The sequence below is a fragment of the Mycobacterium sp. URHD0025 genome, from assembly GCF_000426065.1.
GTDB lineage: Bacteria > Actinomycetota > Actinomycetes > Mycobacteriales > Mycobacteriaceae > Mycobacterium.
The window spans coordinates 288,358-403,700 of record NZ_AUEQ01000007.1 but is presented as its reverse complement, the minus strand read 5'-3'; the positions used below and the strand labels follow the sequence as shown (position 1 = coordinate 403,700).

At 66.0% G+C, this 115,343-nt stretch carries 96 protein-coding genes and 3 pseudogenes (2 of these 99 only partly in view); 44 read left to right on the top strand and 55 right to left on the bottom strand.

From position 1 onward, the window contains the following. Both treY and treZ read left to right on the top strand, forming a co-directional pair. Positions 1–1,784: the 3' portion of a malto-oligosyltrehalose synthase gene (gene treY / locus H977_RS32830; RefSeq protein ID WP_036475516.1), read on the top strand. Its footprint begins 484 nt before the window's first position; 1,784 of the gene's 2,268 nt are visible here — the last part of the coding sequence; the start codon falls outside the window, past its left edge; the stop codon is at positions 1,782–1,784. Continuing rightward, a complete protein-coding gene (gene treZ / locus H977_RS0109520; RefSeq protein WP_029107643.1) occupies positions 1,777–3,516 on the top strand; it encodes a malto-oligosyltrehalose trehalohydrolase in 1,740 nt (579 codons plus the stop codon). Before treY ends, treZ begins: the two co-directional genes overlap by 8 nt. Before the next feature lie 40 nt (positions 3,517–3,556). Here the strand turns inward: treZ and H977_RS0109515 are convergent, their stop codons facing one another. Continuing rightward, positions 3,557–4,015: a winged helix-turn-helix transcriptional regulator gene (locus H977_RS0109515; protein WP_029107642.1), complete on the bottom strand. Its 459-nt coding sequence runs from the start codon at positions 4,013–4,015 to the stop codon at positions 3,557–3,559. Between the two features lie 87 nt (positions 4,016–4,102). Here H977_RS0109515 and H977_RS0109510 point away from each other — a divergent pair, with 87 nt between their 5' ends. Then, positions 4,103–5,269 (top strand): MFS transporter, encoded by a 1,167-nt coding sequence (locus H977_RS0109510; RefSeq protein WP_029107641.1) that lies wholly within the window; start codon positions 4,103–4,105, stop codon positions 5,267–5,269. Here H977_RS0109510 and H977_RS34395 read toward each other — a convergent pair. After that, positions 5,238–6,047: a copper chaperone gene (locus tag H977_RS34395; protein WP_196808196.1), complete on the bottom strand. Its 810-nt coding sequence runs from the start codon at positions 6,045–6,047 to the stop codon at positions 5,238–5,240. The genes H977_RS0109510 and H977_RS34395 overlap by 32 nt on opposite strands. Positions 6,048–6,058: 11 nt before the next feature. Next, entirely contained in the window at positions 6,059–7,579 is a 1,521-nt protein-coding gene (locus H977_RS32820) for a tyrosinase family protein (protein WP_036475513.1), read from the bottom strand. 301 nt (positions 7,580–7,880) lie between these two features. Between H977_RS32820 and H977_RS0109495 the strand changes: the two genes are divergently transcribed. After that, positions 7,881–9,545, top strand: coding sequence for a M4 family metallopeptidase (locus H977_RS0109495; protein ID WP_029107639.1), 1,665 nt, complete (start codon positions 7,881–7,883; stop codon positions 9,543–9,545). A gap of 3 nt (positions 9,546–9,548) precedes the next feature. Here the strand turns inward: H977_RS0109495 and ilvA are convergent, their stop codons facing one another. After that, positions 9,549–10,829, bottom strand: coding sequence for a threonine ammonia-lyase IlvA (gene ilvA, locus H977_RS0109490; RefSeq protein ID WP_502691158.1), 1,281 nt, complete (start codon positions 10,827–10,829; stop codon positions 9,549–9,551). Between the two features lie 195 nt (positions 10,830–11,024). Here ilvA and H977_RS0109485 point away from each other — a divergent pair, with 195 nt between their 5' ends. Beyond that, positions 11,025–11,417 carry a lipoprotein LpqH gene (locus H977_RS0109485; RefSeq protein ID WP_029107637.1) on the top strand — a complete coding sequence of 131 codons (393 nt, stop codon included), beginning with the start codon at positions 11,025–11,027 and terminating at the stop codon, positions 11,415–11,417. Positions 11,418–11,492: 75 nt separating this feature from the next. Further along, a complete protein-coding gene (locus H977_RS0109480; RefSeq protein ID WP_029107636.1) occupies positions 11,493–11,723 on the top strand; it encodes a hypothetical protein in 231 nt (76 codons plus the stop codon). Here H977_RS0109480 and H977_RS0109475 read toward each other — a convergent pair. Continuing rightward, positions 11,717–12,121, bottom strand: coding sequence for a polyketide cyclase (locus H977_RS0109475; RefSeq protein ID WP_029107635.1), 405 nt, complete (start codon positions 12,119–12,121; stop codon positions 11,717–11,719). The two genes, H977_RS0109480 and H977_RS0109475, sit on opposite strands and share 7 nt — an antisense overlap. A gap of 137 nt (positions 12,122–12,258) precedes the next feature. Between H977_RS0109475 and H977_RS0109470 the strand changes: the two genes are divergently transcribed. Beyond that, a complete protein-coding gene (locus H977_RS0109470; RefSeq protein WP_029107634.1) occupies positions 12,259–13,092 on the top strand; it encodes a class I SAM-dependent methyltransferase in 834 nt (277 codons plus the stop codon). An 11-nt stretch (positions 13,093–13,103) separates the two neighbouring features. Here H977_RS0109470 and H977_RS0109465 read toward each other — a convergent pair whose 3' ends face one another. Then, positions 13,104–13,493, bottom strand: coding sequence for a MerR family transcriptional regulator (locus H977_RS0109465; RefSeq protein WP_029107633.1), 390 nt, complete (start codon positions 13,491–13,493; stop codon positions 13,104–13,106). Positions 13,494–13,548: 55 nt separating this feature from the next. On the opposite strand from H977_RS0109465, the pseudogene H977_RS0109460 reads away from it, so the two are divergent. Next, positions 13,549–13,992 (top strand): annotated as a pseudogene (locus tag H977_RS0109460) (PPOX class F420-dependent oxidoreductase); the annotation flags it as partial. A 20-nt stretch (positions 13,993–14,012) separates the two neighbouring features. Here the strand turns inward: H977_RS0109460 and dnaE are convergent. The 7 genes and pseudogenes from dnaE to lspA all read right to left on the bottom strand — a co-directional run. Further along, positions 14,013–17,567 (bottom strand): DNA polymerase III subunit alpha, encoded by a 3,555-nt coding sequence (dnaE, locus tag H977_RS0109455; protein WP_029107631.1) that lies wholly within the window; start codon positions 17,565–17,567, stop codon positions 14,013–14,015. A 12-nt stretch (positions 17,568–17,579) separates the two neighbouring features. Continuing rightward, the gene (locus H977_RS0109450; protein ID WP_029107630.1) at positions 17,580–18,284 is read right to left on the bottom strand and encodes a TetR/AcrR family transcriptional regulator; all 705 of its coding nucleotides are present in this window, start codon (positions 18,282–18,284) and stop codon (positions 17,580–17,582) included. A 72-nt stretch (positions 18,285–18,356) separates the two neighbouring features. Beyond that, positions 18,357–19,508, bottom strand: a complete 1,152-nt coding sequence (locus H977_RS0109445; RefSeq protein ID WP_029107629.1) for an RNA polymerase sigma factor — start codon at positions 19,506–19,508, stop codon at positions 18,357–18,359. A gap of 53 nt (positions 19,509–19,561) precedes the next feature. Further along, a complete protein-coding gene (locus H977_RS0109440) occupies positions 19,562–19,939 on the bottom strand; it encodes a YciI family protein (protein ID WP_029107628.1) in 378 nt (125 codons plus the stop codon). A 30-nt stretch (positions 19,940–19,969) separates the two neighbouring features. Then, on the bottom strand, positions 19,970–20,917 hold the full coding sequence (gene rarD / locus H977_RS0109435) for an EamA family transporter RarD (RefSeq protein WP_051288760.1): 948 nt from the start codon (positions 20,915–20,917) through the stop codon (positions 19,970–19,972). A gap of 2 nt (positions 20,918–20,919) precedes the next feature. Further along, a complete protein-coding gene (locus tag H977_RS0109430) occupies positions 20,920–21,843 on the bottom strand; it encodes an RluA family pseudouridine synthase (RefSeq protein WP_029107626.1) in 924 nt (307 codons plus the stop codon). 209 nt (positions 21,844–22,052) lie between these two features. Then, positions 22,053–22,658: pseudogene (lspA, locus tag H977_RS0109425) on the bottom strand (signal peptidase II); the annotation flags it as partial. Between the two features lie 42 nt (positions 22,659–22,700). On the opposite strand from lspA, the gene H977_RS0109420 reads away from it, so the two are divergent. The 3 genes from H977_RS0109420 to H977_RS0109410 are packed head-to-tail and all read left to right on the top strand — an operon-like array spanning position 22,701 to position 24,678. Next, positions 22,701–23,672, top strand: a complete 972-nt coding sequence (locus tag H977_RS0109420; protein WP_051288759.1) for an asparaginase — start codon at positions 22,701–22,703, stop codon at positions 23,670–23,672. Positions 23,673–23,685: 13 nt separating this feature from the next. After that, on the top strand, positions 23,686–24,162 hold the full coding sequence (locus H977_RS0109415; protein ID WP_502691157.1) for a hypothetical protein: 477 nt from the start codon (positions 23,686–23,688) through the stop codon (positions 24,160–24,162). 57 nt (positions 24,163–24,219) lie between these two features. Further along, the gene (locus tag H977_RS0109410; RefSeq protein ID WP_036475626.1) at positions 24,220–24,678 is read left to right on the top strand and encodes a hypothetical protein; all 459 of its coding nucleotides are present in this window, start codon (positions 24,220–24,222) and stop codon (positions 24,676–24,678) included. On the opposite strand, the gene H977_RS0109405 is transcribed toward H977_RS0109410, so the two are convergent. Continuing rightward, complete coding sequence (locus H977_RS0109405) at positions 24,660–26,045, bottom strand: DNA polymerase IV (protein WP_029107621.1); 1,386 nt, start codon at positions 26,043–26,045, stop codon at positions 24,660–24,662. The two genes, H977_RS0109410 and H977_RS0109405, sit on opposite strands and share 19 nt — an antisense overlap. Positions 26,046–26,078: 33 nt before the next feature. Between H977_RS0109405 and H977_RS0109400 the strand changes: the two genes are divergently transcribed. After that, the gene (locus tag H977_RS0109400; protein WP_029107620.1) at positions 26,079–26,297 is read left to right on the top strand and encodes an RNA-binding S4 domain-containing protein; all 219 of its coding nucleotides are present in this window, start codon (positions 26,079–26,081) and stop codon (positions 26,295–26,297) included. 76 nt (positions 26,298–26,373) lie between these two features. Here H977_RS0109400 and ileS read toward each other — a convergent pair whose 3' ends face one another. After that, positions 26,374–29,619, bottom strand: a complete 3,246-nt coding sequence (gene ileS, locus H977_RS0109395) for an isoleucine--tRNA ligase (protein WP_029107619.1) — start codon at positions 29,617–29,619, stop codon at positions 26,374–26,376. Positions 29,620–29,937: 318 nt separating this feature from the next. Then, entirely contained in the window at positions 29,938–30,498 is a 561-nt protein-coding gene (locus tag H977_RS0109390; protein WP_081681667.1) for a hypothetical protein, read from the bottom strand. Between the two features lie 136 nt (positions 30,499–30,634). Here H977_RS0109390 and H977_RS0109385 point away from each other — a divergent pair, with 136 nt between their 5' ends. From H977_RS0109385 to H977_RS0109370, 4 genes are all read left to right on the top strand, one after another. Further along, entirely contained in the window at positions 30,635–31,003 is a 369-nt protein-coding gene (locus H977_RS0109385) for a hypothetical protein (protein WP_029107617.1), read from the top strand. 46 nt (positions 31,004–31,049) lie between these two features. Continuing rightward, positions 31,050–31,784, top strand: a complete 735-nt coding sequence (locus tag H977_RS0109380; protein ID WP_029107616.1) for a hypothetical protein — start codon at positions 31,050–31,052, stop codon at positions 31,782–31,784. Between the two features lie 57 nt (positions 31,785–31,841). Beyond that, positions 31,842–32,486: a cutinase family protein gene (locus H977_RS0109375; protein WP_231395914.1), complete on the top strand. Its 645-nt coding sequence runs from the start codon at positions 31,842–31,844 to the stop codon at positions 32,484–32,486. A gap of 181 nt (positions 32,487–32,667) precedes the next feature. Then, positions 32,668–34,398: an AMP-binding protein gene (locus H977_RS0109370; RefSeq protein WP_029107614.1), complete on the top strand. Its 1,731-nt coding sequence runs from the start codon at positions 32,668–32,670 to the stop codon at positions 34,396–34,398. A gap of 57 nt (positions 34,399–34,455) precedes the next feature. On the opposite strand, the gene H977_RS0109365 is transcribed toward H977_RS0109370, so the two are convergent. Both H977_RS0109365 and stf0 read right to left on the bottom strand, forming a co-directional pair. Further along, positions 34,456–35,874 (bottom strand): condensation domain-containing protein, encoded by a 1,419-nt coding sequence (locus tag H977_RS0109365; protein WP_029107613.1) that lies wholly within the window; start codon positions 35,872–35,874, stop codon positions 34,456–34,458. A gap of 1,158 nt (positions 35,875–37,032) precedes the next feature. Next, the gene (gene stf0, locus H977_RS0109360) at positions 37,033–37,836 is read right to left on the bottom strand and encodes a trehalose 2-sulfotransferase (RefSeq protein ID WP_029107612.1); all 804 of its coding nucleotides are present in this window, start codon (positions 37,834–37,836) and stop codon (positions 37,033–37,035) included. 450 nt (positions 37,837–38,286) lie between these two features. Here stf0 and H977_RS0109355 point away from each other — a divergent pair, with 450 nt between their 5' ends. Then, positions 38,287–39,000: a GAP family protein gene (locus H977_RS0109355; protein WP_029107611.1), complete on the top strand. Its 714-nt coding sequence runs from the start codon at positions 38,287–38,289 to the stop codon at positions 38,998–39,000. Positions 39,001–39,228: 228 nt separating this feature from the next. Beyond that, the gene (locus H977_RS0109350) at positions 39,229–40,350 is read left to right on the top strand and encodes a PE-PPE domain-containing protein (protein WP_029107610.1); all 1,122 of its coding nucleotides are present in this window, start codon (positions 39,229–39,231) and stop codon (positions 40,348–40,350) included. A 25-nt stretch (positions 40,351–40,375) separates the two neighbouring features. Here H977_RS0109350 and H977_RS32815 read toward each other — a convergent pair whose 3' ends face one another. The 8 genes from H977_RS32815 to mutA all read right to left on the bottom strand — a co-directional run bounded on the left by H977_RS32815 (position 40,376) and on the right by mutA (position 59,126). Further along, a complete protein-coding gene (locus H977_RS32815; RefSeq protein ID WP_231395913.1) occupies positions 40,376–43,393 on the bottom strand; it encodes an MMPL/RND family transporter in 3,018 nt (1,005 codons plus the stop codon). Positions 43,394–43,464: 71 nt separating this feature from the next. Beyond that, positions 43,465–44,916: a condensation domain-containing protein gene (locus H977_RS0109340; protein ID WP_029107609.1), complete on the bottom strand. Its 1,452-nt coding sequence runs from the start codon at positions 44,914–44,916 to the stop codon at positions 43,465–43,467. Between the two features lie 64 nt (positions 44,917–44,980). After that, the gene (gene pks2 / locus H977_RS0109335; protein WP_029107608.1) at positions 44,981–51,256 is read right to left on the bottom strand and encodes a sulfolipid-1 biosynthesis phthioceranic/hydroxyphthioceranic acid synthase; all 6,276 of its coding nucleotides are present in this window, start codon (positions 51,254–51,256) and stop codon (positions 44,981–44,983) included. Between the two features lie 964 nt (positions 51,257–52,220). Further along, positions 52,221–53,486: an esterase/beta-lactamase LipL gene (gene lipL / locus H977_RS0109320; RefSeq protein ID WP_029107607.1), complete on the bottom strand. Its 1,266-nt coding sequence runs from the start codon at positions 53,484–53,486 to the stop codon at positions 52,221–52,223. Between the two features lie 75 nt (positions 53,487–53,561). Continuing rightward, a complete protein-coding gene (locus H977_RS0109315; RefSeq protein ID WP_029107606.1) occupies positions 53,562–53,903 on the bottom strand; it encodes a DUF4333 domain-containing protein in 342 nt (113 codons plus the stop codon). A 61-nt stretch (positions 53,904–53,964) separates the two neighbouring features. Beyond that, the gene (meaB, locus tag H977_RS0109310; protein WP_029107605.1) at positions 53,965–54,966 is read right to left on the bottom strand and encodes a methylmalonyl Co-A mutase-associated GTPase MeaB; all 1,002 of its coding nucleotides are present in this window, start codon (positions 54,964–54,966) and stop codon (positions 53,965–53,967) included. Continuing rightward, the gene (gene scpA, locus H977_RS0109305) at positions 54,966–57,233 is read right to left on the bottom strand and encodes a methylmalonyl-CoA mutase (RefSeq protein WP_029107604.1); all 2,268 of its coding nucleotides are present in this window, start codon (positions 57,231–57,233) and stop codon (positions 54,966–54,968) included. The genes meaB and scpA overlap by 1 nt, the downstream gene beginning before the upstream one ends. A gap of 3 nt (positions 57,234–57,236) precedes the next feature. Then, entirely contained in the window at positions 57,237–59,126 is a 1,890-nt protein-coding gene (gene mutA, locus H977_RS0109300) for a methylmalonyl-CoA mutase small subunit (RefSeq protein ID WP_196808195.1), read from the bottom strand. Between the two features lie 138 nt (positions 59,127–59,264). On the opposite strand from mutA, the gene H977_RS0109295 reads away from it, so the two are divergent. Both H977_RS0109295 and H977_RS0109290 read left to right on the top strand, forming a co-directional pair. Further along, on the top strand, positions 59,265–60,020 hold the full coding sequence (locus tag H977_RS0109295) for a TVP38/TMEM64 family protein (protein ID WP_029107602.1): 756 nt from the start codon (positions 59,265–59,267) through the stop codon (positions 60,018–60,020). A gap of 37 nt (positions 60,021–60,057) precedes the next feature. Then, positions 60,058–60,534 carry a nitroreductase family deazaflavin-dependent oxidoreductase gene (locus tag H977_RS0109290; protein ID WP_029107601.1) on the top strand — a complete coding sequence of 159 codons (477 nt, stop codon included), beginning with the start codon at positions 60,058–60,060 and terminating at the stop codon, positions 60,532–60,534. A 5-nt stretch (positions 60,535–60,539) separates the two neighbouring features. On the opposite strand, the gene H977_RS0109285 is transcribed toward H977_RS0109290, so the two are convergent. Both H977_RS0109285 and H977_RS0109280 read right to left on the bottom strand, forming a co-directional pair. Then, complete coding sequence (locus H977_RS0109285) at positions 60,540–61,739, bottom strand: SPFH domain-containing protein (protein ID WP_029107600.1); 1,200 nt, start codon at positions 61,737–61,739, stop codon at positions 60,540–60,542. Between the two features lie 19 nt (positions 61,740–61,758). After that, a complete protein-coding gene (locus H977_RS0109280) occupies positions 61,759–62,193 on the bottom strand; it encodes an NfeD family protein (RefSeq protein ID WP_029107599.1) in 435 nt (144 codons plus the stop codon). Positions 62,194–62,250: 57 nt separating this feature from the next. Between H977_RS0109280 and H977_RS0109275 the strand changes: the two genes are divergently transcribed. Beyond that, positions 62,251–63,114: an Rv1486c family protein gene (locus H977_RS0109275; protein ID WP_029107598.1), complete on the top strand. Its 864-nt coding sequence runs from the start codon at positions 62,251–62,253 to the stop codon at positions 63,112–63,114. After that, positions 63,104–63,931, top strand: a complete 828-nt coding sequence (locus H977_RS0109270; RefSeq protein ID WP_051288758.1) for a hypothetical protein — start codon at positions 63,104–63,106, stop codon at positions 63,929–63,931. Before H977_RS0109275 ends, H977_RS0109270 begins: the two co-directional genes overlap by 11 nt. 33 nt (positions 63,932–63,964) lie before the next feature. On the opposite strand, the gene H977_RS32810 is transcribed toward H977_RS0109270, so the two are convergent. The 9 genes from H977_RS32810 to H977_RS0109225 form a co-directional block, all read right to left on the bottom strand. Continuing rightward, positions 63,965–65,059 (bottom strand): ferrochelatase, encoded by a 1,095-nt coding sequence (locus tag H977_RS32810; protein ID WP_051288757.1) that lies wholly within the window; start codon positions 65,057–65,059, stop codon positions 63,965–63,967. 128 nt (positions 65,060–65,187) lie between these two features. Beyond that, positions 65,188–65,997, bottom strand: coding sequence for an NADH-dependent enoyl-ACP reductase InhA (inhA, locus tag H977_RS0109260; RefSeq protein ID WP_029107596.1), 810 nt, complete (start codon positions 65,995–65,997; stop codon positions 65,188–65,190). A 61-nt stretch (positions 65,998–66,058) separates the two neighbouring features. Further along, entirely contained in the window at positions 66,059–66,823 is a 765-nt protein-coding gene (gene fabG1 / locus H977_RS0109255; RefSeq protein WP_029107595.1) for a 3-oxoacyl-ACP reductase FabG1, read from the bottom strand. A gap of 98 nt (positions 66,824–66,921) precedes the next feature. Then, positions 66,922–67,929: a VWA domain-containing protein gene (locus H977_RS0109250; protein ID WP_029107594.1), complete on the bottom strand. Its 1,008-nt coding sequence runs from the start codon at positions 67,927–67,929 to the stop codon at positions 66,922–66,924. Positions 67,930–67,971: 42 nt separating this feature from the next. Continuing rightward, complete coding sequence (locus H977_RS0109245; RefSeq protein ID WP_029107593.1) at positions 67,972–68,916, bottom strand: DUF58 domain-containing protein; 945 nt, start codon at positions 68,914–68,916, stop codon at positions 67,972–67,974. Continuing rightward, positions 68,913–70,076: a chaperone MoxR1 gene (gene moxR1 / locus H977_RS0109240; RefSeq protein ID WP_029107592.1), complete on the bottom strand. Its 1,164-nt coding sequence runs from the start codon at positions 70,074–70,076 to the stop codon at positions 68,913–68,915. The genes H977_RS0109245 and moxR1 overlap by 4 nt, the downstream gene beginning before the upstream one ends. Positions 70,077–70,214: 138 nt before the next feature. Next, positions 70,215–70,910, bottom strand: a complete 696-nt coding sequence (ripB, locus tag H977_RS0109235) for an NlpC/P60 family peptidoglycan endopeptidase RipB (RefSeq protein WP_029107591.1) — start codon at positions 70,908–70,910, stop codon at positions 70,215–70,217. A gap of 10 nt (positions 70,911–70,920) precedes the next feature. Next, positions 70,921–72,369, bottom strand: coding sequence for an NlpC/P60 family peptidoglycan endopeptidase RipA (gene ripA / locus H977_RS0109230; protein WP_051288756.1), 1,449 nt, complete (start codon positions 72,367–72,369; stop codon positions 70,921–70,923). Positions 72,370–72,593: 224 nt separating this feature from the next. Continuing rightward, positions 72,594–73,178 carry an Rv1476 family membrane protein gene (locus tag H977_RS0109225; RefSeq protein ID WP_029107589.1) on the bottom strand — a complete coding sequence of 195 codons (585 nt, stop codon included), beginning with the start codon at positions 73,176–73,178 and terminating at the stop codon, positions 72,594–72,596. A gap of 291 nt (positions 73,179–73,469) precedes the next feature. Between H977_RS0109225 and acnA the strand changes: the two genes are divergently transcribed. Both acnA and H977_RS0109215 read left to right on the top strand, forming a co-directional pair. Beyond that, on the top strand, positions 73,470–76,298 hold the full coding sequence (gene acnA, locus H977_RS0109220; protein ID WP_029107588.1) for an aconitate hydratase AcnA: 2,829 nt from the start codon (positions 73,470–73,472) through the stop codon (positions 76,296–76,298). Between the two features lie 68 nt (positions 76,299–76,366). Continuing rightward, positions 76,367–76,945, top strand: a complete 579-nt coding sequence (locus tag H977_RS0109215; protein WP_029107587.1) for a TetR/AcrR family transcriptional regulator — start codon at positions 76,367–76,369, stop codon at positions 76,943–76,945. Positions 76,946–76,972: 27 nt separating this feature from the next. Here H977_RS0109215 and H977_RS0109210 read toward each other — a convergent pair whose 3' ends face one another. The 5 genes and pseudogenes from H977_RS0109210 to H977_RS0109190 form a co-directional block, all read right to left on the bottom strand. Next, entirely contained in the window at positions 76,973–77,170 is a 198-nt protein-coding gene (locus H977_RS0109210) for a helix-turn-helix domain-containing protein (RefSeq protein ID WP_029107586.1), read from the bottom strand. Between the two features lie 129 nt (positions 77,171–77,299). Beyond that, entirely contained in the window at positions 77,300–78,928 is a 1,629-nt protein-coding gene (locus tag H977_RS0109205) for an ABC-F family ATP-binding cassette domain-containing protein (RefSeq protein WP_029107585.1), read from the bottom strand. Between the two features lie 124 nt (positions 78,929–79,052). Next, positions 79,053–79,885 (bottom strand): annotated as a pseudogene (locus H977_RS32805) (enoyl-CoA hydratase). An 18-nt stretch (positions 79,886–79,903) separates the two neighbouring features. After that, positions 79,904–80,278: a thioredoxin gene (trxA, locus tag H977_RS0109195; protein WP_029107584.1), complete on the bottom strand. Its 375-nt coding sequence runs from the start codon at positions 80,276–80,278 to the stop codon at positions 79,904–79,906. Between the two features lie 106 nt (positions 80,279–80,384). Continuing rightward, complete coding sequence (locus tag H977_RS0109190) at positions 80,385–81,068, bottom strand: DUF8548 family protein (protein WP_029107583.1); 684 nt, start codon at positions 81,066–81,068, stop codon at positions 80,385–80,387. A 259-nt stretch (positions 81,069–81,327) separates the two neighbouring features. Between H977_RS0109190 and H977_RS32800 the strand changes: the two genes are divergently transcribed. After that, a complete protein-coding gene (locus H977_RS32800) occupies positions 81,328–81,582 on the top strand; it encodes a hypothetical protein (RefSeq protein WP_155946572.1) in 255 nt (84 codons plus the stop codon). 39 nt (positions 81,583–81,621) lie between these two features. On the opposite strand, the gene H977_RS0109180 is transcribed toward H977_RS32800, so the two are convergent. From H977_RS0109180 to H977_RS32795, 8 genes are all read right to left on the bottom strand, one after another. Further along, on the bottom strand, positions 81,622–82,149 hold the full coding sequence (locus tag H977_RS0109180; protein WP_029107582.1) for a hypothetical protein: 528 nt from the start codon (positions 82,147–82,149) through the stop codon (positions 81,622–81,624). Between the two features lie 65 nt (positions 82,150–82,214). Further along, complete coding sequence (locus H977_RS0109175) at positions 82,215–82,556, bottom strand: metal-sulfur cluster assembly factor (protein ID WP_029107581.1); 342 nt, start codon at positions 82,554–82,556, stop codon at positions 82,215–82,217. Beyond that, positions 82,553–83,005, bottom strand: a complete 453-nt coding sequence (gene sufU / locus H977_RS0109170) for a Fe-S cluster assembly sulfur transfer protein SufU (protein WP_196808203.1) — start codon at positions 83,003–83,005, stop codon at positions 82,553–82,555. Before sufU ends, H977_RS0109175 begins: the two co-directional genes overlap by 4 nt. 2 nt (positions 83,006–83,007) lie before the next feature. After that, positions 83,008–84,231, bottom strand: a complete 1,224-nt coding sequence (locus tag H977_RS0109165; protein WP_036475616.1) for a cysteine desulfurase — start codon at positions 84,229–84,231, stop codon at positions 83,008–83,010. A gap of 57 nt (positions 84,232–84,288) precedes the next feature. Next, positions 84,289–85,062: a Fe-S cluster assembly ATPase SufC gene (gene sufC, locus H977_RS0109160; protein WP_029107578.1), complete on the bottom strand. Its 774-nt coding sequence runs from the start codon at positions 85,060–85,062 to the stop codon at positions 84,289–84,291. Then, positions 85,062–86,243 (bottom strand): Fe-S cluster assembly protein SufD, encoded by a 1,182-nt coding sequence (gene sufD / locus H977_RS0109155; RefSeq protein ID WP_029107577.1) that lies wholly within the window; start codon positions 86,241–86,243, stop codon positions 85,062–85,064. Before sufD ends, sufC begins: the two co-directional genes overlap by 1 nt. Next, on the bottom strand, positions 86,244–87,677 hold the full coding sequence (sufB, locus tag H977_RS0109150) for a Fe-S cluster assembly protein SufB (RefSeq protein WP_029107576.1): 1,434 nt from the start codon (positions 87,675–87,677) through the stop codon (positions 86,244–86,246). Continuing rightward, positions 87,674–88,543 (bottom strand): helix-turn-helix transcriptional regulator, encoded by an 870-nt coding sequence (locus H977_RS32795; protein ID WP_502691151.1) that lies wholly within the window; start codon positions 88,541–88,543, stop codon positions 87,674–87,676. Before H977_RS32795 ends, sufB begins: the two co-directional genes overlap by 4 nt. A 65-nt stretch (positions 88,544–88,608) precedes the next feature. Here H977_RS32795 and mptB point away from each other — a divergent pair, with 65 nt between their 5' ends. The 5 genes from mptB to H977_RS0109120 all read left to right on the top strand — a co-directional run bounded on the left by mptB (position 88,609) and on the right by H977_RS0109120 (position 94,729). Then, on the top strand, positions 88,609–90,285 hold the full coding sequence (gene mptB, locus H977_RS0109140) for a polyprenol phosphomannose-dependent alpha 1,6 mannosyltransferase MptB (protein WP_029107575.1): 1,677 nt from the start codon (positions 88,609–88,611) through the stop codon (positions 90,283–90,285). Beyond that, positions 90,282–91,217, top strand: coding sequence for an ABC transporter ATP-binding protein (locus H977_RS0109135; protein WP_029107574.1), 936 nt, complete (start codon positions 90,282–90,284; stop codon positions 91,215–91,217). Before mptB ends, H977_RS0109135 begins: the two co-directional genes overlap by 4 nt. Continuing rightward, positions 91,214–91,993, top strand: coding sequence for an ABC transporter permease (locus H977_RS0109130; RefSeq protein WP_029107573.1), 780 nt, complete (start codon positions 91,214–91,216; stop codon positions 91,991–91,993). Before H977_RS0109135 ends, H977_RS0109130 begins: the two co-directional genes overlap by 4 nt. 98 nt (positions 91,994–92,091) lie before the next feature. Continuing rightward, positions 92,092–92,994: a COX15/CtaA family protein gene (locus H977_RS0109125; protein ID WP_196808202.1), complete on the top strand. Its 903-nt coding sequence runs from the start codon at positions 92,092–92,094 to the stop codon at positions 92,992–92,994. 505 nt (positions 92,995–93,499) lie between these two features. Continuing rightward, complete coding sequence (locus H977_RS0109120) at positions 93,500–94,729, top strand: DUF6236 family protein (RefSeq protein WP_196808194.1); 1,230 nt, start codon at positions 93,500–93,502, stop codon at positions 94,727–94,729. 89 nt (positions 94,730–94,818) lie between these two features. Here H977_RS0109120 and H977_RS0109115 read toward each other — a convergent pair whose 3' ends face one another. After that, complete coding sequence (locus H977_RS0109115) at positions 94,819–95,757, bottom strand: ATP-grasp domain-containing protein (RefSeq protein WP_029107570.1); 939 nt, start codon at positions 95,755–95,757, stop codon at positions 94,819–94,821. Between the two features lie 32 nt (positions 95,758–95,789). Between H977_RS0109115 and H977_RS0109110 the strand changes: the two genes are divergently transcribed. Then, positions 95,790–96,764, top strand: a complete 975-nt coding sequence (locus H977_RS0109110) for a quinone oxidoreductase family protein (RefSeq protein ID WP_029107569.1) — start codon at positions 95,790–95,792, stop codon at positions 96,762–96,764. Positions 96,765–96,891: 127 nt separating this feature from the next. Here the strand turns inward: H977_RS0109110 and H977_RS0109105 are convergent, their stop codons facing one another. Further along, positions 96,892–97,821: a DUF1254 domain-containing protein gene (locus tag H977_RS0109105; protein ID WP_029107568.1), complete on the bottom strand. Its 930-nt coding sequence runs from the start codon at positions 97,819–97,821 to the stop codon at positions 96,892–96,894. Positions 97,822–97,883: 62 nt separating this feature from the next. After that, positions 97,884–98,816: a heme o synthase gene (locus tag H977_RS0109100; protein ID WP_029107567.1), complete on the bottom strand. Its 933-nt coding sequence runs from the start codon at positions 98,814–98,816 to the stop codon at positions 97,884–97,886. 232 nt (positions 98,817–99,048) lie between these two features. On the opposite strand from H977_RS0109100, the gene tkt reads away from it, so the two are divergent. The 5 genes from tkt to pgl are packed head-to-tail and all read left to right on the top strand — an operon-like array spanning position 99,049 to position 105,470. Beyond that, positions 99,049–101,139 carry a transketolase gene (gene tkt, locus H977_RS0109095; protein ID WP_029107566.1) on the top strand — a complete coding sequence of 697 codons (2,091 nt, stop codon included), beginning with the start codon at positions 99,049–99,051 and terminating at the stop codon, positions 101,137–101,139. A gap of 25 nt (positions 101,140–101,164) precedes the next feature. Further along, on the top strand, positions 101,165–102,280 hold the full coding sequence (gene tal / locus H977_RS0109090) for a transaldolase (RefSeq protein WP_029107565.1): 1,116 nt from the start codon (positions 101,165–101,167) through the stop codon (positions 102,278–102,280). After that, a complete protein-coding gene (zwf, locus tag H977_RS0109085; protein ID WP_029107564.1) occupies positions 102,277–103,827 on the top strand; it encodes a glucose-6-phosphate dehydrogenase in 1,551 nt (516 codons plus the stop codon). The genes tal and zwf overlap by 4 nt, the downstream gene beginning before the upstream one ends. Positions 103,828–103,858: 31 nt before the next feature. Continuing rightward, entirely contained in the window at positions 103,859–104,770 is a 912-nt protein-coding gene (gene opcA / locus H977_RS0109080; protein WP_029107563.1) for a glucose-6-phosphate dehydrogenase assembly protein OpcA, read from the top strand. Further along, complete coding sequence (pgl, locus tag H977_RS0109075; protein ID WP_029107562.1) at positions 104,763–105,470, top strand: 6-phosphogluconolactonase; 708 nt, start codon at positions 104,763–104,765, stop codon at positions 105,468–105,470. Before opcA ends, pgl begins: the two co-directional genes overlap by 8 nt. Positions 105,471–105,592: 122 nt before the next feature. On the opposite strand, the gene H977_RS35210 is transcribed toward pgl, so the two are convergent. Continuing rightward, positions 105,593–105,748, bottom strand: coding sequence for a hypothetical protein (locus H977_RS35210; RefSeq protein WP_155946569.1), 156 nt, complete (start codon positions 105,746–105,748; stop codon positions 105,593–105,595). A 51-nt stretch (positions 105,749–105,799) separates the two neighbouring features. Here H977_RS35210 and H977_RS0109065 point away from each other — a divergent pair, with 51 nt between their 5' ends. The 5 genes from H977_RS0109065 to H977_RS0109045 are packed head-to-tail and all read left to right on the top strand — an operon-like array spanning position 105,800 to position 110,110. Then, positions 105,800–106,177 carry a hypothetical protein gene (locus tag H977_RS0109065; RefSeq protein ID WP_029107561.1) on the top strand — a complete coding sequence of 126 codons (378 nt, stop codon included), beginning with the start codon at positions 105,800–105,802 and terminating at the stop codon, positions 106,175–106,177. A 51-nt stretch (positions 106,178–106,228) separates the two neighbouring features. Beyond that, positions 106,229–106,354 carry a hypothetical protein gene (locus tag H977_RS36035; protein WP_286162632.1) on the top strand — a complete coding sequence of 42 codons (126 nt, stop codon included), beginning with the start codon at positions 106,229–106,231 and terminating at the stop codon, positions 106,352–106,354. A 42-nt stretch (positions 106,355–106,396) separates the two neighbouring features. Beyond that, positions 106,397–107,695, top strand: a complete 1,299-nt coding sequence (locus H977_RS0109055) for an MFS transporter (protein ID WP_029107560.1) — start codon at positions 106,397–106,399, stop codon at positions 107,693–107,695. Beyond that, entirely contained in the window at positions 107,692–108,969 is a 1,278-nt protein-coding gene (locus H977_RS0109050) for an ABC transporter substrate-binding protein (RefSeq protein WP_029107559.1), read from the top strand. The genes H977_RS0109055 and H977_RS0109050 overlap by 4 nt, the downstream gene beginning before the upstream one ends. 16 nt (positions 108,970–108,985) lie before the next feature. Continuing rightward, on the top strand, positions 108,986–110,110 hold the full coding sequence (locus H977_RS0109045) for an FAD-dependent monooxygenase (protein WP_029107558.1): 1,125 nt from the start codon (positions 108,986–108,988) through the stop codon (positions 110,108–110,110). Between the two features lie 6 nt (positions 110,111–110,116). Here H977_RS0109045 and ppc read toward each other — a convergent pair whose 3' ends face one another. Further along, complete coding sequence (gene ppc, locus H977_RS0109040) at positions 110,117–112,933, bottom strand: phosphoenolpyruvate carboxylase (RefSeq protein ID WP_029107557.1); 2,817 nt, start codon at positions 112,931–112,933, stop codon at positions 110,117–110,119. A 195-nt stretch (positions 112,934–113,128) separates the two neighbouring features. On the opposite strand from ppc, the gene H977_RS32790 reads away from it, so the two are divergent. The 3 genes in view from H977_RS32790 to H977_RS0109025 are tightly spaced (at most 25 nt apart) and all read left to right on the top strand, a layout consistent with a single transcriptional unit that may run on beyond the window. Then, a complete protein-coding gene (locus H977_RS32790; RefSeq protein WP_036475496.1) occupies positions 113,129–114,115 on the top strand; it encodes a substrate-binding domain-containing protein in 987 nt (328 codons plus the stop codon). A gap of 25 nt (positions 114,116–114,140) precedes the next feature. Further along, a complete protein-coding gene (locus tag H977_RS0109030; protein ID WP_036475494.1) occupies positions 114,141–115,232 on the top strand; it encodes a galactitol-1-phosphate 5-dehydrogenase in 1,092 nt (363 codons plus the stop codon). A 3-nt stretch (positions 115,233–115,235) separates the two neighbouring features. Beyond that, positions 115,236–115,343 carry the 5' end (the start) of an FGGY-family carbohydrate kinase gene (locus tag H977_RS0109025; protein WP_029107555.1) on the top strand. It continues 1,452 nt past the right edge of the window, so only the first 108 of its 1,560 coding nucleotides appear in the window; the start codon lies at positions 115,236–115,238; its stop codon lies beyond the right edge, outside the window.

The window sequence follows — 115,343 nt, the reverse complement described above, 5'->3', positions numbered from 1 at the left end:
CGATCGCACCGGGCACCGGCGCCGGCAGCGGTGAGCAGGTGCACGGCCGTCAGCACTACCGACTGACCGGTTGGCGCACCGGAGTCTGCGGTTACCGTCGCTTCTTCTCGATCACGTCGCTGGCAGCGCTGCGTCAAGAGGATCGCGCCGTCTTCGATGCCACCCACGTGGAGGTCAAGCGCTGGTTCGACGAAGGTCTGGTGGACGGTCTGCGTATCGACCACCCGGACGGATTGTCCGACCCCGCAGGCTATCTGCGGTGGTTACGCGAGCTCACCGGTCCCGACGCCTGGATTGTGGTGGAAAAGATCCTGGCCACCGATGAGTGCCTCGACGCGTCACTGCCCGTGGACGGCACGACCGGCTATGACGCCCTGCGCGAGATCGGTGGCCTCTTCGTCGCCCCGTCCGGGGAGGCCGTACTCACGGCGCTGAGCGGCCGTCCGGCCCCCGACGCCGAACTCGCGCTCAAGACGACCGCCGTCACCGACACCCTGGCCAGCGAGTTGGGCCGGCTGTGCCGAACCATCGCCGCGGTGACCGCACAGCATGAGGAGACACTCGCCACGGCGGTAGCCGCATTGGTCAGCAGGATCGGTGTATACCGCAGTGACTATCCCGCGCTCGCGGCGATCCTTCCGGTCGCACTGCAGGAAACAGCGTGCGCTGCAACTGAACTCACCGATGCGCTGTCCAGCGTCGCGATGGCGCTTTCCATGAGCCCCGAGGTGGTGTCCCGGTTCAATCAGTTGTGTGGAGCGGCGACGGCCAAGGCCGTCGAGGACTGCCTGTTCTACCGTGACGCGCGCCTGGTGTCTCTCAACGAGGTCGGCGGAGCACCTGATCAGTTCGGGGTGTCGACCGCTGAATTCCACCAGCGGACGTCGACACGGATGCGCGCCTGGCCGAAGACCATGACCACGTTGTCGACTCACGACACCAAACGCGGCGAGGATGTCCGCGCTCGCATCGGAGTGCTGTCCCAGGTGCCCGTGACGTGGGCGGATTCGGTCGAACGGTGGATGGCAGTGTCCACTCCCCCAGATCGAGACACCGCGCTCTTCCTGTGGCAGAACATCTTCGGCATCTGGCCCGTCGACGGCATCGTCACCGACGAGCTTCGCCGCCGACTGCACGCCTACGCCGAGAAAGCCGTCAGGGAAGCCGCCACCCGTACGTCCTGGCACGACCCGAGCGGGGATTTCGAGGATGCGGTGCACGGCTGGCTGGACCGGGTGCTCGACGGGCCGGTCGCGGCCGAGCTGACCGCGCTGGTAAGTCGCCTCGCCGCGCACGCCCGAAACGACAGCCTGGGGCAGAAACTGATCCAGCTGACCGCACCCGGCATCCCCGACGTCTACCAGGGCACCGAATCCAGGGAGGACAGCCTGGTCGATCCGGACAACCGGCGCCCGGTCGATTACACGGCGTTGCGTGATGCGTTGGAGCACGGCGACGATGACAAGCTACGGGTGACCACCGCCGCGCTGGCCCTGCGCCGCCGCCGGCCGGAGACATTTCTCACCGGCGGCTACACGCCGCTGCCGGCCACCGGTAGCGCTGCGCCACATCTGGTGTCGTTTCTGCGCGGGGACGACGTGGTGGTGGCCGCGTGCCGGTGGACCGTGGCGCTGGCCGAAACCGGCTGGGCTGAAACATCATTGGCGCTGCCCGACGGCCAGTGGGTGGATCTGCTCAGCGGCCGGAGCTGGACTGGACCGGTGCCGGTGAGCGCGCTGCTCGCCGATTCGCCGGTGGCCCTGCTGGAGCGCACCGATGACTGAATTCACCGTGTGGGCACCCATACCGGACCGCGTGCGGCTCGACGTCGACGGAACGCTGCATGACATGACCCCTTCGGCCGACGGCTGGTGGCGAACCGAGGTCAGCTGCCGCGACGACGCCCGGTACGGATTCGTTCTCGACGAGGACGAGACGGTTCTGCCCGATCCCCGCTCGGGGCGCCAGCCCGACGGCGTCCACGGACGCTCGCAGCTTTGGCAGCCCGCACCGGACGCGTGGACCGACGCGGGCTGGGCGGGCCGCTCGATCTGCGGCGGCGTGATCTACGAACTGCACACCGGAACCTTCACTCCCGATGGCACATTCGATGCCGCCATCGAAAAGCTCGACCACTTGGTGGAACTCGGTGTCGATTTCGTGGAGTTGATGCCGGTCAACGCCTTCAACGGCACCCACGGGTGGGGCTATGACGGGGTGCTCTGGTACGCGGTGCACGAGCCCTACGGAGGCCCGGACGGCCTGATCCGGCTCATCGACGCCTGCCATGCCCGTGGACTCGGCGTGCTGATCGACGCGGTGTTCAACCACCTCGGCCCGTCCGGAAACTACCTACCGCGGTTCGGCCCGTATCTGTCCAGCGGCAGTAATCCCTGGGGCAGTTCGATCAACCTGTCCGATGCCGACGCCGACGAGGTTCGCACCTACATCATCGACTGCGCGCTGCGCTGGATGCGCGACTTCCACGCCGACGGTCTGCGCCTGGATGCGGTGCACGCACTGGTGGACACCACTGCGATCCATCTTCTCGAGGAGCTGGCCGCCGATACCGACGCCCTGGCCGAAGAACTCGGCCGCCCGCTGTCCTTGATCGCCGAAAGCGATTTGAACGACCCGCGGCTGATCACCCCGCGCGACCGCGGCGGTTATGGCCTGACCGCACAGTGGGACGACGATATCCATCACGCCATCCACAGCGCGGTGTCCGGTGAACGGCAGGGCTACTACGCCGATTTCGGATCGTTGGCCACTCTGGCGCAAACGTTGAAGCATGGGTATTTCCACGCCGGCACCTACTCGTCGTTCCGCCATCGCCGGCATGGTCGTCCGTTGGACACCGCCACCATTCCTGCGACCCGACTGCTGGCCTACACCGTGACGCATGATCAGGTGGGCAACCGCGCCGTCGGCGACCGGCCGTCGCAGCGCCTGACATCGGGCCAATTGGCCGTCAAGGCCGCCTTGGCGCTCGTATCACCGTACACAGCAATGCTTTTCATGGGCGAAGAGTGGGCATCGTCATCGCCGTTCCAGTTCTTCAGTTCGCATCCAGAGCCGGAACTGGCCCGCGCCACCGCCGAGGGGCGCAAGGCCGAATTCGCCGAGCACGGCTGGGATGCCGACGAGATCCCCGATCCGCAGGACCCCGAGACATTCCTGCGGTCCAAGCTGAACTGGGGCGAGGTCACGGAGGGTGACCACGATCGGCTGCACAAGATCTACCGGCAGCTGATCGCCCTGCGGCGCAACGAACCCGACCTCGCCGATCCATGGCTGGACCACATGTCGATCGACTTCGACGAGCAACGGCGCTGGATCATCATGCACCGCGGCAAGCTGTCCATCGCCTGCAATCTCGGCACCGACAGGGTGTCGGTACCGGTGACCGGCGAGGTGGTGACGGCCTGGGGTGAGCCCGCCGTCGGCACCGAATCCACGGCGTTGTCCGGGCATTCGTTCGCGATCCTGCGCCGGCCCGAAGGCCTCGCGGCATAGCGGGATCGCGGTGATGCCGTTGCCCTTGCGCCGCGCGCGTTCAGCGGTCCTTTCGCACGGATGTGTTGTCGGGGCCGACCGTGGCGCCACGGGTATCGGTGGGTCGCAATTCGACGAGCGCGAGACCGCGTTCGTCGACGAGCACCGAGTGCGTTTCGCCTGACTCGAACGCGTGCCGCTCACCCCACTGCCGCAGAGCCACGACGACGGCGAACAGATCGCGCCCGGCCCGGGTGAGCGTGTACACCTGCCGCCGGCCCGACGGGGCCGCCTCGCGATCGAGGATGCCGCGCTCCACGAGTCGGCGTAGCCGGTCGGTCAGGATATTGCGTGCGATGCCGGTGCGCTGCTGAAAGTCGCCGAACGCCCGCGCCCCGTCCATGGCGTCGCGGACGATGAGCAGACTCCACCGATCCCCGACCAGGTCGAGCGTGCGGGCCACCGGACAACCGGGATCGGTCCAGGTCACGTCACCGCTGCGCCCCGCCGGTTCGGGCATCACTCCTCCTGAAGAGTTGCTGATTGAAACCATTCTGCCGTAGCCTTCAATTGGTTGCAATATGCAACCAAATAGGGAGGGGTGCGCGTGGAACTGACCTTCGGGCTGAGGATGTTTTTCGCCGGCGTGTGCGCAGTGGCCGTCGCCACGATCTACGCAGCCCAGCCCGTGCTGGCCCAGATCGGCGGAGACATGGGCATCCCCGAGGGCGACCTGGGATGGATCGTCACCGCCGGGCAACTTGGCTATCTGGCCGGGCTGGTGGTTCTCGTCCCATTCGGCGACATCATCGACCGCCGCCGGCTCATCGGGTGGCACCTCTTGTTGGCCGCAGTCGGCGTCGCACTCGCCGCGACCGCCACGCAGACATGGCTGCTGCTCACCGGCCTGGCTGTCGCCGGCGTGTTCGCGGTCGTCGTCCAGACCACCGTCGCCTACGCCGCCGCCCTGTCCACGCCCGAGGAACGTGGCCGCGCCATCGGTGTCGTGACCTCCGGAGTGGTTGTCGGCATCCTCGGATCGCGCGTGGCCGCAGGCACTTTCGCCGCTGCGTGGGGATGGCGCAGCGTTTATGCCGGAGTGGCGGTGCTGCTGGTGGTGCTGGCCTGCCTCGTTCCCCGAGTCCTGCCGCCTGACCCGCGGCGCGAACGGGTTGCCTACGTCGAGATGCTGAACTCGTTGCGCGACCTCTTCCGCGACCGCCTTTTCGTCTCTCGCGGACTGATCGCGTTCTTTGTGTTCGCGTCGTTCGGAACCCTGTGGAGCGGCCTGGCACTGCCCCTGACCGCGGCTCCGTGGCACATGAGCACAGCGCAAATCGGCTTCTTCGGATTCGCCGGACTGGCCGGCGCACTCGGCGCCGCGCGCGCCGGCCGCTGGGCCGACGGCGGGCGGGCAAGCGCCGTCACCGGCGGGGCACTCGCACTCCTCGCCGCGTCATGGCCGGCAATCGGGCATATCTCGTGGTCGCTTGTGCCACTCGTGGTCGGTGTGATCGTGCTCGACTTCGCCGTGCAAGCCGTGCACGTGAGCAATCAGCATCTGCTCACCACGGCGTACCCGCACCGCACCAGCAGCGTGATCGGCGGCTACATGCTCTTCTATTCGCTCGGCTCGGGCCTCGGCGCAACGGCCACGACCGCTGTGTACTCCGTTGCGGGATGGACGGCCTCCAGCACCCTCGGTGCCATCTTCGCCACCTGCGCACTCATCGTCTGGGTCCTCAGCCGAGGGGCGCACCGAACCCCACGATGAAGGCCACCACCGCCAGCACGGCGGCGAAGACACGGAGGTGATCGACAGCGTTCGTCACCAGCTTCTCAGCCGCGACCACTCCGAACAGCACCACCATCAGCCACAGCGCGTGCGGTGCCAGCGCCATCGGCACCATCATCGGGCCGCAGGCGCCGGCGCATTGAACCCCGTTCCGCAGGCCCTCACGGATGCCGGCCCGGTCAGCCCGCCGACCGTCGACGGGCAGCGAGCGCACCCTGTGGCAGCCCCGCAGGAAGTAGCGCTTCCTACGGCTCGATTCCCACACCGCCGCGATCGCCAATGTCACCGAGACCACCACGGAGCCAACAGGTTGCGGACCGAACAACCAGGCAGCGGCCAGTGCCCCGACGCCGAAGAACCACCACACTGCCAGGTACCCGACTGCGAACACCACCTGACCGCGTTGACGACGATTCCACCTGCCGTTCAAGGAGATCGACCGGGCGGCGGGAAGCACCGTGGGCAGCATCATCGCCGTTGCCATCATCACCCACAGCGTCAGTGACGCGGGCAATTGCATTGCGGGCGCAGGCATCCCGACACAGTGATCCCCCATCATGTCGAGTCGCACCCCGCCGTGGTGGGACTCCTCATGCGCCACCATCGAACACTGCCCGCCGCCACCGTGCGACGGCATCGTCAGATGCAGCATCCCGACCGCGACCCAGGCGAGAAGCGAGACCAGGAACAGAGACAGCTCGGGATGCGACCACCACAACCGCCGCCAAGCCGATGGCCCGGCCGCACGGCTGGTCACGGCAGCCGGCGTCATTGCAGGAAGACGCTCACTCGCCCGACACGTGCAGTGCCCGACTCCTGTGGTGCCGACGCCTGGGCGCCGGGCAGTTGGATCGGATGAGCAGGGGGCTCGACATACTGCGGTACGAATGTGACGCTGATCTGATCGCTCCAACGTCCCTCGGCACTGAACCGTTGATACAGACCGGTGATGTCGAAGGCGAGCCGTAGGCCGCCGTGCCCGTTGTCCGGGTTACCGGTTTCCTCGATCCCGAAAAATGCTGCGACGCCGACGAAATGGTCGTCATCGACAGTGGGTTCACCGCCACCCGCATTCAGGTACACCTTGTAGGTCACGCCCACCGGTGCCGGTGACGTCACGTCCTCGATGCGGAGGAAGGCCCGGGACACCGACGTTGTTTCCCCGGCCAATGGGCCCATCGGCGGCGCGATCTCGAAGGCGACATTGGTGGTCTCACCGGCGAGCGCGATCGCGCCCTCCGACGCTCCGACCAGTTCCGGCGGGTTTTCCGGTGCGGGTGCCGTTGGCATGAGCGCCTCCAGAGCGACAGGTGCGGTGATGTCCTCATAGCTGTAACCGAGCTGGGTCGTGGTGTCGAGTACCTCTTGTACCGTCTCGGTGAGCGTCGCCCGGTTCTCGTCGTGGAAGTGGAACGTCACGCCCGTCAGCCAGGCGGCTTCCGTGGTGTTCGCGCGGTCCGGCATCGTCCGCCAGATCTCCCAGATCCGATCGATGTTGGCATGGTGCATCCAGAACACGGGGTCCAGCGCGGCGGTGTTGAACGATCCCATCAACCCACCCACGCCCACGTGCACCGCACCGTGCGGTGTCCCTTCGAGTGGCCCCATCGCCGATCCCGGATCTTCCCCGGCGTGGCTGAATCCGGTGCGTCCACCGGCGAATCCGCCGATGCCGGCGAAGTCGACCGGTGCCAGTGCACTCGTCAGATCGACATCTGAGGCGGGCAGCGACGAGCCGTCATTGAGATGTCGTCCGGGCACCCACAGCGGATTGGGCGTCACACCGTCCGGCAGGGTGGTGTCGAGGAACGCCTGTGGCAGCCGCCGCAGGGACGGGTCGTCGCTGCTGTAGTTCCAGTAGGGCAACGCCCACGTCGTCTTCGTCTGTTCGTCGACATCGTCGAGATCCTGAATGGCCGATCGGATGATCCGTTCGAACCACTGCAGATACATCCGGTGCCAGGGCAGGAAGAACCAGCAGAAGTGCTGGCATCGGTTTCGGAAGTTGTCGGGATTGACTGTGGTGCCGTGGATATCGGACTGATACTGCCAACCGATCGGATCCAGCTGATCGGCATCCGTTCGGTCGGTCAGCACCTGCACTCCGCGGGCGTAGGCGTAGATGGCCGGATGCCAGTGGTCGATCTGGTCGAGGGTCCAGATGTTGTGCCGAACACGGGTGTCCATATCGGCGATCGTGACGATCTGCCCGGTCGCCAATCGATTCGCGTCCGTGACCTGGGGATCGGCACCGAAGGTGCCACCGGAATGGGTGAGATATTCGGCCATGTCCGGCTCCCTCGACAATGAATCCCTGATGGGCTGCGTCTTTACGCCATGAACGCTAGGCATCCGCAGTGCCGGACGCGCGCGTAGATCACTACCTGTTTCGAAGCCTGCCCATCGGCGTCCCGCGCCGCGCTACGACCGCACCGGACAGCGCGGGTCCATTCGACGCAATTTTCGAGTAGCCGACTACGCACGAGTTCCGCGGAGTCCTCGGCGCATGCTCAGGCCATGCCACGGTGCCGACATCCCGTCGGCCCCTCACCGGGGCAGCCAACCACCGGAGCAGGGGATGTGAGAACTGATGAACGACAACGGTTTGGAGAGCTTTGCACTGCACAGCGCGGACAAGTACCAGGGTCCGGCAGTGCAGGCCATCAACGACGAGGCGGTCCGGCCAGACGCGGCCCCGGCCGTCGACGTCGCGACGCTCGATCCGGAAGCAGCGGCGCGGCGCTATCTGAACCAGATGATCGCCAGTCCCGAGGTGCCGTCCATCACCGACAGCAGCGCGGGTACGGGCACTGAATACCGGGCCCTGGGCACCCAATCCATACCGCTGACGGACTCCACCGTCGTCAAGTTCGCCCAGTACCGTCAGCGCATTCCGATCTACGGCTCGCTGGTCACCATCGAGCTGGACGACGACAACAACATGCTCGCCGTGAACTCCGCCATCGGCAATCCCGACGGTGTCGACGCGGTGGCGACCGTGTCACCGGCCCACGCCCAGGGCGTCATCGTCGAGGACGCGGGCAAGGACGCACTGCCCCTACCCGAGCCGCCCCGGCTGTACTTCTACTTCGACAATGACGCCGAGCCCGCGGTATGGCGCCTGGTCTACATCGCCAAGAACGTCCAGCGGCACCGCGAGCACGCCACCGCCGGCCACCCGCAGTCCCTGCCGGAACTCTTCGACTACGTCGTCGATGCCCATTCCGCCGAGCTGGTGGCCAAACTCCCTCGAACGCAGACTATTTCGTGGAGCTTGGAAGAGCTGGACTCCACCGACGCACTCGGACAGACCCGGCGCATCCGCGCGCAGCGCGACGAGAACGACAACAAGCGCCTGGTGGACCCAACCCGGCGCATCGAGACCTACGATTTCGGGTTCCGCAAGATCGAATCGCAATTCCGGTCGCTGCCGGGCGCCGCCCCGATCAGCAACCCGCCCGGACCGTGGAGTCCGGCCGCGATCAGCGCGCACGCCAACGCCCAGGAGGTGGCCGATTACCTGCTGAACACCCTGCAGCGCAACGGCCTCGACAATCAAGGTGCGCCGTTCGTGTCCTCCATCAACTGCACCTCGATCCAGGATGCGACGCCCCGGGAATGGCGCAACGCGGCGTGGATCGGCTCTCAGATGGTCTACGGCCAGCGCAACGTCAACGGTGAGTTGCGGTCCTACGCGGTGGCCGTGGACGTCGTCGCCCACGAGATGACCCACGGATTGACCGACAACACGGCGCGCCTGGAGTACAAGGGGGAATCCGGCGCGCTCAACGAGTCGTATTCGGACATCATGGGGACGATCATCGCCAACTCCCCCAAACCCGACATCGACAGCTGGAACTGGGAGATGGGCGAGGAGCTCGACGGAACCGGGGTGCCACTACGGGATCTGAGTGATCCGGTCCGACGAGGCCAGCCCGCGCACATGCGCGACTACGTGAACACTGCCCGCGACAACGGCGGTGTGCACACCAACAGCGGCATCCACAACAAGGCCGCGTTCAACATCATCAGCGCGAGGAACGACCAAGGCCACCTGTTCACCCCTCAGGATGTCGCGACACTGTTCTATCTCGCACTGACCCTTCATCTTTCGCGGACGTCAGGGTTCAGTGACAGCCGGCGCGCCGTCGAACTGGTGGGCAAGTCCTTGTTCCGCAAGGACCCTCAGGACACTCTGGACGAGAAAATCGGTGCCATCAGTGCCGGGTTCGAGGCCACCGGCATCGAAGCCTGAGTCTCAGGTCAGATACCGGTACGTCGGTGAACCGGGCTCGAGCAACTCGACGTGGATATCGGAATCCTGCATCCGGGTCAGAAGACCTTCGAGGTCCGTCGCCGCGCTCAATTCCACGCCGCACAGCGCCTCGCCGGTCTCCCGGTTGTTGCGCTTGACGTACTCGAACAGCGTGATGTCGTCGCCCGGACCGAGCACCTCGTCAAGGAAGCGGCGCAGTGCCCCGGGTTCCTGCGGGAAGTCGACCAGGAAGTAATGCTTGAGGCCCAGGTGCACCAATGACCGCTCGACCACCTCGTTGTAGCGCGAGACGTCGTTGTTGCCTCCCGAGATCAGGCACACCACGGTCGAGCCGGGCTCGATGTCGGCCTCCAGCAAGGCAGCCACCGACAGCGCCCCGGCGGGCTCGGCGATGATTCCGTCGTTCTGGTACAGGTCGAGCATCGCGGTGCAGACGGCGCCCTCGTCGACCGTGGTGAACGCGACCATGTCACCGGCGGCAGCCAGTGCGGCGTAGGGCAGCGCCCCGGCCCGTGCCACTGCCGCACCGTCGACGAACTGATCCACGTGCTCGAGGGTCACCGGCTCGCCCGCGGCCAGCGCGGCGATCATCGATGCGGCCCCTCCGGGCTCGACACCCAGGACCGACGTGTCCGAGGCACGCTCGGCGAGATATGTGGTGATACCGGCGATGCAGCCGCCACCGCCGACGGGGACGATCACCAGGTCCGGCTCGTCGTCGAGCTGATCGAGCAACTCGGCGGCGATGGTGCCCTGACCGGCCATCGTGCGCACGTCGTCGTAGGGCGGGACGAGCGTGGCGCCCGTGCGCGCGACATCCTCCAGCGCCGCGGCAGCGGCCAGGTCATAGGTCGACCCGACGGCGATCAGCTCGATGAACTCACGGCCGTGATACCGAATCCGGTCCCGCTTCTGCTTGGGTGTCTTGGCGGGTACATAGACGCGGCCATGGGTTCGCATCGACCGGCAGGCCATGGCGAAGCCCTGGGCGTGGTTGCCTGCCGAGGAACACACGACACCGGCGGCGAGCTCCTCGGGCGAAAGCTGGGCCATCAGATTGAAGGCCCCGCGAACCTTGTACGAACGCACCGCCTGCAGGTCCTCGCGTTTGAGATAGACGTTGGCGCCTGTCGCTTCCGACAATCGCTCGTTGAACTGCAGTGGGCTGCGGGTGACCACCCCGGAAATTCGCTTGGCGGCCTCGTCGATGTCGGCCGCGGTCAGGGGCGCGGCCTGCGGGGACACTCGGGAGCCTTTGCTCAAATCGGCAGTCACCGTTCAATGGTGCCACTGGCCAGCGGTTTCATTGCAGCTGGGTACGCAATCACGTGGGGTGTCCGATGGCCGCACCGCCGAATCGACGAGATGCCCGCCCCGCGGTTGAACACACCGCGAACTGGGAAAACAACTACGGTGCGGTACACAGGACAGCGAAAGCAGCGGCCGGGAAGGCACGTTGTGATCGTTGTGGCCCTCGCCGCCTCCGCGTGTGCGACGACCACCGGCGCCCCGGCCGACTCCAACACCGCGCGAATTTCCATCGACAACCACGAGATGTCGACGGCATACCAGGTGCAGTGCACGCAGCGGTCCTGGTTGTGGACGATCGAAACGGTCCAGGAAGAACCCGGATTCACGGCGATCATCCAGACGGGAGCCACCGTCGAACCCAAGGTCATGCGGCTGCGGGACATGAGCGGATTCACGGGTAGCGCGTCGGCAGAGGCGTCGGACGCGCATGCCGGCGTCGACGGTACGACGTTCCATATCAGCGGCACCGCCCACGGCTCCTTCGCCGATCGCCCGACCAAGCCGGCCGAGGTGCAGTACCAGATGGACGCCCACTGCTGAGCCACCCGCGAAAACGACACGCCTGATCCAAGGTTTCGGCTGGCCGAAATCAATGTTGCGAGCTATCGTCAACATATGACCACCGCCGGGAACTTTCATAGCGTGACCTCCCGGGGCGATCATCAGGTCGACATCGCCGGGGTGCCCTGGCCGACCTACAAGCTGATCGCCCTGGCGGTCGGCGCGCTGGTGCTGGTCATCGTAGGCGTCGCCACGATGAACGCCGCACCGGCCGTCCTCTCAGCCGCCGCGGCCGCCATCGTGGTGTGGCTGGGGCTGGGCCGGGCCTCGCGCTCCGATCAGTGATCCTCCAGCAGTCGCCGTAGCGTCTCAAGATCTGCCGCGACGGCGGCGACGTCCGCCTCGAATTGCGCATCGGTCATCCCGGGGCGCTGCCGGACCGTGAACACGACCTCACACGACGTTGCGTCGACGCCGGCCGGAACCACCCGCATGGGGTTGTAGACAGCTTCACCAGAAGGTAGGCGCACCACGTGATCGAGCACGCCCAGCGTGTTGGTCGCGGTGAACTCGACGGTGACCTCCCCCATCGGAGAATCAGCCACCCACCCCCGCGGAGTCAGTCGCAACCCGCCCTCGGCCAGCCCCGCCGCCCACGTGACCAGCTGCCGCGGATCCGAGGCGTAGGCGTACACCGCGTCGGCGGGAACATCGATCCAGACGCTCACGTGCCTGCTACGCATGGTTACCACCGTAGGCCGCTGGGGAACCGGCCGCCCGTCCGCCGCACCGCGGAAGCGGGTTGACGCACGTGATGGCAAGGGCGGTAAACGTTTTCGCCCAACTGTTCAGCCGCGAACCGCGGTGTACCGTCGGGCTTGTGGGTATTGCGACGACGGGCCTCACCCCGGTGGAGGAAACCGCCTTCCTGACTCTGTACGCCAGAGCCCTCGACAGCCGGTGGGCGCACCCGATCCTCGGCGACACGATGGCCGATGAGGCTGTGGGCCAACTCGATTACGACTTCGCCGGTCTGGGGGTACAGACCAGCGTGGTGTGCCAGTCGGCGCTGCGGGCCAAGATGCTGGACGACCGGGTACGCATGTTCGTCGCCGACCATCCTGACGCCGTCGTTGTCGATCTCGGCGGCGGGCTCGACAGCGGCGTACACCGCGTGTCACCGCCGGCCATGGTGGACTGGTACAGCGTGGACCTTCCCGGAATCAGCGAACTGCGTGACCGGGTGATCCCGCCGCTCCCCCAGGCGCACACCGTGGCCGCGTCGTTGGCCGACCCGGACTGGACCGATCCGATTCCCTCCGATCGGCCCACCATGCTGGTGGCCGACGGCCTGTTCGCCTTCCTCACCGAACCGATGATCGCCGGCATCTTCCAGACGATCACCGAGCACTTCGACTCCGGAGAGATCGCCTTCAACGACTACGGCCGCATCGGCTGGATGAGCAAGGCCGCCCTAAAGTTCTTCCCCGCCAAGATGTTCAAGGACGTCGGAAGCCAGTGGGGCTACCCAGGTTTCACGGACGCCCACCATCCCGAAACCTGGAGCCCACAACTGCGCCTCGTCGAGGAATCGAGCCTGGCCCACCAACCAGAAGTCGACCTGTTTCCCGGCGCGCTGCGGATCGCCACGCGCGCCAGCGGACTCAGCAAGGCCACGGCCCGAAAGGCGCGCATCCTGCGGTACCTGTTCTGACCACTCGTGCGTCAGGCCGGGAGTTCGTGATGGATCCCGCACGTGCACAACTCGATTGACGGGCATGTGCACCGCATTCCCCACTCGATGATGGCCCGCGCCCGTACCAGCGCCTCCAGTTGCCGATCGATCTCGGCCAGCTTGGTGCACGCGAGTTCACGAGCCACCGGCCGGCCCGGAGTGTCGTCTTTGAGCAGCAGTCCGATCTCGGTCAACGAGAACCCGGCGGCCTTGCACAGCCTGATCACTTCCAGACGCATCAGGATCGATTCCTGATAGCGGCGCTGCCCGCCCACACGCTGCGGCGCGGGTAACAGTCCGACCTGCTCGTAGTAGCGCAAGGCGGTCTGGGCGACCCCGCTGCGCTGCGTGACGTCCCCAATGGTCAGAGTCGCGCTCATCTGCCCTCCTCGCACAGCTTGACTTAGAGTCAACTCTAAGTCGTTCACTGGTTTCATGCCGCATATCGACACCGCCCTTGAGACGCTCGGTCGCGCCCACTACGCGCTGCTACGCACTTTCCGACGCGACGGCACCCCCGTCGACACCCCGATCTGGTTCGTCCTCGACGGCCGAACGGTGCTGTTCCGCACGAAAATCGGCCCGAAAACCCGCAGGCTCACCGCCACCCCCGAGGTCGAACTGGTGGTCTGCGACTACAAGGGCCGAATCGTCGGCAGCACCTGGCTGAGCGGTCGCGCCACCGTCCTGGGAAGAGAAGACGCCCGACAGGCCAACCGAGCCCTGCACCGCCGTTACGGATGGCAGTGGAACATCGTGCCGCTGTTGAAGCTCCCCGGCATCACCAACGTGCACCGCGATCTTCCGTTGCGGGAGAAACTACGACGCGCCCGCACCCTCGACGTATGGCCCGACAGCGCGATCGTGAGGATCGATCTGGCGCCGCAGGACGTTCCGGCTCAGCCCAGACAACCGGGACCGAGCAGTGCCTTGAGGTCGCCCATCAAAGCCGAGGACGGGGTCACGCGCAGCGACTGATCCAGCTCCAACGTGGTGATGCGTTCACCGCTGATCAGTCGCAGATGCACCTGGGACGTACCGGGATGATTGGCCAGCACCTGCTTGAGCGCGCTGACCTTGTCGATGGTGCATTGGCGGGTGGGCAGACTCACGGCCAGCGGCCGGTCGGCCTGGGCGCTGCTGAAGTCGGGCACCACCAGCTCGTGGGCGATCAGTGCGATCCGGTCATCGCGGGCCGCGACCTTCGCCTTGACCAGCACGACCACGTCGTCGGCGATCTCGTGACCGAACAGTGAGTACGTCTGCGGAAAGAACAGCACCTCGATACCGCCGGTGAGATCCTCCAATTGGGCTGACGCCCAAGGCAGACCGTTCTTGTTCACCCGGCGGTTGACCGATGCGAGGATGCCGCCGACGAGCACCTGCGCATCGTTGGCCACATCGCCGTCGAGAATTGCCGGGATCTGCGTGTCGACCTGGTTGTTGAGCAGGTGGGCAACCCCGTTGAGTGGATGACCGGACACGTACAGCCCGAGCATCTCGCGCTCGAGGGCCAGCTTGTGCTTGTCCTCCCACTCCTCGTCAGGCACGCGGATGGTGAACACCGCATCGGTGCCGCCGTCATCCGCGCCGCCGAACAGGTCGAACTGGCCCATCGCCTCGGCCTTCTTGGTGCCGAGCACGGAATCGACCGCATCGGTGTGCACCAGGAACAGACCCTTGCGAGGGTGGCCGAGCGAATCGAACGCGCCCGCCTTCACCAACGATTCGGTGACCTTCTTGTTGCAGGCCGCGATGTCGATCTTGTTGAGGTAATCCGAGAAGTCGGCGTACTTACCCTTCTCGGTACGGGTATTGATCAGCGACGCAACGACATTCGCGCCGACGTTGCGAATGGCACCCAACCCGAATCGGATGTCGTCGCCCACGGAGGCGAAGTTCTGCACCGATTCGTTGACGTCGGGTGGCAACACGGTGATACCGAGCCGGCGGCAGTCGGCGAGGTAGACCGCGGCCTTGTCCTTGTCGTCGCCCACCGACGTCAGCAGACCGGCCATGTACTCGGCGGGATAGTTCGCCTTCAGGTAGGCCGTCCAGTACGACACGAGTCCGTAGCCGGCGGCATGCGACTTGTTGAACGCGTACCCGGCGAACGGAAGGATGGTGTCCCACAAGGCTTTCACCGCGGCCTCCGAGAAGCCGTTGGCCGTCATCCCCTCCTTGAAGCCCTTGTACTCGGCCTCGAGCACCTCGAGCTTCTTCTTACCCATGGCCTTACGCAGCGCGTCGGCCTTACCCATGGTGTAGGAGGCGACCTTCTGCGCGATGAACATGATCTGCTCTTGGTAGACGATCAGGCCGTACGTCTCGGCCAGGATCTCCTTGAGCGGTTCCTCGAGCTCGGGATGGATGGGCTTGATCGGCTGACGGCCGTTCTTGCGGTCCGCGTAGTCGTTGTGGGCGTTCATGCCCATCGGGCCGGGGCGGTACAGCGCGAGCACGGCGACGATATCGTTGAACCCCGTGGGCTGCATGCGCCGCAGCAGGTCACGCATCGCACTGCCGTCGAGCTGGAACACGCCCAGCGTGTCGCCGCGGCCGAGGAGCTCGTAGGCGGCTGGATCGTCGAGCGCCAGCGTCTCGAGATCCAGATCGATCCCCCGGTTCGCCTTGATGTTCTCCAGGCAGTCACCGATGATCGTCAAGTTTCGCAGACCCAGGAAGTCCATCTTGAGCAGGCCGATGGCCTCACACGATGGGTAGTCCCAGCCGGTGATGATCGCACCGTCCTGCGGACGCTTCCACAGCGGGATCGCGTCGACCAGCGGCTCGGAGCTCATGATCACCGCGCAGGCATGCACGCCCGCGTTGCGCACCAGTCCTTCCAGGCCGCGCGCCGTCTCGAAGATGGTCCGCACGTCCGGATCGGTGTCGATCAGGGCGCGGACCTCGGCGGCCTCCTTGTACCGCTCGTGGTTCGGGTCGGTGATCCCCGACACGGGGATGTCCTTGGCCATGATGGGTGGCGGCAGCGCCTTGGTGATCCGGTCGGCGATGGCGAAACCGGGCTGGCCGTAATGCACCCGGGCCGAATCTTTCAGCGCCGCTTTGGTTTTGATGGTGCCGAAGGTGATGACCTGGGCCACCCGGTCACTGCCCCACTTGTTGGCCGCGTACCGCAGCATCTCGCCGCGCCGGCGATCGTCGAAGTCGATGTCGATATCGGGAGCGGACGGACGTTCCGGGTTGAGGAACCGTTCGAACAGCAGCCCGTGTGGGATCGGGTCGATGTTGGTGATGCCGAGCGCGTAGGCCACCAGCGACCCGGCGGCCGACCCACGGCCCGGGCCCACCCGGATCCCGACCGAACGGGCGTAGTTGATCAGATCGGCCACGATCAGGAAGTAGGACGGAAAGCCCTTCTCGCAGATGACTTTGATCTCGTAAGACGCCCGATCGGTGTATTCGGTGGGCACGGACGCGCCCCGAAAGCGGCGCTCGAGCCCGGCCTGCACCTCATGGGCGAGCCAGGAACCCTGGTCGTGGCCATCGGGGACCGGGAACACCGGCATGCGATCGGTGGGGGTCCACACGTCGGCGTAGGACTGCACCCGTTCGCCGATGAGGACCGTGGAATCACAGGCGCCCGGCACCTGCGAGTCCCACAGTGCCCGCATCTCCTCGGCCGATTTGAGGAAGTAGCCGTCACCGTCGAACTTGAACCGGTTGGGGTCCGACAGGGTCTTGCCGGTCTGGATGCACAGCAGCGCCTCGTGATTCTGCGAAGCTTCGCGCGTCACGTAGTGGCAGTCGTTGGTGGCCAGCGGCGGGATGTTGAGCTTCTGCCCGATCTCCAGCAAGCCTTCGCGGACGCGACGCTCGATGTCGAGACCGTGGTCCATGAGCTCGAGGAAGAAGTTCTCGGGACCGAAGATCTCGCGCCATTTGGCGGCCGCCTCCAGAGCCTCCTGACGGTGCCCGAGCCGCAGCCTGGTCTGCACCTCGCCCGACGGGCAACCGGTGGTCGCGATGATGCCCTCGGCGTGCTCGGCGATGATCTCGGCGTCCATGCGCGCCCACTTGCCGAGCTGACCTTCGAAGGAAGCCAGCGATGACAGCTTGAACAGGTTGCGCAGACCGGTCGCGTTCTCCGCGACCATCGTCATGTGGGTGTAGGCACCGCTACCCGAGACGTCGTCACTCTTCTGGCCGGGGTCACCCCATTGGACACGCTTGGTGTCGAACCGCGAGGCGGGTGCGATGTACGCCTCGATACCGATGATCGGCTTGATGCCGGCCTTGGTCGCCGAGTTGTAGAACTCGCTGGCGCCGAACATGTTGCCGTGGTCGGTCATGCCGATGGCCGGCATGCCCAGCCGCTGCGCCTCGGCCAGCATCGGCGTGATCTTCGCAGCGCCGTCCAGCATCGAATACTCGGTGTGGTTGTGCAGGTGCACAAAGGATCCTGAGGACGCCGAAGATGAACCGCTCATAGGGCTGCCAGTCTATGGCGCCCCACCGACACGTCCGCGCGTGTCGCCAGGCGTGTCTTTGCCGGCGAGTCGGAGATCACGATCGGGCTCACACAGCAACCCATTACCGATCAAAAGATGTAGTTGCTTGGCTATCGCAGGAACATCGACCGGCCGACCCTGCCAACCACTGTAGGCGCCCACTCCCCAGATCATCGAGTACAGCAGTTCGACGAGTGTCGCCTGATCGGTGTGCGGCGGCAGCTCGCGACGATCCACCGCGTCCTCGACCAATTCGCCGAGGAAGCCGCGGGTGGCCGCGACCGTGGCGGCGGGCAGCTCGGGATTACGGCGCGACTCCAGTCGCACATTGACCAGAAAGCCGATCACCGCGTGGTCTCTACGCCACACCGCGACCACGGCATCGAGGTACGCGCGCAGCCGATCCAGTGTTCCTTCATGCCCTTTCGCGACGTCGATGCACGACGTCACGACCTCGTGCGCCTGCTCGAGCAATGCGCGATAGAGCTCGTCGCGACTGGCGAAATAGTAGTTCAGCGTGGGGCGGCTCAGCTCGCTGCGCTTGGCGATCTCCTGGAATGTCGCCGCAGCGTACCCGCGCTCGTTGATGACCTCGTAGGCCGCTTGCACGATGCGTTCACGAGTGAGCGCAGCGTCCGCACCAACCGGTCGGCCGGGCCCTCGACGGCCGCCTCGGGGCCTGCCATGCGGAGTCATCTAGCAAACCCTATGACATTGCCAAAACGGCGTCAAAGGGCCGGTCCTGCAAATGCGACCTTCAGTGCGGTCTCACGGCAGACTCGACACCCGACCGATCAGGTAGGTCCGTACCGCATCGTCGGTGGTCAAATCGATCGCGCGGCGGTACGCCGCTGCCGCCTCGTCGCCCCGGCCGGCCTCGGCCAAAAGATGGCCCCGGGTCACCCATGCAGGCTGGAACACGTCGGCGGAGCGGTCGGTGATCTCGTCCAGCGCATGCAATCCCGCGTCCGGGCCGTCGATCTCGCCGTCCAACGCCGCCAGTGCCACGGCAGCGCCCAGCGACGGCCCGAATCGCATCAGAGCCCGATACAGCTTGCGTAATGTCCGGCGGTCCACGTCGTGGGCACAGTGCGCCGATTGAATCGCTGCTTCGTACTGGAACCGGCCGGGGCGCCCGAAACCGTGGGCCCGGGCCAGCAGACGGTCCCCCCGCGCGTACAGCTCGCCGTCCCACCGGCCACGGTCCTGGTCGTCGAGCGCAACAAAGTTGCCGCATCCGTCGAACCGGGCCGGACGGCGCGCCTCACACAGACACATCAGTGCGGCCAGGCCCAGCACTTCAGGCTCGTCGGGCAACAACTCCACGAGCACCATGGCCAGGTGCAGTGCCTCCGACGACAGCGATTCGATGGCCGGGCACTGCGGAACCGACAGCCAGTCGATCGAATAGGCCCCGTACACGGCCTGCAGCACCTCGGGTAGTCGCGCGGCAAGGTCGGCGGGCTCGGGCAGGGTGAACGGAATACCCGTGTCGCGGATCCGCTTTTTGGCCCGCACCAGCCGCTGCGCCATGGTCGCCGGCGCGACGGCGAATGCCACGGCGATGGCGCCCGCATCCACTCCGAGCACCGTCTGCAGCATCAGCGGGGTACGGATGCCGGGCGCGATGGCCGGGTGTGCGCACACCAGCATGAGCTCAAGCCGACGGTCTGGAATGGCGGCGGGCCCGGCCCCTTCGTCGGCGATGTCGTGGTCCTCGGTCCACGGCCCGGTCAACCGATGAGCCGCGGATTTCCACAGGTCGCGCAGCCGGTTGCGGGCCACGGTCAGCAACCACGCCTCGGGGTTGTCCGGGACACCGTCGACGGGCCAGCACCGCACGGCACGCTCGATGGCATCGGCCAACGCGTCCTCGGCGGCAGTGATGTCGCGGCACTGTGCCGCCAGCAGCGCAAGCAGCCGGCCGTATGACTGGCCGACCACCTGCGTGAGCCGCTCTCCGGCCGGCGTGTTCAGGGTGTGTACCAACCCCGACCCCGGCCGTAGGTCACCGCGACGGGTCTGACCTCGACCGAACCCCAGGCCGCAGCAGGGCACTTCGCCGCCCAGACCAATGCCGCGTCGAGGTCCGGCACGTCGATGACGAACACCCCACCCAACCGCTCCCTGGTGTCGGCAAAGGGTCCGTCCTGGATCTCCGCAGCCCCGGTGCGCGCAGTGTAAGTGGTTGTGGCCGAAGCCGATTGAAGCACCTGAGTTCCGACGAGAACGCCGGCCGCATCAAGGTCATCGGCATACCGGGCGAAGGCGGCCTGGGCGGGCTTCATGTCCTCCTCGGTCAGGCCCGCCTCCGGTCCCTCCTGGTAATGCATGAGTAGGCAGTACTGCACGGTGTCCTCCTGGTCGTCGATTCCAGCCTGTCACCGTGATGACGATTCCGGTTCCACCTGATCGACAATGTCGGGCGCCGAATCCGTCCGACTTTTCCGCAGGGCGCCGAACGTCATGATCACCAGCGCCACCCAGATCAGCGCGAACCCGATCCAGCGGCCCGGCGGCATCGGCTCATGGCCGATGAACACACCCCAGGCCATCTGCAGGCCCGGGTTGAGATAGAACAGCAGGCCCAGTGTCACCATCGGAAGCCGCTGTGCGGCCGCGGCGAACAGCAGCAACGGCACGGCAGTGACCGGCCCGGCAAGCAACAACAGCGCCGCATGCCCTGGGCCGTGGTCGAGGAAGTTCCCCCGCCCGAGTACCTCCAGGGTGATCACGTAGCCGGCCGCGAGTGGAAGGGCGAGCAGCGTTTCTACGGCCACACTCACCCGCGGGTCGGCCCGCACCACCTTCTTGATCAGGCCGTACACCCCGAAGGACAACGCGAGGACGACCGCGATGTAGGGCGGTGCGCCCAGTTCGACGGTCAGAATCGCCACCGCGACGAGTGCGAGTCCCAGTGCCACCGCCTGCCATCGGCTGATCCGCTCACGGAACACCACGACGCCCAGCAACACGCTCACCAAGGGATTGATGAAGTATCCGAGCGCGGCATCCACGACGTGGCCGGTCGTGACGGCATAGATATACGTGCCCCAGTTGACGGAGATCAGCGCCGCGGCCACGAGCAGTTGCAGCCACGTTCGCCGTGTCAGCCGGCGCAGATCGCCGAGCCGCCGGGCCACCGCCAGCACCAGCAACAGGAACAGCGCGCTCCACACGATGCGGTGGGCAAGCACTTCGAGCGCCCCCGCAGGGAGCAACAGCAGGAAGAACCCGGGGCACAGACCCCACCAGATGTAGGCGCCGGCGCCGTAGAGCACACCCGAGCGGCTGGTGCCGACTCTCTGCGGAGGAGCCTGCACACCCATGGCTAGTGGCGGCGCAGCACGTCGAGGGCGGCCTGCAGGTCAGCCGGGTACGGGCTCGTGATCTCGACGCGCCGGCCGTCGGCCGGATGCGTGAAGGCCAACGACCGGGCATGCAACCATTGACGTTGGAGCCCAAGCTTTTTCGCCAGTGTGGGATCGGCACCGTAGGTCATGTCGCCACAACATGGATGGTGCAGTGCGGCGAAGTGCACGCGGATCTGATGGGTCCGGCCGGTCTCCAGTTGGATGTCGAGCAGGCTGGCGGCCTGGAACGCCTCGATGGTGTCGTAGTGGGTGATGCTGTGCCGACCGCCCTCGACGACCGCGAACTTCCAGTCGTTACCCCGGTGGCGCCCGATCGGGGCATCGATGGTGCCACTCGACGGGTCCGGGTGCCCCTGGACCAGCGCGTGGTAGCGCTTCTCCACGGTGCGCTGCTTGAATGCCCGCTTGAGCACTGTGTACGCCCGCTCGGAGAGTGCCACCACCATGACGCCGGAGGTGCCGACATCGAGTCGGTGCACGATGCCCTGACGTTCGTGGATGCCCGACGTGCTGATCCGGAAACCCGCGGCGGCAAGGCCTCCCAAAACCGTCGGTCCGTGCCAGCCGACCGTCGCGTGCGCAGCCACCCCCGGCGGCTTGTCCACCGCCACGATGTCGTCGTCGGCGTAGAGGATGTCCATACCCTCGATGTCGACCGGGGTGTTCTCGACGGGTCCGGGCGCTTCCGGCAGCCGCACCTCCAGCCAGGCACCGGCGACGAGTTTGTCGGACTTCGCGGCCGGGGCGCCGTCGATGTCGACACCGCCGTCCTCGGCCATGGCCGCCACCGCGGTACGCGACAACCCCAGCAGCCGGGCCAGGCCGGCATCGACTCGCATTCCCGCCAGGCCCTCAGGCACGGGCATCGACCGGGTGGTCACTATGAGGTCTCGGCCTGGCGACCGACCGTGCTCGACTCGCCCGACGGGGAGTCGGCCTCGCCGGGCTCGTCTGGCTGGCCGTCCTCGGCGCCCTCGGTATCCGCGGCCCCGGAATCTGCGGACCCGGAATCTGCGGACCCGGAATCTGCGGCCCCGGAATCCGTGACCTCGGTGTCTGCGGCCGGAGCGTCGGCGCCTTCTGTCGGCTCGGGTTGTGGTTTGGCGTCGCCGCCCGAGGGGTCGCCCAGGCGCCGGCGTCCGACGGTGTCGAAGTCGAAGCCGAACAGCGACAGGGCCACCAACAGGATCGCACCGCCCACCACCGCGGGATCGGCCACGTTGAACACCGGCCACCAGCCGACCGAGAAGAAGTCCACCACGTGGCCGCGCAACGGACCGGGGGCTCGGAAGAAGCGGTCGATCAGATTTCCCGTCGCACCGCCAAGGATCATGCCCAGACCGATCGCCCACCACGGCGAGACCAGCCGGCGGCCCATCCACACGATGCCGATCACCACGCCGGTCGCGATGAGCGTGAGGACCCAGGTGTATCCGGTTGCCATCGAGAACGCCGCGCCGGAGTTGCGCACCAGCGTCCAGGTGACGGTGTCACCGATGATCGACACGGGCTGACCAGGTGTCAGCAGGCGCACCGCCAGCACCTTGGTCACCACGTCGACGAACAGCACCACAGCAGCAACGGTGAGCAGCAGACGCAGCCGCCGCCGGGGCGGAGCAGCGGTTACGGAGGACGATTTCGCGTCCCCGGTTGCGTCGGTCACCGGCTCTGCCGGGCCTGACGTTTCATCAGTCACCGTCCCATCATCCCAAACAGCTGATGCGGGACAATCCGCACCGTGAGCCAGACCGCGAAGCTTCCCGCGCGACCACCGACGCGCATCGTCGTCATCACCACCGGCGGCACCATCTCGACCAGTACCGACGGCACCGGAATCAGGCGCCCGACACGCACCGGGGCTGAGCTCACGGCCGGTTTGGCCATGGAGGCGGCGATCGACATCGTCGACGTGATGACGACCGACAGCGCACTGCTGACGCCCGCCGATTGGGACGAGATCGCGGCCGCGGTCGGTGTCGCGGCGGCCCGAGCGGATGGCGTCGTGGTCACCCATGGAACCGACACCATGGAAGAAACCGCGCTGTGGCTCGACGTCACCTATGCCGGCGACGTGCCGGTGGTGCTGACCGGATCCCAGCGCAGCGCGGACGCTCCGGACACGGACGGACCGGGCAACCTGCGTGACGCGATCACCGTCGCGGCCAGCCCGCAGACCCGCGACCTCGGCGTGGCAGTCAGCTTCGCCGGCACGGTGTGGCAACCGCTGGGCCTGCGCAAGCGTCACACTCTGGAACCGGACGCCTTCACCGGAACCGCGCTCGGAGCGGTCGACGATGGCGGCTGCGAGATCACCGGCGCGAAAACGCGTGCCCATCTCGGGGAATTGACCGCGGCGACCGCCCCGCGCGTCGACATCGTCGCCGCCTACCCGGGCGCGGATGCGGCAGCCCTCGACGCCTGTGTAGGCGCCGGAGCGCGGGGCATCGTGGTCGAGGCGTTGGGCTCCGGCAACGCTGGGGCCGCTTTCAGCGACGGGGTCCGCAGGCATTGCCGTGACGGCGTGCTGATCGCGATATCGACCCGCGTTCCCGGCGGTCCGGTCGCCGCGCAGTACGGCCCCGGGCAACAGCTCGTCGACGCCGGCGCGGTGGTGTTGCCCCGGCTGCGCCCACCTCAGGCCCGAGTATTGCTGATGGCCGCCTTGGCCGGGCACCGGCCGGTTGACGAGGTGATGGCGGCGTGGGGTTGACGCACTGGGTTAAATAGAGAACGTGCGTTTCCACTTTTTGGCGGCAGCTGCTACCGGCCTCCTGGTGCTCGGCCCGCTTCCGACTGCGTCGGCTCTGCCCTCACCGCCCGGCGTCGAGGAGATCGACAGCTTTCCCATCGCCGAGGGCAACTACAGCTCGCCCACCGATTTCTACGGGCTGTTCTTTCGGACTCCGGACGGCCGATTCTGCGGGATCCGGCCCAACCGCGGACCGGTCGGCTGCGACGCGGTGCCCGGGGACGCTCCGGCAGGAACCAACCAGACCTTCGTCGAGAGCGGCGCACCCGCGTCGTACCGATATTCCGGAACCACCTCCTTCACCCGCGACGATGTCGATGTACTACCTGTGGGGCACCGACTGGAAAACTGGGGAGCCAGCTGCGGAATCGGCGAGCAGGGCACCGTGATCTGTAAAACCTCGGGCCGGCACGGCTTTTCGCTGGATACCGCTGCCGGTGTGCTCTGGTAGCCGGTTGACGCGCGAGCTGTCGGCCACGGGGTTGACGGCATCGGTTGAATGGAACGTATGCGCTCCCTTCTGGCAATTGCCGCGATCGGCCTGTTGGCACTGTGCCCCGTGCCGACCGCCGCGGCCGAGCCACCGCCCGGCGCCGACGACATCGACAGCTATCCCATGGCGCAGGGCCATTACAGCTCCCCCACCGATTTCTACGGCGTGTTCTTCCGGACCCCGGACGGTCGTCATTGCGGCATAGGACCCAACGGCGGTCCAGTGGGATGTGATGCCGTCCCTATCGACGCACCGGCAGGCAGCAATCAGATCTTCGTCAACAGTGGCGGGCCGGCCGCTTACCGGCACTCCGACACCGCATCGTTCACCCGCGATGTCGACGTGCTGCCCGAGGGGCACCGCCTGGAGAACTGGGGCGCCAGTTGCGGAGTCGGCTATCAGGGCACGGTGACGTGCAAGACGTACGGCGAGCACGGCTTCATTCTCAGCAGCACCTACGGCGTGCTCTGGTAGTCGGGCAATCCGCTGAGATAGTCACCCCAGTCCAGGCTGGAGATCGGGTCGGCCCGACTGAAACCCGGTGTGTCGTCAGGAAATGTCCTGGCCGGTCCCGGCCCGCTGGCACGGGTCTCGAAGCGCACGGTCATCACCCCGTGTCCAGCGCCCTGGACCCACCCATGCCCATGGTCATGGTGGACCACGTCGTCGCCGATGCGCCAACCCGCGGCTTGGGCCACCTGGGCCGCCTCGGCGGCCTGATGGTGGGAGTCGAAGGTCTCGTCGGGCTGCTCCAGATCCGGGAACAACGATTCCTGCCTGCTGTCGGACAATCCCGAAAAGCCCACGCCGACAAGGCGAATCGGTCCGATCTCGACCGGGTCGAGCAACAACCGGCGGGCGGTGCCGATCAGGGTGGCCGCCTCCGTGGTGGCGTAAGCCAGTGTGGCCGAACGAGTCAGGGTGCCCATGTCGGATTTCTTGAGCTTGACCGTGACGGTACGGGCGCCCCGACCGTCCTTCTCCAGACGCCGATGCGCGTGTTCGCCGATCGGGCCGATCGCATCCTGCAACTGACGCAACGTGGTGAGGTCCTCGGCAAAGGTCGACTCGGCACTGATCTGCTTGGCCTCGGCGCGCTCGGCCACCGGGCGATCGTCGATTCCGCGGGCCAGCCGATGCAGCGCGGCGCCCACCGCCGTACCGAGCACGCTGGTGGCCTCGGCATCCGACAGCGCGGCCAGCGCACCCACCGTCTCGATGCCCAGCCGGTGCAACTTCTCCTCTGCCACCGGTCCGATGCCCCACAGCTTGCGCACCGGCAGGCCGTCGAGCAACCGCACCTCCTCGTCGCGCCGGACCACCCGGATCCCGTCGGGTTTGGCCAGTCCGGAAGCGATCTTGGCGATCTGCTTTCCAGATCCCGCCCCGACGGAGGCCACCAGCCCGGTCTGCTCGAGCACCTTTGCCCGCAAGTGCTGGCAGAACTCCTCGACCTCGGCCGCGGTGGCACCCACCAATTCGACCGGTTCGCCGAAGGCCTCGTCGAAGGACAACTGCTCGAGCACCGGGACGACGCTGCGTACGGTGTCCAGCGCGCGCCTGCTCGCCACGCCGTACACGGCACCCCGGGGCGGCAGCACGACGGCGGGCGCGCCGACGAGCCGGCGGGCCTGATGCATCGGCATCGCCGAGCGCGCCCCGTACCGGCGCGCCTCATAGCTGGCCCCGGCCACCACGCCGCGCCCGCCCAGACCACCGACGAGCACGGGCCTGCCGCGCAGGGTGGGACGGGTCAGCTGTTCGACGGACGCGAAGAACGCATCCATGTCGAGGTGCAGAACCCAGCGTCCGCCCGCGCCCGTGACCTCGGCGCCGTTCATAGTTGCTGATGCTATGGCGCTAGCCTGACATCCATGACGCCGGAGGACGTACCGATCAGGGACGAGTCGATTCGCCTTGGACAGTTCCTGAAGCTGGCATCCCTGATCGACAGCGGTGCCGACGCCAAGGCCGTCATCGCCGACGGCCTGGTCACGGTCAACGGCGAGGTCGAACTGCGGCGCGGCCGCCAGCTCCGCCAGGGCGACACCGTTTCACTCGGTGACCGCACGGCACGGATCGCCGGCGCCTGACCCCGCCTCGCCCGGCGAACGTGAGCTTGTGTGCCAAAAAATTGGGCAATCTCGCACACAAGCTCACTCTCGCGAATCATGCTTTGGCGATCGCGACCCGTACCCCGTCCCCGATCACATTGCCGTCCGGCAGCGCGGCGCCGTCGACGAACTCGAAACCAGTGGCGAGGATTTCACCGGCGATCAGATCCCGGTGAGTACGCGCCCACGGCTCGTACTGCGCCGGCACCGACATCTGCACGAGGATGCGGTCGGACACCTCAAGGCCCGTCGACTTGCGCAGCTCCTGCAGTTCGCGGATCCGGTCCTTGGCCCAGCCCTCGGCCTCGAGCTCCTCGGTGACCGTGCCGTCGAGTACCACCAGGCCCGCGCCGTCGGGCAGGGCCGCGGTCCACTCCGGATCGGCGGCAACCAGCTTGGCGGTGTACTCCTCCGGTTGCAGTACCACCGGCCCGGCGGTCAGGGTCCCGTCCGGATTCACGACGCCCTCCCCCGCCTTCACGGCCTTGATCGCAGCCTGCACGTCCTTGCCGATCCGCGGGCCGGCGACCCGGGCGTTGACGGCGAGCTCGAACTTTCCGTAGGTGTCGATGTCGTCCGTCACCTCGACGGCCTTGACGTTCAGCTCGTCTGCGATCAGCTCGGCGAACGGCGTGATCGACGCCGGATCCACCGAGTCTTCCAACGCCACAGTCAGTTTCGGCAGTGGCAGGCGCACCCGCAGCTTCTTGGCCTTGCGTAGCGACGATCCCACCGAACAGACCTCGCGCACCTGGTCCATCGCGGCCACCAGATCGGTGTCCACGGGCAGGACATCGGCTTCCGGCCAGTCGGTCAGATGCACAGAGCGCTCACCGGTCAATCCTCGCCAGATCACCTCGGTGGCCAACGGCAGCAGTGGCGCGGCCAGCCTGCAGGTCACCTCGAGGACGGTGTGCAGGGTGTCGATGGCGTCGGCGTCCTCCTCCCAGAAGCGCGAACGTGACCGGCGCACATACCAGTTCGTCAGCGCCTCGGTGAACTGCCGCAACTGGTCGCAGGCCCCCGAGATGTCACACGTGTCGAGCGCAACGGTGAGATCGTCACGCAACTGGGCCAGCTTGGCCAAGATGTAGCGATCCAGCACATTGCCGGAATCGGTGCGCCAGGTGCCCTTGTTCGGTGCGTACAGCGCCAGGAAGCTGTAGGCGTTCCACAATGGCAACAGCACCTGCCGAACGCCTTCGCGGATGCCCTGCTCGGTGACGATCAGGTTGCCCCCGCGCAGGATGGGCGAGGCCATCAGGAACCACCGCATGGCGTCGGACCCGTCCCGGTCGAACACCTCGCTGACATCCGGGTAGTTGCGCAGCGACTTGCTCATCTTCTGGCCGTCGTTGCCCAGCACGATCCCGTGCGCCACACAGGTTTTGAATGCCGGCTTGTCGAACAGTGCGGTGGCCAGCACGTGCATGGTGTAGAACCAGCCGCGGGTCTGGCCTATGTACTCGACGATGAAGTCGCCCGGGAAATGGGCATCGACTCCAGTCCCTGTCTCATTGCCGGCACCGCTCATGCCGGCTTGATTGTCGGCACCGCCGACGCCGGCTTGATCGTCGGCACCGCCGACGCCGTCGAACCACTTCTGGTTCTCGAACGGATAGTGCACCTGCGCGTACGGCATCGACCCGGAGTCGAACCACACGTCGAACACGTCCTCGATGCGGCGCATGGTCGACTTGCCGGTCGGGTCATCCGGGTTGGGCCGCGTCAGTTCATCGATGAACGGCCGGTGCAGATCGGTCGGCCGCACACCGAAATCGCGCTCGAGCTCGTCGAGGCTGCCGTACACGTCGATCCGCGGGTATGCCGGGTCATCTGACTTCCATACCGGAATGGGGCTGCCCCAGTATCGATTTCGTGAGACCGACCAGTCACGCGCGTTGGACAGCCATTTGCCGAACTGCCCGTCCTTGACGTGTTCGGGATACCAGGTGATCTGCTGGTTGAGTTCGACCATCCGGTCCCGGAAATCGCTGACCTTGATGAACCACGACGACACAGCGCGATAGATCAACGGGTTACGGCACCGCCAGCAGTGTGGGTAGGAGTGCTCGTAGGTCTCGTGCCGCAACAGCACGGCGCCGTTGGCCGCCGCCGGCCCGTCGCCGTTCTTGAGGTCACGGATGATCTGTGAATTGGCATCGAAGACATGCTGACCCGCGTAGTCGGGCACGGATGCGTCGAATCGGCCCTTCGAATCGACGGGGGTGACCGCGACGATGTCGGCGGTGTCGGCGGTGGCCTTGTCGTCCTCACCGTAAGCCGGGGCCATGTGCACGATGCCGGTGCCGTCCTCGGTGCTGACGAATTCGGCGGCCAGCACCTGGAACGAGTTGGGCGCATCCATGAAGTAGGTGAAGGGCGGCAGGTAATGCGTGCCGAGCAGGTCCCGCCCGGTGTAGCTGCCGAGGACCTCGGGCTCCTCGCCGAGCTCACGCGCATAGGCCGCCAGCCGGGCCTGAGCCAGCACGTAGCGTCGCCCGTCGGCGCCCTGCACCAGGACGTAGTCGATGTCCGGATTGACGGCGACGGCCTGGTTGGACGGCAACGTCCAGGGTGTCGTCGTCCAGATCAGTAGATGCGCACCCTTCAGCGGGCCGTCGGTCACGGTGAAGCCGACCGTCACCGCCGGATCCTGGCGGCTCTGATAGACGTCGTCGTCCATGCGCAGCTCGTGATTGGACAACGGGGTCTCGTCGTTCCAGCAGTACGGCAGCACCCGGTTGCCCTCGTAGGCCAGGCCCTTGTCCCACAGCTGTTTGAAGGCCCAGATCACCGACTCCATGAAGGTGGGGTCCAGGGTCTTGTAGTCGTTGTCGAAATCCACCCACCGGGCCTGACGGGTGACATAGGCACGCCACTCGTCGGTGTACTTCAGCACTGAGGCACGGCACGCCTCGTTGAACTTCTCGATGCCCATCTCTTCGATCTGGGCTTTGTCCGCGATGCCGAGCTGGCGCTGCACCTCGAGTTCGGCAGGCAGGCCGTGCGTGTCCCAGCCGAACCTGCGCTCCACCTTGTAGCCGCGCATGGTGCGGTAGCGCGGCACGATGTCCTTGACATAACCGGTCAGCAGGTGGCCGTAGTGCGGTAACCCGTTGGCGAACGGCGGTCCGTCGTAGAAGACGTATTCCTCGGCACCGTCACGACGGGCGATGCTGGCACGGAAGGTGTCGTCGGCGGCCCAGTAGTCGAGCACCTCCAGTTCCCGTTCAGGGAAGTTGGGTGCGGCCGGCTTGGGGTAGCCGGCTGACGTTGAAGACTCCGATTGGGCAGTCACTGACGCGTCTCCTGTGCCTATGACGTGGCCCGATGAGGGCCGGCGTCGGAGCTCCTCACCAGAGGAGCCTGTGTTCCAGGCACGGGGACGACGTCGCGCGGGTGCGCAAGCGCCGCGGTACCACCCCGCTTGCGCGCTGCAGCAGCGCGCCGCTCAACTTCGGGCGATCACGGGCCCACCCGTCCGGTTCTACTGGGCTGCTCCCGCGAATCCGGTATCCGAATCCTGCAGCTGTTCTTCCGAAGGCTCCCCGGTGATGGCCGGATCAGCGCCGATGCGCCCAGTCTAATGAGCACTGCAAATCCGACGAAATCACGACTATCCGGAAGTGACCTCGATCAGCGCGAGCGGGAACTGCTCGGCCAGCTCCTGGACCGTGTGGTGGTCGAACCCGCGGCTGTCGAACTTCCAGTCCAGTCGCGTGGTGGTCACGGTGTCGGCATGGACGTGCAACGCCAGCGAATGTGCGGACTGCTCCGTCCGCGGCCCCGCGCCGTAGGCGAAGCTCAGGTCAGCCGAAGGATGGTTACTGATGTCCGGACGTGCCGCGGCGAGCAGTTCGGCTCCCGACAGGCCACGATGCGCCACACACGCAACCGCGACCCGGCGAAAACCGGCCCGCTCGGGACCGCTCACGACGTCGACGATGACCGTGCCCTCGCCGATCGTGCGGGCGACCGTGCGGCCCAAGGCCGCCAGCAGCAACTCCTCGGCAGTACAACCCATCGCGAGCTGGGCGCCGTGCAGCTCCGCAGAAAGCACCTCGTCCAACGAACTGGACACCGCTGCCATGTCCGAGGCGGCGGGCGCCCCGACCGTGCCGTGATCGGTTATCCACGAGCCGGTGCCATGCGCGTCGGACAGTACGGAAACAGACATAGTCGTAACGGTAGCCAGAGAGTCCCAAAAATGGGAGAGCTGTGCCAAAAGTCTGACACCGTTGTCAATAACGTCATTGCTGACGTTGCCGTGGTTCGCTGTGACCAATTACGGGTTCTGGGTCTATGGTGTTCTGATGCCGCGTACCGACGAGAACGGCAGGCAGCTCAAGGCCTTGCTGGACTATCTGCTGGACGGTGAAGTCGACGCCAAGGCTGTCTATAGCGCGTTGGGTGTCTCCAGCAGCACCTATTACCGGCGCGTGAAAGAGGCCGACTATCCCAACGCCGAGGAACTGCGGCAGGTGGCCGACCGCTTCGGCCTCAGCTATCCGGATCTGCAGATCCGGTTCGGGCTGATGAGCCGCCAGGAAGTCTGGCACTACATCGAGTCGTCACCGGTGACCGTGGCGCCGTCGGACACCATCACCCGTACCCGGCCCGCCGTCCACCGGCACAAGAGACTGTCCGAACTGACCCCACGACCCGACGCTCCCCCGCTCTAGCAGCCGGGGCGTCGGCTATCCGCGACACCGTCCGAGGCAAATTGTTATGTCCATCGCCACACTCATCGCAATCACATTGGCCTGCATCCTGTGGAGCCTGTGGATCAGGAGAGTCACCTGGTCCTGCCGATGGGAAGTGGCCGCCACCCTGAACATCGCGTTACAGGGCCTGGCGGTGCTGCTGATGTCACCATGGGCCTCGGCGACCATCGGGCAAGTGCTGCACACGCTGACCGGCAAGTGGAATCTCGAGGACTACATCGGCCACGACTGCTACATCGTCGCCGCGTCGGCCATCGTCTACAACTCACTGGGCCGGCTCCAGGACGACAACGCCATGCAGCGCTCCTTCAAGCAGTACGTCGAGCGCCCGGCCACCATCTGTATCCCGGTGCTGCTGGCCACCTTCTCGATGGGCAACGGTGCCGCGGTGTACCGGCCCGACTTCTTCCAGGTCCCGACCGACTTCTGGCTCAGCGCGTATTGGATCCTGCTCTGCGGCACCTTGATCTACCTGCTGGGCTACGGGGCCCGCGCCATGCTGGTGCTGCGGCGCGACCCACAGTCACGCCGGATCGCCAACATCTACCTGTTCGCCTCTGTCAGCGGAATGCTCGCCTGCACCACCCGCATCGTCACATCTCTGGTGCCGGCCCTGCAGCCCATCGAAAACGGCCGGCTGGTGTGGATCTTCGCGTGCGGCTGCGGTGCGATCTTCGCCCTTGCCTCGGCACATTCCTGGCGGATCAAAACTCGGTGGCTGGCCCGGAGCAATCGGTGACCGCCGGACCACCACGGGTAACCGCCATTCCACGTCCGAGTGTGTGACGATCACCCGGTGCTCAAGACCGTCACCAGGATCGCCACGACAGCAGGCTTGGTCATCGCGGCGTTCACGTCCGCGCCGCCATCGGCACACGCCGAGACATGCCCTGACGTCGAGGTGGTGTTCGCCCGGGGCACTGGCGCCGCACCCGGCATCGGCGCCCTCGGGCAGGCCTTCGTCGATTCACTGACGGAACAGGCCCCGAGCAAGAAGATCGGCGTCTACGCGGTGAACTATCCCGCGGGCATCGACTTCGCCCACTCCTCCACCCTCGGCGCCGACGATGCGAGTGCTCACCTTCAGGCGATGGTGGCCGAGTGTCCCCGAACCGAATTGGTTCTCGGCGGTTTCTCCCAGGGTGCCAACGTCATCGAGCTCGTCACGGGCACCGACGGCGCGGCATGGGGCAATCCCGTCTCGTTGCCTCCGTCTGTCGCCGATCACGTTGCTGCGGTCGTGCTGTTCGGGAATCCGTCAAGGAAGAACGGTCGCGCCTCGTTCACGCAGACGAACGCGCTGTACGGCAGCAAGAGCATCGACCTGTGCGCGATCGGCGATCCCGTCTGCTCCAACGGGGTGAACCTGCCGGTACACGGCGCCTACGTTCAGGTGGGCGCCGCGACGGAAGCCGCGACCTTCGCGGCCCGGCGGCTCTAGTGCGGCCACCGAACGAACCGTGGCCCGCCCAGGCCTCCACATCGAGTTGATCTGAACCATTGCCGGGTGCCACCGGTGCCGGTTACGGCAAGCTCCGCCACGCCAGAAGCCAACCGGTAAGCTCCCGAGTGCCTACGCTCGGCCATTCCGTTTCCGGGCAGCAGCTTTTCGAGAGGGCCATATGAGTCAGTCAACGATCCCAGCCGTTCTGCGCGAACGAGCGAGTCTGCAACCCAACGACATCGCCTTCACGTTCATCGACTATGAGCAGGACTGGAATGGCGTCGAGCACACCCTCACGTGGGCTCAGCTGTATCGAAAGACGTTGAACCTGGCCCAGGAACTCGGGTCCAAGGCCAACGTCGGCGACCGCGCGGTGATCCTGTCTCCGCAGAACTTCGACTACGTCATCGCGTTCCTCGCGTCGCTGGAGGCGGGACTCATCGCCGTCCCCCTCTCGGTGCCGCACGGCGGAGCCCACGACGAGCGGACCACATCGGTACTCAAGGACACCTCTCCGGCCATCGTCCTGACCTCATCGTCCGTCGCGGCCACGGTGCGCGAATACGCCACCGCGAACGGCAATGATGCCGTCGTGATCGAGGTGGACACCCTGGACCTCGACCAGAAAGGTGCGCGCCCGGCACGGGTGCGCCGCCCGGAGACCGCCTACCTGCAGTACACGTCGGGCTCGACACGTCGCCCCGCCGGCGTGGAGATCTCGCACGGAAACCTCTCCGCGAACTTCGAGCAGATGATGGCCGGGTTCTTCGGAGACCACGGAAACGTGGCACCCCCGGACACCACGTTCGTGTCATGGCTGCCCTTCTACCACGACATGGGACTGATGCTCGGTATCTGCGTGCCGGTGCTCGGCGGCATTCGCACGGTGCTGACCAGTCCGGTCGCCTTCCTGCAACGACCGGCGCGATGGATGCAGCTTTTGGCCAGCTACCCCCGAACCCTTTCTGCCGGGCCCAATTTCGCCTTCGAACTGGCCCTGGGCCGCACCTCTGACGAGGATATGGCCGGCCTGGATCTCGGCAATGTGATGTACCTGATGAGCGGAGCCGAACGCGTCCACGCCGCGACCGTGCGGCGCTTCACCGAACGCTTTGCCCCGCTGAACTTTCCCGCTGCGGCGATCCAACCGTCGTACGGTCTGGCAGAGGCGGTGGTGTATGTGGCGACGCGCAAACCCAGCGAACCGCCGCACATCGTCAACTTCGATCCGGACAAGCTGTCCGAGGGCCATGCCGTCGCGACCGATGACCCGAATGGGCGCCCGCTTGTCGCGTATGGACTTCCCGCGTCACCGAGTGTCCGAATCATCGATCCGGACACTCGAACCGAACGGCCGAACGGTACCACCGGCGAAATCTGGGTGCACGGCAACAACGTCGCGCTCGGCTACTGGCAGCGACCCGAGGACAGCGAACGTGTGTTCCGGGCGACGATCGAAAACCCGTCCGACGGTACGCCGGAAGGCTTTTGGCTGCGGACCGGCGACCTCGGGTTCATCGCCGACGGCGAGCTCTACATCATGGGACGCATCAAGGACCTGTTGATCGTGTACGGGCGCAACCACTCGCCCGACGACATCGAGGCGACCGTTCAGGAGATCAGCCGAGGCCGGGTGGCGGCCATCTCGGTGCCCGACGACCGCACCGAACACCTGGTGGTCATCATCGAGCACAAGAAGCGCGGCGACTCCGAGGACGAGGCGCTGCAGCGATTGCATTCGGTCAAACGTGAAGTGACGTCAGCGATTTCGCAGTCACACGGACTCAAGGTCACGGACCTTGTCATGGTGCCGCCGGGATCTATTCCGATCACCACCAGCGGCAAGGTGCGACGGGCGTCCTGTGTGGAGCAGTACCATCAGGACCAGTTCGCGAGACTCGACGCTTGAGACCAAAGGGGCGGGGCCGGCTTTCAGCCGGCCCCGCCCCTTTGGTCATCAGAACTGTTACACGGCGACATTCTGCGCGTATGCGGTGCTCTGCCGGCCATCGGCGACGCGAATGTACACCGACTTCATCGCCTCGATGAACTCGCCCACGGACTTGCGCGCCAAAGGGTTTCCAGGGAACAGCGCGGTGACCACCGTCTCGTTCTTCAACCTGGTGACCCACATCGAGACCTGATGCGACGCGCGGCCCTCGTTGTAGATCTGAAAGTTCAGATCTGAACTCGCGACGGTCGAAAGCGGTGCGACACTGGCGTCTAAGAACGACATCACGAAGTTGCCCGGCCGGGGGCTCTTCACACCCCGGTCCGGCGGAGCGAGCTGCATGACCCTGTCGAAGGGCACCTTGGCGAGGTAGGTGTCGGAATCGAACGACTCCTGCGCTGCCCGTGCGGCATCCGCGAACGATGAGGTGGGCATCGGGACGCTCACCGGAACGAGGCCGGTGAACCAGCCCGTGGTCACCAGCTCGGTCGGCGTCGTACGGGTGTCGGTCGGTGTGATCACATGAAATGCGTCGACCCCGGTGAGTTCTGCAGTGGCCAATGCCGCACAGGCGAACACGCCACCGCTGAATCGAGCACCGCCGTCGACGCAGGCCGATTCGAACCGATCGGTCTGGTGTGCATCCAGCACCGAAACGGTCATCGTGTCGCCATCGCAGGGCACGGACAGATCGCCCAGCGGCAACGGGAACGCCGGTAGGGTTCCGTCGTTGTTCGCGGCGAACTCAAGCCAGGCACGGATCTCCGGGGAGTCGGCCGTGAGGCCCGCTGTGTAGTCACGCTGCTGCAGGCAGTACTCCTCATAGCTGCCGGCCGGCGGCAGCTGCACCGGCGCGGCGCCCTGCACCAATGCGCCGTACATCATGTAGATCTCACCGAACAGGACGCCCATGATCATCGGGTCGATGTACAGGTGAGCGATGCTCGCATAGAAGGTGAAGTGATCCTGCCGCTGGATGACGCCGAACCGGAACCCATCCCAGTGCCGCGGATCCGGGGTGGTCAGGATGTGCTCGCGCAGCTCGGCAGCGCTCATGTCGCCGTGCCGCTGCGGCGTGACAGCGATGTCGTCCGGGTCGGCGATGGTGTGCCTGACGATGTTGTCGGTGTCATCGAATTCGAACCAACTGCGGTACGTGTCATGGCGGCGCAGGTGACAGCTCAACACGTACGTCATCGCTCGAACGTCACACTTGCCCTGCACGTCCCACGTGAAGATCATCAATCTGGACATATCCAGCCCACGTGCTGCGTGGTCGGCGAATCTGCGCAAGTGCTGGGTCTGCTGATAGCTCGGCGGCACCGGATTCACCGGCGCCTGGCGAGCCTTCTCGCAGGCGCCCGGCGAAGCATGCCAGCAGACGACAGAACCTCTGGCCGGTTCCCACTCGTCGATCGTCGCTATCCCAAACACACAGCCTCCTTCGAACAGGCCTCATTTCGAGCGGCACACATGCCGGTCGAGTCGCGGGCGTCTCGTAACACACAGACCCCATGACCACCCTTGAACCTCACGGACAAATATCAGGGCTGAGCATCTCGCCGCCTGCCCACGACCCCCGGAACGCGCCAGACATTGCCTCCTGTTCCGGTCGCACTTCCGCGGAATCACGTACTCCGTTGTTTCGTGAAGTTCTCACTGTGTCACACCTAACCAGAGGACTACAGAGTTTGGCAGCGTAGCCGCTGCAGTTTGCGTCGGTGTTTACGAATCGCCGAAACGTCAATGCGGGCGGCGGCCGCGTTCCGCACGCGAATTGGCGCGCAGATGGCAAAGATTCGGCCTGGCCATCGGCACGCGCCGGAGGCGGCCAGCGTGCACTGTCGGCGAAGCCACGCGATGCCCCGCCCCGAAATTTGTGTCGGGCCACGATATTCGAATACGCGAAAACTACTTCCGGAATCCGTAATTCGTTTCCACGATCGCCGGCGGACGAATACTGGCGATTGCGGGAATCGCCGCATAATCGAATTGTGTGAGGCGGCAATACCGGCAATCCGCCGATTATGTCGCTGCCCGCGAAAAGCGGTTGTCGATGAACTCGACCGGGCCGACTTCACCGAATCCCGCGGGGTGCGATGATACGGATCGCGGGCCGCCCAGAACACTCCGCGATTCATGACCCCTGCCGCGAAACCGCCACGTGGACAACCTGTTGCGGCTCGCGCGGACAGCGCGGCGCTCCGGAATCTTCGACCCGCCCGGGAAGCGCACAACAGAGAAGGACGATTCCGGGTTTCGCATGAACGGTTGACAACCCACAAGAGAAAGAATCACGGTGATTCCGTTCATGGCGCGCCGATACACGTGCGTACCAGCGTGCCGAGTATACGTTTGAATTACGTTGCGGCGGACGGTGATACGACACGCCAATCAGTTGCACTATGTGAATGCGCAAGCACCCGCCGACACCGGGTCAAATATATCGCATACGTCAATATCGATTCGCCGCCAGGGCGTCCGTCGGCTACCAGATGCAGTTCACCGCGACAGCCGGACAATCAAGTCGCACAGACGTTTACGGCAAAGATCTGCCGATGACGGCACATGACAGCGGTTGTCATCGGTCGATCAGGTCGGGAGCCCTTGCTGCTCGGCATCGTCCCGATAGCGATTCGCCCACTCGTCGGAACGATGGTCGGCTTGTCGTTCCAGAGCCGGACCGGGCGCCAGTTGCGGATCGAGACCCAGCGCCGCCATGACCGAACCCGCGACGCCGGCGAAATCGCTGCACAACACCGGGTAGGAGACCTCGATGGGCGTGATGTTCTCCTCGGCGAACCATCCACGCCACCCCTCCTCCTGGGCGCGCAGCAACTGCACGAGGTGTGCGATCGCCCCGGCGTGATACTGCACGTGCGCGTCGCGCACAGGCTCGGGCTTGCCACGCCAGACCTTGGTCTGCACCGCCCGCCAGAACGACACCGCCTGTGAGACCACATCCGGGCGGTGAACGTGCACGAATATCGGCTCTTCACCGATGACGTCGCAGATGGCGGCACGCAAGCCGTCTCCTGAGCGATCGGGTAGATCCTTGGCGCGGTTCAGCAACAGCGGAGTCTGATTCCACATCAACTTTCCGCCCCAAACCCCGTTGGGCGTCCGGCCCACAGTGCGAACGTAGTCCCGCCAAATCTGGGCCGGCGCAAGGTCCGGTGTGCCGGGATCGAACGGGTCGAGCAGGCGCAGAATCGATTCGTCATCGAGCTCGGCAAACCATTCACGCGGTTGCGGAGCACGGCTCGTCCACGGTTGGAATTGGAAGAACTCTTCAGGTTTTCCGGCGAGTCCGGTCGACCGAAGGGACTCCACCAACAAGGTACTGCCGCTGCGCTGGGAAGCCAGGACCAGATACGACGAGGGGTCATCCGCCATGACACGCCGCCTCGATCAGGGTTCTGCAGCCCCTGGCTCTCACACCGTTACCGCCAACTTCGATGCGCGAAAAGCGCGAGCCTTCGCCGGCCACTCGTCTCCTTCGTCCGTATGGCGTCGTCTGCGACTCCCCCCGGAAGCGACAGCCGACGGACCGCAAATCAGTACCGTAGTGCGGCGATCAGATCCTCACCCATCCATGGCACGAACGTTCAGCCAACTTTGTCGACAATGCGCTGCAAGTGCCTCGAATTAGGGGCAGCTCGAACGACTTCCAACAGAAATCGATTGCCTCGCACGATGCACAAACTACACGGGAGTGTAGCCAAGGCGGTCTGCTACCGCCACGTTCCCATACTCATCCGCAAACGCCGATCTGACCGGCCACCGAGCCGAAACCACTGGGCGACATGACACAGGCCGCCGGCCCGCAGAGTACGGTGCATGCTCATGTGGGCAACCGTGTTGGTCATGGCCTTCGCGGTGATCTTCGAACCGATCCGAATCGGGCTCGCCGTCCTGATGCTCAACCGTCCGCGTCCACTCCTGCAATTGTTGGCGTTCCTCTCGGGCGGATTCACCATGGGAATGGGCGTCGGTCTCGTCGTGCTCTTCGTCCTGCGGTCCACCCCGCTGGCGTCCGGCCGATTCACCGTTCCTTCGGTGCAGATCACCGTGGGCCTGGTCGCCCTGGTCATCGCGCTGGTGCTGGCGTCCAATCTCTCGATGCCCAAGCTGCGCCGGCGCTCTGCGGCGGTGTCCACGGGGCAGACGACGGCGACGCCGGGGATGAATCAGGCAGAGACACGCACAACGACATTCGCTCGGCTTCGCCGGGCACTCCAGGGTGACTCGTTGTGGGTGGCGTGGGTGAGCGGACTCGGAACTGCCTTGCCCTCAGCCAATTTCATGGGCGCAATGGCGGTGATCCTGGCTTCCGGTGAGAGTCCCGTCGTGCAAGCTCAAGCGCTGCTGCTGTTCAACGTCGTGGCCTTCACACTGGTCGAGTTGCCCTTGATCGGGTACATCGCCGCGCCGAAGAAAACTCAAATATTGTTGTCCTCCCTGCACACCTGGGTGCAGGACAGACGACGACGCGACATGGCGGTCATTGTTGCCGTGGGCGGTTGTCTGATCCTGGCGATGGGGCTCGTGCACTTGTGACGGCGCCGACGTGGAGCCGGCCGCCGAATACCGTGGTTTGCTGACGATCCGGAGGCCCGCGGCCTGACGGCTGCGGCCGGCCACAGCGCCCCGGGGCGCGGAAACATGAAGGCACACACAATGAGAACAAAGATCGGGCGAGCACTCGATCCTGCTGCCGGGACGGGATACGATCGCGGGGATGCAAATTTGCCGGGTGTTTTCACTTGCCCGCCGTCAGGAGGACGAATGAACCGACTTTTCGCTGCCGCCGTCGCCGCAGGAATGGTCGGTTCGCTGACCGCTTTCAGCTGCGGTGTGGCGTCGGCCGAGACCGCGTTGATCGTTCCGGGTACATCGCCGTCGCCCTATCCGGGGTTGCGTGCCCTGTACCACTTCAACCCCTCCACACAACCGGAGATCGGTGCGAAGTACTACGACAGTGCCGGCGCGACGCGCGAAGTCGTCCCGTATCCGGGCAGCCTGTGGCCCATCACCGGTAAGAACTCGCCCACCCTGGCACAGTCGGTCGATCAGGGCACCAACAATCTCGACTCGCGGATACGCGGCACCGACGGCGACGTCACCGTCACCGGACTGTCGCAGGGCGTTCTGGCCCTCAACGCCGAACAAGCCCGCCTCGCCAACGACCCCGACGCGCCGGCGCCGGATCAACTGACGTTCGTCAAGGCCGGCAATCCTGATCATCTGTTCACCAAGTGGTTCCGTCCCGGCACCACTGTCCCGGTGCTCAACTACGCCGTGCCGACACCGGTCGAAAGCCAGTACGACACCGTGGATGTGGTGGCTCAGTACGACATCTTCAGCGATCCGCTGGACCGGCCCGGCAACTTGCTGGCGCTGGCGAACGCGGTGATCGCCGGTGGTACCGGACATACCGCGACCGCATTCTCGGACCCGGCCAGCGTCCCGGCGCAGAACGTGAGCGTGACGACCAACAGCAAGGGTGCCACCACCACGACGTATTTCGTTCCTGCGGATGGACTTCCGCTCGTCGAGTACATGAGGCAGAGCGGCACGATCTCGGCCGGGATGGCCGATGACCTCAACCGCGTGCTCACCCCGATGGTCAATCGCGCCTACGGCCCGACTCCCCCGCCGGCCGAGCAAGGACTGCGCCTGCCGAACCTCAATGGCATCGCACCGGGCGACATCGCGACGCCGATCTCTGTGCCCATCAACGCCGTTTCGACAGCCACCAACGTCGCGGGCAACACCGTCAACGCGGTCAGGATCGCCAGTCAGGTTCGGGGACTGCTACCCAAGAACGGGGTGCAGCTACCCAAGAACGGGATCCCGCTGCCCAAGAACGGCATCCCGCTGCTGCCCAAGGGCAAGAAGAAGCGCTGATCCACCCGACGCGGCGCGGCCATGCTCAGTGGCCGTGGCCTGGTCCCGCTCCCGCCCGCGACGGCCACCAATTGGCCTTACCGACCAGGGTTGCCGCCGCGGGAACGGTGATGGTCCGGACCAGGAACGTGTCGATCAGCAATCCCACGCCGACCACGAATCCGGACTGCACCATCGTGCTGATGCTGCTGAAGACCAGCCCGAACATGGTGGCGGCGAAGATGAGTCCGGCCGCGGTGATCACGCCGCCGGTGGCCCCTACCGTGCGGATGACACCGAGCCGCAGACCACGTGCGGACTCCTCACGAATCCGCGATATCAGCAGCATGTTGTAGTCCGCGCCGACCGCCACCAGGATGATGAAGGTCAATCCCGGGACACTCCAGTGCAATTGCTGCCCCAGCAGGAACTGGAAGAAGACTGTGCCGATCCCGAGGGCCGCGAGATATGAGATCACCACGGACAGGATCAGGTACAGCGGCGCCACGATCGCACGCAGCAGCGCGACGAGGATCAGCAGGACCACCAGGATGGTCACCACCACGATGAACCGGATGTCGTGGTTGTAGTAGTCGCGGGTGTCGCGCAAGATCACCGGGAAGCCCACCACTGACACCGACGCGTCAGCGAGCTCGGTATTGGGTTGTGCCCCGCGGGCGGTTTCCATGATCTCGTTCACCTGGTCCATCGCTTCGACACTGAACGGATTCAGATCCGTCTGAAGCAGGTAACGCACCGAATGGCCATCCGGCGAGATGAACAGCTGAGCTGCCTTCTTGAAGTCTTCGATCCCGAAACTGGTTGGCGGAACATAGAATCCAGCCATCGCCGGGGTGGTCGCGTCATGTTTGAGCGTCATCAGGAACGCCGAAGCCTCGGCCAGGCTGCCGCTCATCTTCAGCGTCTCGCCCACCAGCTGCTGGACTCCATCGGCGACCTGCCGGCCGGCGTCCGCCAGCTTGTCGGCCCCGCTCTGCACGTTGTTCAACCGGGACTGCACACTGCCCGGATTGTTCAGGCCCAGTGAACGCATCGCAGTGGAGGCAGTGTTGAGGGCACGTCGCAAGCCCGTCGTCGTGTTGGCCAGTGACTGCGCAGCCTCCGTGTTCTGCAGTTCCCGGCCCAGCTCGGCAAGCCGGTCGAAAGTGCCGTCGGAGCGTGCCACCGACAGCCGGACCAACTGGTTTCGCGCGGTGACACAGCCGGGATCCGCATCGCACACCGGGCTGGCGTTCAACGCGGTGAGTACCGGGGCAAGCCATTCGAAGCTGTTGGACAGGTTGGAGACGTTGAGCCCGATCGACTCGCCGAGCGATCGCATATTGCTGACGAGCTTGGTCGCGTTGTCGATATCCCGCAGAGTCTTGTTGCCGCCCACCGTGTTCTGGACCGCCGCCAGTGTGTCGAGCATGCCCCGGGCCTGGTCGATCGCCTGGGTGACCTGCCCCCGTACTGTGCCAAGGCTGTCGGCGAGCTCACCTGCCCCGGAGTTCAGTCGAGCCAGATCACTTGTCCGTTGCACGATCTGCTGCGATCCCGCTCCGAGTTGTTTACCCACCTCGCCGGCCTGATAGGAGATCTTCGCCTGCTCCAGCGGCTGGCCGGTGGGACGGGTGATACCCCGGACCAACCCCATGTTCGGCAACTGGCCGATCCGCTGCACCATCTGTTCGAGATCGGCAAGCGCCTGCGGTTCGCGAAGGTCCTTCGTGGAGCTGATGACCAGGTACTGCGGAACGATGGAGTTCAGCGGAAAGTGCTGCTCCAGCGCGGTATAACCCTGCGAACTGGTGGCATTGACCGGCAGCGCTTTTCGATCGTCGTAGTTGTAGTTGGTCGTCAGGACGAATCCCGACAGGATGGCCAAGATGATCAGGCTGGCGACCAGATGTGCGACGGGCCTGCGCACGATCCGCATACCCGAGCGTCGCCAGAACCGGGTCGTCAGGTCGCGGCGCGGCGCGATCCAACCGCGCCGTCCCACGATCGTCAACACCGCCGGAAGCAGCGTGACCGCACCCAGGAACGCCACTGAGATCGCTATCGCCAAAGCCGGTCCGACCGACGAGAACAGTCCGAGTTTGGTGAACGACATCCCGAGGAACGTCACCGCGACGGTCGCCGCGGACGCCGCGATCACCTTGCCTATGGAGACCAGCGCTTTTCGGACCGCCTCATCGGAGGCCTCTCCCTGGCGCAGATAGTCGTGGTAACGACTGATCAGGAACACCGCATAGTCGATGCCGGCACCCACCATCATGCCGCTCATGAAGACGATCGTCTGATTGGCGATACCGAGGCCCAACAGCGCGGCGGACGCAACGACGGCCTGGGCCACCACCACCGCCACACCGATCGACGCCAGTGGCACCACCATGGTCACCGGATTGCGATAGATCAACAGCAGGATGAACAGCACCAGCACGGTGATCGCGAACTCGATCACCTTCAGGTCGCGCTCCCCCACCACATTCAGATCCGCCACAGTGGCGGCCGGGCCGGTCATGTGCGGAGTCAACGAGGTGTTGGTGACTTCGCGATTGACCACCTCTGCCACCCGGGCGTACGCCTGTTTGGACTGGGGCGTGCCAAGGGTTCCCGGCAAGGTGATGGGCAGCAACCACGCCTTGTTGTCCTTGCTCGTCATCACCTCGCGCAGCGGCGGCGCGCTCAAGAAATCCTGCAGCTTGGCCACATCACCGGTGTCGCGGTGCAGCGCTTCGACGAGAGTGCGGTACACCGCCTCGTCCGACTTGGTCAGACCGTCGTCGTTGGTCAACACCACCACGACGAAACTGTCCGTGCCGGCCTGCTGGAAGGCCGTCAGCATCTGCTTGCTGGCCACCATGGCCGGCGCATCGTCGGGAAGGATTGCGACGGGCCGTCTCTCGGCCATCTCCTTCAACGTCGGGGAGACAGCAGGCAGGCACACAGCGAGCGCCAGCCACAGCGCGATGACCAACCACGGGAAGCGCACGATGACGTCGCCGAGCCGGGCGAAGATGCCGCCGTCTGGATCGGCCGCATCCGTTCGCCGCGCCACTCGAAACCGCCTGAAAACTCTGCTGACCCTCAAAATAGTACGCCGACGCGCCTGCCCATCTGATCCACTCCTCAGCGCACGGGTAGCCGCTCGGCGCCGTTGCGAGCGGACATCACGAGCATGTCGTCGTCGCCGGTTACACGATCACAGACGTCCTTGAGCGCGGCCACGTACCGATCCACGGTCTGTCGAGCCACCGCGTTCTTGGGGAACACGACCGTCGCGAACGTCTCGTTGAAGCGTCCGACGAGGGTGCTCAACGGGTAGGTGACCCGGCCATCGCTGAGCGTCGCGATCTTCACGCCGTCTTGCAGATTCGTCAGCAGTGGGGCCATCGGTCCCGAACTGGCGTCGAAGAAATTCAGCATGGGAAAAAGCGGCTGCGGCGGTACCAGATGTGGGGCCAGCTCGACCACCCGCTCGAACGGCACGAGCGCGGCCGGTCTGCCGGCATCGAAGTCGCGTTGGGCGGCGCGGATGCTGTCGGTGAACGACGTACCGGCGACGGGCACGACCACGGGGATCAAACCGGTGAACCAGCCCTGCGTCGTCAGCTCGTTGGGTGTGCGGGTGTCGATGGGAGTCAGCCCGTAATACGTCTCCAGTCCGGTCAACTCATGGAGCGCGTGGGCTACGACCGCGAACAGTCCGCCGATGAACCGCGAACCGGCTGCCACGCAAAGGTCTTCGAACCGCTCGGTCTGCTGCGTGTCCATCAGCTTGACAGCCACGAGGTCACCGCCGGTCGACGAGGTGCCGTCGTCGAGCGGCAGTGGGAACACCGGAAACGTCCCGTTGTTCTTCTCTGCGAAGGACAACCAGGTTTTCACTTCGGGCGTATCGAGGGTGAGCGACGACGTGAACTCACGCTGGCGCAGACAGTACTGGTCATAGCTGCCGGCATCCGGGAGCTGCAGCGGTGGCGCACCGGACACCAGCGTCGAGTACATCGCCTGGAACTCGAGCAACCCCACGCCGACGAACTGGCCGTCCACGTGGAGGTGATCGATGCTGGCCCAGAACGTGAACTTGTCCTCACGTTGGATCACGCCGAATCGAAAGCTGTCCCACTGCAACGAATCCGGGGTGGCCGCCACCTGATCGCGCAATGTGCCGACGTCAGCCGAGCCGTGGCGTTTGGGCACGAACTCGATATCGGCGGCGTCGGGCATGGTGTGCCGGACAACAGTGTCCCCGTCGTCGGCTCGTCGGTACTCGAACCAGCTCCGATATGTACTGTGCCGCCGCAGATGCGCGTTGATCACATATGTCATCGCCCGGATGTCGCAGCGTCCAGGCATATCGCAAGCCGCGATGAACAGCCGCGAGTGGTCGACGCCCCGGGTGCCCTGCTCGACGAAACTTCGCAGGTGGCGCGTCTGCATGTAGCTCGCAGGCACCGGGCTCTCCGGTGCTTCGCGCGCCTTGGCGAGCGAAGCCTCAGTGGGCTGCCATGAAATCAGGGAACCCTGCTCTGGCGCCCATTCGTCGATCGAGGCGATTTCAACTGGGCCTAATAGCACTCTCGTCTCCCGAAGTTCGACCGCCGCCGAATGTTTCCCGAACTCCCACTGCCGGCGGCGTTCACTAGCCCGCCACCGCGAGTTCTTGGCCGGACAGTTTCTCGCACAGGTGATCGGCCAAGCCACGGATGGTGGTGATGTCCATCGAGTTGATGCGCACACCTGTCTCGGCCTCGATGCGGGTGCGCAGTTCGAGGTTGCCCAGCGAGTCCAACCCGTACTCCGGCAGCGGGCGGTCCGGATCGACCGCCCGGCGCAGCAGCAGGCTCACCTGCTCGGAGATCACCCGCCGCAGGTGGGTCGGCCACTCCTCGGAAGGCATGGTGTTGAGTTCGGCCCGCAACTTGGACCCCTGTGGCCCGCTCTGTGCCGTCGACTTGAACATCTCGGCGAACGGCGTCCGCTCAGCGAACGCGACCAGCCACGGAGCACCCATGATCGGTGCGTACCCGCTGTAGGCGCGGTCGTAGCGCAGTAGCGACTCGAACGCGTAGGCGCCTTCGTCGGGCGCGATCGAACTGTCGCCCTCCGCCATGGTCACGCCGCGGCCGATCTCAGCCCAGGCGCCCCAGGCGATCGTGGTCGCGGGCAAGTTCCGCGCACGACGCCAGAAGGTGAACGCGTCCAGCCAGCTGTTAGCCGCCGCGTAGGCACCCTGACCGGGCGAGCCGACCAGCGGTGCCGCCGACGAGAACACACAGAACCAGTCGAGCGGCACTGAGGCGGTGGCCTCATGCAGGTTCCAGACGCCGTATACCTTTGGCGCCCAGTCCCGTTCGATGATCTCGTCGGTGATGTTGGTCAGCGTGGCGTCTTCGACCACGGCGGCCGCGTGCACGACCCCGCGCAGCGGCAGTCCCGTGGCTGTCGCAGCCTCGACCAGCCGCTCGGCCGTTCCCTCCTCGGCGATGTCACCGCACTCGACGACGATGTCGCCACCGGCAGCGCGGATCAACTCGATGATCTCAAGTGCTTGCGTGCTCGGACGACTCCGCGAGCTGAGCACGATGCGACCACAACCAGCGGCCGACATCTTCTCGGCAAGGAACAGGCCGAGACCGCCCAAACCGCCCGTGAGGATGTAGGCGCCGTCGTTCCGGAACACCGGAACCTCTTGGGGTGGAATGACAACCGTGCTCTCACCCGAGCGGGGTACGTCGAGCAGCAGCTTGCCGGTGTGCTGGGCACCGCCCATGGCGCGGATCGCGGTGGCGGCGTCGGTCAGCGGGTAGTGGGTGCTGCGCGGCATCGGCAGGTAACCGTCCGCCGTCAGCTGGAACACCTTCTCCAGCAGGGTCCGCATGATCGCCGGATGGGTGACCGACATCAGTGCGAGGTCGACCGCGTAGAAGGTCAGATTGCGCCGGAACGGGAACAGCCCGACCTTGGTGTCGCCGTAGATGTCGCGCTTGCCGATCTCGACGAACCGGCCGTTGAAGGCCAGCAGTTCGATACCCGCACGCTGCAGTGGACCCACCACCGAGTTGAGCACGATGTCTACGCCGTATCCGTCTGTGTCGCGGCGGATCTCCTCGGCGAAGGACACCGAGCGTGAGTCGTAGACATGCTCGACTCCCCAGTCGCGCAACAACTGTCGCCGCTTGTCGCTACCTGCGGTGGCATAGATCTCGGCACCGGCCGCCTTGGCGATCGCGATCGCCGCCTGACCGACGCCACCGGTGCCCGAGTGAATGAGCACCTTGTCGCCCGAACCGATCCGGGCCAGGTCGTGCAGGCTGTACCACGCAGTGGCTGCCGCAGTGGCCACCGCGGCCGCCTGCGCCTCGGTCAATGCGTCCGGAAGCGTGACGGCCAGGTTCGCATCGCAGGTCACAAACGTGCCCCAGCAACCGTTTCCGGAGACACCACCGACGCGGTCACCGACCTTGTGCTGGGTCACATCGGGCCCGACTGCCGTCACCACGCCGGCGAAGTCCGTTCCCAGCTCGGGCAGGCGTCCTTCGAAGCTCGGGCACTGGCCGAAGGCAACGAGCACATCGGCGAAGTTGATGCTGGAGGTACTGACCGCGACCTCGATCTGGCCGGGCCCCGGCTGCTCCCGATCGAATGACACCAGTTCGAGGGACTCGAGGTCGCCCGGATTCCGGACATGCAGGCGCATGCCCTGTCGGTCGTTCTCGATCACCTTGTTCAGGCGTTCGTCCGACTGCAGCGGCGCCGGCGACAGCCGTGCCACGTACGACTTCCCTTCGCGCCAAGCGGTTTCGTCCTCGGCTGAGTCGCCGAGAACCTGCTTGGCCACCAGATCGATATCGGTGTCGGCGTCGACGTCGACCTGGGTGACGCGACTGTGCGGATACTCCATGGCGATGACGCGCATCAGGCCGCGTAGCGCCGCCTGTTCCATGTTCACCGAATCGCCCTCGGTCACCTGCTGGGCATTTCGGGTCAGTACCACCATCCGCGGCAGTTCGCCGTGAACATCGACGAGCGCCTGGGTGATGTGCACCAGATCGTGAACGGACTGCTCGCCGCGCCGGCAGGTCTGCCAGTCGACGTCTGCCGAGGCCGGACCGGCGACGATCACCACGCCGGTGAGTGACTCATCCATCAACGCCGTGATCTGGCTTGCGGCCGCGTCCTTGTCCGCCTCTGTCCACTTCAGCACGGTGCAGTCGGCGCCATTTGCCTTCAACGACGCAATCAGATTGGCGGCCAGCGGATCTCGATCACCGCCACGGTCGACCAACAACCAGGCGCCGGGATTGCGCTGCTCGGGTTCCTTCAGATCACGTTGCAGCCAATCGATCGCGAGCAGCCGCTCGTTGAGCACCTGATCGGCGCGACCGGTCTCCGACATTCCGGTGCCGAGCCGCAGCCCCTCAACCTCGACCAGCACCGTGCCGTTCTCGTCGAGCACGTCCAGATCGGCCTCTATGCCCGAGGTGTCCGTACCGGTCACCCGCACATGGCAGAACGCCGCGTGACGGGTCGTGTTGTACAGACGAAGCCGTCGCACGCCCAGCGGCAGCAGCAGACTGCCGTTCGCTACCGCCTGTACGCCAGGATCGGCGACCACGGCCTGGAAGCACGCGTCCAGCACCGCCGGATGGGCGCCGTAGCCGCCTTGCTGTGAACGCAGCGGGCCGGGCAGCGCGACCTCGGCCAGGATGGAACCACCGTCTCCGGTGCACGCCACCGCGAGTCCGGCGAAAGCCGCGCCGTGATGCACGCCTGCGGCTTGGAAGGCCGAACGGAGATCCTCCCCGGCGACGCTGTCGAGATGCACGTTTCGCAGTGCCTCGATATCGCGTACGGGAGCTTCGGTATCGGCAGCGCCCGCCCGCAGAGTGGCCGTCGCCCGCTGGGACAGCTGACCGGCGACGTAGGTCTGGACGGCGAATTCGACCACGCCCTCGGAAACCGCCGTGGCCGCGGCCGACAACGGCGTCTCCTCATCGAGCAGCAGCATCTCTTCGAAGCTGATGTCGTGGACCTCACCGGCGTCACCGAGCACGGCACGTGCGGCCGCGAGCGCCATCTCGCAATAGGCCGCGCCGGGTAGCACCGCGACGTTGTGTACCTGATGGTCGGCGAGCCACGGCTGCGCCTCGGTACCGACCTCGCCTTGCCACACATGGCGTTCGGGTTCTTCGGGCAACACGACGTGCGAGCCGAGCAGCGGGTGCACCACCACGCTGGCGGCGCCACGACTGCTCTCATGCCCCTCGCGGTCGAGCAACAGCGTCCGGTGCGTCCAGGTCGGAAGCGGAGCGTCCAGCACTCGGCCGCTCGGGTAGAGCACCGAGAAATCGACCGCGGCACCAGCGCCGTGCAGGTCGGAGAGCAATCCCCGCATCCCGAACGGCATTTCCTGTTCCCGGCGCATCGCGGCCAGCACAGTGAGCGGAATGTCGAGACTGCGCGCGGTCTGGTCGACGGCGTGGTTGAGCAACGGATGGGGTGACAGCTCGGCGAAGACCCGGTGACCGTCTTCGAGGGCAGCCTGGACCGCCGCCGCGAATCGCACGGTGTGGCGCAGGTTATCGGCCCAGTACCAGCTGTCCACTTCCACGACATCGCGCGGGTCATAGGACGTGGCCGAGTAGTACGGCACCTTCGGCGGTGACGGGGTGAGCTCTTCGAGTTGGTCACCCAGCTCGTCGAGGATCGGGTCCACCTGGGCCGAATGCGATGCCACGTCCACGGCGATCTCGCGCGCCATCACGTCACGTTCCTGCCACCCGGCAACCAGGCTGCGGATCGAGTCAGCGTCGCCGCCCAGCACCGTTGACTGTGGCGAGGCCACCACCGCGAGGCTCACATCTGAGATGCCGCGGGCAGCGAGTTCCGAAAGCACCTGCGCCGCAGGCAGTTCGACCGAAGCCATGGCTCCGCCGCCGGCCAGCCGGAGCATCAGTTTGGACCGCCGGCAGATGACCCGCACGCCGTCTTCGAGGGACAGCGCCTCCGATACGACCGCAGCCGCGACCTCGCCCATGGAGTGGCCGATGACCGCTCCCGGCACGACACCGTAGGACTTCATGGTTGCCGCGAGTGCCACCTGCATCGCGAAGATCGTCGGCTGGATGCGATCGATCTGGGCAACGGTTTCGGCTGCCGACATCGCCTCGGTCACAGAGAATCCGGATTCGCTCTCGATCAACGGCTCCAGCTGGGCCACCGTCGCGGCGAAAACGGGTTCCTTGGCGAGCAGTTCACGCCCCATGCCCGCCCACTGCGAGCCCTGTCCGGAAAACACCCATACCGGTCCGCGGTCGCCCTGTCCCACCGCGGGCTCATTCAGGGTTTCGCCGTCGGCGACCCCGTTCAGTGCGGCGACCAGACCGTCGGCGTCGGTGGCGACGAGCGTCGCGCGCACCATGCGTTGTCCTCGCCTGCGCGCCAACGTGTATCCCAGATCGGCCAGCCCGGGGCCCTCGGCGGCGCCGACCTTCTCGTCGGCGACCCACTCGGCCAGCTGCCGAGCGGTACGGCGCAGTTCGTCCTGGGAACTCGCCGAAATGGGGAAGACCAGCGGCTCCGCGGTCTCCGGCGCGGTCTTCGGCGCGCCTGTCGCGACCGCTTCCGGCGCCTGCTCGACGATGGCGTGCACATTGGTGCCGGACAAGCCGTAAGACGACACCGCCGCACGCCGGGGCTGTCCACCGTTGGTCGGCCACTCCGTCGCGGTCTGAGGCACGAAAAGTTCCGTGTCAAGGGCGGCCATCTCGTCTGGCAGCACGGTGAAATGCAGATTCTGCGGGACGACGCCATGCTGGACGGCCAGCACGGCCTTCATCAGTCCCAGAGTCCCGGCAGCGGACTGCAGGTGTCCGAAATTCGTCTTGATGGACGTCAGTGCGCACGGTCCGGCGGTTCCGTATACCGCTGCGACACTGGCATATTCGAGTGGGTCGCCGACAGGTGTCCCGGTGCCGTGGGCCTCCACCATGCCGACGGTCGTGGCGTCGACCCCGGCGATGCCGAGGGCAGCACGGTAGACCGACTCCTGCGCGTCCCGCGACGGGGTCGCGATGTTGACCGTGTGGCCGTCCTGATTGCTCGCGACACCACGGATCACCGCGAGGACACGATCGCCGTCCCGCTGGGCGTCTGCCAGTCGTTTGAGCACCACGACGACGGAGCCCTCTGCCGAGACGAAGCCGTCCGCATCGACATCGAAGGCGCGACATCGTCCACTCGGGGAGAGCATTCCCGCCGCTGAACCGGACGCCGCCTTACGCGGCTCGAGCAGTACCGACACGCCGCCGGCAAGCGCCAGATCGCTTTCACCGTCGAGCAGGCTGTGGCAGGCGAGGTGCACCGCCGTCAGGCCCGATGAGCACGCGGTGTCGACGCTGACCGCCGGTCCGTGGGTTCCGAGCGCATAAGCGATTCGCCCCGAAGCCAGGGAGAAACTGGTACCGGTGAAGCCGTAGGGCCCCTCAAGGGATCCCGTATCGGCGGCCAGGTAGGCGTAGTCGTTGTGGGTCACGCCGGCGAACACGCCGGTCTTTGACCCCGCCAACAATGCGGGGTCGAACCCCGCCCGTTCGACGGCTTCCCACGCGGTCTCCAACAGAAGGCGGTGCTGTGGGTCGATCGCGATGGCCTCACGGTCGCTGATGCCGAAGAAGTCGGCGTCGAATCCACCGACGTCGTCGAGGAACGCGCCACACTTGGACACCGAGCGGCCTGCCACTCCGGGCTCCGGGTCGTAGTACTCGTCGGCATCCCAGCGATCCGAGGGAACCTCGGTGACGAAGTCTTCACCGCGCAGAAGTGCCTGCCACAGCTGTTCTGGTGATCCGATTCCACCTGGCAGTCGGCATGCCATGCCGATCACAGCAATGGGAGTCACTGGTGTTTCGGCCAAGTTGGCTCACCTCTCTCGATGCGAATCGACCAGCAAAGCATCGATCAACATACTTACAACGCGGAAAAGAATGTGCGCTACGTCGCCCTCGACGCACGGTACCGAATCCCCGTATCCGATACGAGTCGTTGCCAACGCGGTTCCGTAGCCTAGCGCGTGGCCCAACGCCGATGTTGGAAACATCCGATACCAAAAATGCTCACGAGTTCGCTGAATCGACCGATTATCGACAAATGGCAGAGACCGTCGATTTCGCCAGCGTGACACCGAAGCGACATCAACGGGCCATGTTGCGGCTCGAGAATTACTGGCATGCAAAAGGATTCGAGCTTCCGCGGTGGCTCACCACGGATGCCGCGAAATTATCCAGCTAACTAACATCGCGACATTGTCCAGAACTCCGGAAACTTTCCGTGATGCGGAAAAACGGAAACCGGCCGCGAATTCGAGACCGACAGCCAAGTTCGTCAACATCTACGCGAAAGTTAGCCAGTCACCCATACGCAAACTGCTGAAACCGCACCTGAACCGAATTCATGTTCCGCACCTGAACGGCGCAAAACGGTACGATTGTGTACCCGAATGATCCATCAGCTAATGGGAACTATTGATTGCGCAAGCTAATGACCAGCGTCGACCCCTGCGCGGAGGCCGCGGCGCGCAACCCCGGGTTGCAGCGTCAGTCGGACCCGGCCACCGCCACACGCTTACCCGTGATGCAGCGCACGGCCAAGCTGGATGCGTGACCCGACGCACAAGCACTTCACAAAGCAAACTGATCATGATTAACGGCGGAGACGCGCTGCACCGAAGGGATGCATGTCCCACAACTGGGACACCATGTGATTCATATCACTATCCCGACGGCGGGCCCGGCAACGCTGCCGGTAGTCACCCGGATCGCCCGCAACGATTCGGAGCCGACCCGACGGCATCCGTCAGATCGGCTCCGAGGACCGGCAGGTCATCCCACCGCGGGCTTGGGTACCTCGTACGGCGGGGCGCCGAGATCGGGCACCGGTAGGTATCCGTGCTCACGTGCCCGCGCCACGTCTTTACGGATCAGCGCGTGCAGACCGACGAAGGCAGCCATGTCCAGCACCATCGGTGTCAAGAGCCGGTTGTGCACAAAGCCGACCGCCAGACCGCTCGTCGGGTCGGCCCATCCGACGGAGCCACCGAGTCCGACGTGTCCGAACCCTGGCATGACGCCGAACGGGACCGAGTGATAGCCGAGATGAAAGCCGAGCGGCACTCCCAGATTCCGGTCCGGCCGTAACCCGGGCGGACCCGCCAGACCGGAGACAGTGCGCTCAGCCAGGTACTGCACGCCGTTGAGACGGCCCTGGTTGGCGATCGCACCGTACATCCTGGCGAGGCCACGGGCCGTGGCCACCCCGTTCACGGCAGGTGCCTCGGCATCCAGGAACGGGATCTCCCCCTGGACCAACGACATGACGCCGGGGAAGTACATCGAGCCGAAAGCTCCGGAGAACTTCAAAGCGGCAACCCGTGGAGCCACGAAATCGAAGACCTGATTCGGCCATCGCCCTTGCGGCACCAGGATCTGCGCGGCGTGGGTCGGCGCCCCCGCCGGCGGGCGTCCCAGATACAGACCGTCGGTCCCCAGCGGCTCAGCCAACTCGGTGCGGAACAGTTCGCGCATCCCGAGCCCGGTCACCGCGCGAGCCAGACCCGACAACAACCACCCATAGGTCAGCGCGTGATATGCCGACTTGCCGAACAGCATTGAGTTCACTGGCGCGGCGGCAACCCGGCCCTCCATCACCCGATGGTCGAGCAGGTCAGCTTTGCTCACGCCGTTGAGCTGGGACAGTCCGGACTCGTGTGCCATCACCTGCCGAACGGTGACCTCGGATTTGCCATTGGTACCGAATTCGGGCCAATACGTGCACACCGGCCGGTCGTACTCGATCAGACCACGGTCAGCGAGGCGATGGATGATGGTCGAGGCCATCCCCTTGGTCGCGGAGAACACCATCGCACCGGTGTCAGCGGTCCAGTACTGCGTGCCCCGCCGGTCGGAATAGCCGGTCCACACGTCGACGACGGGCTCGCCGTCCTGATAGATGACAAGGGCGCCGCCCCCGTACCTGCGCCCCGGGAACAGCTTCGAGAACCCGCGCACCGTACAGGAGAAGTTCCTGTCCGCGGCACCCTGGACACCGTGTGGGAGCGCCTCGTCGCGCCCCCGATCGTGATCGGTCACACAACTGAATTTACCTGGGCCCCCGGCAAATTATTCAAGTGTTACCCACCTGTTAGCCGGGCCGGTGCGGCGGTGTCACGACTTCGGCTTGTCGTCCACCTTGAAGTCGATCTTGACATTGTCGGATTCGACCGCCTGGACCGTTGCGGTGACACCGTACTTGCTGCCGTCTTTGGCTGTCAGCACACAGTGCTGGGTGGCTCCCACTTTGCCGGCGATGCCGTCTTCGCAGGTCACAGACTTGGCCTTGCGCTTGGCCGCGGCTTCCAGTTTTTCTTTCGCCAGAGTTTGCAGCTTGGCCTTGGCCACCGTGGGCTGTGTACCGGACGATCCGCCGTCGCCGCACCCGGTCAACGCCGCACCGCCGACCATCGCGGCCGCCACGAGCACACGCAATTTCGCCTTCACGTCCCTCATCTCCGGGTCAGCCCAGCCTTTCGCTTCCGTAGCGCTGCGAACAGCGTATGCGGACCGGGTGTCAGTCGGCCGCGTCGAGAATCTCCTGGGCCGCCAGCGCCGGAGTCAGTTCGCCATCGCGCACCCGGCGCTCCACCTCGTCGCGGATGGCCCGCACCGCCGGATGCGACATCACCCGGTCCAGCACGGTGTCGCGCACCATCGACCAGGTCCAGTCCACCTGTTGGGCCCGGCGCCTGGCCTCGAACTCGCCGGCTTCCGAGAGCACCTCACGGTGTTTGAGTACCGTCTCCCACAACTCCGTCAGGCCGTGGCCCTCGACTGCACTCATCGTGAGAACCGGTGGGCGCCATAGTGTTTCGCGCGGGTAAATCAAGCGGATGGCACCGGTCAGTTCCCGGGCCGCCGCCTTGGCCTCGACCGCGTGCTCGCCGTCGGCCTTGTTGACGACGATGACATCGGCCAGCTCGAGCACGCCCTTCTTGATGCCCTGCAACTGATCGCCCGTGCGAGCCAAGGTGAGGAAGACGAACGTGTCGACCATGTTCGACACCGTGACCTCGGACTGGCCGACCCCGACCGTCTCGACCAGGATCACGTCGTAACCCGCCGCCTCCAGCAGCACGATGGTCTCGCGGGTCGCCTTGGCCACGCCGCCGAGAGTTCCGGAGGTCGGTGACGGCCGGATGTAGGCGTCCGGGTGTACCGCCAGCTGAGCCATCCGGGTCTTGTCGCCAAGGATGGAGCCGCCGGTCCGGGTCGACGACGGATCCACCGCCAGGACGGCGACGCGGTGTCCGGCCTCGATGAGGTACATGCCGAGCGCTTCGATGGTCGTCGACTTGCCGACACCAGGCACCCCGGTGATACCGATGTGCATGGCCGATGGTCGGCCTTCGGCCTCCGGCGATTTCCCCGCGGCCGGCATGAGCTCCAGCAGCAACTGCTGAGCCTGGTCACGATGGTCGGCCCGGGTGGACTCGACCATGGTGATGGCCCGCGCCAGCGCGGCGCGGTCACCATTGCGGATGGCCGCCGCCAGTTCGTCGACTGAGGAGACCACTACTCGCTCAGCTGGTAGCCGAGTCGCTGCGCCAACTTCTGCAGCAGCCCGATCGCGGCGTCGGCGATCACCGTGCCCGGCGGGAAGATCGCCGTCGCCCCGGCCTCGTACAGCTCGTCGAAATCCCCCGGCGGGATGACCCCGCCCACGACGATCATGATGTCGGGGCGGCCCACCTCGGCCAGCGCGTCACGCAGCGCGGGCACCAGGGTGAGGTGCCCCGCCGCCAACGAGGACACCCCGACCACATGCACGTCGTTGTCGGCGGCCTGGCGGGCCACCTCCTCGGGGGTCGAGAACAGCGAGCCCACGTCGACGTCGAAGCCGATGTCGGCGAACGCGGTCGCGATCACCTTCTGCCCGCGGTCGTGGCCGTCCTGGCCCATCTTGGCCACCAGGATGCGCGGCCGACGTCCGTCGGCCTCGGCGAACTTCGCTACCAGGTCCGTCGCGCTAGACATTCCGCCGACCTTTCCAGCTCCCCCTATTTCGTCGCGGTAGACGCCCGAAATCGTACGGATCTCGGCCTGATGCCGCCCGTAAACCTTCTCCAGTGCGTCGGAGATCTCGCCGAGGGTGGCATTGGCGCGAGCCGCGTCGATCGCCAGGGCCAGCAGGTTGTTGCCCAACCCGTCCTCGCCGGCCGGTCCCGTGGCCTCGGCGGCGCGACTCAGCTCAGCCAGCGCGGCCTGGGTCGCCGACTCGTCACGCTCGGCACGCAGCTGCTGCAACTTGGCCAGCTGCTCGGCTCGCACGCGGCTGTTCTCGACCTTGAGGACCTCGATCTCCTGGTCCTCGTCCACCTGGTACTTGTTGACGCCGATCAGCGGCTGGGCTCCGGAGTCGATCCGGGCCTGGGTGCGGGCGGCCGCCTCTTCGATGCGCAGCTTGGGGATGCCGTCGCTGATGGCCTGAGCCATGCCGCCGTGTTCGTTCACCTCGTGGATGTGGGCGCGCGCCTTCTCCGCCAGCTGATGCGTGAGCCACTCGACGTAATACGAACCGCCCCACGGGTCGATCGGCCGGGTGGTGCCCGACTCCTGCTGCAAAAGCAGCTGCGTGTTGCGGGCGATCCGGGCCGAGAAGTCGGTCGGCAGCGCCAGCGCCTCATCCAGGGCGTTGGTGTGCAACGACTGGGTGTGGCCCTGGGTGGCCGCCATCGCCTCGATGCAGGTGCGGGCGACGTTGTTGAACACGTCCTGCGCGGTCAGCGACCAACCCGATGTCTGCGAGTGAGTGCGCAGCGACAGTGACTTTTCGTTCTTCGGGTCGAATTCGGCCACCAGCTCGCTCCACAGCAGGCGGCCGGCCCGCAGCTTGGCCACCTCCATGAAGAAGTTCATGCCGATGCCCCAGAAGAAGCTCAGCCGCGGCGCGAACTTGTCGATGTCCAGGCCGGCGTCCAGGCCGGCCTTGAGGTACTCGACGCCGTCGGCCAGCGTGTAGGCGAGCTCCAGATCGGCTGTCGCCCCGGCCTCTTGGATGTGATAGCCCGAGATCGAGATCGAGTTGAACTTCGGCATCTTGGTGCTGGTATAGGCGAAGATGTCCGAGATGATCCGCATCGACGGCTTGGGCGGATAGATGTAGGTGTTGCGGACCATGAACTCTTTGAGGATGTCGTTCTGGATGGTCCCGGCCAGCTTCTCCGGCGGCACACCCTGCTCCTCGGCCGCCACGACGTAGAGCGCCAGGATCGGCAGCACCGCGCCGTTCATCGTCATCGACACGCTGACCGTCGACAAGTCGATGCCGTCGAACAACTGGCGCATGTCCAAGATGGAATCGATTGCCACACCGGCCATTCCGACGTCACCCGCCACGCGCGGATGATCGGAGTCGTACCCGCGGTGCGTCGCCAGGTCGAAGGCCACCGAAAGACCCTTCTGGCCAGCGGCCAGGTTGCGCCGGTAGAACGCGTTGGATTCGGCCGCGGTGGAAAATCCGGCGTACTGCCGGATGGTCCACGGCTGGTTGACGTACATGGTCGGGTACGGCCCGCGCACGAAAGGCGGTGCGCCCGGGAAGCTGTCGAGCGGATAGCCGGCCTCGGCCACCTCGTCGCGATCGGCGGCGATGTACACCGGCTTGACGTCGATGCCTTCGGGCGTGGCCCAGGTGAGTTGCTCAGAGCTGTAACCGTGCGCGGCGGCTGCCGCCGCGACATGCTGCTCAACGGCATCGGAAGTGACGGACCCACCGGGCTCTTCGCCGCGCAGCGGAACGTCGGCGAAGCTACGGATCTCTGATCCTGTTGTGGCAGTCATCTCTCAGGCCCCCAGTCCGGTGAGCAGTTTCGACAGCGCTTCGACCGCATCGATCTTCGCGGTCAAATATCCGTCGGGTTTCGAATCAGCTTCGGCCACAGCCTTTTCCGGTCCCGCCAGGAGTACCTCGCGGACACCGGCGGCGCGCGCGGCAGCCACCGCGTCGGAGGCCTCGGCGCCGTAGCGGGCATCGGTTCCGCACAGCACGGCCACCGTCGGGGCGCCGGCCTCGGCCACCGCCGCGGCAGTGGAGGCGGCGTCGACGGTGCCCGGATTGATCGCCTCGATCCCACCGGAGGCCAACAGGTTCCCGGCGAACGTGGTGCGGATGTTGTGCTCGGCCAGCGGTCCCAGCGGCAACAGCAGAACCTTGGGCCGAGCACCGGTCTCCGCCAGGAACGCGTCCGAGCGGTCGCGTAGGGTCTCGAACCCGGCCGCGTACCGAGCGATCGACGATGCCGAAAGCCCTTGCGGGAGAGGCTTTTCCTCCAAGTTCGGGAACTCGTTGACACCGGTGATCGCGGTGCGGCGGTGCGCGATGTCGGCACTGCGCCGCGCGGCGACCTCGGCGATCTGGGCGGTGACGTGATCGCGGGCGGCGACGAAACCGCCACGCGCCTCGATGTCCTGGAAGTGTGCCCAGGCCTGCTCGGCCAGTTGAGCGGTCAGGTCCTCGACGAACCAGGAGCCGCCGGCCGGGTCGAGCACCTGACCGATGTGCGACTCCTCCAGCAGCAGCAGCTGGGTGTTGCGGGCGATGCGGCGGGCGAAGTTCGTCGACGTCCCGTCCAGGCCACCGGGGATCGCCGCGTCGAACGGGTGCACCTGCACGGTGTCGGCTCCCCCGACACCTGCCGAGAAGGCAGCCAGCGTGGTGCGCAGCATGTTCACCCACGGGTCGCGCTGGGTCATCATCGGCAGCGAGGTCACGGCGTGGATCCGGGCTGCCCCGCTGTCGGCAGCCCCGACCACCTCGGCCACGCGCGCCCACAGCTGGCGCGCGGCGCGCAGCTTGGCGATGGTCATGAACTGATCGTCATCCGCGGCATAGCGGAAGCTGATCTGCCGCAAGGCATCCGGCGTCGACACTCCGCCATCGTTGAGGATGCGCAGGTAGGCGACAGCGGCGGCGACCGATCCTGCGAGCTCCCAGGCCGCGCTGGCGCCGAGGTTGTGGAACGCCGGGCCGTCGACGGTGATCGCCCGGACCCCGCCGGCGTGTGCGGTGAGCTTGGCGACGGTGGCCAGCAGGTCGGCGTCATCGGTCGTCGCTGAATTGTCGGCTCCGCCAACGGTGGCCTGCCCCGAGAGCGGCGCGGTCAACGGGTCGGCACCGAGATCGATCGACAGTCGCGAACGCTGATCATCGTCGAAGTCGTGAATCAACGGCAATATCGCATCGGCCGTCGCGGCCAGATCGGTTCCGGTGTTCTCGAAGATGACCGGAACGAGATCGAGGAACACCCCGTCCAGCAGCCGGTCCAACTCGCCCAGGGAGATCCCGTCCTCGCCGCCGACCCGCAGGGCCAGCGCGCTGGCACCCTCGGTCAACGCGACCAGCATCGCACCGTTGACTGTGCCCGTGCCCGAACCTGCGACGGCCGGGAAGCTCTCGACGACCTTCCAGCCGGACTTCACGTCACGCAGGGCGTCGCCGCCGCGCACATACGGCCACTGCCCCGGCAGGGCGGGCTCCGGAAGTGCGTCCAGGCTGGTGTACAGCGGCCGGATCGCGAAACCCTCGTAGGTCTCCGAATCCAGCAGGCGTTCCGGCTCGGCCGGCAGGTCCGCCGCGTCCCGCCGACTGCTCTTGGCCAGCACGCCGGCGACCGCCGTCCGCCACTGCTGACGGTCCGACTCGACCGCACTAGTCCCCTGTAACGACACCCGCATCTCCTGTTATCGCAGCGTGTGACATACCCACTCGCCCATCAGGCTAAATGATCGCCATCACGGCCCTGACCGCTGGTAGGTCGACTCACGCCCGCGCCGGACGGTGTAGTCCACCAACGGCCCGTACTGTTGTATGACGTGAAACCCGTCGTCAGAACCCTGCGCGTGGTGCGCGCCGCGGTGGTCGCGACGGCTTCGCAATTGCCGCCCCGACGGATCGTGGGCCTGCTGGCCGGCATTGTGATTCTTGTCGCAGTTGCGGTGCTGGTTCCGCTGCCGACGGCCATGCAGATGCGGGACTGGGCGACCTCGGTGGGCCCGTGGTTTCCCCTGGCATTTCTCGCGGCCCACATCGTGGTGACGGTCTTCCCCTTCCCCCGAACCGCTTTCACCCTGGCCGCGGGTCTGCTGTTCGGTCCGGTGCTGGGCGTGGCGATCGCCGTGGTGGCCAGTGCGGTCAGCGCCGTGCTCGCGCTGTTCCTCATCCGCGCGGCCGGCTGGCAGCTCAACCGCCTGGTTGTCCACCCTCGGATCGACACCCTGGACAGGCGGCTGCGCCGCCGCGGATGGCCGGTGGTGCTGTCCATGCGTCTGATCCCGGCGGTGCCGTTCTCGGTGCTGAATTACGCCGCCGGCGCGTCCGCCGTACGGGTCGTCCCCTACACACTGGCGACGCTGGTGGGACTGTTCCCCGGCACCGCGGCGGTCGTCGTGCTGGGAGACGCGCTGACCGGCAACATCAGCCCCGCGCTGGTCCTGGTGTCGCTGAGCACCGCCGCGCTCGGCGTCGCCGGACTGGTCTACGAGATCCGCCTCCACCGTCGCGAGCGTGCACGTCCGCAGCCCGACCCGCCGCAATCGGTGGGTATTTCACCCACGTTGACCGAGCCGTGAGCAGGGGGACCCGGCGCGAGACGAGAGGAGACAGCGCATGAGTGCATTGCCCGATCTCGGTGCGCGGCTCCTACGCAACCGCAGGCTGGTGCGGGCTCCGATCTGGCTCTACCGAATCCGGGCCGGGGCACTGCTGGGATCGAGGGTGATGATGCTCGAGCACATCGGCCGGACCTCTGGTGCCCGCCGCTATGTCGTCCTCGAGGTGGTGGGCCGGCCCGATCGCGACACCGTCGTGGTCGCATCCGGATTCGGCACCAAGGCCCAGTGGTTCCGCAACACCGCCGTCAATCCACAGGTACGGGTGTGGCTCGGTAGTCACCGGCCGGTCGGGGGCGTCGCCCGTGCACTCGACCAACGCGGTGTCGATCGCGTCCTGGCCGATTACCGGGCGCAGCATCCGAAGACCTGGGATCAGTTCAAGCTGGTGCTCGAAAAGACGCTCGGCCAACCGATCACCGACACCGGTTCCCCACTGCCGATGGTGCAGATCCGGCTACAGCACCGTCGTTGACGGTCTCACGGTGCGCGGTGCGATCCACCCGGCAGCTCAGTGGGTGGGACGGCCGGCGGGGTCTCCAGCGACGACGGTGGCGTCGGGGCGCCCAGCGGCGGAGCGGTGGCCCGCGCCTCGGCTTCTGCCTTCGCGACGGCCCGGGCGATCTCGGGATCGGTCTCCGTGTTGAACCACTCGGCGACCTCGTCGCTGTCGTCCTCCGGCTTGGGCAGATCCTCCTCGACGGCCGACGGGGTGTACCGGTACACGCCGTCCTCACCGGGCGCACCCAGCAGTTTCGTGAAACCCTGCAGCGCCGAACCGAAGTCGCTGGGAACCAGCCAGACCTTGTTCGCCTCCCCCTTGGCCATCTGCGGCAAGGTCTGCAGGTATTGATAGGCCAGCATCTCCGGGGTGGGCCGGCCGGCCTTGATCGCGGCGAAGGTCTTCTCGATGGCCTTGGCCTGTCCCTGGGCCTGCAGGTACTGGGCGGCCCGCTCACCTTGAGCGCGCAACATCCGCGACTGACGATCGGCCTCGGCCGCCAGGATCGCCGCCTGCTTGGCACCCTCGGCCGCCAGGATCTGTGACTGCTTCTGGCCCTCGGCCTGCTTGATCGACGACTCCCGCACACCTTCGGCCGTCAGGATCATGGCCCGCTTGTCGCGGTCGGCCTTCATCTGCTTCTCCATCGACTCCTGGATCGACGGGGGCGGATCGATGCTGCGCAACTCGACCCGCGCCACCCGCAGCCCCCAGCGACCGGTCGCCTCGTCGAGCACGCCGCGCAGTTGCTGGTTGATCAGATCGCGTGAAGTCAGTGTCTGTTCCAGGGTCATGCCGCCGACGACGTTCCGCAGCGTGGTGGTGGTCAGCTGTTCCACACCGACGATGTAGTTGCTGATCTCGTACACCGCCGCCTGCGGGTTGGTGACCCGGAAGTAGACCACCGTGTCGATGGCCAACGTCAGGTTGTCCTCCGTGATCACTCCCTGCGGCGGGAAGGACACCACGCGCTCGCGCAGGTCCACCCGGGCCCGGATCCGATCGATGAACGGCACCAGCAGAGTCAGCTGGCCGCTGACCGTGCGGCTGTAGCGGCCCAGCCGCTCGATCACCGCGGCCTCGGCCTGGGGAATGAGCGCAACCGATTTGGCCACGACGATGATCGCGAACACCACCAGCACGATCAGAAGAATCAGGCCGGCTACGGCACCTTCCATGGGAATTCCCTCCTGAGGTTTACAAAGCCTTGAAGACCACCGCGGTGGCGCCGTCTATCCGCATGACCGTCACATGGTCGCCCGGTTCGTACACATCCTGGTCATTGAGCGGCCGCGCCGTCCAGACCTCGCCATCGAGCTTGACCTGCCCCGCATGCTCGGCCACCCGGTCCAGCACCAGCGCGGATTTGCCTTCCAGGGCCTTGACCGGATCCGGAAGACCCTGCCCGAGTTCGAAACGGCGCCGCAGCGCGGGCCGGACCAATGCCAGCAAAAGCACCGACACCACGAGGAACACCACACCGTCGGCCCAGATGGGCAGATCGAACAACCAGCTCGAACCGGTCGCCGCGAGCGCACCGCCGGCCAGCATGAGCAGGAACATGTCGCCGGTCAGTGCCTCCGCCCCGGCGAGTCCCAGCGCCACGATGAGCCAGATCAGCGGTGCGGCCATGAGCCCACCCTAGCGAATACGGCCCCATCGGCGACCGACAATTACACTGCCAAGATCATGTGGTGTCCAAGTGCAACGCTTTCGATGTGGGCCAACGCCTGGCTGGCCGGCGCAGCCGCGCCTGACGACGTCCTGGATGCGCTATCCCAATGGGCACCAATGCATTCTGTGACCGCCTACGACTCGCAGGCCGCGGTCCGCACCGGGCTGCCCTGGCCCGAGTTGGAGGACTCCGGTTCGGTGTCGTTGCTGCAGACCCTGCGCACCGCCGTCGGTAGATCCGGCACCAGGCCCTCGATCCGGGTGGCCCTGCCGGTGCCCGGCGACGTGCGGGGGTTGCCCGCGGGATCGCAGTTCCAGCGGGATGCACTCGCGATCGGTGAAGCGGTGCTGGTGACTCATGACGAGTTGGACGGCGTGGGACTGGTACCGGAGTTCGAGTACTTCGAATTCGACGACGTGGAAACCGAATCCGGTTTCGAACCCGAGCCGCGGGCGCTGTCGTGGACCGTGTACTCACTGCCGGTTCTGCCGCCTCCGCAGCACCACGACCTCGGCGATGCCGAGTATCAGTTGCGTTCGGCTGTGCGCTCTGCGGCCGACACCCTGGTCGCGTTGCGGGCCGGCGTCGGTGTCGACATCGACGACCCTCGCGGCATGGTGGAGGACATCCTCGAGGCGGGACGGCTACACCGGATCCCCGACCACGCCCCGACCCGGGCGGTGCGGGTGCTGGAGAACGCCAACCATGTGGAGGCGATCATCACGGTGAGCTCGGGCCTGATGCCCATCGGGCTACAGAGTTCCTCCGAGGTGCAGATCGCCGGCGATGCCATGCGGCCGCTGGCCCAGGTGGTGCGCTCGGCGCGGCTGGCCGCACTCGAAGCCATCCTGCAATCCGCTTGGAATGATGTCCGCTGACAAACGGCGACGCCGATTGTTGTCCGGATTGGCCGGACTGACGTTGTGCCTGTCCGGCTGCGACGCGACCACCGACCAGTCCGCGGACTCGGCATCGGGCAGCGATGCGCCGTCCGCAGCAGCGATATGCGATCAGGCAGAAGCCTTTTGGGATCGGTCCACCGAGACCTGCTCGCTGGTGCTGGCCAACGCCAAGCAAGCGCCGACCACGATCACGGCGACCTATCCCGTCGCACTGGCCGAGGACCCCACCGCCGGCCCCGTGCTGTCCCACTTTCTCGGCGAGTTCTTCGACCGCCACCGGCGATCGCCTGACGACAACGCCACCGAAGACAGTGTGGTGACCTTGACCTACACCATGTTCGAGCATGAGCCTGCGACGAAATCCGTTCTCTTCCGCGATTACTCGTTCTTCGCCGGTGCCGCGCACCCGAACACGACGCTCACCTCGTTCACCTTCGATCTGGACCACGACACCGCGGTGGCCCTGGAGGATCTGTTGTGCGACGGTCTCAATCCCGATGCCGTCCTGCCGCCATTGCTTCATCCGTACGTCGTGCAGGAAATCGATCGGCTCAGGTCGACTCTGCCTCCCGGCGCCACCGCCCCCGAGCCAGGGGAATTCGAGCCGGTGCCGCCGGGCGCACCGCCTCACCACACCTTCGTCACCGGCTACCACGCATGGGTGCTGGACGGGGATTACCTGAAGTTTTTCCTACCCAGTGAGCGAACCGGTCCGGTGGGCGCGGGTTTACTGGCACCGCGGGTCCCACTTGCCGACCTGCAAACCGTGCGGGCCGGGAACTGTGCAGCCTGACCGGAAGCGCGTCGGCCGCTGACGCTTCGAGCGTTACTGACGCGGCGAGCCGTCGGTGAGACCTCCGTCGCCCGGTCCATTGACACCACAGCAGTGTGCTGAGCAGGGTGCGCCGTTGACGCTGAATCCACAGCCAGCGACCGGGTCTGGGCCCGCCACCCGCAGCGGTGCCGCACCGGTGCGCAACTCGTCGATCAGCCCGGCGGCCAACCGCGCGAAACGCGGATCCGCATTGGGGGTACTGGCCCGCGCGAAGGCGATGCCGGCCGCCTCGGCCTGCAGACGCAACTCGTAATCGAGATCCCACACCACCTCGATGTGATCCGCCACGAACCCGATGGGGCACACGATGACCGCCCGGGTTCCCTTCTGGCCCAGAGAAGACAGGTGGTCGGCAATGTCGGGCTCCAGCCATGGAATCTGTGGTGGACCCGACCGCGACTGCCACACCTGGTCGAAGTCGTCATAACCCGCGGCGGCCGCCACCAACCGCGTCGCGTAGGCAACCTGACGGCTGTAGAGCCGCGGGCCGTGCCGCTCATCGGCGGCGATGGGCACCGAGTGCGCGGTGAAAACCAGCCGGGCCTCGCCCCGCAATTCGGCTGGCAGTGTGGCTGCCGCGGCACCGATCGCATCGGCGAACATCTCCACCAACAGCGGATGGTCGAAGTACTGGCGCAGCTTGACCAGTTCCGGTGCGCCTGCGCCGACCGCGGCCCGCGCCCGGGCGATGTCCTCCACGTACTGGGTGCAGCCGGAGTACCCGCCCCAGGCCGAGGTGGTGAAGACCGCTGCGCGCCGAATCCCGTTGTCACGCATCGTCGCAACCGTGTCTTCGACGAAAGGATCCCAGTTCCGGTTACCGAAGTAGACCGGCAGGTCCGGCAGCTGCAGACGCAGCTGCTCGATCAATGCCCGGTTGATCCCGTTGATCGGCGAAACCCCGCCGAAATGCAGATAATGCTCGGCAACATCAGCCAACCGCTCGGCCGGGATGCCACGCCCCCGGGTCACGTTCTCCAGGAACGGCATCACCTGCTCCGGCGCCTCCGGCCCCCCGAACGACAGCAACAGAACGGCGTCGAAGTCTGATTCTCTTCGCGCAAGCGGCTCATCGGCCTGCGTCATCTCGCCTCCTGTAAACCGCATAAACCGCGAAACCGCATTCCAGCAGGCTTTGTGCGGGTGCACACCTGCTGGAATGCGGTTTCGGCAGAGAACAAATCAGAACCGCCGGCTCTTCGCCCCGGCGGGCATCACAGCAGCTGGGTGCTGGCGCCGCCGTCGGCGTAGATGATGGTGCCGGTGGTGGCGGGCAGCCAATCGGACAGCAACGCACACACGGTCTTGGCGACGGGCGTCGGATCCTTCATGTTCCAGCCGACCGGCGCACGCTGATCCCAACCCTCTTCGAGCAGCCGCATCTGGTCACCGGCCTCGGCACCCAGCGCGCCACCGACGATCGCACTCATCGCCAGCGTCCGGATCGGCCCGGCGGCAACGAGATTGGAGCGTACTCCGAACGGCCCGGCCTCACGCGCGACAAAGCGGTTGACTGACTCCAGCGCACTCTTGGCCACCGTCATCCAGTTGTAGGCGGGCATCGCCCGGGTCGGGTCGAAGTCCATACCCACGATGCTGCCGCCGGGGTTCAGGACCGGCAGCGTGGCCTTGGCCAGTGAAGCGTACGAGTAGGCCGAGATGTGGATGCCCTTGGCGACGTCCTCGTACGGGGCGTCGAAGAACGGGTTGACGCCCATCCCGGTCTGCGGCATGAAGCCGATGGAGTGCACCACGCCGTCGAGCTTGTTGCCCTCGCCGATCGCTTCGGTGATGCGGCCGGCCAACGAACCGAGGTGCTCCTCGTTCTGCACGTCGAGTTCCAGCAGCGGGGCCGGCTTGGGCAGCCGGTCGGCGATGCGCTGGATCAGCTTCATCCGGTCGAACCCGGTGAGCACCAGCTCGGCGCCGGCCTCCTGGGCCTGCTTGGCGATGTGGAACGCAATCGACGAGTCCGTGATGATCCCGGTGACCAGAATGCGCTTGCCTTCGAGCAAACCTGACATTGTCCTGACTCCTACTTCGGTGAAAAGTTGAGCGAAAGTTCTTGTGATCCAGATCGTTTGGTCAGTGACCCATGCCCATGCCACCGTCCACCGGGATCACCGCACCGGCGATATAGCCGGCATCCTCGGAGGCCAGGAAGCTGACCGCTCCGGCGACCTCTTCGGCGGTGCCCACCCGTTTGGCCGGGATGAATTCCAGGGCACCGGCCTGAATCCGCTCATCCAGTGCACGCGTCATCTCGGTGTCGATGTAGCCGGGCGCCACGACGTTGGCGGTGACACCGGCCTTCGACAACTCCCGGGAGATCGAGCGGGCCATGCCGATCAGACCGGCCTTGGCAGCCGCGTAGTTGGCCTGGTTGCCGATGCCCCACATCCCGGAGACCGAGCCGATGAAGATGATCCGGCCGAAACGCTTGCGCTGCATGCTGCGCGAGGCCCGCTGGGCCACCCGGAACGCCCCGGTCAGGTTCGCGTTGATGACGTTCTCGAACCGCTCCTCGGTCATCCGCATGAGGAACGCGTCCTGGGAGATCCCGGCGTTGGACACCACGACCTCGACCGGACCCTGGTGCTCCTCGACCTCTTTGAATGCCCGGTCGACGGCGTCGTTGTCGGTGACGTCGCACACGACGCCGAACAGGCCCTCGGGCGCCCCGGATCCGCGATGGGTGACGGCCACCTTGTGCCCGTCGGCGGCCAGGCGCTGTGCGATGGCCAGGCCGATCCCCCGGTTTCCACCGGTGACCAGTACGGAACGGGAAACGAAAGCGGGTCGGCCGCCGGGTTCGGTGGTGGCGGTCTCGGAGACAACAGCGTCACTCATGCCCGCCAACTTAACGTGTGAGCCATGGATCGCCGAAATCGACACCAGGGCTGTTGTACGTGCGAATTCACAACCATGACGTAGATCTCGACGTCGGCTCAACCAGGCAGTCTGCGGTTGATCATCAGAGCCGCGACACCTGCCACCGCCAGCACCAACGCACCGAGCCGCAACCAGCCCAGGCTGGCGTCACCCTTGATGGTCTCGTACCCGATCTGCTGCTGCAGCGAGGTGAACACCTGCTTGAGCTGTTCGAGGCTGGACGCCGTGAAGGCGTCACCGCCGGAGAGCTTGGCGATCCTGCCGAGCATCTCGTCGTCGACCGGTACCGGCTGACGCTGATCGTTGATCTCGACGTAGCCGTACGGCGTACCGAAGGACACCGTGGAGATCGGCACACCCTGGTCCTTGGCGGTGCGCGCCGCGGTGTACGCGCCCTTGGGGTTGTCGGGGTTGGACGGCACGGTCTCCTTGCCGTCCGACATCAGCACGATGCGTGCGGGCGGCTTTTCGTCACCGCCGCCGATCACCGCGCCGACTGTGGCGATCGCCTGCAGAGCCGTGAAGATGCCCTCACCGGTGGCGGTCCGGTCGGCCAACTGAAGCTTGTCCAGGCCGTTCTTGGTCGCCTCGCGGTTGGTCGTCGGCTGCACCATGACGGTCGCCGTCCCGGCGTAGGCGATCAGACCCAGGTTGATGCCCGGGGTGAGCTGGTCGGCGAACTGCTTGGCGGCTTCCTGCGCGGCAGCCAACCGGCTCGGCGCGACGTCGGTGGCACGCATCGATTGCGACACGTCGATCACCAGCATCACCACCGCGCGGTTGCGGGGAATCCGCACATCATGGGTGGGTCCGGCCATCGCCACCGTCAACAGCACGAGCGATACCGCCAGCAGAGCCGCAGGCAGGTGCCGCCAGCGGGTGGGCTGCTTGGGCGCCACACTCTCGAGCAGCTCCATGTTGGCGAACCGCAGGATCCGCTGCTTACGCGCGCGCTGCACGATGACGTAGTACGCCACCAAGGCCAGCACTACGAAGAGGAACAGGAACCACCACGCGTGGGCGAAGCCCGTCAGGCTCATCGGACCGAGAATCGGTAATGTCATGTGCTAGAAGTCATTTCGGTTGGTTGCTGATCAAGCGTTCATCTACCGGCCGGCCAGGGCGCCGCGCCGCCGATTCGCCACGAACCGCACCACATCGGCGATCCAGTCCCGGTCGGTGCGCAGACTCAACAACGGTGCATCGCAACGCCGCAACGTGCGGGCCACTTCTTCGCGATGAGCCGTCGCCGCCCGCTCGAAGTCACTGCGGAGCTGCTCGTCGATGGTGAACTCGCGGGTGACACCGGTCTCGGTGTCCTGCAGCACCACGTCGCCCACGGCAGGCAGCTCGACGTCGCGCGGATCCAGCACCTCGATGCCGAGCACCTCGTGCCTTCCGGCGATCGCCCGCAAGGGGCGCATCCAGTTGACCGGTCCGAGGAAGTCGCTGATGATCACCGCCATGCCGCGGCGGCGCTCGGGACGGCGCAGGGCGTCGATCGCCGCGGCCAGGTCACCGCGGACCCCGGTCGGGGCCTTGGGCATCGTGGCGATGGCCCGCAGCATCTCCTGCTCGTGAACCCGGCCGGACAGCGCGGGCACCCGCCGCACCGACTCACCGTTGGCGATGATCGCGCCGATCCGGTTGCCACCACCGCTGTTGAGGAACGTGATCGCCGCAGCGGCGGCCACCGCGAGATCGCGCTTCTCGCAACCAGTGGTGCCGAAGTCGAGACTGGCGGACATGTCGACCACCAGCCAGGTCTCCAGCTCACGGTCGGCGATCATCTGCCGCACATGGGGCGTCATCGTCCGCGCCGTCACCGACCAGTCCATCCGGCGCACATCGTCGCCGGGCTGGTAGATCCGCGAGTCCCCCGGCTCCGATCCCGGGCCTGGGATCAGTCCGAGGTGATCGCCGTGGAGCACGCCGTCGAGCTTGCGCCGCACCGTCAGCTCAAGCTTGCGTAACGCCGCCGTCAACGCCGGGTCCCGAATCTCGCCGCGCTTCAGCGACGGTAGGTCGACGGTGCGTCGGGAAGTGGTCACCGACCACCGGCCGCGCCAGCCGCGGCAGGAACGGCGGGCGGAACCGAATGCCCTTGCTGCGGAAGTGCATTCACCTGAGGCAGGGCGACTGTCTGCAGGATGCGGTTGACGACGGTCTCCGCCGAGACTTCATCGGCCAACGCGTCGTAGGTCAGCACGAGGCGGTGCCGCAGCACGTCGGGGATCACCTCTACGACATCTTGCGGGACCACGTAGTCACGGCCACGCACCAATGCGAGCGCGCGGGCCGCCGAGATGATGCCCAGGGACGCACGCGGCGAAGCACCGTAGGCGATCCATGCCTTGGCGTCGGGCATACCGAACTTCTCGGGCTCGCGCGTCGCGGTGACGATCCGGACCACGTAATCCACCAGCGCGTGATGCACGAAGGTGTTGGCCGCGAGTTCCTGCAGCCGCAACAGGTCGCCGGTGTCGAGGATCTGCTTGGGCTCCGGAGGCTTGACACCCATCCGGTAGATGATCTCGCGCTCTTCCTCCGGCGTCGGGTAGTCGACGTTGAGCTTGAACAGGAAGCGGTCGCGCTGCGCCTCCGGGAGGGCGTAGACGCCCTCCTGCTCGATCGGGTTCTGGGTGGCCATCACCAGGAACGGGCTCGGCAGCGGGAACGTCTTGCCGCCGATGGAGATCTTGCGCTCGGCCATCACCTCGAGCAGGGCCGACTGAACCTTGGCAGGCGCACGGTTGATCTCGTCGGCGAGCAGGAAGTTGACCACGACGGGGCCGAGCTCGATGTCGAAGTCTTCCTTGCCCTGGCGGTAGATGCGGGTACCGATGATGTCGGTGGGCACCAGGTCGGGCGTGAACTGGATGCGGGCGAACGTGCCGCCCACGACCTTGGCGAACGTCTCGACGGCCAGGGTCTTGGCCACACCGGGCACGCCTTCGAGCAGCACATGGCCCTTGGCCAGAAGTCCGACGAGCATGCGCTCGACGAGCTGGTCCTGACCGACGATGATCCGCTTGACCTCGAAGATGGCGCGTTCCAGGGTGTGCACCTCAGCCTGCAGACTGCCGTTGGTCGCTCCTTGCGGAGCTGCCGGCGCGGCATGGGATCCGGTTGATCCGGGCGGGAAGCCCGGCGCCGGGCTCGAGCCGGGATAACCTCCGGCGCCCTGCGGCGGTCCACTCGGTGACGTCATCAACTTCCTCCCACGGTGTTCGACTACTACAAACGCTTGGTTTTGCTTTTTGCGCTATCGGGCAATCGGATGCCCGTCGTCAACTATTCCAGGCACTTCGAGATCCGTCGACGCTGGCCGGAAGAGTTCAGCTTCCCCTCAGGATTCGATGATGCGGGCCGCGTAGGGCTGGATGCCTGCGGTACGGACCGGACTGACCGTCACTTTTTCGGCACTTCCCGACGCCTCAAGCATCTTGCCGCCGCCTAGGTACATCGCCACGTGCTGGCTGCCACCCGGGCCCCAGAACAGGAGGTCACCGCGCTTGGCCTGGGCCACCGGCACCTTGCGGCCGGTGTTGTACTGATCTCCGGAGTACTTGGGGATCTGCACTCCGACCCCGGCGAACGCGTACCGCGTGAGGCCCGAGCAGTCGTAGCCCACCTTGCCGGCGTCGTAGTCCACGCCGGGGCCCGGACCGGTCAGCGTGCCACCGCCCCACGAGTAAGGCACACCCATCTGGGAACCGCCGCGCTTGATCGCGTATTCGATGGCCTGTGGGCCCCGGACCCGACCTCCGGGGAATGTCCCGGCAGCCGACTTGGGCGCCAGCCCGATGGTCTGCAGGAACTGCTGACCGAGATTCTGTGTGGTCTGCAAAGCGATCTGGCTGACCTGGAACGAGGCATTCGCGATTGCCACCGGGTCGCCGGGCGCCCCGGAACTGACGATCTTCGGGAGGGTGGGATCCCACTGCCCCTCGTCAGGCGCGGCATTGGCCGGCGTCACCAGACTGATCGCCGCAAACGCAGTCGCGGCGATCAGGATCAGGCACCGTAAGACGAAGGAGCGCAAGGTATTCCCATCAGTATTCGATGTAGCGGACGACGTACGGGGTCATACCGCTGGTGCGGACCGGCGAGATCTTGACCTGTGAACCCGTGTAGGGCGCTTCGAGCATCTGGCCGTTGCCGAGGTAGAGCGTCACGTGCTGGCTGCCCCCGGGGCCGTAGAAGATCACATCGCCGCGGCGCATCTGCGATGACGGGATCTTGCGGCCTGCGTTGTACTGCGAGCCCGAATAGTGCGGCAACTTGATGCCGACGCCGGCGAACGCGTAGAGGATCAGGCCCGAGCAGTCGAAACCGACCGTGTTGGCACCGGAATCGATGCCACGACTCGGGCCGGCGGCGTTGCCACCGCCCCATGAATACGGAACGCCCATCTGGGAACCGGCGCGCTGGATGACGTATTCGGATGCCTGCCGTCCGTACACCCGGGGAATGGCCCCGTTGGTGTAGCCCGTCGGCGTGGGCAGGATGCCCATCTTCTGGAGGAACTGGCGTCCCATGTTCTGGGTCACCTGCGCCGAGGTCGACGAGATCCCGAGGACCGTGTTGATGATCGCGATCGGGTCGCCGCTGACGAATGCGCTCGGGATCGCCGGAAGCGTGGGATCCCATGCGGTGTCCCACTTCTGGCCCGCCTGGGCAGGCGCCGACGGCGCCCGGTCCCAGTCCCCCGCCGCGGCCTGCGGCGGCTGCCCCTGGGGCGGTGCGGGTGGGGTAATCGACGCCGAGGCCTTGTTCACCTGGGCGAGTTGAGCCTGGGCCGACGCCCGCTCAGCGGTCAGCCGGTTCAGCTCACCTTGCTGGGCACCGAATGTCTGCTGCGCCTGCTGCAGCGCTGCGACGGCGCCGTCCTGACTTGTCTGAGCTTTGACGGTGGCCTGGTCGGCGTTCTGCTTGGCCAGCCGCGCCGCCGACTCGCGGTTGACCTGCTCGATACGGGCGCGCTGCAGATCGGCGATCACCTTCTCACTGCTGGCCGCGAGCGTCTGCCCGGTGGCGGCGGTTTTGACGATGTCGCCCGGGTCGGACCCTGTCAGATACGAGCCGGAGGGTCCGCTGACATACGTGGCCGCGGCGAACGTATCGAACCGCTTCTGCGCCTGGGTGATGGCGTTGTTGGCGTCGGCGATGCCCTGTTGGCTGGCCTCGACCTCCTGTTGCGCGGTGGCGGCCGCGTCGCGGGCGTCCTGCACCTCGACGATCGCCTTGTTGACGGCTTCCTGTTGAGTCTGGATGGCAGCGCCCAGCTCCTGCAGCTTCTGGTCGGCGTTGGCCACCGCGGCGACGAGCGTTGCGACCTGATCGGGTGCCGCCGGATCCGCCGCGGCCGGGACGCCGCCCGACAAAGCCGTGGCCAACAGCATCGCCGCGGTCAGCGGCACCGCCCAGAACCGGCCGCGCAGAGGCGACGCCGCTCCGGGCTCTGCTCCTCGCCTGCGCGGGACGCCAACGGTGCGTCTCATTCGACTCAAGTCTCCTATGGCTCAACGCCGGCGTACCGGCGTTTGCTCGGGGCCTTTGCACAGAAGTCACATCAAGCACAACTGCAACAATGGGTACCGATTGCACCGTACGTCACATCTGTAGCCAAAGAAACTTTAGTCACGAATTACAGGAATGTAATTGCGAATAGTGTGACCAATTAGTGATATTGGACGAAATTCCGAACGAATGTTCGACGGGTTTTTCAGGCCTCAGCAGCGGAGGCGCTCACGGCCTCTGACCCGGCAATTCGTTTGCTGCGCACCTGCAGAACACGAGTCAGCGCAGCCGCCGCGGCGACACCGAGCGTGAGCACAATCGTGAGTGCGGTCCAGGGAAAGTCGGGGGTCGAAATCTCCCCGACGAAATTCTTCGCCGACAGCACCGGATTACCGGTCTTGGCCACGTCCTGACCGGCTTCCAAAGTCACCCGGTCGATCGTCGGACTGTACGTCCCGGCGAACGAAGGGCTCAGCGCGAGCACGGTCGCACCGGGGTTGGCCTGACCGACCTCACTGGCGATATCACGCAGCGGCGTATCGATACCGGGGTTATGCGGCAGCACCACGATCTTGAGGTCGACCCCGCCCTGGCGGGCATCGCTGACAACCTGTCGCAGAGCCTCGACATCGGTGTCGGGTGCGCTCACCCCGTCGTCGCGAACATCCGCCTGCACGGCCGCCATGCACTTGGCGACTCCGTCGGGTTGTCCCGGATCGATCCCGACGGAGTCGCACACCTCGACCGGGATATAGGCCGGCAGGAACGGAATGACATGGGGTCCGGTCACGCCAGGCACGGTACGCCGCGTCGCTCCCCGCCTGCGAGGCGACACGGAAATCGTCACCGCATCGACCGTCGATCGTCATGCCGGGGTGACGATCGGGCCCAGGTGCCGCGCCGGCGGGACGAGCCGCACTGAGGGCATCGGATCACACCGATCAGCCCGGCGGGGTAGCAACCAGAACGCGACAAGGGAAGACTGGACCCCGGCCCACCAGGCTATGCAGGACAAGCGTACTGTTAACATCGGAACGCCGCCGACACAGCCCGTCGGCGCGAGATCGAGCCGGGAGTTGATGTGAGCAGCGAGAATACGGAAAATTCGTCCCTTAACTCATTTGGTGCCCGCGACACACTGACTGTCGGGGATCAAAGCTACGAGATCTACCGCCTGGACGCGGTGCCCGGTACCGAAAAGCTGCCCTACAGCCTCAAGGTGCTCGCGGAAAACCTGTTGCGCACCGAAGACGGTGCCAACATCACCAAGGATCACATCCAGGCCATCGCCAACTGGGATCCCTCGGCCGAGCCGAGCACCGAGATCCAGTTCACCCCGGCCCGCGTGCTGATGCAGGACTTCACCGGTGTGCCGTGCATCGTCGACCTGGCCACGATGCGCGAGGCAGTGGCCGCCCTCGGCGGCGACCCGAACAAGGTCAACCCACTCTCCCCCGCCGAGATGGTCATCGACCACTCCGTCATCCTCGACGTCTTCGGCAACGCCGGCGCCTTCGAGCGCAACGTCGAACTCGAATACGAGCGCAACTCCGAGCGTTACCAGTTCCTGCGCTGGGGCCAGGGCGCGTTCGACGACTTCAAGGTCGTCCCCCCGGGCACCGGCATCGTGCACCAGGTCAACATCGAATATCTGGCCCGGGTGGTGTTCGAGCGCGATGGGATGGCCTACCCGGACACGTGTGTGGGCACCGACAGCCACACCACCATGGAGAACGGCCTGGGCGTGCTGGGCTGGGGCGTCGGCGGTATCGAGGCCGAGGCCGCCATGCTGGGCCAGCCCGTCTCGATGCTCATTCCCCGCGTCGTCGGCTTCAAGCTGACCGGTGAGATCAAGCCCGGTGTCACCGCCACCGACGTCGTGCTCACCGTCACCGACATGCTGCGCAAGCACGGCGTGGTCGGCAAGTTCGTCGAGTTCTACGGCAATGGCGTGGCCGAGGTGCCGCTGGCCAACCGCGCCACGCTGGGCAACATGAGCCCCGAATTCGGTTCCACCGCAGCGATCTTCCCGATCGACGAAGAGACCATCAACTACCTGCGGCTGACCGGGCGCAGCGAGCAGCAACTGGCGCTCGTCGAGGCGTACGCCAAGACGCAGGGCATGTGGCACAACCCGGACAAGGAGCCGGCCTTCTCCGAGTACCTGGAGCTGGACCTGTCCACCGTGGTGCCGTCGATCTCCGGTCCGAAGCGCCCGCAGGACCGCATCGAGCTGTCGGATGCCAAGAACGCGTTCCGCAAGGACATCCACAACTACGTCGAGGAGAACCTGCCGACGCCGGAGACCAAGCTCGACGAGGCGGTCGACGAGTCCTTCCCTGCCAGCGACTCGGTCTCCCTGTCGTTCGCCGACGACGGCGCGGTCGACGCCCGTCCGTCTGCCGCCAACGGCGCGGAGGGCCGGCCGTCGAAGCCGATCACCGTGCACTCCGAGGAGCGCGGCGACTTCGTCCTCGACCATGGCGCGGTCGTCGTCGCCGGCATCACCTCCTGCACCAACACCTCCAACCCGTCGGTCATGCTCGGCGCGGCGCTGCTGGCGAAGAAGGCCGTCGAGAAGGGCCTGACCAGCAAGCCGTGGGTCAAGACCAACATGGCGCCGGGCTCGCAGGTCGTCACCGACTACTACAACAAGGCCAACCTGTGGCCGTACCTGGAGAAGCTGGGTTACTACCTGGGCGGCTACGGCTGCACCACCTGCATCGGCAACACCGGCCCGCTGCCCGACGAGATCTCGGCGGCCATCAACGACAACGACCTGTCGGTGACCGCGGTCCTCTCCGGTAACCGCAACTTCGAGGGCCGCATCTCCCCCGACGTCAAGATGAACTACCTGGCGTCCCCGCCGCTGGTGATCGCCTACGGCATCGCGGGCACCATGGACTTCGATTTCGAATCCGATCCGCTGGGCCAGGATTCCGACGGCAATGACGTGTTCCTCAAGGACATCTGGCCGACGGCCCAGGAGATCGAGGAGACCATCGCGTCCTCGATCAGCCGGGAGATGTTCACCGACTCCTACGCTGACGTGTTCAAGGGCGACGACCGCTGGCGTTCGCTGTCCACGCCGGAGGGCAACACCTTCGAGTGGGACGACGCGTCGACCTACGTGCGCAAGGCCCCGTACTTCGACGGCATGCCCGCCGAGCCGCAGCCGGTCACGGACATCAAGGGCGCCAGAGTCCTTGCCCTGCTGGGTGATTCGGTGACCACCGATCACATCAGCCCGGCCGGTTCGATCAAGCCCGGCACCCCGGCCGCGCAGTACCTCGATGCCAATGGCGTCGAGCGCAAGGACTACAACTCGCTGGGTTCGCGCCGTGGCAACCACGAGGTGATGATCCGCGGCACCTTTGCCAACATCCGCCTCAAGAACCAGCTCCTCGACGACGTCTCCGGTGGATACACCCGCGACTTCACCCAGGATGGTGGACCGCAGGCGTTCATCTACGACGCGTCGGTCAACTACAAGGAGGCCGGCATCCCGCTGGTCGTCCTGGGCGGCAAGGAGTACGGGTCGGGCTCGTCGCGCGACTGGGCGGCCAAGGGCACGGTGCTGCTCGGCGTCAAGGCCGTCATCACCGAATCCTTCGAGCGCATCCACCGGTCGAACCTGATCGGCATGGGCGTCATCCCGCTTCAGTTCCCGGCCGGCGAATCGGCCGCGAGCCTCAAGCTGGACGGCACCGAGGTCTACGACATCACCGGTATCGAGGCGCTCAACGAGGGCAAGACGCCGAAGACGGTCCACGTCACCGCGACCAAGGACAATGGTTCCAAGGTGGAGTTCGACGCCGTGGTCCGCATCGACACCCCCGGCGAGGCCGACTACTACCGCAACGGCGGCATCCTGCAGTACGTGCTGCGTAACATGCTGAAGTCGAAGTAGTCCCGATCAGATACATCGAAGCGGAGAAGGTACCGCCCACGAGCGCTTGCGCAAGGAGTGTGTGTTAAGTGCCGCGGGTAACGGACGACCATCTCGCCGCCAGGCGCCGTCAGATTCTCGACGGCGCCAGGCGCTGCTTCGGTCAGTACGGGTATGAGAGTGCGACCGTGCGGCGGCTCGAAGAAACCATCGGGCTGTCGCGCGGCGCAATCTTTCACCACTTCAAGGACAAGGACACCTTGTTCTTCGAACTCGCCCGCGAGGATGCGGAGCGGATGGCGGAAGTGGCCGCCCGCGAGGGACTGATCCAGGTGATGCGAAACATGCTCGCCGCGCCCGAGCAGTTCGACTGGCTGGCCACCCGGCTGGAGATCGCCCGAAAGTTACGCAACGATCCAGCCTTTCACCGAGGCTGGGCCGAACGGTCGGCCGAGTTGGACGCCGCCATCACCGAACGGCTACGGCGCCAGAAGCAGGCCGGGCGGCTCCGCGACGACGTGCCGAGCGCGGTCCTGCACATCTATCTGGATCTGGTCCTCGACGGTCTGGTAGCCCGGATCGCCTCCGGCGAGGACCCGAAGAACCTCACCGCGGTGCTGGACCTCGTCGAGGACAGTGTGCGCCAGCAGACGCCGTCGGACAGCTGAATTCCGCTGTCACACAGCGGTTCCGCTTCACGCCCTGACCCGCGTGCGGTGGTTGGGGCCGCCGCGGCTGCGCATCGTCGTTCCCGACTCACGCAGCAAGCTGTGGATCGAGCCATAGGAACGTCCGGTCGCAGCCACAAGCGAACGGATGCTCGCACCTCCCTCGTATGCCTTGCGAAGTTCAGCCAGCAGTTGGCCGCGATCCTTGTTGTTCGTTTCCCTCATGAACATCTCCCCGCTTGTGATGTCCCGACGGGTACCCACAGTAGAAACCACACACACGCCCATGGGCCGATTTGTCCAACGTCTTATATTGACGCTCTCGAAGATGCGGTGGTTCTTGGGATTTCGCGGTCAGGCGAGCTCGATGAGATCCCGATATTCAGTGGACCAGAAGTCCTCGGTGCCATCAGGGAGCAGCACGACCCGCTGCGGATCGAGGGCTTCGGCCGCCCCCGGATCGTGGGTGACGAGCACCACCGCACCCTGATAGCTGCGCAGCGCATCGAGGACCTGCTCGCGTGAGGCCGGGTCGAGGTTGTTGGTCGGCTCGTCCAGCAACAACACATTGGCAGTCGACGCAACGAGACCGGCCAGCGCCAATCGCGTCTTCTCACCGCCGGACAGTGTGCCGGCAGGCTGCTCCAGCTGCGGGCCGGTGAACATGAACGCGCCCAACAGACCTCGAAGATCCTGCTCGCCGGTATCCGGCGCGGCGTGGCGGATGTTCTCCCACACGGTCGCGTCGTTGTCGAGAGTGTCGTGCTCCTGGGCGAAATAGCCGATCTTGCAGCCGTGCCCAGGTTCCAGCGCTCCGGCGTCCGCCGTCTCCGCGCCTGCGAGCAATCGCAACAGGGTCGTCTTGCCCGCACCGTTGAGGCCGAGCACCACCACCCGCGAACCGCGATCGATGGCCAGATCGACCCCGGTGAAAATCTCCAGAGATCCGTAGGTCTTCGTCAGCCCTTTGGCCACCAGTGGGGTCTTCCCACAGGGCGCCGGTGTGGGGAACTTGATTCGGGCCACCTTGTCGGCCACGCGCTCGGCATCGAGTTCAGCGATCATCCGCTCGGCCCGGCGCAACATGTTCTGAGCCGCAACAGCTTTGGTGGCCTTGGCGCCCATCTTGGCGGCCTGGGCCCGCAAGGCCCCTGCCTTCTTCTCGGCATTGGCGCGTTCGCGGCGACGACGCTGTTCGTCGGTGGCGCGCGCATCCAGATACTTCTGCCAGCCCATGTTGTATACGTCGGCCTCGCCGCGTACCGCGTCCAGGAACCACACCCGGTTGACGACCTCGGCGAGCAGATCCACATCGTGACTGATGACGACGAGGCCACCGGTGTGGTTGTGCAGGAAGTCGCGGAGCCAGCCGATCGAGTCGGCATCGAGGTGGTTGGTGGGCTCGTCCAGCAGCAACGTGGTGGCCGACCCGGAACCGGTGTCGCTCGCCGCGAACAGGATGCGGGCCAACTCCACCCGGCGGCGCTGACCACCCGACAGGGTCCGCAGCGGCTGGGTCAACACCCGGTCGGGTAGGCCGAGGCTCGCACAGATCCGCCCGGCCTCGCTCTCGGCGGCATACCCGCCGAGCGCCGAGAACCTCTCCTCCAATACGCCGTAGCGGCGTACCGCCTTGTCGCGGGCGGCATCGTCGGCCACTTCGGCCATCAACGCCTGCTGCTTCTCCAAGTCGGCCAGCAACGCATCCAGGCCGCGCGCCGACAGCACGCGATCGCGAGCCAGCACATCGAGGTTGCCTTCACGAGGATCCTGCGGCAGGTAGCCGACCTCACCCGTCCGCGAGATGGAGCCCGCGTACGGCTCGCCCTCTCCCGCCAGGATGCGCATGGTGGTGGTCTTGCCTGCGCCGTTGCGTCCGACCAGACCGATCCGATCGCCAGGCTGCACCCGCAACGCAGAGCCCTCGATGGACAGCAGCGTGCGCGCGCCGGCGCGGACCTCCAGGTCCGTTGCGGTGATCACGCTGCGGTCCTCCTAGGTTGTCGTCATTACTTCTCGTGGTGCAGGTCGGCTCCTCGCGCTAGCGCTCGTCGGTGCCGGTCGGCTCCTCGCGCTAGCGCTCGTCGGTGCCGGTCGGCTCCTCGCGCTAGCGCTCGTCGGAAAATTCCGGGGGGCGCTTCTCCGCGCGCGCGGCAACCGCTTCCTCAAAGTTTGCGGTGAGCAGGCGCACAAAGAGTTGCCCCAGGCCTTCGGCCTGCATGTGCCCCTCCAGGCTAGCGGCGTCCAGTCCACTCCAAAGTGTGCGCTTGGTCAACTCAATACCCGGCCGCGAGAACGCCGCCATGCGGTCTGCCATCGAATAGCAGGTGTCCAGGAGCGCCTCCTGGGCCACCACGCTGGGGACACCAGACCGATGCGCTCCGCCTCCTGAGCGTCGACGTCGCGGCCGGTCAACATGATGTCGAACGCGCGTGACGAGCCGATGGCGCGCGGCAGCAGGTAGGACAAGCCCAGCTCACTGGCGGTAAGCCCGTTGTTGATCCCCGCCGCGCGGAAGTAGGCGCCCTCTGCGGCCACCCGCACGTCACAGGCCAGCGCCAGGCACAGGCCGCCGCCGATGGCCGCGCCGTTCACGGCGGCGATCACCGGTTGATGCAGCCGCCGTAGGGCGAGAATCACATCGTCGAGGATCTCCATCGACCGCAGCGCGTAGATGGGCCTGGTCAGGCCCGCCACGTGCGGCACCGATCCGGCCGACTTGTGATCCGCGCCGGACGAGAATCCTCGCCCGGCCCCGGTCAGCACCACGACCCGCACGCTGTTGTCGTAGCGCAACTCTTCCAGGACGCCCTTGAGCGGAACCATGACGTCGAACGCCATCGAGTTCATCCGCTCGGGACGGTTGAGGGTCACCAGGGCCACGTCCGGGCGGGAACGGTCGACCAGGACGAATTCGTTCTGCGCAGTCACGGACAGCACGCTATCGCGTGCCGGGCGTCAGACCTGTTCGGCGTCGTCCTGGGAGGCCTGCTCTTTCATGGCCGCGTCGATGTCGAAGTCCTTGATCTTCTGAACCAGGTCCTCCAGAGCCGCCGGCGGCAGAGCACCGGCCTGGTTGAACACCAGCTTGCCCTTCTTGAACGCCATCAGGGTCGGGATGGACCGGATGTCAGCCGCGGCGGCAAGGCCCTGCTCGGCCTCGGTGTCCACCTTGGCGAAGATGACGTCGGGGTGCTGCTCGGAAGCGGCCTTGAACGTCGGCGCGAACGCACGACACGGTCCGCACCACGACGCCCAGAAGTCCACCAGCACGATGTCATTGCCGTTGACGATGTCGTTGAACTGGTCTGCGGTGATGTCCTGCGTAGTCACACTCTTCCTAACGTCGGGGCTTGACGGCCTGTTCCCACCATATTTCAGCGCCGGGGGCCCTCGTGCAGCCCGGACTCCGATTTACTCACCGCGAGTTTGTGCCGAATCAGGCAGATGACGGCAGATCACGGCGCCGGCCCGACTCGAATCGCCAGATGGCGGTGTGCAGGGCGCTCAGATCCCAGCCTGCGGTGTCCGACACAGCACACAGCAGTGCGGCGGGGTCATCCGTGCCGACCTCACGGACCACATAACCGGCCACCGCAGCGTCGATGCCGACTTCGGGTAACTGCGCGAGAAGCACCAGATACGTCCAGGTGAAGCCCGACCGTTGCCCGGGCACCCCGCACCACGCCGCTCTGGCCTGCCCGCAACGCTCGTCGTCCCGGGCAACGGTGCGCAGGTCCGAGGTGGTCTCGATACCCAGGTCGATGAGTGCCTGGGCGGCTTGGGCCAGCGCGACTGCCCGCAGCGGCGCATTCTTTGCGGTAGAGGTAGGACGCCGATTGCCGATCGACGATGCCCAGGGTTCCGGGCCGCCGAACTCGTGGACGCTTGCCAGAAGTTCGGTGGCACCGTCGGTGTCGGCGTCGCCTCCTTGACCTGCCCGATGGCCGCGGTAACGCTCCACCACTTTCTCGACGGTCAGGTGACGTGCTCCGGTGACGTAGATCGCGTCAATGATGCACAGCGCCAATGAGTTCGGATAAGCCGTCGGCTCTGGCCAGGCCGTCGGATCGCCGAGGTCACGCTCGCAGGCCATGCGCAGTTGCTCGATTTCGGTGTTCATGGCGATGCCTTCCCTTCAGTGAGACCCCTGTGGTCCCACTGCCGGCGAAGCTAATGCCGGAGCCCGACAGGATCGGCGTGAGATCGCCCCCGAATCGGGGTTTATCCACAGGCTCAAGGGGGTTCGGAGTCCATCCCCATGGGTACTCGAGGAACGTTGCCGATGAGGGCTGTGGGCATTTGCCTGCCGGTCCGGTGCAACACCGCCGGTCGGATCGGATCCGGCGGTCACCATTCACACTGCGCCTGAGGAGGTGCCGATGTCCAAACCACTGTTGTTCGTCACTCAGATCCTGGCCGCGGGCGGCGCCGCCGGTGCCGTCGCTCTCGGACCCGCTGCGGCGGCCGCCGAGCCGTCGCCGCCGTGCACCGGGACCGCCACCGCCACGGTGTGCCAGAGCCCTGGTAATGCCAGCGTCGTGGTGTCACCGCCGGAGCAGTCACACGGCGGCAACGGCCAGACTCCGCAGAACGGGCCATACGGTCCGTCAGGCGATAATCCGCCCGTGGGCTAAACCGGGAAGTGGGCCGCCGTCTACCGACGGCGGCCCGCGTCACGGGACGGATTGGTCGATGCGGGCCAGTAAATGGGCCTGGCGCTTTGGCCACCAAACCAACTCCATGACCAGTGCTGCCAAATAGACAGCCGAGACCACAGCATTGCCGACAGATCCGAAGACGGCGTCCCACAACGCGCTTGCCGCGGCAATGATGAGCACCGCGGGTAACAGCCACCGGAAGGGGCGGGCCGATTCTGCGGCCTCATGGACGCCCCGTCGGTAATCGCGGGCGGCCTCGACCAGGCGGGGGTCGTCGATCCGTTCACCGGCGCGAGCGGCGCGCACCACCGCCACCCGGTCGGTGCCGGACAATTGCGCAGCCATGGGCCAGTACCGCGCCATCCGGCGGGCCATCCATATGCCCGAGAACGCTCCTACGATGACGAGCACAACCATGCCCGAAATCCAGAATCCGGAATCCAGCCAGGAAAGCAGACCCAGCACCAAACCCATTGCTGCGCCGACGACCAGCGCCCTTCCCACGAAGCCGCTCCGCCAGATGAACGCCGGAACTGTCAGCATGAGCACTCACGGTATCGACCGCAGGCGGAATTGCTGCCGAATCGGCGGCAGGAAGGGATGTGCCTTTAGACGGTGAAACCGAGCGCGCGAAGCTGTTCGCGGCCATCGTCCGTGATCTTGTCCGGGCCCCACGGCGGGTTCCACACCCAGTTGATCTTGATCTCGTTCACCAGACCGGCGCCCACCAACGCTGTCCGCGACTGATCCTCGATCACATCGGTCAGCGGACAGGCCGCCGAGGTGAGTGTCATGTCGATCAGTGCGACCGAACCTTCATCGCCCTGTTCGACGTTGAGTCCGTACACCAGACCGAGATCGACGACGTTGATGCCCAGCTCGGGGTCCACCACGTCGCGCATGGCCTCCTCGACGTCGGCGAGCAGTTCGTCGGAAGTGGTCTCGCTCATCGCTTGTCCTCCACGTCATCGCTGGCCTGCACCAGCGCGTCTTTAAAAGCCATCCAACCGAGCAGCGCGCACTTCACGCGTGCGGGGTACTTGGCGACCCCGGCGAATGCGATGCCGTCACCCAGTACATCTTCGTCCCCCTCGACGTTGCCGCGTGAGGAAATCATCTCGGTGAAAGCCTCGACCGTCTTGACTGCATCGCCGACACTCTGGCCGGTGACCTGGTCGGTGAGCACCGAAGTGGCGGCCTGGCTGATGGAACAGCCCTGCCCGTCATACGAGATGTCGGCCACAGTTTCGCCGTCGTCGGAGAGCGTGACCCGCAGCGTCACCTCGTCCCCACAGGTCGGGTTTACGTGATGCACTTCGGCGGCGAACGGCTCCCGCAGTCCGCGGTTGTGTGGATGCTTGTAGTGATCCAGGATCACTTCCTGGTACATCTGTTCCATTTTCACGAGAAGAACTCCACAGCGCGTTCGATGCCGGCCACCAGACGGTCGACCTCGTCGAGCGTGTTGTACACCGCGAAGGACGCGCGAGCCGTGGCGGCAATCCCGAAACGACGGTGCAGCGGCCAGGCGCAGTGGTGCCCGACGCGTACCGCGACGCCCTCGTCGTCGAGCACCTGCCCGACGTCGTGGGCGTGGATCCCGTCGACCACGAAGCTCACCGGAGAACCACGGTGCTCCATCGTCGTCGGTCCGATGATGCGCACTTGGGGCACATCGGCCAATCCACTCAACGTGGCCGCAACCAGCTCGGCTTCGTGCGCTTCCACCGTGTCCATGCCGATATCGCTCAAATACCGTGCCGCCGCCGCCAATCCGACCACCTGCGAGGTCATCGGGGTGCCCGCCTCGAAGCGCTGCGGGGCGGGCGCGTAGGTGGTCCGCTCCATCGTGACGGTCTCGATCATGGAACCGCCCGTGAGGAAGGGAGGCGCGGCGGACAAGATGGCGCGGCGACCGTAGAGCACACCGATGCCGGTCGGGCCGAGCATCTTGTGGCCTGAGAACGCCGCGAAATCGACATCGAGAGCGTGAAAGTCCACCGGCTGGTGCGGCACCGACTGGCAGGCGTCCAGCACAGTAAGCGCTCCGACCGCCTTGGCCCGCGACACCAGCTCGTCCACCGGGGCCACCGCGCCCGTGACGTTCGAATGATGGCTGAAAGCCACCACTTTCACGCGGTCGTCGAGCTCCAGTGAATCCAGGTCTATCCGACCGTCGTCGGTGACGCCGTACCAGCGCAGCGTCGCACCGGTGCGTTGCGCGAGTTCCTGCCACGGGATCAGGTTCGCGTGGTGTTCCAGCTCGGTGGTGACGATGACGTCGCCGGGGCCGACGGCGTGCTCGAACCGCTTGTCCCCCAGCACATAGGCGACGAGGTTGATCGACTCGGTGGCATTCTTGGTGAACACCAACTCATCGGTTTCGGCACCGACGAACGCCGCGATATCGGCGCGGCCCTGCTCGTAGGCGTCGGTGGCCTCTTCCATCAGCTGATGCGCACCGCGGTGCACGGCGCCGTTGGAGGTGGTCAGGAACTGCCGTTCGGCATCGAGCACCTGTAGCGGCTTCTGCGACGTGGCCCCGGAATCCAGGTACGCCAACTGCTTTCCGCCGCGCATGACCCGGCTCAGAATCGGGAAGTCCGCCCTGACCTCAGCCAGCACGGTGGGATTGAAAGTCCGTGCGACGGTCACCGTTTTGCTCCTCGCGTCCGCGCTATGTCAGGCTCCGACCGCCTGCGTGAAGCGCTCATATCCGTTTTCTTCGAGCTCGTCGGCCAGCTCCGGCCCGCCCGATTGCACGATGCGTCCGCCCACGAACACATGCACGAACTGCGGCTGGATGTAGCGCAGGATCCGGGTGTAGTGGGTGATGAGGAGGACGCCGCCATGCTCGGCTTCGGCGTAGCGGTTGACGCCCTCGCTGACGATGCGCAGCGCATCGACGTCCAGACCCGAGTCGGTCTCGTCGAGGATCGCGATCTTCGGCTTGAGCAGGCCCAGCTGCAGGATCTCGTGGCGCTTCTTCTCGCCACCGGAGAAGCCCTCGTTGACGCTGCGCTCACCGAACGCCGGATCGATGTCCAGCTCGTCCATCGCGGCCTTGACTTCCTTGACCCAGTGGCGCAGCTTCGGCGCCTCGCCACGCACCGCGGTCGCCGCAGTGCGCAGGAAGTTCGACATCGAAACGCCAGGCACCTCGACGGGGTACTGCATGGCCAGGAACAGGCCGGCGCGCGCCCGCTCGTCGATGCTCATCTCGAGGACGTCCTGTCCGTCGAGGGTGATCGAGCCGGAGGTGACGGTGTACTTGGGGTGCCCGGCGATCGCGTAGGACAGCGTGGACTTGCCGGAGCCGTTGGGGCCCATGACCGCGTGGGTCTCCCCCGACTTCACCGTGAGGTCGACGCCCTTCAAGATCGGGATCTCGGTGTTCTCAGCGCCTTCGGTGGCGTTGACCGAGACGTGCAGGTCCTTGATTTCCAGAGTGGTCATTATTGCGATGCTTTCGATTCGGTGATGGCAAGTTCTCTTTCGATGGCTGCGGTCAGGCGCTCACGCACCTCGGGGACAGCGATCTTGCCGATGATTTCGTTGAAGAATCCGCGCACGACCAGGCGCCGGGCCTGATCCTCGGGGATGCCGCGGGCGCGCAGGTAGAACAGCTGCTCGTCGTCGAAACGCCCAGTGGCGCTGGCGTGTCCGGCGCCCACGATCTCGCCGGTCTCGATTTCGAGGTTGGGTACCGAATCGGCGCGGGCGCCGTCGGTGAGCACCAGGTTGCGGTTCACCTCGAAGGTGTCGGTGCCCGTGGCCTCGGCCCGGATCAACACGTCGCCGATCCACACCGTGTGCGCATCGGGCTTCTTGGAATCCGGATCCCCTTGCAGGGCACCCTTGTAGAGCACGTCGGACTTGCAGTGCGGCTGGGCGTGATCGACCAGCAGCCGCGACTCGAAGAATTGGCCGTCGTCGGCGAAGTAGGTGCCGAGCATCTTGGCGTCACCGCCGGGGCCGGTGAACCGCACGGTGGCCGAAGTCCGCACCACATCGCCCCCGAGGGTGACGTTGACGTGTCCGAGCACCGCGTCCTTGCCCAGCTTGGCGTGGTGGGCGCTGACGTGAACCATGTCGTCGGCCCAGTCGGCGATCCAGATCAAACCGAGCCCGGCCGAATCACCGACGATGATCTCGACGTTGTCGGCGTAGGTTCCGCTGCCCCGCAGATCGACCACCACGATGGCGCGTGAGAGCTCTTCCACGCGGATCTGCAGGTGCCCGTAACCGACGGTGTCCGTACCGGGGCCTTCGACCACGATCTCGATGGGCTCGGCCACCTCGGTATCACGCTTGACCGTGACCACAGTCGCCGTCTCGAATGACGAGAAAGCCTGGGCGGCAACGCGATCGGCGGGCACGCCGGCCTCACCGAGCCGCTTGTCGTCACGACCGACGGTCTCCACCGTCACGCCGGGCCGCTCGGTCACGGTGATGCCGGCGCTGCCGTTCGCGACAGCCGAGCCGTCGTGCAGGCCACGCAGCCGCTTGAGCGGGGTGAACCGCCACAGCTCGTCGCGGCCGCCGGGCACCTCGAAGGCGTTGACGTCGAAGGATGCGAACAGCTCGCCCTTATTAGTCACGATGCCCTCGACCGCTTGGGTGAGATTCTGTGTCACTTAACCGACCGCGCCTTCCATCTGCAGCTCGATCAGCCGGTTCAGCTCGAGCGCGTATTCCATGGGCAGTTCCTTGGCGATGGGCTCGACGAAGCCGCGCACCACCATCGCCATGGCCTCGTCCTCGGTCAGGCCGCGGCTCATCAGGTAGAACAGCTGATCCGCGCTGACCTTGGACACCGTGGCCTCGTGTCCCATCGTGACGTCGTCCTCGCGGATGTCGACGTACGGGTAGGTGTCCGAGCGGCTGATCGTATCGACCAGCAGCGCATCGCATTTCACACTGGACCGCGATCCGTGTGCGCCCTTGTTGACCTGGACCAGGCCACGGTAGGACGCGCGGCCGCCGCCGCGTGCCACCGACTTGGAGACGATGTTGGACGACGTGTGCGGGGCCAGGTGCAGCATCTTGGCGCCGGTGTCCTGGTGCTGGCCCTCGCCGGCGAACGCCACCGAGAGCACCTCACCCTTGGCGTGCTCACCGGTCATCCAGACAGCCGGGTACTTCATGGTGACCTTCGAGCCGATGTTGCCGTCGATCCACTCCATGGTGGCGCCGGCCTCGGCCCGGGCCCGCTTGGTGACCAGGTTGTAGACGTTGTTCGACCAGTTTTGGATCGTGGTGTAGCGCACCCGGGCACCGGGCTTGACGACAATCTCGACCACTGCGGAGTGCAGCGAATCCGACTTGTAGATCGGTGCGGTGCAGCCCTCGACGTAGTGCACGTAGGAGCCCTCGTCGGCGATGATCAGCGTGCGCTCGAACTGGCCCATGTTCTCGGTGTTGATCCGGAAGTAGGCCTGCAGCGGGATGTCGACGTGCACGCCCGGCGGCACGTAGATGAACGAACCACCCGACCACACCGCGGTGTTCAGCGCGGAGAACTTGTTGTCACCGGCCGGGATCACGGTGCCGAAGTACTGCTTGAAGATCTCCGGGTGTTCCTTCAGCGCGGTGTCGGTGTCCAGGAAGATGACGCCCTGAGCCTCCAGGTCCTCGCGGATCTGGTGGTAGACGACCTCCGACTCGTACTGCGCGGCAACGCCGGACACCAGCCGCTGCTTCTCGGCCTCGGGGATGCCGAGCTTGTCGTACGTGTTCTTGATGTCGGCCGGCAGGTCATCCCACGTCGCGGCCTGCTTCTCGGTGGAGCGCACGAAGTACTTGATGTTGTCGAAGTGGATGCCCTCGAGGTTCGAACCCCAGTTCGGCATCGGCTTCTTGTCGAACGTGCGCAACGCCTTCAATCGAATGTCGAGCATCCATTCGGGCTCGCTCTTCTTCGCCGAGATGTCACGCACGACAGCCTCGGACAGACCACGCTGCGCGCTGGCACCGGCGGCGTCAGAGTCCGACCAGCCGTAGCCGTACTTGCCCAGCGAGGCGATCGTCTCTTCCTGGGTGAGTGGTGCTGCTTCGGGGATGGTCGTCATGTCGACGCTCCTTGGTTGGTCGCTGCGGTTTGGTTGAGCGCTGTGGTTTTGTGGATCACCGTGGTCGTCCGGGAGTGAGCTGTGTCCCGAACATCTGTTGCGCTGTCGTTGTCGAGTGGAACGTGGGTGGTGCAAGCGCAGTCACCGTTCACGATGGTGGCCAGCCGCTGCACGTGGGTCCCGAGAATCTCGGCGAATGCCTCGCTCTCCGTCTCGCACAGCTCCGGGAATTCCTCCGCGACGTGCGAGATCGGACAGTGGTGCTGGCAGATCTGCACACCGTGGAGCGGTCCGCTCACCGGTGCCGTGGTGGTCGCATAACCAGCCTTGGTCAGCGCGTCCGCCACCCGGTCGGCAGTCTGTGCAACGTCATCGGACCCCTGGGTTACTCCCGCCAGGATGGTGTCGATGCGACGCCGGGCGAACGTCCGCACGGCATCCTTGCCGCCGATCTCGCGCAGCTGCCGAATCGCAGCGACCGCGAGATCGTCGTAGGTGTGGCCCAGCTTGGCGCGCCCCGCAGCCGTCAAGCGGTAGCGCTTGGCCGGCCGTCCCCGGCCGTTGTGCTGCCACGCCGCGGCCGCGCTGGCCTGCGCGTCACCCGCCTCGATGAGGGCGTCGAGGTGACGCCGCACGCCGGCAGCCGAGATGCCGAGCCGGTCGCCGATCTGGCCGGCCGTGATGGGACCCTCGAGCAATAGATGGATGATCGCGCCGCGAGTGTGCCCGTCCGACGCCGGCACTACATCGTTGACCGGCTTCGGCACACTGGCCGAAGCAGGGCTCGAAACCGAGCCCGCAGTCTCCCGACGTATTTTCACAACACCATTGTGACGGAATTCCCCGCAGGGTTCTAGCAAGGGCACCCTTACGTGACCTGGGCCACCGTTGCCCGTCGGAGAGTCCCTCGGCCGACGGTTACGCTGCCCTGATGGCAAGCCGCCTGTCGACCTTCAGCTCATCGATCGCCCGGTGGCACGGCGACGAACGGACTGTGGGGTCCCCTCTCAACCCCGCCGAGGTCGTCGCGCAGCGTCGTACCCGGCTGTTCGGGGCGACCGGAACCGTCCTGATGGCGATCGGCGCTCTCGGGGCGGGCGCCCGCCCCGTCGTGCAGGATCCGACTTTCGGGGTACGGCTGCTCAACCTGCCCTCCCGCATCCAGACCGTTTCGCTGACGATGACCACGACCGGCGCGGTGATGATGACACTGGCCTGGCTCATGCTCGGGCGCTTCGCCCTCGGCCCACGCCGGATGTCGCGCGGCCAACTCGACCGGACCCTGCTGCTGTGGGCCATCCCCCTGCTGGTCGCCCCACCGATGTACAGCAAGGACGTCTACTCCTACCTGGCCCAGAGCGAGATCGGGTACATCGGCCTCAACCCGTACCAGGTGGGCCCCGCCACCGGCCTCGGGCTCGATCATGTCTTCACCTTGTCGGTGCCCAGTCTGTGGCGCGAGACTCCCGCGCCCTACGGACCGCTGTTCCTGTGGATCGGCGAGAGTATCTCCGCCCTCACCGGCGAGAACATCGTCGCCGCGGTGCTGTGCCACCGCATCGTCGTGCTGCTCGGCGTCGGGCTCATCGTGTGGGCGACCCCGCGGCTGGCGCGACGCTGTGGCGTCGCCGAAGTCCCCGCGCTGTGGCTGGGCGCGTGTAACCCGTTGCTGTTCATGCACCTGGTCGCCGGGATCCACAACGAGGCGCTGATGCTCGGGCTGATGCTCGCCGGCACGGAATTCGCGCTGCGCGGCATCGATGCCGCGCAGCCTCTCATCCCCCGTCCGCTGAGCCGGCCGCACACCCGCGAGGACTGGCAGCACTGGTACCCCATGGCGATGCTGTTGTTCGGCACCGTGCTCATCACGCTGTCCTCCCAGGTCAAGCTGCCCTCGTTGCTGGCACTGGGATTTGTCGCGATGGCCCTGGCCTGGCGCCTGGGCGGCACCATCAAGGCGTTCTTCACCGCGAGCATTCCCCTCGGCGCGGTATCCCTGGCGGTCATGGCCCTGATCGGCTGGGTCAGCGGCCTGGGCTTCGGCTGGCTCGGCACCCTCGGGACCGCCAACGTCGTCCGCAGCTGGATGTCCCCGCCGACACTGGTGGCCCTCGGCACGGGTCAGGTCGGCATCCTGCTGGGCCTGGGCGACCACACCACGGCTGTACTGGCGTTGACCCGCGCCATCGGCGTCTTCCTGATCGCCATCCTGGTGAGTTGGCTGCTGCTGGCCGTGATGCGCGGACGCCTGCACCCGGTCGGCGGCCTGGGCGTGGCGCTCGGCGGCACGATCCTGCTGTTCCCGGTCGTGCAACCGTGGTACCTGCTGTGGGCGGTGATCCCGTTGGCGGCGTGGGCAACCCGGCCCGGGTTCCGCGGCTCCACGATCGCCATCACCCTGGTCGTCGGCATTTTCGGTCCGACCGCCAACGGCGACCGGTTCACGCTGTTCCAGATCGTGATGGCGACCCTGGCCAGCACCGTGATCGTGCTGATCTTGATCGGGCTGACGTATCGCCGGCTGCCGTGGCGCGCATCACGCCAGCCGGACATCAGCCCACCGCCGGCACCAGCCCAGACGCCCGACGCCTACGCTGAATCCCCGTGACCAAGCGCTCGTCGGCTCATCCGGTGTTGCTCCGCGGCGTCAGCAAGCGCTACGGCGCGACGACGGCGGTGTCCAACCTCGACCTCGAGGTGCAGCGCGCCGAGGTGCTGGCTCTGCTCGGCCCCAACGGCGCAGGCAAGACGACCACAGTCGAGATGTGCGAGGGGTTCATCCGCCCCGACGGCGGCCAGGTCGAGATCCTTGGGCTGGATCCGGTCACGGACAACGCCCGGCTGCGTGAGCGGATCGGCGTCATGTTGCAGGGCGGCGGCGGATATCCCGCGGCCAAGGCCGGCGAGATGCTCGATCTGGTTGCCTCCTACGCCGCAGATCCACTCGATCCGGCCTGGCTGATGGACACCCTCGGTCTCACCGAATCCGCCCGGACCACCTACCGGCGGCTGTCCGGCGGCCAGCAACAACGTCTGGCGCTGGCCTGCGCGGTGGTGGGCCGCCCCGAGTTGGTGTTTCTCGACGAGCCGACCGCCGGGATGGACGCACATGCCCGAATTGTGGTGTGGGAGTTGATCGATGCGTTGCGCCGTGACGGCGTGACGGTGGTCCTGACCACCCATCACCTCGCCGAGGCCGAGGAACTCGCCGATCGGATCGTGATCATCGACCACGGCGTCGCGGTCGCCACCGGCACTCCGGCCGAACTCACCCACAGCGGCGCCGAGAACCAATTGCGGTTCAGTGCGCCACGCAAGCTGGACCTGACCCTGCTGTCCGCCGCTCTGCCGGAGAACTACACGGCCACCGAGACCGCCCCCGGCGAGTACCTCGTCGAGGGACACATCGATCCGCAGGTACTGGCCACCGTGACGGCGTGGTGCGCCCGACTCAACGTGCTCGCCACCGATATGCGGGTGGAGCAGCGCAGCCTCGAGGACGTATTCCTCGACCTCACAGGACGGGAGCTGCGGCCATGACCAATGCGGGTCGATTCGCTCCGGGCACCTTCACCCCGGACCCCCGCCCGGCCAAGGTGCCGGCCATGCTCGCCGCCCAGTACGGGCTGGAACTGAAGCTGCTTCTGCGCAACGGCGAACAGTTGCTGCTCACCATGTTCATCCCCATCACCCTGCTGGTCGGGATGACGCTGCTGCCGCTCGGCTCGTTCGGCGAAGACCGGGCCGGCACGTTCACCCCGGCCATCATGGCCCTGGCATTGATCTCCACGGCGTTCACCGGGCAGGCCATCGCGGTGGCCTTCGACCGCCGCTACGGCGCACTGAAACGCCTCGGCGCCACAGCGCTGCCGGTATGGGGAATCATCGCGGGTAAGTCACTGGCTGTGGTGACCGTCGTGTTCTTGCAGGCAATCTTGTTGGGCGCCATAGGCTTTGCGCTGGGTTGGCGTCCGTCGCCGATCGGGCTGGCTCTGGGCGCGGTGATCATCGCGTTGGGCACCGCCACGTTCGCCGCGCTGGGCCTGCTGCTCGGCGGCACCCTCAAGGCCGAGATCGTGCTGGCACTGGCGAACCTGCTGTGGTTCGTGTTCGCCGGACTGGGCGCGCTCACCCTGGAAGGCGGCCCGGTGCCGTCGGCCTTGCGTTGGGCCGCCCGCCTGACGCCGTCGGGTGCGCTCACCGAAGCGTTGACCCAGGCGATGACGGTATCGATGGACTGGTTCGGCGTGGCCGTGCTCGTGGTGTGGGGTGTCGTCGCGGCGATCTGCGCGCTGCGCTGGTTCCGGTTCACCTGATCGCGGACCAGCCCTACTACGGGCTGTAGTTCCTGATCCACTACGATCAGGCCGTGCCCGTCGGAACAGCTTTCCAGCGACTGGTCGATCTGCTGCCCATGCCGAGCCTGCGGATTCAGCGCCTGATCGCGTTCCTGGTGATCCTCACCCAGGGCGGTATTTCCGTCACCGGGGCGATCGTCCGGGTCACCGCATCCGGGCTGGGGTGCCCCACCTGGCCCCAGTGCTTCCCCGGCAGCTTCACGCCCGTCCCACATGCCGAAGTCGCCGTCGTGCACCAGGTGGTCGAGTTCGGCAACCGGATGATCACCTTCCTCGTGGTACTGACCGCGATCGCCGCTGTCGTGGCCGTGACCAGGGCCCGCCGGCGCCGCGAGGTGCTGGTCTATGCCTGGCTCATGCCTGCGTCCACCGTCGTCCAGGCGATCATCGGCGGCATCACGGTGCGGACCGGCCTGCTGTGGTGGACCGTGTCGATCCATCTGCTCGCCTCCATGGTGATGGTGTGGCTCGCCGTTCTGCTCTTCGTCAAGATCGGTCAGCCCGACACCGGCGCACCGACGGCGACCGCACCGAAACCGTTGCGGCAGTTGACCGTCCTGAGCGCCGTCATTCTGGCAGCGGTCCTGGTGACGGGCACGCTGGTGACCGGTGCCGGCCCGCACGCCGGAGACAAGAGCCTCGACCGCGTGGTGCCGCGCCTGCAGGTGGAGATCACGACGCTGGTACACATGCACTCGTCGCTACTGGTCGCCTACCTGTCACTGATCGTCGCGCTCGGTTTCGGGCTCGCCGCGGTGCGGGCTCCCCGCCCCGTCATGGTTCGGCTCGGCGTCCTGGTGGCGCTGGTGTGCGCTCAGGGCCTCATCGGCATCGTGCAGTTCTACACCGGCGTTCCCGCCGTTCTGGTCGCTGTACACGTCGCCGGCGCCGCCACCTGTACGGCCGCCACCGCGGCACTGTGGGCGTCGATGCGCGAGAGGATCCTGGCCAGCGGTTAGGTCAAGCCTGACAATTGTTTCGGGTGTTGTACCTGAAGCTTGAGGCATGTCTCAGGGTCGATGGCCCCCTGCCGCGGAGGATCCCCGACGGCATTAGCCGCTCTAGCGGCAGCTTGACCAGGAGTCCATCCTGGGTTCGACAGTCTCGGAGGGCAATCTTCGAGTAGCGCGCTACTCATTTCAAGAGGAGTCGAGGGCGCGAGAATCGGTTCATGCGGTCGAGTGCCCCGGCGACACCCCAGACCTGCTTCATAGCGTGCGCCCCGCGCGTCGCTCAATCAGGTTTAGTTCGTGTGAGGTCGCGCCTGGACGCTGAACTGACGCCGGCGACCAGTGACCCGCTTGCAGTCTCGCCAAAGTCGCAGAACAGCACTCCTCGGGCGGCGGACGAAGGGGACCGCGGCAGGTTCGCGGATAAACGTCCCGATGCGCCCCGGTCACACCGACAGCAGAACCGACATGATCTGCCCATCGGGAGCACACAGGCAAGCGGAAAGGCGGATCAGTGTCCACAATCGGTCTCTACCACCCCTTCATACATTTCAAAGACAACGAGTGGCTGAAACTATCGGCTCTGTATTGGGATCGGATGGCCAGGATCGTCCCCCCAAGCTACTCGACTGACCCAAATTCAATGGCAGTTGCGAACGACTCGTCGACGACGCGCGAACTGATCGACAAATTAAACTACGTCGTGAACATTCACCCCACCGAAGCGACCTATCCAGTCAGTGACACGTTTGCACAATTGCTGGCAAACCACGCGCAGGAGTTACGCAAGCACTATGACGTTAGAAATGCGGATACGTGGCCGGTTGATCCGATAACCGCGGGCCATGCCCAGTTCCGAAATCCGCATCTCGCATACGTCAATATGGCGAAACTGACGGAAACAATTGCCGAACAACTGCAAGAAGAGCATCTCGCGCAAGCGCACGACCTGCCTGATAAAAAGTGGATCGGAATGCACTCCCGACTGGCGGCTGTCTACATGGCAGCGCTTGCCGAGGAGGTCGCCGTGGTCAACAGGTTTACCCCTGCGACCGCAGAAACCGTCGACCATGTAGCCGCACTCGGCTGGGGGCAAGACAGGGTCGCAGCGGCACTGTTGGGAAGTCGAGCGCTACTGCGCCGCCATCGCGCGCAGTCCCTGTGTGACAGCGACGAATCCGACAGTTCGCCTGTGGACCCGGAGGTGCCCGCCACACTCGCACTACTGGCCATTCGGGCAATCGTGCCGAAGGACCCAACGTCATTGACTGTGGACAAGATCGCCGCGATCAGAAATGAGTTCGGCCCCGAACTGTTCAAGCTCCAGGAGTTCATGAAGGCATTCGCCAATCAACGGCTGTCCGACCTGAACGAAGCCGAAGCTGACCCGCGTGCTGTGCGGGCCCATCTTGAGATGGCATACGAACACGAGATCAAGCCAATGGTTGGCGAACTGAAGCGAGCGTTACGCGGCCATGGAGTTGACACCGTTGAAACTGCACTAGCAACGTCGATAACGATGCCCAACGCATTGAGCGGGATTCCGGTTGACGATCCAGTCACTTATGGAGCCGCCGCTGTGTTGAGTCTTGTCCCTGCGCTTCGCGCTCAGCGCCGCGAGACCTTGAAGGCATACTACGAGTCCCCCGTCGGCTATCTCTTCCGCCTTGAGCAACAGCTCCAGCCTCACACCTTGATAGCTCGGATCGGACAACGGGTACGCAGTTTCGTCACCGGCATCTAGCTGAATCATCGATTCACCCGCATATTGAAGGGGCGACGGAAAGCGCAGCACCGACAGGGGTCCGGCAATTTCGGCCTGGCTGCCGCCCCTCAGAAACCCTTGTGCGACAGCGGTCCCAGCCCGAACCGCTCCAGTGTGTCTTCCACACCGACGGCGAACTGCCGCTCGGCATCCCCTCTCGCGTTCTGATCCAGCTGCCGGAATCCCAGTCCGGGTTCGATCAGTTCGAGCTCGAGCAGACGAGGATCCTCCGGGCCGCCGATCACATCGACCCGGGCATACACCAATTCCTCGGCAGCGATGTCGAACAGCCGGGTCACCGCCTCGACCGCCAGGCGCCCGACCCGCCACACCTCGTCCTCCGGTTCGATCGGGGCCAACGACTCCTGTGCGTAGGTGCCCGTCTCGTCGAACTCGGGCGACTGGCCCGGCGGGGGCAGGATCGGCCCCTTGTTGAATGCGTGGGATTCCTTGCCGCCGAGGAACACCAGCGCCGTCTCACCATCGGCGATCCGAGCGTCGTACGGCTGCACCAGCACGGCGCGCCCGTCGGCATGCAAGGCCGCCGCGTGGGCCAGGGCCTCCGAGTCGTCGACGAACCGCTGCGCTCCGTTCGAGCCGGCCCCCACCGCGGGTTTCACCACCACTTCACCGTCGGGTACGACGACCGGCTCGCCGACCGGGAAGTAACCGGTCGGGACCACGGGCACGCCCAGGCGGTGCAGATCGTGGAGGTAGCGCTTGTCGGTGTTCCACTCCACGATCTGGGCCGGGTTGATCAGGTGGCGCACCGACCGCGTCCAGCTCAGGAACTCATCGAGACGCTCGGTGTAGTCCCAGGTGGCCCTCAGGATCACCACGTCGGCGGCGAGGGTTTCCGGGTCGTCCCAGGGCAGCCAACGGGCGTGCAGTCCGCGGTTGCGCAGCGCCGTGAGCAGGCCGGCGTCGTCGCCGTCACCGTCGGGCAATGCCGCGCAACCGGCCAACACGATGCGGGGATGGAACACATCCGGACGGGCGAGCTTCACCCCCGCGATGATAGGTGTGGATGATGGATGGCGTGTATGCCATCGAAGTTGCCGAGACCGGCGGACCCGAAGTTCTGAGCTACGTCGAACGCCCCGAGCCCTCCCCTGGACCCGGCGAGGTACTGATCAAGGCCGAGGCCATCGGCGTCAACTTCATCGACACATACTTCCGGTCCGGCCTGTATCCGCGCGAGCTGCCGTTCATCGTCGGGTCCGAGGTCTGTGGCACCGTCGCCGCCATCGGTGACGACGTGGCCGCACTGGCCGTCGGCGATCGCGTGGTGACCGCGAACGCCACCGGCGCCTACGCCGACTTCTGTGTTGCCCCAGCCGACTTCGTCGCCTACGTGCCCGACGGCGTGGCTCCCGACGCCGTCGCGTCCGCACTGCTGAAGGGCATGACCGCGCACTATCTGATCAAGTCCACCTATGCCGTGCAGCCGAGCGACACCGTGCTGGTGCATGCCGGCGCCGGCGGTGTCGGCCTGATCCTCACCCAGTGGGCCACCAGCATCGGCACCCGGGTGATCACCACCGCCTCGACGCCGGAGAAGGCCGAACTGTCGCGACAGGCGGGAGCGGTGGAGGTGCTCGACTACCCCGAAGATCCGGCCGAGTTCGGCGACAAGATCCGCGATCTCACCGGCGGGGCGGGCGTGGCGGCGGTATACGACGGCGTCGGCGCATCGACGTTCGACGCCAGCCTGGCCAGCCTCGCGGTGCGCGGCACCCTGGCCCTGTTCGGCGCGGCCAGCGGACCGGTGCCGCCGGTGGACCCGCAACGGCTCAACGCGGCGGGCTCGGTGTTCCTGACCCGGCCGACGCTCGCCCACCACACCCGCACGGCCGACGAGTTCTCGTGGCGTGCAGGTGAATTGATCAACGCGATCGCCGACGGGTCGATCACCATCACCGTCGGTGGCCGCTACCCGCTGGCCGAGGCAGGCCAGGCCCACACCGACCTGCAGGGCCGAAAGACGGTCGGCTCGGTCGTGCTGGTGCCCTGAGCTTTCCGCCGCGCCCACGCCGATTTCCACCTCGGGGCTGCGCCGACGGCCGATCAACAGCCCGAGCGTAGAAGTCGACGTCGGCGCGGGGGCCGAATACGTCGGTGCGGGGCCAAACGTGGGGCGCCTAGACCGGCTCCGCCTCGGGGAACGTCCACGAACCGTCGAGGATCTCTGGGCGCGGGCGATAGAGACGCACGAGGTAATTCCAGCCCTCGGTGACGGGCAGCAGATTGGCGGCGCCGCTCCCGCCGAACTGCACGGTGGTGGCGCCGTCGGGATCCTTGGCGGCGGTGACGTTGTTCAGCGAGTAGGCGTTCTGCGGGTTCGCGGTGAAATAGCCGTCCTTGTTGTAGACCGTCACCGACCAGAATCCGTCCACCGGGACATCTTTCACCCGCAGGCGGTGCACCGTGGTGCCGTCGTTGCGCGCCGGCACCACAGTCAGGTACAACGCGTCGCGTGCCGGATTGCCACCCCAGGCGAATGCCGAGCCGATCAGGTGGCGTACGGGGTCCACGTCGTACTTGGCTCCGAACATCGCGTCCGAGTCGGCCAGCGTGGTGGACAGGGTGATGAGCGCATCACGAACCGTCTTCTGGCTGACCGGATCCCACTGCGGGATTTCGAAGAATCCCCGATCCGCCTGTGAGACGCCGATCGCATCCTGCAGCGCATGCACGGCGGCCAGATCGGCCGCGTCGCCCGGATCGACCAGAGTGCGCACCGCTGCTATCGCATAGCGGGTATCCACCGAATCACGGCTGAACGTCACCTCGGCCGGCCCGTAGGCGACGTTGGTCGTGTAGTGGTCTTCGCTGATCACCTGCAACGACATGAACCGGTCGGCGCTGTCTGGCAGCGTGATGGTGACGGGCCCGCCGTCGAGATCGAACACCGCCGCGGAATAGAGCGTGTCCCGGTTCTGCCGGATGACGAGCTGGTGATCGATCGGGGTCAGCTCGCGGTTGTGGAAGAACTGTCCGAATCCGCCATCCTTGACGGCATTGGCGAAATACAGGTCGGACTCGGCACGCGCGAAATTGTCGGGGCTCACCAACACGGTCATGTCCACGACGCTGCCACACCAACGATGTTGGCGCGCCAGGTTCGCGCGGCCTAGCGACCGAAGATCGTCGGGAGCGCCAGTGCGGAGTCGATGGCCAGCGCGCAGAACACCACGGCCAGATAGTTGTTCGACTGAAGGAACAGCCGCAGCGGCTTGACCGGTTCCCCGCGCTTCACCCCGGAGTACAGCTGGTGGGCCATCACCAGGAACCACGCACCGGCCAGCAGAGCGACAGCGCCGTAGAGCCATCCGGTGGCCAGGGCCAGCAGCAGCGTGGTGAGCACCGTCAGCCACGTGTAGATCAAGATCTGGCGGGTGACCTCGCGCTCGGTGGCCACGGCCGGCAGCATCGGCACACCGGCCGCCTTGTAGTCGTCCTTGTAGCGCATCGCCAGCGCCCAGGTGTGCGGCGGCGTCCAGAAGAAGATGATGAGGAACATCACCAGGGCCGGCCACTGGATGGTGCCGGTCACCGCGGACCAGCCGATCATCACCGGCATGCAGCCGGCCGCCCCACCCCACACCACGTTCTGCGAGGTGCGGCGTTTGAGCAGCAACGTGTAGACGAAGACGTAGAACGCGATCGTCGCCACGGCCAGCAACCCGGACAGCAGGTTCGAGGTCCACCAGAGCCAGCAGAACGAGGTGACCGAGAGCACCAGACCGAAGATCAGCGCGTGCCGCGTCGGTACCGAGTCCTTGGCCAGCGGGCGCCGCGCGGTCCGCTTCATCACCTTGTCGATATCGGCGTCGGCCACACAGTTGAGCGTGTTGGCGCCGGCCGCAGCCAGCCCGCCGCCGATCAGGGTGTTGAGGATCAGCAGCGGGTCAATGGTGCCGCGGTGCGCCAGCAGCATCGCCGGAATGGTGGTGACCAGCAACAACTCGATCACGCGCGGCTTGGTCAAGGCCAAATACGACAGAAAGGTGGTTCGTATGCGGCTCGGCGCCCCGTTGATGAGCCGGCGCTCGCGAATGCTCACGCAAATAACTCCTCGGGTGGCGTCACGCGGCTTCTACTACACACGATGGTAGACCGCCGCTCAGATACCTCAGCACCGCAGGGTCTGTTCCGGGGCAACTGCGGGTAAACGACCGGGTATCGGTGCGAGAACCAGTCTGCATCGGATGAGTCCGCCCCACTAGGGTGTTTGTCGTAGCAGCATGGCAACTGCGCGCACATGCCGGCAGACAGAAGACGAGGAAGTGAGCTTAGTGACCACCGCCGAAGAGATCACCGCTCTCACCCAGCCCAACCACCCAGATGACTGGACCGAACTCGACAGCGTTGCCGTCGACACCGTCCGGGTGCTCGCGGCTGACGCGGTGCAGAAGGTCGGCAACGGCCACCCGGGAACAGCGATGAGCCTGGCTCCCCTCGCCTACACGCTGTTCCAGCGGCAGCTGCGCCACGATCCCAGCGACACCAAATGGATCGGCCGGGACCGCTTCGTGCTGTCCTGCGGGCACTCCAGCCTCACGCTCTACCTGCAGCTCTACCTCGGCGGGTTCGGGCTGGAGCTGGCCGACATCGAGGCCCTGCGTACCTGGGGCTCGCTGACCCCGGGCCATCCCGAGTACCACCACACCAAGGGCGTGGAGATCACCACCGGCCCGCTCGGCCAGGGTCTGGCCTCCGCGGTCGGCATGGCGATGGCGGCTCGCTACGAGCGCGGGTTGTTCGATCCGGACGCCGCGCCGGGTGAGAGCCCGTTCGATCACTACATCTACGTGGTGGCCTCTGACGGTGACATGGAAGAAGGTGTCACCAGCGAAGCGTCGTCGCTCGCGGGCACCCAGCAGCTCGGCAATCTCATCGTGTTCTGGGACGACAACAAGATCTCGATCGAACACGACACCGACATCGCGCTGAGCGAGGATGTCCCCGCGCGCTACCGCGCCTACGGCTGGCACGTCCAGGAAGTCGAGGGCGGCGAGAACGTCGTCGGTATAGAAGAAGCCATCGCAGCCGCCAAAAAGGTCACGGACAAGCCGTCGTTCATCGCGCTGCGCACGATCATCGGCTACCCCGCGCCCACCAAGATGAACACCGGCGGCGTGCACGGTTCCGCGCTGGGCGCCGACGAGGTGGCGGCCACCAAGAAGATCCTGGGATTCGACCCCGACAAGAGCTTCGAGGTGCGTGACGACGTCATCGCCCACACCCGCGAACTGGTGAACCGCGGCAAGAAGGCGCACGCCGACTGGCAGGTGGCCTTCGACGCTTGGGCCGAGCGCGAGCCCGAGCGCAAGGAGCTCCTGGACCGGCTGCAGGCGGGCAAGCTTCCCGAGGGCTGGGACGCCGACCTGCCGCATTGGGAACTCGATTCCAAGCCGGTGGCCACCCGGGCCGCCTCCGGGGCGGTGCTGGCCGCCGTCGGTCAGACCCTGCCCGAGCTCTGGGGTGGTTCGGCCGACCTGGCCGGCAGCAACAACACCACCATCAAGGGCGCGAACTCCTTTGGGCCGCCGTCGATCTCGACCGAAGACTGGAACGCGACCTGGTACGGCCGCACGCTGCACTTCGGCATCCGTGAGCATGCGATGGGCGCGATCCTGTCCGGCATCGTGCTGCACGGCCCGACGCGGCCCTACGGCGGAACGTTCCTGCAGTTCTCGGATTACATGCGCCCGGCTGTGCGTTTGGCTTCTCTGATGAACATCGATCCGATCTACGTCTGGACGCATGACTCGATCGGCCTCGGCGAAGATGGCCCGACGCACCAGCCGATCGAGCACCTCGCGGCGCTGCGCGCGATCCCGAACCTCTCGGTCGTGCGCCCGGGCGACCCGAACGAGACCGCCTACGCGTGGAAGACCGTGCTGGAGCGCACCGCCAGCACCGGCCCGGTGGGATTGATCCTGACCCGTCAGGGTGTCCCGGTGATCGAGGGCACCAGCGCCGAAGGCGTGGCCCGCGGTGGCTATGTACTGGGCGGCACCCCGGACGAGAACCCCGACGTGGTGATCATCGCCACGGGTTCCGAACTCCAGCTCGCCGTCGCAGCGCAGAAGCTGTTGGCGGACAAGGAGATCAACGCCAGCGTGGTGTCGATGCCATGTGTCGAATGGTTCGAATCGCAGCCCAAGGAGTACCGCGATTCGGTGCTGCCCCCGGCGGTTTCGGCACGGGTGGCGGTCGAGGCCGCGGTGGCGCAGAGTTGGTACAAGCTGGTCGGAGACACCGGCGAGATCGTTTCGATCGAGCACTACGGCGCCTCCGCCGACGACAAGACGCTGTTCCGTGAGTTCGGTTTCACCCCCGAGGCTGTGGCTGCAGCTGCGGAACGCTCCCTAGACAACTAGTAGACGCCAGCAGGAGAAGGCGAACATGACTCAGAACCCGAATCTCGCGGCGCTGAGCGCCGCAGGTGTATCCGTCTGGCTCGACGATCTTTCGCGCGAGCGGCTGCAGACCGGCAATCTGCAGAACCTGATTGACACCCGCAGCGTCGTGGGTGTGACCACCAACCCGTCGATCTTCCAGGCCGCGCTGTCGAAGGGCACCGCCTACGACGCCCAGGTCAAGGAACTCGCCGAGCGGGGCGCCGACGTCGACGCCACCATCCGCACCGTCACCACCGACGACGTCCGCAACGCCTGCGATGTCCTGGCCAAGCAGTACGAGGCCTCCGACGGCGTCGACGGCCGGGTGTCCATCGAGGTCGACCCGCGGCTGGCCCACGACACCGACAAGACGATCCTGCAGGCCATCGAGCTGTGGAAGATCGTCGACCGGCCCAACCTGCTGATCAAGATTCCCGCGACGCTGGCCGGGCTGCCGGCGATCACCTCGGTGATCGCCGAAGGCATCTCGGTCAACGTCACGCTGATCTTCTCGGTCGAGCGACACCGCGCTGTCATGGACGCCTACCTGGCGGGCCTGGAGGCAGCCAAGGAAGCCGGCCACGATCTGTCCAAGATCCATTCTGTCGCATCGTTCTTCGTGTCCCGGGTCGACACCGAGATCGACAAGCGGCTGGAGAAGATCGGCTCCGATGCCGCGCTGGCCCTGCGCGGCAAAGCCGGTGTGGCCAACTCGCGACTGGCCTACGCGGCCTACGAGGAAGTCTTCGGCGGTGAGCGCTTCGCCGCGCTCAAGGGTTCCGGCGCCCGCGTGCAGCGCGTGCTGTGGGCCTCCACCGGCGTCAAGAACCCGGACTATTCGGACACGATGTACGTCACCGAGCTGGTCGCCCCGCACACGGTGAACACCTTGCCGGAGAAGACGCTGGAGGCGGTCGCCGATCACGGAAAGATCGCCGGCGACACCATCACCGGGACCGCGGCGGCCTCCCAGGACACGTTCGACAAGCTGGCAGCCGTCGGCGTCGACCTTCCCGACGTGTTCAAGGTGCTCGAGGACGAAGGTGTGGACAAGTTCGAGAAGTCCTGGCAGGAGCTTCTCGACGCGACGCAGGGTCAACTCGACGCCAGCGCGCGATGAGCCCGCTCAACGACAGGTCGGAGGCTGCCTGGCGTAACCCGCTGCGGGACAAGCGCGACAAGCGCATGCCCCGCATCGCGGGTCCGTGTGCGGTGGTGATCTTCGGCGTGACCGGTGACCTGGCCCGCAAGAAGCTGATGCCGGCCATCTACGACCTGGCCAACCGCGGATTGCTGCCACCGAGCTTCGCGCTGGTGGGCTTCGCCCGCCGCGATTGGGCGGACGAAGATTTCGGCAAGATCGTCTTCGACGCGGTCAAAGAACACGCCCGCACACCTTTCCGCCAGGAGGTCTGGGACCGGCTGGCCGAGGGATTCCGGTTCGTGCAGGGCACTTTCGACGACGACGCCTCGTTCGAACGCCTCAAGGACACGCTGCACAAACTGGATGTCGAGCGCGGCACCAGTGGCAATCACGCGTTCTACCTGTCCATCCCGCCGAAGGCGTTCCCCCAGGTCTGCGAGCAACTGTCGAAATCGGGCCTGGCCGACAAGCCGGAGGGCAGCTGGAGCCGGGTGGTGATCGAGAAGCCGTTCGGTCACGACCTCAAGAGTGCCGAGGAACTCAACGCTGTGGTCAACAGCGTGTTCCCGGAGTCGTCGGTGTTCCGCATCGACCACTACCTGGGCAAGGAGACGGTTCAGAACCTGCTGGCACTGCGCTTCGCCAACGAGATGTTCGAGCCGGTGCTGAACTCGCACTATGTCGACAGCGTCCAGATCACCATGGCCGAGGACATCGGGCTCGGTGGCCGCGGCGGCTACTACGACGGCGTCGGTGCCGCCCGAGACGTCATCCAGAACCACCTGCTGCAACTACTGGCCCTGACCGCCATGGAAGAGCCGGTGAGTTTCTCCCCCGCAGAGCTGCAGGCCGAGAAGATCAAGGTACTTTCGGCGACTCGCCTCGCCGAGCCGCTGGACGAGACCACGTCCCGGGGACAGTACGTCGCCGGCTGGCAGGGCGGTGAAAAAGTCGTCGGGCTGCTGGACGAGGAAGGCTTCTCGAAGACGTCGACCACCGAGACGTTCGCCGCCATCACGCTGGACGTGGACACCCGCCGCTGGGCAGGCGTGCCGTTCTATCTGCGCACCGGAAAACGCTTGGGCCGCAGGGTCACCGAGATCGCGCTGTTGTTCAAGCGCGCACCGCACCTGCCCTTCGACGCCACGATGACCGATGAGCTCGGCCAGAACGCACTCGTCATCCGGGTCCAACCGGACGAAGGCATCACCCTGCGGTTCGGGTCCAAGGTCCCGGGCCACATCATGGAGGTCCGCGATGTCAGCATGGACTTCTCCTACGGCTCGGCCTTCGCCGAGGAGTCACCCGAGGCCTACGAACGCCTGATCCTCGACGTGCTGCTGGGCGAGCCATCGCTGTTCCCGGTGAACGCCGAAGTCGAATTGTGCTGGAAGATCCTGGATCCCGCGCTGGAGTACTGGGCTACGCACGGTAAGCCCGATCCGTACGAGTCCGGAACGTGGGGCCCCGATTCGGCGTTCGAGATGCTGCGCCGGTCGGGCCGGGAATGGAGGCGGCCGTGAGTCGAGCCGTGATCACAGAAGGAGTCGGCCAATGATCGTCGATCTGCCCGACACCAATACCGGGGCCATCAACAAGAAGATCGTCGCCCTGCGTGAGGAGGGCGGTGCGATCACCCTCGGTCGGGTACTGACGCTGGTCATCGCTCCCGATACGGAGGCGTTGCTCGAGGAGTCCATCGAGGCGGCCAACGCGGCCAGCCGCGAGCATCCGTGTCGCGTGATCGTGGTCATTCCCGGGGACCGGTTGTCCACCGAGGCCCGGCTGGATGCCCAGCTGCGGGTGGGCCGCGACGCCGGCGCCAACGAGGTCGTGGTGCTGCGATTGTCCGGTCCGCTGGCCAACCACGCCAGCAGCGTGGTGACACCGTTCCTGCTGCCCGATACCCCGGTCGTGACCTGGTGGCCTGATCTGGCGCCTGCCGTCCCCGCACAGGATCCTTTGGGCAAGTTGGCGATTCGCCGGATCACCGACGCCACCAACGGCGCTGATCCGCTCGCCTGCATCAAGAGCAGGCTCAACAGCTATACCGCCGGTGACACCGACCTGGCCTGGAGCCGCGTCACCTACTGGCGTGCACTGCTGGCCGCGGCGATCGATCAGCCGCCGCACGAACCCATCACCTCCGCGCTCGTGTCCGGGCTCAAAGACGAACCCGCGCTTGACATTCTTGCCGGCTGGTTGGCCAATCTGATCGACGGACCGGTGACCCGGACAACCGGCGAGTTGAAGGTCGAGCTGACCAGACCCAGCGAAACGGTCACCCTGGCGCGTCCGCAGACCGGGGTCACAGCCGTGCTGAGCCGGACCGGCAAACCGGATGCGTTGGTGCCGCTGGCCCGCCGGGAGGCCAAGGAGTGCTTGGCCGAAGATCTACGCCGGCTCGATGCCGACGAAATCTACTACGACGCACTCACGGGCATCGACAAGGTGACATATGTCTGAGCGCATCATCGAGACCTACGCCGACGCAGAGGCATTGGCGGCCGCCGCAGGTGCCAGGCTGATCGGAGCGATCACCTCGGCGATCTCCACTCGCGGCTCGGCCGACATCGTCCTCACCGGCGGCACCGTCGGGATCGCGTTGCTGCGCCATGTGGCCGGTGCCGAGATCGAATGGTCGAACGTGCAGCTGTACTGGGGCGACGAGCGCTACGTGCCGCAGGGCGATGCTGAACGCAACGACCAGCAGGCCCATGATGCGCTGCTGGAGAGCATCAACATCCCGCCGGCGAACGTGCACCGGATGGCCACCAGCGACGGCGAGTTCGGTGACGCCATCGCAGACGCCGCCGCCGCATACGAGCAGCAGCTGCCCGCGCAGTTCGATGTGCACCTGCTGGGTATGGGTGGGGAAGGACACATCAATTCGTTGTTCCCCGACACCCCGGCGGTACGCGAAGACACCCGGCTGGTGGTCGCGGTGACCGACTCCCCCAAGCCGCCGCCACGCCGGATCAGCCTGACCCTGCCCGCGATTCAACGTTCCCGCGAGGTGTGGCTGGTGGTCTCCGGTGAGGCCAAGGCCGATGCGGTTGCCGCTGCGATCGGCGGTGCCGATCCCGTCGACGTCCCCGCCGCCGGTGCGATCGGCAAGGAAAAGACCGTGTGGCTACTCGATGAGGCCGCCGCCGGCAAGCTCTGAGCCCGGCGTTACGACTCGCGAACACCAAAGGGTGCCTGCCGCTCCGAGATTGCACTGTCCGAGATTGCACTGAGGGACAGAATCAGCGCCGGTGTTGTCCGTAGCTTCAGTCTCGATGTGGACTAGTCGTCGGTGACGCCATGGCACCGGTCCGTCGTCGCGTCTGCCAGGGCCTCGGCGTAACCGGCCAGGTAGTCAGCCACCTGATGGTTGGATGTGACCCGGTCAGCGGCATCAGCCGACCGGGCCCGGTGTTCGCAGAATTGCCGCACAGCCATTCAGACGCGGTTCGCCCGCGTTTGGTTCCCTCCCCCGCCATACTGTTCGGCATGGCAGACAAAGGGGACGGCCGGGCACGCCCCAATTCCGGACGACAGAGAATCCGGACTCTGACGCAGGCCGCACTCAACGCCGACATGACGGTGGAGCAGGTCGATACCCTGCTCACCGATCTGAGCACCACGCTGGTCGACCTCAACAAGTCGACCGGCGGCCTCGATGCCACCCTGGACCGGTTCAACGACACGATCACCCGCATCGACGAGCTCGCACCGCGTCTCATCGGCGTCGTCGAACGGCTGGAGTCGATCGTGGATCGCGTCGAAGTGATCGTCGGCATCGGTGAGGCGGTGATGTCGCCCCTGGCCGCCACCGAGAACGCGATACGCGGCGTGGTCAAGGCGATACGCGCCCGGACCACCCTCTAGGAACGCCCTCTAGCAAACGGGACGCTCGCCGCCTCCGTTACAGTGGTTGCCATGGGTGCCGGATTCGACAGCGCAGACGCACATCCCGTGCGCGTTGCCGCGTCGTTGGCACCGAGCTTTCTGGCGTCGATCTGGAACCGGGCCCGCCTGGCGCCGCTGAAGAGGATCTCGGGTTAGCTCCCGCTGCCCATTTGATCCTGCTATCAGCTTCGAGGCGTCATGAAGCCGTCCCTTTACGCCGTTGCGGCGTCGCTCTACCTGACCGAATACACCCTCTACTCCAACTCGTCGTCGGCCGTGCTGTTGAACTCGGCGATCGCCGACCACTTCGGCATCCCGTTCTCACTGGCTGCCTACATCGGGGTGGCATTCCTGGCCGGATTCTGCCTGGCGTTGCTGCCCGCCGGCCTGCTCTCGCATCGTTGCTCTCCGACTGCCGCCTTCTTCGCCAGTTCGGCGGTGCTGGCCGTTCTCGGCGTCGCCTCAGCTCTCAGCTCCGAATTCTGGGTTCTCATCGGGTTGCGGTTCCTGCAGGGCATCGCCTCGGCTGTGCTGGCACCCCAGATACTCCGGATCGTCCGCGCGCAGTTCTATCCTGACCACCATTCGGCCGTGCTGGGAGCGTGGGGGCTGGTGGTGTCGGCATCAGCCCTGTGCTCACCACTGATCACCGCGCTGCTCAACGAGCTGTGGGGCTGGCGTTCGTTTCCCTACGAGACGGTGGTGACAACGCTCGTGGCGATGGTGCTGCTGGCGCCGGCACCGCCAAACCCCGGGTCGCCCGACGCCGAGAGCGCCACGACAAGCCGGCTGGCAGTCCCGGTCGTCGGGCTCGCGGCGGTGCAGCTGGCGATCTTCCTGGCGATCGGTTCGGCCACCGCCCTGCACACCAAGGTCGCCCTGCTCGTAGTGGCAACGATGTTGGGAATGGGGTTGCTCGTTCTGCGCAGCCGGTCGCAATCGCGCGTGCTGTCGGGAAGTCTGGTCGTGGTATTCGTGGCCGGCATCGCGACGAACGTGTTCACGTTATCGGCGGTGTTTGTGCTGCAACAAGTTCGGGGCCTGAATTCGTATGGCTCGGCACTGTTCCTGTTGCCGATGGCATTCGTCGCCGGCCTGATCCCGATGCTCAAATTCGGCAGGCCCGGGGACAATCGGAAGAGCACCCGCCTGGTGTGCATCGGTTCGGCCTTCCTGATCGTGGCCGGTCTGAGCCTGTCCACTCAGCTGGTACTGGTGAGTGCGGCGCTGATGGGCGCCGCGATGGGATTCCTGTGGAGTTCGTTGGCCAACAACGTGCTGACCAATTCGACGGACATCCCGTTCGATTCCAGCCTGTACCACTACCTTCGGGCGTTGGGTGCCGGGATCGGGGTGGCCACCGGAGCGACGATGATCGATCACCTGGGCACCGCACTGTTCGGCGGCGCAGCGGTGCTGGTGACGGTGGCCGGGCTGATCGCCATTCTGGCCGCCCGCGCGGCATGGCAGGCAACACAATTGGTGCGGGTGCTATGAAGGGCGACCTCACATTCGGCTGGCCGACGCACCAGCTCACCGACGATCCTCGACTGGCCTACAACAGCATCTCGAAAACGTACTGCCGCATGATCTACGAAAGCCTGCTCGACATCGACCCTGACAGCGGGAAACTGCTGCCGTGGCTGGCCACCTCGTGGCACTACCGCGACGCGCTGACGCTGGACCTGACGATCCGGTCGGATCGGCGTTTCTCCGACGGCGCACCGCTCACACCTGCGGCCGTCGCTCAGAGCTTCTCCGAGATCATTGCCATGGAACAGGTTTCACCGCTTCCCGCCGCGGTCACGATGCTCACCGGACTCGAACGCACCGAGACCGGCGACGACAGCGTGACGTTTCACTTCACGCGACACAATGCGGCGTTCCTCCGGTCGCTGGCCGGCGTGAACCTGGCGATCAGCAGTGGGTCGGGGCTGGGTACCGGGCGATGGCGCCCAGTCGCCGGTGGCGTGACCGACGGATCCCACCGGCTGATGTTCCGCGAGGCCGACACCGGCGACCTGTACGCGGGCATCATCGACGGCTACCACATCGCCGAGATCCACAACCCGGGCATCAGTTACGGATTGTGTCCCAATGCTTCGCGCGGTCCACTGGCCGACCCCAGGGTGCGCCGCGCACTGACGCTGCTGATCGATCGCCGTGCCCTGTCGCCGGTCCTGGATGACCATGGGTACACCGTCGCGTCGTCGGTGCTCTCCCCGACGACCGACGGCTATCGCGACTTCTCCGCCGAGCTGGCCTACGATCCGCAGACCGCCCATCGGCTGCTCGATGCCGCCGGTGCTCAGCAGCTTTCGTTCGAAGTGGTGTTCAACAGCACGTTCTCCCCCGTCGACACCACACTTCTCAGCGCGGTGGCCGCACAGTGGAAGCAACACGGCATTGAGCTCAAGCTTGCCGATATCGGCTTCCCGGCACTACGCAATCGCCAGGAGTCCGGAGATTACGACTTCCGGTTCTTCTATTTCACCGGCAGCGACCCCGATCTGTTGCGCTACCAATTCGCTGTGGCGCACCGGAACATGAACCGCCGCACCAGTCCAGACGATCTCGACATACTGCTCGATGCCCAACTCACCTGCGATACTCCGGACTCGCGCAGGGAGCTCGTGCAGGCAGTCCAGCGTCGAATCCTCGCCGATGGCCTCTGGCTGCCGCTGTGCAATGTCCGCACTGTCACCAGCTTCCGCCCGGGTGCGGTGTCCGGGGTCCACCTCGACGCCGAAGCCCTGGCTCGAATCCCCTGAACCTGAAGGAACTCTCATGGATATCGCCATCGTCGGCGCCGGCCTGGGCGGCCTGGCCGCCGCCGTCGCGCTACAGCATCACGGCCATCGTCCCGTCGTCTTCGACAAGACCCGCAAGCTCGGCGAGGTCGGCGGTCCGCTGGGGGTCTCGCCGCAGACGCTGCGACTCCTGGACCGGTGGAACATCCTCGGTATGTTCAACGAAATATCTTCGGCCACACGGTTCTTCGAGAACCGCGATCAGCAGGGGCGACTGGAGAAGATCACCGACTACGCAGCCACGCCGGAGGCCGGTGCCGAACATGGCCGGTTCGGCTACGCCGACGCCGAGGTGTCCCCGCGCACAGTGCACCGTGCCGACCTGCACAGCCTGCTGGTCTCGGCCGTGGGATACGAACAGGTGCGGCTGCGGCATGAACTCGCCGGTATCGCCGAGCGCGAAGATCACGTCGAGCTGAGCTTCACCAACGGTGAGACAGCCCGGGCCGGGTTGGTGATCGCAGCCGACGGCCTGCGGTCACGAGTGCGGAAGATGTTCGGCGACGACGACATTCACTACTGCGGCTCGGTGATCTTCCGCGCCGTCAGCCCCGCCGAATGCCTCGACATCTCCAACGACCGGCTGAGGTCCTGGCATTCCGCGGACTACGCCAAACATGTCATCTCCATGCCGGTGCGGGCCGGCCGGCAGGTGGCCGTGGACGCCACCCTCGGGGTCGACGAGCCGCCGCTGCATCTGTGGTCGGCCCAGGCCGATCTACAGGCGTTGGCCCGTCAGTTCGACGAGTTCGATCCAGCGGTCGGGCGGATGCTGCGCGCCGCGACGAGTCCGGTCTACATGCACCCGGTGTACGACCGAGAGCCGATCGACCGGTGGACCAGTGCACGGGTCGCACTACTCGGGGACGCAGCCCACCCGATGACACCGTTCGGCGGCCAGGGCGCCAACCAGGCCATCCAAGATGCCGCCGAGTTGGCCGCCCAGATCGGCACCGCGCGCGACGGCGACCTCACCCAGGCGCTGCGGCGTTACCAACGCATCAGAACGGAGCAGACGGCCGAAATCCAGCGCGCTGCGAGGGCTTACGCCGACCGCCGGGCTACCGTCTCGCTGCGGCTCGCCGATGTTCTCGTGAGCTAGCCACAACTACCCGCTGTTGCGCAGCGCGGTCGCCAGACCGCTCATGGTGAGCAGGATGCCGCGCTGCACCCGTTCGTCGGTATCCCCGGCCCGGTACTGGCGCAGCAACTCGACCTGCAGGTGATTGAGCGGTTCGAGGTATGGAAACCGGTTGAACACCGAGCGGGCCAGCGCCGGGTTGTCGGCGAGCAGGTCGTCATGACCGGTGATGAGCTTGTACATCGCAATCGTGCGCTCGTGCTCGGCGACGATCTTGTCGAACACCCTGGTGCGCAGCTCTTCGTCGTCGACCAGCTCGGAATACCGGGCCGCCAGCCCCATGTCCGACTTCGCCAGCACCTGAGCCATGTTCGACAGCACCGTGCGGAAGAACGGCCAACGCTCATAGAGGTCCTGCAGCACCGCGACCCGGGTTTCGTCGTCGCCGATCCATTGTTCGAACGCCGTGCCGGTGCCGTACCAGCCGGGCAGCATCACGCGGGACTGACTCCAGGCCAGCACCCATGGGATCGCCCGCAGGTCGGCGATCGAGGTGGTCGGTTTGCGTGAGCTGGGACGGCTGCCGATGTTGAGCGCGCCGATCTCACCGACCGGTGTCGACGCCTTGAAATAGTCGACGAATCCCGGTGTCTCGTGGACTAATTCGGCATATGCCTGTTGCGCCAGGGCGGCCAGTTCATCGAGCACCTGGTAGGCCGGCTCGGCTTCGTCGCCCAGGCCCTCGACGTCGAGCAAAGTGGATTCCAGTGTCGCGGCCAACAGGGTCTCCAGGTTGCGGTGCGCGATCCGTGGTTCGGCGTATTTTGCCGCGATGACCTCGCCCTGTTCGGTGATGCGCAACGACCCTTTCACCGCACCGGGGGGCTGCGCCAGGATCGCGTCGTAGCTCGGGCCGCCGCCGCGGCCCACTGTGCCGCCCCGGCCGTGGAACAGCCGCAACCGGATGCCGGTCTTGCGCGCTGCCTCGACGAGATCCAGTTCGGCCCGGTACAGGGCCCAGTTCGCCGCCAGGTAGCCGCCGTCCTTGTTGGAGTCCGAGTAACCCAGCATCACTTCTTGGTGCTGTCCGCGTGCGTTGACGATGCTGCGGTACACCGGCAGGGCCAGCGCCTCCTGCAGGATCGACGAGCCTCGCTGTAGATCGTCGATGGTTTCGAACAGCGGCACGATGCCGACGGGCGCGTACACCTCGCCATGAGCCGCACCCGAAACATCGAGCAGCCCGGCCTCTTTGAGCAGGACCGCTGCCTCGAGCAGGTCCGAAACCGACTGACACATCGAGATGATGTAGTTGGGCACGGCCTGCGGTCCGAAGACGGCGACGGCCCGCGCCGCGGCGCCGACGATGTCGAGTTCTTTACGCGCCAGCTCCGACAGCTCGGCGCCTTCGCCGATCAGGGGACGGCGCGTGGAGATCTCGCCCGCGAGCAGTTCCACCCGCTGCGATTCGGGCAGCGACGCGTAGTCGGGATGCACCCCGGCCCAGGCCAGCAGCTCGGCCACCACCTGCTCGTGCACCTCGGAATTCTGCCGCATGTCCAGGCCGCACAGATGAAACCCGAAGACCCGCACGGCTTCCCGCAACCTGGACAATCGATCGTCAGCCACCACCGCACTGCCGTTGGCACGCAACGAAGCGTCCACGGTGTCGAGATCCGCCAGGAATTCCTCCGGTGTGGGATACGCCTGGAGACCGAGGTCGAGCTCGTGTTCCGGTTGCTCATCGAGGATTTCGCGGCCGGCGGCGGTCAGTCGGGCATGGATCACCCGCAGCGCACGCCGGTACGGTTCGTCGGCACGCGCCGGCTCGTGGCAAGCGTCGGCCAGCGAGGCCAGCCCGTCGCTGACGGTGACCAAACGGGCCGACATGGACAGCTCTTCTTCCAGTGCGGTGATCTCGGTGAAGTAGTGCTCGAAGGCCATGTAGGCGGCTCGCCCGGTGGCCAGCCGCACGACGCCCGCGTCGACATTGGGATTTCCGTCGCGGTCACCGCCGATCCAGCTGCCCGGCCGCAGGATTGGCTGCTCCAGCAGATGCGCGCCGGGCCAGCGCTCCCGCAACGCCGTGCGCACCTCGGCGTTGACCTGCGGGATCACCTCGAAGAACGCCGCCGGGTAGTACCGCAGCCCGGTTTCGATCTCGTCGGAGATCTTCAGCCGCGACAGCCGCACCAGCGCGGTCTGCCACAGCGTGAGAATGTGGCGGCGCAGTTCGACCTCGATGTCGCGGCCGTCGGGTGTGCGGGTCTGTCCGTGCAGCCGCAGCCGCATCAGGTCGGTGACGCGGTGCTGGGTGTCAAAGACGGTGCGGCGCCGGGTTTCGGTGGGATGGGCCGTGATCACCGGTGCGACGAGTGCACCACTCAGCACGTCGGCGACGGCGGCCGCGGGTAATTCCCCGGCGGAGGTCGCCTGGTCCAGCTTCCGGTAAGTGGCGGCCAGGCTGCTGTCCTGTGGCGGCTCGCCTGCTGCCTCGTGCACCGCGCGGCGGCGCTCGCGGTGGATGTCCTCGGCGACGTTGGCCAGCAGGGCGAAGTGCGTGAAGGCACGGATGACCGGAATGGCCCGGCGGGCGTCGATGCCCGAGAACAGTTCGGCGAGCTCGGCGCGATCGATCTCCGAACGACGGACGCGGAAGGACTCCACCCGGGCTCGCTCGACCAGATCGAAGACCTCATCCCCGTTCTGCTCGCGCACGGTGTCGCCGAGAATGGCACCGAGCAGCCGGATGTCCTCTCGCATCGGCTCGGTGGCCTCGCGTCCCACTGACGTGCGCTGAACTGCGCCGATCGGGTCAAGTGTGGTCTCGCTAGATTCCGCCATGCGTCCAGTATCGGCGTGACACCGACGAGTTGCAGGGCCAGCTGAGCCCGAACCGACGGCCGGGCCCGCACACCCGTGTGCTCATATGAGCAAAGTTATGCGCATATGTTGACTCGCTCACATGTCCATTCCTAACGTGATGGTCGTCATGCGCGGCCCCACTCCGACTACCGGCGCGCACACCGAGGAGGAACAGTGAGATTCACCAGAGCTTCGAAGATCGCGCTCGGAGCCGCAATGGCAGTAGCCCTCTCCGCAGCATGCTCCGTGCCGGGCGACAATGGCGCCGAGAGCACGAAGACGGTGGCCGACGGGCCGGTGAAGATCGGTTTCAGCCAGGCAACCCAACAGAGCCCGTTCTACGTCGCGCTCACCGATTCCGCGAAGGCCGAAGCCGAGGCGCAGGGCAACGAGTTCTTCCACGCCGACGCCAACGGCGACGTCACCAAGCAGAACAACGATGTCCAGGATCTGATCACCCGCGGGGTCAACGTGCTGGTGATCAACCCGGTCGACCCGAAGGGCGTGACGCCGTCCCTCGCCGCCGCGCAGGCCGCGGGTGTCAAGGTGATCACCGTCGATCGCCCGGTCGAAAAGGGCGCCGCGTCATTCGTCGGGCGCGACAACAAGGCCATGGGCGAGCTGGTCGGTAAGGCGGCCGCCGACGCCCTCGGGCCGTCCGGCGGCAAGATCATCCAGATCCAGGGCGACGCGGGTGGAGCGGTGGCCCGCGATCGCCGGGACGGATTCCTGGCCGGGGTGTCGACCCAACCCAGCATCACCGTCGTGGACGGGCCGTACTGCGACTACACCAGGTCGAAGGCGGTCACCGCCATGCAGGACCTGCTGCAGGCCAACCCAGATCTGAAGGCCGTCTACGCCCAGAACGACGACATGGCGCTGGGCGCCCTACAGGTTCTCGCCGAGAACCACCGCGCCGACATCAAGGTCTTCGGAGTCGACGGCCTGATGGAGGCGGTTCGTGCCATCGCCGACGGCGACCAGTACATCGCCACCGCGCTCAACGACCCCAACGCCGAGGGCCGGCTGGCCATGGAGACCGCGGTCAAGGTCGCCAGAGGCGAGTCGGTGCCGGAATTCGTCGACGCCGGAACGGATCTGGTGAACAAGTCCAACGCGCAAGCTCTGGAAGGCGAATCAACCTTCGCCGCCGGCAAATAGCCCAACACACGAGGAGACACGGTCAATGACAACCCAGGCACCTGCCCCGGTGAGTCTGTCGGTACCACCGACCCCGCCCGCGACGATGACCGCGGCGGTGATGTACGCCCCCGGGGACATCCGGGTCGAACAGGCACCGGTACCCAAACCGGGACCGGGCGAAGTGCTTCTCAAGGTGGCCGCATGCGGAGTGTGTGGCTCCGACATCCCGCGGATGCTGCGCAACGGCGGATACGTCATGCCCATCATCTGCGGGCACGAGTTCTCCGGCTGGGTCACCGAACTCGGCGACGGTGTCGACGGGTTCGACGTGGGCGAACTGGTATCGGTGCCACCGCTGATCCCCTGCCGCAGCTGCGAATTCTGCGCCAAGGGCGCGTTCGGACTCTGCGAGAACTACGACTACTTCGGCAGCAGGTCCGACGGCGCCTACGCGCAGTACGTGGTCAGCCCGGCGGGCAACCTGCTGAAGCTGCCCGCGGGCATCGACCCCCGCGCCGCCGCCATGCTGGACCCGGCCGCGATCGCCCTGCACGGGCTGTGGAAGACCAACCTGCGGGCCGGACACCGCGTCCTGGTCATCGGTGCCGGGCCGATCGGGCTGTTCGCCGTGCAATGGGCCAAGCTGCACGGCGCCGGTCAGATCGTGGCCGTCGACCTCAGCGAGGAGAAGGCCGCGATGGCCCGCGAGGCCGGAGCCACTCATGCGGTACAGGGCGTCGAGGAAGCCCGCGCCCTCGGTGGACGAGGTTTCGACATCGTCCTGGAATCGGCCGGGGTGCCGGCCACCGCCGATATGGCGGCGAACCTGACCGGCCCGCACGGACACGCGGTCTTCGTGGGCATCCCGCACGCGCCGGTGACATTGGACAAGGACACCTTCAACAAGTTCATGCGGCTGGAGACCAGCCTGCACGGGTCGTGGAATTCGTTCTCGGCGCCGTTCCCCGGCGATGAGTGGCGCACCGCCGCTGCGATGATGGCCGAAGGAAAACTCAAGTGGGAGTTCATGATCACTCATGAACTGCCGCTGTCGGACCTGCCCGGGATGATGCAGCAGCTCGGGGACCGGGCGATCTTCTCGTCCAAGGTGCTGTTCCTGCCCAACAAGGACTGAACCATGGGAATCCTCCTGACGATCGACCTCGGCACCGAAGGCGCCCGCATCGGTGCCTTCACCGAGGACGGCACCGCGCTGGGCACCGCCCATCGGCCGTACTCGACGCAC

What these genes read in the sequence shown, in the direction of transcription:
- H977_RS0109450 (WP_029107630.1), bottom strand. Translation starts at nt 18,284, where the DNA reads ATGACTCCGCATGGCAGGCCCCGAGGCGGCCGTCGAGGGCCCGGCCGA.
- H977_RS36035 (WP_286162632.1), top strand. Translation starts at nt 106,229, where the DNA reads ATGGGTGCCGGATTCGACAGCGCAGACGCACATCCCGTGCGCGTTGCC.
- zwf (WP_029107564.1), top strand. Translation starts at nt 102,277, where the DNA reads ATGAGCCCGCTCAACGACAGGTCGGAGGCTGCCTGGCGTAACCCGCTG.
- H977_RS0109270 (WP_051288758.1), top strand. Translation starts at nt 63,104, where the DNA reads ATGTCCGCTGACAAACGGCGACGCCGATTGTTGTCCGGATTGGCCGGA.
- H977_RS0109190 (WP_029107583.1), bottom strand. Translation starts at nt 81,068, where the DNA reads ATGAACACCGAAATCGAGCAACTGCGCATGGCCTGCGAGCGTGACCTC.
- H977_RS0109515 (WP_029107642.1), bottom strand. Translation starts at nt 4,015, where the DNA reads ATGCCCGAACCGGCGGGGCGCAGCGGTGACGTGACCTGGACCGATCCC.
- H977_RS0109045 (WP_029107558.1), top strand. Translation starts at nt 108,986, where the DNA reads ATGGATATCGCCATCGTCGGCGCCGGCCTGGGCGGCCTGGCCGCCGCC.
- sufB (WP_029107576.1), bottom strand. Translation starts at nt 87,677, where the DNA reads ATGACGACCATCCCCGAAGCAGCACCACTCACCCAGGAAGAGACGATC.
- H977_RS32810 (WP_051288757.1), bottom strand. Translation starts at nt 65,059, where the DNA reads ATGACGCAGGCCGATGAGCCGCTTGCGCGAAGAGAATCAGACTTCGAC.
- H977_RS0109210 (WP_029107586.1), bottom strand. Translation starts at nt 77,170, where the DNA reads ATGAGGGAAACGAACAACAAGGATCGCGGCCAACTGCTGGCTGAACTT.
- H977_RS0109175 (WP_029107581.1), bottom strand. Translation starts at nt 82,556, where the DNA reads ATGAGCGAGACCACTTCCGACGAACTGCTCGCCGACGTCGAGGAGGCC.
- rarD (WP_051288760.1), bottom strand. Translation starts at nt 20,917, where the DNA reads ATGGGTGTGCAGGCTCCTCCGCAGAGAGTCGGCACCAGCCGCTCGGGT.
- H977_RS0109385 (WP_029107617.1), top strand. Translation starts at nt 30,635, where the DNA reads ATGCCGCGTACCGACGAGAACGGCAGGCAGCTCAAGGCCTTGCTGGAC.
- H977_RS0109250 (WP_029107594.1), bottom strand. Translation starts at nt 67,929, where the DNA reads ATGACATTACCGATTCTCGGTCCGATGAGCCTGACGGGCTTCGCCCAC.
- H977_RS0109400 (WP_029107620.1), top strand. Translation starts at nt 26,079, where the DNA reads ATGACGCCGGAGGACGTACCGATCAGGGACGAGTCGATTCGCCTTGGA.
- H977_RS0109390 (WP_081681667.1), bottom strand. Translation starts at nt 30,498, where the DNA reads ATGTCTGTTTCCGTACTGTCCGACGCGCATGGCACCGGCTCGTGGATA.
- scpA (WP_029107604.1), bottom strand. Translation starts at nt 57,233, where the DNA reads ATGACTGCCACAACAGGATCAGAGATCCGTAGCTTCGCCGACGTTCCG.
- sufC (WP_029107578.1), bottom strand. Translation starts at nt 85,062, where the DNA reads ATGACCACTCTGGAAATCAAGGACCTGCACGTCTCGGTCAACGCCACC.
- sufU (WP_196808203.1), bottom strand. Translation starts at nt 83,005, where the DNA reads ATGGAACAGATGTACCAGGAAGTGATCCTGGATCACTACAAGCATCCA.
- H977_RS0109290 (WP_029107601.1), top strand. Translation starts at nt 60,058, where the DNA reads ATGAGTGCATTGCCCGATCTCGGTGCGCGGCTCCTACGCAACCGCAGG.
- dnaE (WP_029107631.1), bottom strand. Translation starts at nt 17,567, where the DNA reads ATGAGCGGTTCATCTTCGGCGTCCTCAGGATCCTTTGTGCACCTGCAC.
- ppc (WP_029107557.1), bottom strand. Translation starts at nt 112,933, where the DNA reads ATGGCGGAATCTAGCGAGACCACACTTGACCCGATCGGCGCAGTTCAG.
- H977_RS0109130 (WP_029107573.1), top strand. Translation starts at nt 91,214, where the DNA reads ATGACCAATGCGGGTCGATTCGCTCCGGGCACCTTCACCCCGGACCCC.
- ripA (WP_051288756.1), bottom strand. Translation starts at nt 72,369, where the DNA reads ATGAGACGCACCGTTGGCGTCCCGCGCAGGCGAGGAGCAGAGCCCGGA.
- H977_RS0109280 (WP_029107599.1), bottom strand. Translation starts at nt 62,193, where the DNA reads ATGGCCGCACCGCTGATCTGGCTCATCGTGGCGCTGGGACTCGCCGGG.
- H977_RS0109285 (WP_029107600.1), bottom strand. Translation starts at nt 61,739, where the DNA reads ATGGAAGGTGCCGTAGCCGGCCTGATTCTTCTGATCGTGCTGGTGGTG.
- moxR1 (WP_029107592.1), bottom strand. Translation starts at nt 70,076, where the DNA reads ATGACGTCACCGAGTGGACCGCCGCAGGGCGCCGGAGGTTATCCCGGC.
- H977_RS0109030 (WP_036475494.1), top strand. Translation starts at nt 114,141, where the DNA reads ATGACAACCCAGGCACCTGCCCCGGTGAGTCTGTCGGTACCACCGACC.
- H977_RS0109315 (WP_029107606.1), bottom strand. Translation starts at nt 53,903, where the DNA reads ATGAGGGACGTGAAGGCGAAATTGCGTGTGCTCGTGGCGGCCGCGATG.
- H977_RS0109370 (WP_029107614.1), top strand. Translation starts at nt 32,668, where the DNA reads ATGAGTCAGTCAACGATCCCAGCCGTTCTGCGCGAACGAGCGAGTCTG.
- H977_RS0109055 (WP_029107560.1), top strand. Translation starts at nt 106,397, where the DNA reads ATGAAGCCGTCCCTTTACGCCGTTGCGGCGTCGCTCTACCTGACCGAA.
- mutA (WP_196808195.1), bottom strand. Translation starts at nt 59,126, where the DNA reads ATGCGGGTGTCGTTACAGGGGACTAGTGCGGTCGAGTCGGACCGTCAG.
- pgl (WP_029107562.1), top strand. Translation starts at nt 104,763, where the DNA reads ATGTCTGAGCGCATCATCGAGACCTACGCCGACGCAGAGGCATTGGCG.
- H977_RS35210 (WP_155946569.1), bottom strand. Translation starts at nt 105,748, where the DNA reads ATGGCTGTGCGGCAATTCTGCGAACACCGGGCCCGGTCGGCTGATGCC.
- H977_RS0109480 (WP_029107636.1), top strand. Translation starts at nt 11,493, where the DNA reads ATGACCACCGCCGGGAACTTTCATAGCGTGACCTCCCGGGGCGATCAT.
- H977_RS0109065 (WP_029107561.1), top strand. Translation starts at nt 105,800, where the DNA reads ATGGCAGACAAAGGGGACGGCCGGGCACGCCCCAATTCCGGACGACAG.
- H977_RS0109380 (WP_029107616.1), top strand. Translation starts at nt 31,050, where the DNA reads ATGTCCATCGCCACACTCATCGCAATCACATTGGCCTGCATCCTGTGG.
- H977_RS0109495 (WP_029107639.1), top strand. Translation starts at nt 7,881, where the DNA reads ATGAACGACAACGGTTTGGAGAGCTTTGCACTGCACAGCGCGGACAAG.
- mptB (WP_029107575.1), top strand. Translation starts at nt 88,609, where the DNA reads ATGGCAAGCCGCCTGTCGACCTTCAGCTCATCGATCGCCCGGTGGCAC.
- treZ (WP_029107643.1), top strand. Translation starts at nt 1,777, where the DNA reads ATGACTGAATTCACCGTGTGGGCACCCATACCGGACCGCGTGCGGCTC.
- H977_RS0109180 (WP_029107582.1), bottom strand. Translation starts at nt 82,149, where the DNA reads ATGCTGACAGTTCCGGCGTTCATCTGGCGGAGCGGCTTCGTGGGAAGG.
- H977_RS0109465 (WP_029107633.1), bottom strand. Translation starts at nt 13,493, where the DNA reads ATGAGCGCGACTCTGACCATTGGGGACGTCACGCAGCGCAGCGGGGTC.
- fabG1 (WP_029107595.1), bottom strand. Translation starts at nt 66,823, where the DNA reads ATGAGTGACGCTGTTGTCTCCGAGACCGCCACCACCGAACCCGGCGGC.
- H977_RS0109350 (WP_029107610.1), top strand. Translation starts at nt 39,229, where the DNA reads ATGAACCGACTTTTCGCTGCCGCCGTCGCCGCAGGAATGGTCGGTTCG.
- H977_RS0109405 (WP_029107621.1), bottom strand. Translation starts at nt 26,045, where the DNA reads ATGAACGGCGCCGAGGTCACGGGCGCGGGCGGACGCTGGGTTCTGCAC.
- H977_RS0109410 (WP_036475626.1), top strand. Translation starts at nt 24,220, where the DNA reads ATGCGCTCCCTTCTGGCAATTGCCGCGATCGGCCTGTTGGCACTGTGC.
- H977_RS0109050 (WP_029107559.1), top strand. Translation starts at nt 107,692, where the DNA reads ATGAAGGGCGACCTCACATTCGGCTGGCCGACGCACCAGCTCACCGAC.
- stf0 (WP_029107612.1), bottom strand. Translation starts at nt 37,836, where the DNA reads ATGGCGGATGACCCCTCGTCGTATCTGGTCCTGGCTTCCCAGCGCAGC.
- H977_RS0109125 (WP_196808202.1), top strand. Translation starts at nt 92,092, where the DNA reads ATGCCGAGCCTGCGGATTCAGCGCCTGATCGCGTTCCTGGTGATCCTC.
- H977_RS0109275 (WP_029107598.1), top strand. Translation starts at nt 62,251, where the DNA reads ATGTGGTGTCCAAGTGCAACGCTTTCGATGTGGGCCAACGCCTGGCTG.
- H977_RS32800 (WP_155946572.1), top strand. Translation starts at nt 81,328, where the DNA reads ATGTCCAAACCACTGTTGTTCGTCACTCAGATCCTGGCCGCGGGCGGC.
- H977_RS0109355 (WP_029107611.1), top strand. Translation starts at nt 38,287, where the DNA reads ATGTGGGCAACCGTGTTGGTCATGGCCTTCGCGGTGATCTTCGAACCG.
- H977_RS0109475 (WP_029107635.1), bottom strand. Translation starts at nt 12,121, where the DNA reads ATGCGTAGCAGGCACGTGAGCGTCTGGATCGATGTTCCCGCCGACGCG.
- opcA (WP_029107563.1), top strand. Translation starts at nt 103,859, where the DNA reads ATGATCGTCGATCTGCCCGACACCAATACCGGGGCCATCAACAAGAAG.
- inhA (WP_029107596.1), bottom strand. Translation starts at nt 65,997, where the DNA reads ATGTCAGGTTTGCTCGAAGGCAAGCGCATTCTGGTCACCGGGATCATC.
- tal (WP_029107565.1), top strand. Translation starts at nt 101,165, where the DNA reads ATGACTCAGAACCCGAATCTCGCGGCGCTGAGCGCCGCAGGTGTATCC.
- H977_RS32820 (WP_036475513.1), bottom strand. Translation starts at nt 7,579, where the DNA reads ATGGCCGAATATCTCACCCATTCCGGTGGCACCTTCGGTGCCGATCCC.